Origin of the sequence: Sphingobium cupriresistens LL01, assembly GCF_001046645.1 — a bacterium.
Classification (GTDB): domain Bacteria; phylum Pseudomonadota; class Alphaproteobacteria; order Sphingomonadales; family Sphingomonadaceae; genus Sphingobium; species Sphingobium cupriresistens.
The window spans coordinates 1,759,270-1,874,612 of sequence record NZ_KQ130434.1; the positions used below are offsets into that span (position 1 = coordinate 1,759,270).

General features: G+C 59.9%; 111 protein-coding genes and 1 pseudogene (2 of these 112 only partly in view). 64 read left to right on the plus strand and 48 right to left on the minus strand.

The annotated features are described in order from the left end of the window. The 3 genes in view from mobF to V473_RS08515 are tightly spaced (each overlapping or abutting the next) and all read right to left on the minus strand, a layout consistent with a single transcriptional unit that may run on beyond the window. A protein-coding gene (gene mobF, locus V473_RS08505; protein ID WP_082679024.1) for a MobF family relaxase crosses the window boundary here: on the minus strand, positions 1–2,810 show its 5' portion. The gene continues 127 nt to the left of window position 1, outside the view; the window shows 2,810 of its 2,937 coding nt (coding positions 1–2,810); the start codon lies at positions 2,808–2,810; its stop codon lies off the left edge, out of view. Next, on the minus strand, positions 2,807–4,810 hold the full coding sequence (locus V473_RS08510; RefSeq protein WP_066602609.1) for a type IV secretion system DNA-binding domain-containing protein: 2,004 nt from the start codon (positions 4,808–4,810) through the stop codon (positions 2,807–2,809). The genes mobF and V473_RS08510 overlap by 4 nt, the downstream gene beginning before the upstream one ends. Then, on the minus strand, positions 4,807–5,109 hold the full coding sequence (locus V473_RS08515; RefSeq protein WP_066602611.1) for a hypothetical protein: 303 nt from the start codon (positions 5,107–5,109) through the stop codon (positions 4,807–4,809). Before V473_RS08515 ends, V473_RS08510 begins: the two co-directional genes overlap by 4 nt. 523 nt (positions 5,110–5,632) lie before the next feature. Between V473_RS08515 and V473_RS08525 the strand changes: the two genes are divergently transcribed. From V473_RS08525 to drt3b, 6 genes are all read left to right on the plus strand, one after another. Then, complete coding sequence (locus V473_RS08525; RefSeq protein WP_066602617.1) at positions 5,633–6,880, plus strand: site-specific integrase; 1,248 nt, start codon at positions 5,633–5,635, stop codon at positions 6,878–6,880. Further along, entirely contained in the window at positions 6,873–8,150 is a 1,278-nt protein-coding gene (locus V473_RS08530) for a site-specific integrase (protein ID WP_066602619.1), read from the plus strand. Before V473_RS08525 ends, V473_RS08530 begins: the two co-directional genes overlap by 8 nt. Next, positions 8,143–8,343 carry a sigma-70 family RNA polymerase sigma factor gene (locus V473_RS08535; protein ID WP_169793925.1) on the plus strand — a complete coding sequence of 67 codons (201 nt, stop codon included), beginning with the start codon at positions 8,143–8,145 and terminating at the stop codon, positions 8,341–8,343. Before V473_RS08530 ends, V473_RS08535 begins: the two co-directional genes overlap by 8 nt. A 71-nt stretch (positions 8,344–8,414) precedes the next feature. Further along, positions 8,415–9,338 (plus strand): HEPN domain-containing protein, encoded by a 924-nt coding sequence (locus V473_RS08540; protein WP_066602624.1) that lies wholly within the window; start codon positions 8,415–8,417, stop codon positions 9,336–9,338. A gap of 139 nt (positions 9,339–9,477) precedes the next feature. Next, positions 9,478–10,767 carry an antiviral reverse transcriptase Drt3a gene (drt3a, locus tag V473_RS22865; protein WP_148648344.1) on the plus strand — a complete coding sequence of 430 codons (1,290 nt, stop codon included), beginning with the start codon at positions 9,478–9,480 and terminating at the stop codon, positions 10,765–10,767. Beyond that, entirely contained in the window at positions 10,730–12,703 is a 1,974-nt protein-coding gene (gene drt3b / locus V473_RS08545; RefSeq protein ID WP_148648345.1) for an antiviral reverse transcriptase Drt3b, read from the plus strand. Before drt3a ends, drt3b begins: the two co-directional genes overlap by 38 nt. 550 nt (positions 12,704–13,253) lie before the next feature. Here the strand turns inward: drt3b and V473_RS08550 are convergent. The 6 genes from V473_RS08550 to V473_RS08575 form a co-directional block, all read right to left on the minus strand. Then, positions 13,254–13,469, minus strand: a complete 216-nt coding sequence (locus V473_RS08550) for a hypothetical protein (protein ID WP_066602632.1) — start codon at positions 13,467–13,469, stop codon at positions 13,254–13,256. Positions 13,470–13,784: 315 nt separating this feature from the next. After that, positions 13,785–14,096, minus strand: a complete 312-nt coding sequence (locus tag V473_RS08555) for a hypothetical protein (RefSeq protein WP_148648346.1) — start codon at positions 14,094–14,096, stop codon at positions 13,785–13,787. 67 nt (positions 14,097–14,163) lie between these two features. Beyond that, complete coding sequence (locus V473_RS08560; protein WP_066602640.1) at positions 14,164–14,589, minus strand: DUF2958 domain-containing protein; 426 nt, start codon at positions 14,587–14,589, stop codon at positions 14,164–14,166. Next, complete coding sequence (locus V473_RS08565; RefSeq protein WP_066602642.1) at positions 14,586–15,527, minus strand: ArdC family protein; 942 nt, start codon at positions 15,525–15,527, stop codon at positions 14,586–14,588. The genes V473_RS08560 and V473_RS08565 overlap by 4 nt, the downstream gene beginning before the upstream one ends. A gap of 474 nt (positions 15,528–16,001) precedes the next feature. Then, positions 16,002–16,220, minus strand: a complete 219-nt coding sequence (locus tag V473_RS08570) for a sigma factor-like helix-turn-helix DNA-binding protein (protein WP_066602644.1) — start codon at positions 16,218–16,220, stop codon at positions 16,002–16,004. Between the two features lie 59 nt (positions 16,221–16,279). Next, the gene (locus tag V473_RS08575; protein WP_082679026.1) at positions 16,280–18,127 is read right to left on the minus strand and encodes a ParB/RepB/Spo0J family partition protein; all 1,848 of its coding nucleotides are present in this window, start codon (positions 18,125–18,127) and stop codon (positions 16,280–16,282) included. A 430-nt stretch (positions 18,128–18,557) separates the two neighbouring features. Between V473_RS08575 and V473_RS08580 the strand changes: the two genes are divergently transcribed. From V473_RS08580 to V473_RS08615, 7 genes are all read left to right on the plus strand, one after another. Further along, positions 18,558–19,388 carry a hypothetical protein gene (locus V473_RS08580; protein WP_066602647.1) on the plus strand — a complete coding sequence of 277 codons (831 nt, stop codon included), beginning with the start codon at positions 18,558–18,560 and terminating at the stop codon, positions 19,386–19,388. After that, entirely contained in the window at positions 19,385–21,652 is a 2,268-nt protein-coding gene (locus tag V473_RS08585) for a hypothetical protein (RefSeq protein WP_066602650.1), read from the plus strand. The genes V473_RS08580 and V473_RS08585 overlap by 4 nt, the downstream gene beginning before the upstream one ends. 796 nt (positions 21,653–22,448) lie before the next feature. Beyond that, entirely contained in the window at positions 22,449–24,086 is a 1,638-nt protein-coding gene (locus V473_RS08595; RefSeq protein ID WP_082679027.1) for a flavin-containing monooxygenase, read from the plus strand. A 158-nt stretch (positions 24,087–24,244) separates the two neighbouring features. Then, on the plus strand, positions 24,245–25,435 hold the full coding sequence (bktB, locus tag V473_RS08600) for a beta-ketothiolase BktB (RefSeq protein ID WP_066602663.1): 1,191 nt from the start codon (positions 24,245–24,247) through the stop codon (positions 25,433–25,435). Next, positions 25,432–26,139: a CoA transferase subunit A gene (locus tag V473_RS08605; RefSeq protein ID WP_066602665.1), complete on the plus strand. Its 708-nt coding sequence runs from the start codon at positions 25,432–25,434 to the stop codon at positions 26,137–26,139. The genes bktB and V473_RS08605 overlap by 4 nt, the downstream gene beginning before the upstream one ends. After that, positions 26,139–26,780: a CoA transferase subunit B gene (locus tag V473_RS08610; RefSeq protein WP_009821792.1), complete on the plus strand. Its 642-nt coding sequence runs from the start codon at positions 26,139–26,141 to the stop codon at positions 26,778–26,780. The genes V473_RS08605 and V473_RS08610 overlap by 1 nt, the downstream gene beginning before the upstream one ends. Then, positions 26,777–27,568, plus strand: a complete 792-nt coding sequence (locus tag V473_RS08615; protein ID WP_082679028.1) for a dienelactone hydrolase family protein — start codon at positions 26,777–26,779, stop codon at positions 27,566–27,568. Before V473_RS08610 ends, V473_RS08615 begins: the two co-directional genes overlap by 4 nt. A 48-nt stretch (positions 27,569–27,616) precedes the next feature. On the opposite strand, the gene V473_RS08620 is transcribed toward V473_RS08615, so the two are convergent. From V473_RS08620 to V473_RS08655, 8 genes are all read right to left on the minus strand, one after another. Then, positions 27,617–28,123, minus strand: a complete 507-nt coding sequence (locus V473_RS08620; RefSeq protein WP_066602667.1) for a nuclear transport factor 2 family protein — start codon at positions 28,121–28,123, stop codon at positions 27,617–27,619. 12 nt (positions 28,124–28,135) lie between these two features. Beyond that, positions 28,136–28,897 (minus strand): SDR family NAD(P)-dependent oxidoreductase, encoded by a 762-nt coding sequence (locus V473_RS08625; RefSeq protein ID WP_066602668.1) that lies wholly within the window; start codon positions 28,895–28,897, stop codon positions 28,136–28,138. Between the two features lie 56 nt (positions 28,898–28,953). Beyond that, complete coding sequence (locus V473_RS24585; protein ID WP_082679029.1) at positions 28,954–30,114, minus strand: flavin reductase; 1,161 nt, start codon at positions 30,112–30,114, stop codon at positions 28,954–28,956. Between the two features lie 24 nt (positions 30,115–30,138). Continuing rightward, complete coding sequence (locus V473_RS08635; RefSeq protein WP_037542269.1) at positions 30,139–30,363, minus strand: dodecin; 225 nt, start codon at positions 30,361–30,363, stop codon at positions 30,139–30,141. Between the two features lie 23 nt (positions 30,364–30,386). Further along, positions 30,387–31,157, minus strand: a complete 771-nt coding sequence (locus V473_RS08640; RefSeq protein ID WP_066602674.1) for an enoyl-CoA hydratase-related protein — start codon at positions 31,155–31,157, stop codon at positions 30,387–30,389. Continuing rightward, positions 31,158–31,994 (minus strand): enoyl-CoA hydratase-related protein, encoded by an 837-nt coding sequence (locus tag V473_RS08645; protein ID WP_066602676.1) that lies wholly within the window; start codon positions 31,992–31,994, stop codon positions 31,158–31,160. Positions 31,995–32,001: 7 nt separating this feature from the next. Continuing rightward, positions 32,002–32,460 (minus strand): nuclear transport factor 2 family protein, encoded by a 459-nt coding sequence (locus V473_RS08650; protein ID WP_066602679.1) that lies wholly within the window; start codon positions 32,458–32,460, stop codon positions 32,002–32,004. Positions 32,461–32,530: 70 nt separating this feature from the next. After that, positions 32,531–34,921: a TonB-dependent receptor gene (locus V473_RS08655; RefSeq protein ID WP_244884350.1), complete on the minus strand. Its 2,391-nt coding sequence runs from the start codon at positions 34,919–34,921 to the stop codon at positions 32,531–32,533. Between the two features lie 137 nt (positions 34,922–35,058). On the opposite strand from V473_RS08655, the gene V473_RS08660 reads away from it, so the two are divergent. Next, positions 35,059–35,718 (plus strand): carboxymuconolactone decarboxylase family protein, encoded by a 660-nt coding sequence (locus V473_RS08660; RefSeq protein ID WP_066602684.1) that lies wholly within the window; start codon positions 35,059–35,061, stop codon positions 35,716–35,718. 55 nt (positions 35,719–35,773) lie between these two features. Here the strand turns inward: V473_RS08660 and V473_RS08665 are convergent, their stop codons facing one another. The 4 genes from V473_RS08665 to V473_RS08680 form a co-directional block, all read right to left on the minus strand. After that, entirely contained in the window at positions 35,774–36,574 is an 801-nt protein-coding gene (locus V473_RS08665; protein ID WP_066602687.1) for an SDR family NAD(P)-dependent oxidoreductase, read from the minus strand. A gap of 10 nt (positions 36,575–36,584) precedes the next feature. Beyond that, a complete protein-coding gene (locus V473_RS08670) occupies positions 36,585–37,676 on the minus strand; it encodes a zinc-binding dehydrogenase (RefSeq protein WP_066602688.1) in 1,092 nt (363 codons plus the stop codon). A 158-nt stretch (positions 37,677–37,834) separates the two neighbouring features. Next, positions 37,835–38,941 (minus strand): LLM class flavin-dependent oxidoreductase, encoded by a 1,107-nt coding sequence (locus tag V473_RS08675; protein ID WP_082679030.1) that lies wholly within the window; start codon positions 38,939–38,941, stop codon positions 37,835–37,837. 38 nt (positions 38,942–38,979) lie between these two features. Further along, complete coding sequence (locus tag V473_RS08680; RefSeq protein ID WP_066602692.1) at positions 38,980–40,134, minus strand: LLM class flavin-dependent oxidoreductase; 1,155 nt, start codon at positions 40,132–40,134, stop codon at positions 38,980–38,982. Positions 40,135–40,325: 191 nt separating this feature from the next. On the opposite strand from V473_RS08680, the gene V473_RS08685 reads away from it, so the two are divergent. Further along, a complete protein-coding gene (locus V473_RS08685; RefSeq protein WP_066605366.1) occupies positions 40,326–41,933 on the plus strand; it encodes a class I adenylate-forming enzyme family protein in 1,608 nt (535 codons plus the stop codon). After that, entirely contained in the window at positions 41,930–42,358 is a 429-nt protein-coding gene (locus V473_RS08690) for a nuclear transport factor 2 family protein (protein ID WP_066602695.1), read from the plus strand. Before V473_RS08685 ends, V473_RS08690 begins: the two co-directional genes overlap by 4 nt. Here V473_RS08690 and V473_RS08695 read toward each other — a convergent pair. Next, positions 42,348–42,968: a TetR/AcrR family transcriptional regulator gene (locus V473_RS08695; RefSeq protein WP_244884351.1), complete on the minus strand. Its 621-nt coding sequence runs from the start codon at positions 42,966–42,968 to the stop codon at positions 42,348–42,350. The genes V473_RS08690 and V473_RS08695 overlap by 11 nt on opposite strands. 218 nt (positions 42,969–43,186) lie before the next feature. Here V473_RS08695 and V473_RS08700 point away from each other — a divergent pair, with 218 nt between their 5' ends. Together V473_RS08700 and ribB are read left to right on the plus strand one after the other, a co-directional pair. Next, a complete protein-coding gene (locus V473_RS08700) occupies positions 43,187–43,963 on the plus strand; it encodes a DUF2889 domain-containing protein (RefSeq protein ID WP_066602702.1) in 777 nt (258 codons plus the stop codon). Next, complete coding sequence (gene ribB / locus V473_RS08705; protein ID WP_009821814.1) at positions 43,960–45,093, plus strand: 3,4-dihydroxy-2-butanone-4-phosphate synthase; 1,134 nt, start codon at positions 43,960–43,962, stop codon at positions 45,091–45,093. The genes V473_RS08700 and ribB overlap by 4 nt, the downstream gene beginning before the upstream one ends. A 159-nt stretch (positions 45,094–45,252) precedes the next feature. Here the strand turns inward: ribB and V473_RS08710 are convergent, their stop codons facing one another. Continuing rightward, positions 45,253–45,570, minus strand: a complete 318-nt coding sequence (locus V473_RS08710; RefSeq protein WP_009821815.1) for a 2Fe-2S iron-sulfur cluster-binding protein — start codon at positions 45,568–45,570, stop codon at positions 45,253–45,255. A gap of 4 nt (positions 45,571–45,574) precedes the next feature. Continuing rightward, a complete protein-coding gene (locus tag V473_RS08715) occupies positions 45,575–46,828 on the minus strand; it encodes a cytochrome P450 (protein WP_066602705.1) in 1,254 nt (417 codons plus the stop codon). Between the two features lie 156 nt (positions 46,829–46,984). On the opposite strand from V473_RS08715, the gene V473_RS08720 reads away from it, so the two are divergent. From V473_RS08720 to V473_RS08735, 4 genes are all read left to right on the plus strand, one after another. Continuing rightward, the gene (locus tag V473_RS08720; RefSeq protein WP_066602708.1) at positions 46,985–47,689 is read left to right on the plus strand and encodes a MerR family transcriptional regulator; all 705 of its coding nucleotides are present in this window, start codon (positions 46,985–46,987) and stop codon (positions 47,687–47,689) included. 136 nt (positions 47,690–47,825) lie between these two features. After that, positions 47,826–48,404 (plus strand): TetR/AcrR family transcriptional regulator, encoded by a 579-nt coding sequence (locus V473_RS08725; protein WP_009821818.1) that lies wholly within the window; start codon positions 47,826–47,828, stop codon positions 48,402–48,404. 148 nt (positions 48,405–48,552) lie between these two features. Further along, a complete protein-coding gene (locus V473_RS08730) occupies positions 48,553–49,650 on the plus strand; it encodes an LLM class flavin-dependent oxidoreductase (RefSeq protein ID WP_066602710.1) in 1,098 nt (365 codons plus the stop codon). A 244-nt stretch (positions 49,651–49,894) separates the two neighbouring features. Next, on the plus strand, positions 49,895–50,671 hold the full coding sequence (locus tag V473_RS08735) for an SDR family NAD(P)-dependent oxidoreductase (protein WP_066602711.1): 777 nt from the start codon (positions 49,895–49,897) through the stop codon (positions 50,669–50,671). A gap of 118 nt (positions 50,672–50,789) precedes the next feature. Here V473_RS08735 and V473_RS08740 read toward each other — a convergent pair whose 3' ends face one another. Continuing rightward, entirely contained in the window at positions 50,790–51,422 is a 633-nt protein-coding gene (locus V473_RS08740; protein ID WP_148648347.1) for a TetR/AcrR family transcriptional regulator, read from the minus strand. Positions 51,423–51,899: 477 nt separating this feature from the next. On the opposite strand from V473_RS08740, the gene V473_RS08745 reads away from it, so the two are divergent. The 19 genes from V473_RS08745 to V473_RS08830 all read left to right on the plus strand — a co-directional run bounded on the left by V473_RS08745 (position 51,900) and on the right by V473_RS08830 (position 68,192). Next, entirely contained in the window at positions 51,900–54,227 is a 2,328-nt protein-coding gene (locus tag V473_RS08745) for a TonB-dependent receptor (protein WP_216628551.1), read from the plus strand. 28 nt (positions 54,228–54,255) lie between these two features. Then, complete coding sequence (locus V473_RS08750) at positions 54,256–55,080, plus strand: SDR family NAD(P)-dependent oxidoreductase (RefSeq protein ID WP_148648348.1); 825 nt, start codon at positions 54,256–54,258, stop codon at positions 55,078–55,080. Between the two features lie 46 nt (positions 55,081–55,126). Then, the gene (locus V473_RS08755) at positions 55,127–56,212 is read left to right on the plus strand and encodes an LLM class flavin-dependent oxidoreductase (RefSeq protein WP_082679033.1); all 1,086 of its coding nucleotides are present in this window, start codon (positions 55,127–55,129) and stop codon (positions 56,210–56,212) included. A gap of 51 nt (positions 56,213–56,263) precedes the next feature. Beyond that, positions 56,264–57,520, plus strand: a complete 1,257-nt coding sequence (locus V473_RS08760) for a cytochrome P450 (RefSeq protein ID WP_169793940.1) — start codon at positions 56,264–56,266, stop codon at positions 57,518–57,520. Then, positions 57,517–58,536, plus strand: coding sequence for an NADPH:quinone oxidoreductase family protein (locus V473_RS08765; RefSeq protein WP_066602722.1), 1,020 nt, complete (start codon positions 57,517–57,519; stop codon positions 58,534–58,536). The genes V473_RS08760 and V473_RS08765 overlap by 4 nt, the downstream gene beginning before the upstream one ends. Continuing rightward, positions 58,533–59,084 carry a nuclear transport factor 2 family protein gene (locus tag V473_RS08770; protein WP_066602725.1) on the plus strand — a complete coding sequence of 184 codons (552 nt, stop codon included), beginning with the start codon at positions 58,533–58,535 and terminating at the stop codon, positions 59,082–59,084. The genes V473_RS08765 and V473_RS08770 overlap by 4 nt, the downstream gene beginning before the upstream one ends. A gap of 7 nt (positions 59,085–59,091) precedes the next feature. Further along, positions 59,092–60,213, plus strand: a complete 1,122-nt coding sequence (locus V473_RS08775; protein WP_201785489.1) for an aldo/keto reductase — start codon at positions 59,092–59,094, stop codon at positions 60,211–60,213. Positions 60,214–60,249: 36 nt separating this feature from the next. Continuing rightward, complete coding sequence (locus V473_RS08780; RefSeq protein WP_066602729.1) at positions 60,250–60,747, plus strand: VOC family protein; 498 nt, start codon at positions 60,250–60,252, stop codon at positions 60,745–60,747. A 69-nt stretch (positions 60,748–60,816) separates the two neighbouring features. Continuing rightward, the gene (locus V473_RS08785; RefSeq protein ID WP_066602732.1) at positions 60,817–61,554 is read left to right on the plus strand and encodes an SDR family NAD(P)-dependent oxidoreductase; all 738 of its coding nucleotides are present in this window, start codon (positions 60,817–60,819) and stop codon (positions 61,552–61,554) included. A 52-nt stretch (positions 61,555–61,606) separates the two neighbouring features. Beyond that, positions 61,607–62,311: a TetR/AcrR family transcriptional regulator gene (locus V473_RS08790; RefSeq protein WP_244884352.1), complete on the plus strand. Its 705-nt coding sequence runs from the start codon at positions 61,607–61,609 to the stop codon at positions 62,309–62,311. A gap of 156 nt (positions 62,312–62,467) precedes the next feature. Further along, on the plus strand, positions 62,468–62,734 hold the full coding sequence (locus V473_RS08795; protein WP_066602734.1) for a hypothetical protein: 267 nt from the start codon (positions 62,468–62,470) through the stop codon (positions 62,732–62,734). Between the two features lie 80 nt (positions 62,735–62,814). After that, the gene (locus tag V473_RS08800) at positions 62,815–63,090 is read left to right on the plus strand and encodes an HU family DNA-binding protein (RefSeq protein ID WP_066605372.1); all 276 of its coding nucleotides are present in this window, start codon (positions 62,815–62,817) and stop codon (positions 63,088–63,090) included. Positions 63,091–63,695: 605 nt separating this feature from the next. Further along, positions 63,696–64,454 carry a LuxR family transcriptional regulator gene (locus V473_RS08805; protein ID WP_066602736.1) on the plus strand — a complete coding sequence of 253 codons (759 nt, stop codon included), beginning with the start codon at positions 63,696–63,698 and terminating at the stop codon, positions 64,452–64,454. A gap of 134 nt (positions 64,455–64,588) precedes the next feature. Continuing rightward, positions 64,589–65,203, plus strand: a complete 615-nt coding sequence (locus tag V473_RS08810) for an acyl-homoserine-lactone synthase (RefSeq protein WP_066602743.1) — start codon at positions 64,589–64,591, stop codon at positions 65,201–65,203. 11 nt (positions 65,204–65,214) lie between these two features. Next, positions 65,215–66,114, plus strand: coding sequence for a phytanoyl-CoA dioxygenase family protein (locus V473_RS08815; protein WP_066602744.1), 900 nt, complete (start codon positions 65,215–65,217; stop codon positions 66,112–66,114). A 45-nt stretch (positions 66,115–66,159) separates the two neighbouring features. Then, positions 66,160–66,582 carry a hypothetical protein gene (locus V473_RS08820; protein ID WP_066602745.1) on the plus strand — a complete coding sequence of 141 codons (423 nt, stop codon included), beginning with the start codon at positions 66,160–66,162 and terminating at the stop codon, positions 66,580–66,582. Between the two features lie 31 nt (positions 66,583–66,613). After that, a complete protein-coding gene (locus tag V473_RS22870; RefSeq protein WP_201785490.1) occupies positions 66,614–66,838 on the plus strand; it encodes a hypothetical protein in 225 nt (74 codons plus the stop codon). Continuing rightward, the gene (locus V473_RS08825) at positions 66,835–67,272 is read left to right on the plus strand and encodes a TA system VapC family ribonuclease toxin (protein WP_066602746.1); all 438 of its coding nucleotides are present in this window, start codon (positions 66,835–66,837) and stop codon (positions 67,270–67,272) included. Before V473_RS22870 ends, V473_RS08825 begins: the two co-directional genes overlap by 4 nt. Further along, entirely contained in the window at positions 67,272–68,192 is a 921-nt protein-coding gene (locus V473_RS08830; RefSeq protein WP_066602749.1) for a HEPN domain-containing protein, read from the plus strand. The genes V473_RS08825 and V473_RS08830 overlap by 1 nt, the downstream gene beginning before the upstream one ends. A 273-nt stretch (positions 68,193–68,465) precedes the next feature. Here the strand turns inward: V473_RS08830 and V473_RS08835 are convergent, their stop codons facing one another. Both V473_RS08835 and V473_RS08840 read right to left on the minus strand, forming a co-directional pair. Further along, on the minus strand, positions 68,466–69,299 hold the full coding sequence (locus V473_RS08835; RefSeq protein ID WP_066602752.1) for a ferredoxin--NADP reductase: 834 nt from the start codon (positions 69,297–69,299) through the stop codon (positions 68,466–68,468). Further along, positions 69,296–69,667: a nuclear transport factor 2 family protein gene (locus V473_RS08840; protein ID WP_066602755.1), complete on the minus strand. Its 372-nt coding sequence runs from the start codon at positions 69,665–69,667 to the stop codon at positions 69,296–69,298. The genes V473_RS08835 and V473_RS08840 overlap by 4 nt, the downstream gene beginning before the upstream one ends. Positions 69,668–69,934: 267 nt before the next feature. Here V473_RS08840 and V473_RS08845 point away from each other — a divergent pair, with 267 nt between their 5' ends. The 5 genes from V473_RS08845 (at position 69,935) to V473_RS08865 (ending at position 78,825) form a co-directional block, all read left to right on the plus strand. Continuing rightward, entirely contained in the window at positions 69,935–72,400 is a 2,466-nt protein-coding gene (locus V473_RS08845) for a TonB-dependent receptor (RefSeq protein WP_066602757.1), read from the plus strand. 37 nt (positions 72,401–72,437) lie between these two features. Beyond that, positions 72,438–73,643: a cytochrome P450 gene (locus V473_RS08850; RefSeq protein WP_169793927.1), complete on the plus strand. Its 1,206-nt coding sequence runs from the start codon at positions 72,438–72,440 to the stop codon at positions 73,641–73,643. Between the two features lie 143 nt (positions 73,644–73,786). After that, positions 73,787–76,195, plus strand: a complete 2,409-nt coding sequence (locus tag V473_RS08855) for a TonB-dependent receptor (RefSeq protein WP_066602759.1) — start codon at positions 73,787–73,789, stop codon at positions 76,193–76,195. Between the two features lie 12 nt (positions 76,196–76,207). After that, the gene (locus V473_RS08860) at positions 76,208–78,439 is read left to right on the plus strand and encodes a molybdopterin-dependent oxidoreductase (RefSeq protein ID WP_082679038.1); all 2,232 of its coding nucleotides are present in this window, start codon (positions 76,208–76,210) and stop codon (positions 78,437–78,439) included. Then, positions 78,436–78,825: a DUF4345 family protein gene (locus V473_RS08865; RefSeq protein WP_216628552.1), complete on the plus strand. Its 390-nt coding sequence runs from the start codon at positions 78,436–78,438 to the stop codon at positions 78,823–78,825. The genes V473_RS08860 and V473_RS08865 overlap by 4 nt, the downstream gene beginning before the upstream one ends. Here the strand turns inward: V473_RS08865 and V473_RS08870 are convergent. The 5 genes from V473_RS08870 to V473_RS08890 are packed head-to-tail and all read right to left on the minus strand — an operon-like array spanning position 78,817 to position 83,350. Beyond that, positions 78,817–79,161, minus strand: coding sequence for a hypothetical protein (locus V473_RS08870; protein ID WP_066602767.1), 345 nt, complete (start codon positions 79,159–79,161; stop codon positions 78,817–78,819). The two genes, V473_RS08865 and V473_RS08870, sit on opposite strands and share 9 nt — an antisense overlap. Then, a complete protein-coding gene (locus V473_RS08875; protein ID WP_082679040.1) occupies positions 79,158–80,396 on the minus strand; it encodes an aromatic ring-hydroxylating oxygenase subunit alpha in 1,239 nt (412 codons plus the stop codon). Before V473_RS08875 ends, V473_RS08870 begins: the two co-directional genes overlap by 4 nt. Next, positions 80,393–81,046: a glutathione S-transferase family protein gene (locus V473_RS08880; RefSeq protein ID WP_066602772.1), complete on the minus strand. Its 654-nt coding sequence runs from the start codon at positions 81,044–81,046 to the stop codon at positions 80,393–80,395. Before V473_RS08880 ends, V473_RS08875 begins: the two co-directional genes overlap by 4 nt. Before the next feature lie 33 nt (positions 81,047–81,079). After that, a complete protein-coding gene (locus V473_RS08885) occupies positions 81,080–81,937 on the minus strand; it encodes a helix-turn-helix transcriptional regulator (RefSeq protein WP_066602776.1) in 858 nt (285 codons plus the stop codon). A 15-nt stretch (positions 81,938–81,952) separates the two neighbouring features. Then, a complete protein-coding gene (locus V473_RS08890; RefSeq protein WP_066602779.1) occupies positions 81,953–83,350 on the minus strand; it encodes a phosphotransferase in 1,398 nt (465 codons plus the stop codon). Positions 83,351–83,513: 163 nt separating this feature from the next. On the opposite strand from V473_RS08890, the gene V473_RS08895 reads away from it, so the two are divergent. Next, on the plus strand, positions 83,514–84,209 hold the full coding sequence (locus V473_RS08895; RefSeq protein ID WP_066602782.1) for a TetR/AcrR family transcriptional regulator: 696 nt from the start codon (positions 83,514–83,516) through the stop codon (positions 84,207–84,209). A 162-nt stretch (positions 84,210–84,371) separates the two neighbouring features. Here V473_RS08895 and V473_RS22875 read toward each other — a convergent pair whose 3' ends face one another. Both V473_RS22875 and V473_RS08900 read right to left on the minus strand, forming a co-directional pair. Then, positions 84,372–84,569 (minus strand): LysR substrate-binding domain-containing protein, encoded by a 198-nt coding sequence (locus tag V473_RS22875; protein ID WP_082679120.1) that lies wholly within the window; start codon positions 84,567–84,569, stop codon positions 84,372–84,374. Positions 84,570–84,710: 141 nt separating this feature from the next. Continuing rightward, a complete protein-coding gene (locus V473_RS08900; protein ID WP_066602785.1) occupies positions 84,711–85,604 on the minus strand; it encodes a LysR family transcriptional regulator in 894 nt (297 codons plus the stop codon). 96 nt (positions 85,605–85,700) lie between these two features. On the opposite strand from V473_RS08900, the gene V473_RS08905 reads away from it, so the two are divergent. The 4 genes and pseudogenes from V473_RS08905 to V473_RS08920 all read left to right on the plus strand — a co-directional run bounded on the left by V473_RS08905 (position 85,701) and on the right by V473_RS08920 (position 88,859). Next, positions 85,701–86,564 carry an SDR family oxidoreductase gene (locus V473_RS08905; protein WP_244884353.1) on the plus strand — a complete coding sequence of 288 codons (864 nt, stop codon included), beginning with the start codon at positions 85,701–85,703 and terminating at the stop codon, positions 86,562–86,564. A gap of 45 nt (positions 86,565–86,609) precedes the next feature. Continuing rightward, positions 86,610–87,598, plus strand: a pseudogene (locus tag V473_RS08910) (aldo/keto reductase). 26 nt (positions 87,599–87,624) lie between these two features. Beyond that, positions 87,625–88,035: a (R)-mandelonitrile lyase gene (locus V473_RS08915; protein ID WP_082679041.1), complete on the plus strand. Its 411-nt coding sequence runs from the start codon at positions 87,625–87,627 to the stop codon at positions 88,033–88,035. Beyond that, complete coding sequence (locus tag V473_RS08920) at positions 88,032–88,859, plus strand: SDR family oxidoreductase (protein WP_066602798.1); 828 nt, start codon at positions 88,032–88,034, stop codon at positions 88,857–88,859. The genes V473_RS08915 and V473_RS08920 overlap by 4 nt, the downstream gene beginning before the upstream one ends. A gap of 142 nt (positions 88,860–89,001) precedes the next feature. On the opposite strand, the gene V473_RS08925 is transcribed toward V473_RS08920, so the two are convergent. Continuing rightward, on the minus strand, positions 89,002–89,790 hold the full coding sequence (locus V473_RS08925; protein WP_244884354.1) for an MBL fold metallo-hydrolase: 789 nt from the start codon (positions 89,788–89,790) through the stop codon (positions 89,002–89,004). Positions 89,791–90,008: 218 nt separating this feature from the next. After that, on the minus strand, positions 90,009–90,764 hold the full coding sequence (locus V473_RS08930; protein WP_066602803.1) for an SDR family oxidoreductase: 756 nt from the start codon (positions 90,762–90,764) through the stop codon (positions 90,009–90,011). A gap of 110 nt (positions 90,765–90,874) precedes the next feature. Here V473_RS08930 and V473_RS08935 point away from each other — a divergent pair, with 110 nt between their 5' ends. Next, positions 90,875–91,477 (plus strand): TetR/AcrR family transcriptional regulator, encoded by a 603-nt coding sequence (locus V473_RS08935; RefSeq protein WP_066602804.1) that lies wholly within the window; start codon positions 90,875–90,877, stop codon positions 91,475–91,477. Between the two features lie 99 nt (positions 91,478–91,576). Here V473_RS08935 and V473_RS08940 read toward each other — a convergent pair whose 3' ends face one another. From V473_RS08940 to V473_RS08960, 5 genes are all read right to left on the minus strand, one after another. Continuing rightward, complete coding sequence (locus V473_RS08940; RefSeq protein ID WP_066602805.1) at positions 91,577–94,834, minus strand: error-prone DNA polymerase; 3,258 nt, start codon at positions 94,832–94,834, stop codon at positions 91,577–91,579. Continuing rightward, a complete protein-coding gene (locus V473_RS08945) occupies positions 94,834–96,666 on the minus strand; it encodes a DUF6504 family protein (protein WP_082679043.1) in 1,833 nt (610 codons plus the stop codon). The genes V473_RS08940 and V473_RS08945 overlap by 1 nt, the downstream gene beginning before the upstream one ends. Then, positions 96,584–97,360, minus strand: coding sequence for an ImuA family protein (locus tag V473_RS08950; RefSeq protein WP_201785492.1), 777 nt, complete (start codon positions 97,358–97,360; stop codon positions 96,584–96,586). The genes V473_RS08945 and V473_RS08950 overlap by 83 nt, the downstream gene beginning before the upstream one ends. Positions 97,361–97,461: 101 nt before the next feature. Continuing rightward, on the minus strand, positions 97,462–97,884 hold the full coding sequence (locus tag V473_RS08955; RefSeq protein ID WP_066602811.1) for a DUF1810 domain-containing protein: 423 nt from the start codon (positions 97,882–97,884) through the stop codon (positions 97,462–97,464). After that, positions 97,884–98,507: an SOS response-associated peptidase family protein gene (locus V473_RS08960; protein ID WP_066602814.1), complete on the minus strand. Its 624-nt coding sequence runs from the start codon at positions 98,505–98,507 to the stop codon at positions 97,884–97,886. The genes V473_RS08955 and V473_RS08960 overlap by 1 nt, the downstream gene beginning before the upstream one ends. Positions 98,508–98,567: 60 nt before the next feature. Here V473_RS08960 and V473_RS08965 point away from each other — a divergent pair, with 60 nt between their 5' ends. The 6 genes from V473_RS08965 to V473_RS08990 all read left to right on the plus strand — a co-directional run bounded on the left by V473_RS08965 (position 98,568) and on the right by V473_RS08990 (position 106,368). Then, positions 98,568–99,086: an SOS response-associated peptidase family protein gene (locus V473_RS08965; RefSeq protein ID WP_244884355.1), complete on the plus strand. Its 519-nt coding sequence runs from the start codon at positions 98,568–98,570 to the stop codon at positions 99,084–99,086. 19 nt (positions 99,087–99,105) lie between these two features. Then, the gene (locus V473_RS08970; RefSeq protein ID WP_066602815.1) at positions 99,106–99,675 is read left to right on the plus strand and encodes an alpha-ketoglutarate-dependent dioxygenase AlkB; all 570 of its coding nucleotides are present in this window, start codon (positions 99,106–99,108) and stop codon (positions 99,673–99,675) included. A gap of 294 nt (positions 99,676–99,969) precedes the next feature. Beyond that, the gene (locus V473_RS08975) at positions 99,970–100,515 is read left to right on the plus strand and encodes an RNA polymerase sigma factor (RefSeq protein ID WP_066602818.1); all 546 of its coding nucleotides are present in this window, start codon (positions 99,970–99,972) and stop codon (positions 100,513–100,515) included. A gap of 1 nt (position 100,516) precedes the next feature. Further along, positions 100,517–101,563, plus strand: a complete 1,047-nt coding sequence (locus V473_RS08980) for a FecR family protein (protein ID WP_066602820.1) — start codon at positions 100,517–100,519, stop codon at positions 101,561–101,563. A gap of 66 nt (positions 101,564–101,629) precedes the next feature. Next, positions 101,630–104,212, plus strand: a complete 2,583-nt coding sequence (locus tag V473_RS08985; RefSeq protein ID WP_066602822.1) for a TonB-dependent receptor — start codon at positions 101,630–101,632, stop codon at positions 104,210–104,212. A gap of 5 nt (positions 104,213–104,217) precedes the next feature. Then, positions 104,218–106,368, plus strand: a complete 2,151-nt coding sequence (locus V473_RS08990) for an Atxe2 family lasso peptide isopeptidase (RefSeq protein ID WP_082679044.1) — start codon at positions 104,218–104,220, stop codon at positions 106,366–106,368. Here the strand turns inward: V473_RS08990 and V473_RS08995 are convergent. The 7 genes from V473_RS08995 to V473_RS24055 all read right to left on the minus strand — a co-directional run bounded on the left by V473_RS08995 (position 106,304) and on the right by V473_RS24055 (position 111,305). Next, positions 106,304–108,031: an asparagine synthase-related protein gene (locus V473_RS08995; RefSeq protein WP_082679045.1), complete on the minus strand. Its 1,728-nt coding sequence runs from the start codon at positions 108,029–108,031 to the stop codon at positions 106,304–106,306. The two genes, V473_RS08990 and V473_RS08995, sit on opposite strands and share 65 nt — an antisense overlap. Next, the gene (locus V473_RS09000; RefSeq protein ID WP_066602830.1) at positions 108,028–108,693 is read right to left on the minus strand and encodes a lasso peptide biosynthesis B2 protein; all 666 of its coding nucleotides are present in this window, start codon (positions 108,691–108,693) and stop codon (positions 108,028–108,030) included. Before V473_RS09000 ends, V473_RS08995 begins: the two co-directional genes overlap by 4 nt. A 67-nt stretch (positions 108,694–108,760) precedes the next feature. Further along, positions 108,761–108,892 (minus strand): benenodin family lasso peptide, encoded by a 132-nt coding sequence (locus tag V473_RS23495; RefSeq protein ID WP_169793929.1) that lies wholly within the window; start codon positions 108,890–108,892, stop codon positions 108,761–108,763. Between the two features lie 139 nt (positions 108,893–109,031). After that, the gene (locus V473_RS22880; RefSeq protein ID WP_082679046.1) at positions 109,032–109,703 is read right to left on the minus strand and encodes a GntR family transcriptional regulator; all 672 of its coding nucleotides are present in this window, start codon (positions 109,701–109,703) and stop codon (positions 109,032–109,034) included. 14 nt (positions 109,704–109,717) lie between these two features. Then, a complete protein-coding gene (locus V473_RS09015) occupies positions 109,718–110,131 on the minus strand; it encodes a helix-turn-helix domain-containing protein (protein WP_066602839.1) in 414 nt (137 codons plus the stop codon). Positions 110,132–110,291: 160 nt separating this feature from the next. After that, complete coding sequence (locus V473_RS09020; protein ID WP_148648351.1) at positions 110,292–110,738, minus strand: hypothetical protein; 447 nt, start codon at positions 110,736–110,738, stop codon at positions 110,292–110,294. A 294-nt stretch (positions 110,739–111,032) separates the two neighbouring features. Further along, a complete protein-coding gene (locus V473_RS24055) occupies positions 111,033–111,305 on the minus strand; it encodes a hypothetical protein (protein WP_169793931.1) in 273 nt (90 codons plus the stop codon). 24 nt (positions 111,306–111,329) lie between these two features. Here V473_RS24055 and V473_RS09025 point away from each other — a divergent pair, with 24 nt between their 5' ends. The 6 genes from V473_RS09025 to V473_RS09050 form a co-directional block, all read left to right on the plus strand. Continuing rightward, complete coding sequence (locus V473_RS09025; RefSeq protein WP_066602843.1) at positions 111,330–112,115, plus strand: DsbC family protein; 786 nt, start codon at positions 111,330–111,332, stop codon at positions 112,113–112,115. A 178-nt stretch (positions 112,116–112,293) separates the two neighbouring features. Next, on the plus strand, positions 112,294–112,626 hold the full coding sequence (locus tag V473_RS09030) for a hypothetical protein (protein ID WP_066602846.1): 333 nt from the start codon (positions 112,294–112,296) through the stop codon (positions 112,624–112,626). Between the two features lie 113 nt (positions 112,627–112,739). Beyond that, on the plus strand, positions 112,740–113,006 hold the full coding sequence (locus V473_RS09035) for a type IV conjugative transfer system protein TraL (RefSeq protein WP_066602849.1): 267 nt from the start codon (positions 112,740–112,742) through the stop codon (positions 113,004–113,006). 8 nt (positions 113,007–113,014) lie between these two features. Continuing rightward, on the plus strand, positions 113,015–113,650 hold the full coding sequence (locus tag V473_RS09040; RefSeq protein ID WP_066602851.1) for a TraE/TraK family type IV conjugative transfer system protein: 636 nt from the start codon (positions 113,015–113,017) through the stop codon (positions 113,648–113,650). Further along, on the plus strand, positions 113,634–114,401 hold the full coding sequence (locus tag V473_RS09045) for a type-F conjugative transfer system secretin TraK (protein ID WP_066602853.1): 768 nt from the start codon (positions 113,634–113,636) through the stop codon (positions 114,399–114,401). Before V473_RS09040 ends, V473_RS09045 begins: the two co-directional genes overlap by 17 nt. Beyond that, a protein-coding gene (locus V473_RS09050; RefSeq protein ID WP_244884357.1) for a TraB/VirB10 family protein crosses the window boundary here: on the plus strand, positions 114,398–115,343 show its 5' portion. Its footprint extends 440 nt past the window's final position; only the first 946 of its 1,386 coding nucleotides appear in the window; it begins with the start codon at positions 114,398–114,400; its stop codon lies beyond the right edge, outside the window. Before V473_RS09045 ends, V473_RS09050 begins: the two co-directional genes overlap by 4 nt.

Sequence of the window (115,343 nt, forward strand, 5' to 3'; positions counted from 1 at the left end):
AGCCTTGCATTCTCGGCAAATCGCTCCGCCAGTCCGCCATTGCTGTGCGACCGCCGATTGAGCTGCCGCTCCAGCTGCTGTTCCTTGCGCGCCTGCCTGTGACGAACCTGTTCGTCGCGTAGCCGGACAATCCGTTCCTTATGGCGCACAGACAGCGCATTGCTGCGATCCTGCCCCAGCCGCCCGAGGCCTTCGAGCGAAGAGGTCTTTTCTCCCGAACGCACCGCCAACTTGTCGATCAGCTTCTGCTTGTCTTCCGTCCATAGCTTCACACCGAGACGGGCACGTGTGATGGCCGTGTAATAGTTTTGGCCATTCACCAGAGGAGAGCCGACTGGTGCCAGGACGTAAGCCCTGTCGTATGTCTTGGACTGAGCGGAATAAACCGTCTCGCCATAGCCGTGGTCCCAGGTCCTGTGGCGTGACAGGTCGACTTCCTGGACACGACCGTCGCGGTCCCACAGAACGGTTGCGAGCGCGCCGTCGACCTTCTCGATCGTGCCCCTTTCCGCATTCTTGAGATTGAGTTCCTTCGAAACAAGCCGCCACTGGATGCGATCTCCAGCCGCAAGTCCCCTCTTCTCTTCCAGAAACACATTCACCTGCGCCGCCTTACTGGTCCGAGGATCCCAGCGATGGATGCGCCCCTGATCGTCGATAAGGCGAACATGCTGCCGGCCCCTCTCATCCCGGCCGACCCCGATCACTCGATATTCACCATCGCGAACCAGCCCTAACGCGGGTTGGTCGCGGCTGAACTTTACGATCTGGCCATCAGCGTAGAAGCGGGCCATGCTCTTTTCCTGATCGCTGTGACCGCCAGGAACGAGAATCGAGAGCCTACTGTCTTCCGCGGCAATGACGCCCTCTCGCTTCAGCGCCTCACGGATCTGGCTGTTGACGATAAGGCGTGTAGCGTTGTCGAGAACAAGGATATTGGTCGAAGCACGGCTCTTGGGACTGAGATGGGTCCATTCGGCCACCAGCCCCTTGGCGAGATCCTCGCTGACGGCGCCGCTTACAACCTTGTCGACCGCACCGACCGACGCTTCATAGTCTCCTGCGCGTGCCGCCGTCACCGCGGCCTTCATCGCTTTCGTTTCCTGACGACGGGTTTCTGTCAGCTCAGCGGTCGGCAGGCCAAGCCGCTGCATAAGCCAAAAGGCCTTTCCCTGCTCTATAGCGCCCGTCTGCCTGTTATCCCCCATCAGGATCAACCGCGCTCCGGTTACCCGGCTGAGTTCAAGAACCCGCAACGCCTGTCGATTTCCCAGCTGACCCGCTTCATCAAGAACAAGAACATGGTCTGAGGTAAGACCGCGCCCGCCGTCGGCGAGCAGGCTGGCAACCGTTCGCGACTCGATCTTTGCCTTGGCCCCCAGTTCGGCGGCAGCGGATGATGTCGGAGCCAGAGCGACAAATATCTTTTCGGAGCCAGCCGCTGACCTCAACCAGCCAACGAGGGTTGATTTGCCCGCCCCCGCGACGCCGGCAATGCCGGTGACCCGATCATGCGAAAGAGCCATATGAACAAGAGCCCGCTCCTGCTCCGGGGAGAGATTCGCGGATTCCAGAGAGCCAAGAAGCCGATCGGCTGTCGTTATCGCGGTGGCGTCATCCAGCGCCAGCGCGACATGGAGAGAAAGAGATTGCTCGAGTTTCGCTGATCGCCGGCTGGTGCGGCTCATGTTCAATATGTCATCGCCGGTCTGATGACGTATCGCGAGAAGCTTCCGGCGCTCCTCTTGGTTTGCCACCAGGGGCCTGATGTCGGAAAAGCGAACTTCGCCGACATGGGACGCAAGAGCCGCCGCATAGTGGCGGCCAAGTGCGTTGACGGCCTCCCGACCTTCAGGCTGCCGGATCCCGAACAGGGCAGCGCGTCGAGCATCAGCTTGTGCGATATGGACCGTTCCGTGTCCGGCATCTTCCATCATTTTTTGCAATTTCGTGATCGACTTTTCATGCGGCACCAGCCGCTCGCGCCAGCGGAGATGAAGCTCTTCGAGCCCCACTTTCACTTTTGGCCCACGCGTGGCGTAGAAGGATTTGCGTCGTTCGGCCTGACCGACCAGACCGTGTGCACGGGCATGATCATCGATCTGCTGAGCTCGTTGAGACATCTCTCTGATAAGGGCCTGCGGTACACCCGAAATCTCAAAAAGCCCCCGCCGCGGATCGAATTCGATGTGATATCCGAGTTCGCGAAGACTGTGCGCGAGCTGATTACGATAGATCTGGCCGGTGGCCATTTGTTCGGCATACATGGCACGGCTTTCAAGGCTGGCATGGGGCTCGCACCCTTCCCGGTTCGTGATGTTGAAGATGACGACATGGGTGTGGAGATGCGGATCGAGCTCGCGGCTCGCATGCTCGGTGAAGCGCGCCCAAAGCAGCCTGCCTGTGGTTTCGTGGACAACATCCTTTCCTGCGCGCCGACGAAGCTGCGCATGCTCTTCAAGATAGGCTAGCGCGACATCGACAGCCTTCTCATGAGCTTCGATGATCCGCGCGTCCCCGGCGGCAAGAGCCATGATCGATACCGATTTGGGCGCGCTGATCGCAAAATCCCAACCGGGGTGGTGCTGAATTCCCTCCTGCCGATGGCGTCCCAGTTGCTGTTCCGCCACCTTCCCAGCTAGCAGCGCCTCCATGGCCTTTGAATCGACCTCGCCGGAAAGGCCAAGGCCCACCGCAAGGCTACCGCCCCAAGCTGAGATTTCGGCATCGCCCTTCGTGTAATAGTCGCCGATGGCGTAATAACGGGCGATGTTTGCAGGTGATCCGGACAGGCGGCGAGGATGCATCATGCCGGCCTCGCCTCGTCCCGATCGCCCGATGCTCGTCCATGTTGGCGCAGGCGAAAGCCGCTCGATGGTCCAAGCAGCGGCGGAGGTCCGGCGGAAAGCCCAGCGCTCGGTTCAGTGCCGTCCCGATCGTGCGATTGTGATGCTTCGTCATCCAACCGATCATCATCGGGCGGTGGCGGCGTCTCGAGCGGCAGTTGAGGCTGGGGCTTCTCCTTCTCTTGTGTTCGGCTGCGGGGGCGTGACTTGTCTTCCTTTGGCTCGGCTGCCGCTCCCGTATCGAACCGCAACGGCGGCGTCGTCTTCTCCGCAAAGGCCGGCTCGATTGTCGGAAGGCCATTGTATCTGTCGACAAAGCGCACGACCGGGAGGTTCCTCCCGAAGCGCAGATAGCCGGCAAGGTTGGGTAGGTTCGTGACCTCCGTTTGCATCACCAGCGGCCGGGTTACCTGCATCCGAGAGAGATTGACCCCATCGCGCATGTCATTGACGCCATAGGACATGCCCTCATTGGCTTCGACCTGCTCAACCTGTCCAAGATTTTCCGAGACATGCTTGGCTGTCGGGGTGTCGTTGGCGCGTAGCGCGACCCAGGTGGAACAATAGCCGGTTATAGCCGCGGCATCCTGGATGCCATAAGTCGCTTCCAACTGAGGATAGGACTGGAACCCCAAGATGCCGCACCCACCATATTTGCGCGCACGAGCGAGAAAGTCGCTCAAGGAAGGCAGTTTCTGGAGCGTCGGAAGCTCATCGATCACGCAATAAAGACGACGCTTGCGGTCGGCCGGCAGGCTCATGATCGCGCTGATCGCAATGTCGAGCCAGACCGTCACCAGGGGGCGAAGCGAAGGCAACTGATCTGCTTTCACGGTGATGAAGAGCCAGCTGTCATCTTCCTCATTGGCGACCCAGTCCCGGATGGAGAAGCCGTCGGCAGTATCGTCAAGATACGAAAAGCTGCGCATGACGGAGGCAAGTTCGGCGCGTATGCCTGCAGAGGTGCGATCGCCTTCCATGGAGATGAAAGCCGCCGCGTCGGTGCCCTCCGCGAATGCCGCCAAGGTCTTTAAGGGACTGCGCAGGATCGTGTCGAGAAGGATGGAGACGAGCATCCGGTCGCTTCGCGCGAGCTTGCGAAAGACGGCCACCAGCGTCCCGCGCGCAGCCTTCGCCCAGAAGGGATCGCCCCCTTTGTCCGGGATCGTAGACTCTGCAATTTGGTCATAATGATAGTCTCTGGGGACATCGACCCAGGGTGACCATCGGTCAGCCCGTTCATCGAGCGGATTGAGCAGAATGTCGTGCCCTGGCCGATAGAATTTTTCGACGAAGGTGCCTGCCGTGTCATAGACGATGGCGCGCTTGCCTGCCTTGCGCATTCCCGCCAGCATCTTTAGAATGATGTTGGTCTTGCCGGTCCCCGGCGCTCCGCAGATCAGAATATGCTCCGGCTCGAATGCGTCGGGCACAGGGACACCGCCTATCGAGAAGCTGCCCTTCTTCGTCCGCCAAAGGAGGCGCCGGAGTTGCCGGGCGGTTCCGAACCGGGCGCCGCGCAGGAACTGGTTGGAGCCGAGGCCCCGTCCCGTCCGGGTGAAATAGAACCAGGCCCAGACGAGCATCAGAAGAGCGAAGGCGCCCGACAGAGCCGCCCCATAGACAAGGTGATGCTCCATCGCCTGCATCGTCTTCTTTGCGACAGGCGATCCCAACAGGGCATCCGAACTGGTCCAATATTGTCGTCCCGAAGGGGTTCGAAAAAGGAGCGGCGCTCCCCCCGGCACATCACTTTTCAAGGTCGCCTCGGCGATCTTGAAAGCCACAAACCGCTCATAGTCACTGGACTTCTCGAGCACGTACCAAATCATGCCGCCGATCCAGATAACCAGTCCTGCGAGGGTCGTCTGAAAGAAGACCTGCGTGGTCATCCGGACATTATGGACGATGGCCTGACCGCCCCGAGTCCACGACCCCAGGGTGTCGTTGCGGAAGATGCTCACTGGCCACCCTCCTCGGCTTCAAGAAGCCCCCGCTCGAGGAGAAGTGCGCGAGCATCCTCCATTCCCTTCTGGAGAATATCCGGTCGTCGCGTTCCCACCGATGCGGCAAGGATGGCGAAGACCTGTATGAGGGTCGCCTGAACTTCATCGAAACGACCATGGTAGCCGCCCGCGTCCATACCCTCGAAGCGATTGAGAATATCGCGCACATAGTCGGGAACGGTTGTATCGGAGGCACGAGCGCCGCCGACGAGGCGCTCAAAGAGCGCGTCCTTGAATCTGATGGTAATCCTGGGCAAGCGCCGAACTCCTGTCCGACGCCTGATCGCAATGATGAAGCGGCGCCCTTATAGGCCACCAACAGGCTGATCTCAAATGATTATGCGGGTAGGAGGCGGCAGCCAAATCGTGCCAAGGCAGATCAAGCACTTACAGCGGAATGACTGCCGAACAGTGCCGGGCGGCGTCAATCAGTGCCATTGCCCGTGAACCGAAAACATCCCCGAAAGCCGCAGGAACGCGCCCGATTCGTACCTGTAGCACCCGTGCGTACGGTGCATTACAACTTACGCCCTTCGGTGCGTGCGTCGATGCCAACGCACGAGCTTGCCTCGTGCGCTAGATTGACGTCCGCAAGGAGGGCAAACTGCTGATCTGGAAGGGACATTTCAACGCCCCGAAGGATCGGCAATGACCGGGCCGGAAGCCCGGTCGAGCCGTTCAAATCCATGCCGCCCATAAAACCCCGCGTGTCCTGGGTTTTTCCCAGGACACGCTCTTCCCGGCTCCAAACGGAGCCGCGATTTATGGAGCAACGACGCCATGAGACGCGCCGAAACGATAGACCTCAATACCATCAATCCCGCATCCGTCGCCCTGCCCCCGCAGGGCGAAAGAATGATCCACGACAGCGAAGCGAAAGGACTATCTCTGCGCCTTCGCGCCACCGGCGCACGCACTTGGGTCGTGAAGGAAAAAGTGGGCGGCAAAACCACCTCCCGCACACTGGGACTGGTCGCCCTAATACCCCTCGCCACCGCCCGCCATATGGTCGCAGCGCAACCCCTCCTCCCCCACAACGATACCAACGTCCCTACTTCCGCGCCCTTGTTCAGCCCAGACGCCCGTATTTGGGAAGTGATGCCGCACTTCCTCGCGATGGGCGAAACTGGACGATGGAAACCCAGCACAGTTCGCAAAATGCGGGCGGCGGCTCACACGCATATCCTGCCGTTGCTCGGGCTGCGAAAGGTCCGCGACCTCGAACCGGAAGAAGTGGCGCGGTGGCAAATGGACGTTGCCGCCAAGAGCACCGCTGTGCGCATGGCGCTCTCCACGCTTTCTGGTTTGATGCTCTATGCGGAAGACCATGGCCTTCGCGATCCCGGCTGCAATCCTTGTCGGGGGCTTCGGAAGAAGCAGAGAAGCAAGCGCGGGCAACTTCTCCCGACTGCTACTGTGCGCCGCCTTTGGACGGCCCTCGACAGGCTACACGATGCCATGCCCAACGCCTGTGATGCGGTGCGTTTACTCCTCCTGACCGGGGCAAGGCGCAGCGAGATATTATCCCTCGAATGGGATCGCATCATCGGTCCCCGTGCTGTGCTGCAGGATTCCAAAACCGGGCCTCGGACAATCTGGCTCAACGCCCCTGCCCGCATGATCCTCGATACGCGCCGGGAGATGATCACCGGCAGATATGTGTTTCCTGCCGCAAGGATGGACGGGCCAATGAGGGTTCTGGATCATGCGTGGTCTATGATCCGCAAAAAGGCTCAGCTTGGCACTCTGCGCGTGCATGATCTTCGCCATCACTTCGCTTCTGTCGGGGTGTCCAACGGGATTGACCTGCGGCTGGTCGGGCAGCTTCTGGGACATCAGGATATAGATTCCACGCTTGGCTATGCCCATCTCCCAACCGCCGCTCTCACAAAATCGGCAACGCGCATATCTGGCCGACTGGATCGTTCTCTACGTGGTCAGCACTCGGACACGACGACGCGCAGACGCACCTTACGGACAGCTGCGGTTGTTTCGTCCAACGTAGCGATGGAGGCGGCGCATGGCTAACCTCCTCCTTCCGCTGACGGATGCCATTTGCCAGCGAGCCAAGCCCGAAACAAAGGAGTACGCGCTTCGCGATCAGCGTCAGCCGGGCCTAGCGCTTCGTGTCCAGCCTAGCGGGACACGAAGCTGGACTATGCGGACCCGTTTTAAGGAAAAGGCGGTCCGGCATTTCCTTGGCAATTTCCCTGATGTGTCGGTCAAAGCCGCTCGCCAGATAGCCAACGCGCTGCTTGCCGGAGATGCCGATGCGCCACCTGTCAGGTCCGTTGCTCCGTTTTTCGAAGCGTTTCAGGTTGAGCATGAGCGGCGCGCCGGAGCCTTCTATAAGCCGCAAGGGCTACGCGCCTATCAAACCTATGTGCGGTGCCAATTGCTGCCCGCCTTTGGCGGCAAACGGATTGATGCCATCGCCCGCCAAGATGTTGTTCGCTGGTTTGAAGGATATAGTCTGACTCGGCCCGGCGGCGCTAATCGCGCCTTGGGTATCCTTGGCGCTATGCTGGGGCGGGCAAAGGCATGGGGCTATATGCCAGATGGTTGGCGCAACCCAGTGTTGGGCATCAGATTGAACCGGCGCAGGATCGTCGGCACCTTCGTGAGCGATAGCGAAATGGCCCGGCTCGGTGCCGTACTGGACGAAAAAATAGCCGAAGGCTGCAACGCTGCTGCCCTCCTCCGCTTCCTGACATTGACCGGATGCAGAGTCAGTGAAGCGATCGATCTGGAATGGCAGGACGTTTTACCGGATCGGCTACGGTTGAGGGATAGCAAGACAGGTCCGCGCGATGTCCCCTTGGGTTCCTCGGTTCGGGGTTTCCTCAAATCGCACCGCACTGAGCTAACCCGTCGCGGCCTCGGTCGTCTGCGGCATGTATTCCCCCTGTTCGGGGCGCAGCGATATCAAGGGGTGCGCTCGGTCTGGCACGCCGTCCGCCGACAGGCAAAGCTACCTCCGGCGCTTCGTATCCATGACCTGCGGCACAGCTTTGCCAGCCATGCGGTTATGTCAGGCGAAACGCTGTTCGCAACGTCTCGTCTGCTCGGCCATAGCCGCATACAAATGACGGCGCGTTATGCTCATCTGGCGGACGACGCGATGCTTTCGGCTGCGGAGAAAATCGGGGCAATCATTGCGCGCAATTGCACCATCAAGCGATCTGACCTAGCCGCCATTACAGGCGGCACAGCCACAGCTATGAACACCACCCGATTGAAGAACGTCGAGGCACCTCTTTCCACCGCTCATGACGACGAGGGAGGCCGCCATGAGTGAGGACGAACGTCAGAGAGACGAGCGTATCAAAGCCGCCTTGGAAGCGCTCCCAGACCGGACATATCGAATTTTCTTTCTGAATATGGTCGAGAAAATGAGCCACGTTGAAATTGCGAAGCAGGAATGGATGTTCGTCTGGCAGGTGCGACGGCATATGCGTCGCGCAATCCGAGCTATCGCCAAGGCGAGATAGGTTCCCAAAATCGCCTTGCCAGCGCTTAGCGCTTGGCAAGGCGATGTTTTCCAGCGATCTTGAGCATCGATATGAAGACCCTTGACGATCCCGATGTGAAATTACCGGAGCCGAAACGCCGGGAGCTCGCTCATGTCGTGGAGGTCATCCAAGCAGGCTTTGCCCGCGCCATTCGCCACCGGACGATGGAACGGTTCCGCAACGGCAAGCTACTCAAGGTCATCCTTTTCGGGAGCTATGCGCGTGGTGATTGGGTCGAAGACCCTATCGGACGTTACTTCTCCGACTATGACATTCTCGTGGTTGTCGATCATGAGGATTTGACAGAGGTCGCAGAATTTTGGGCTGCGACCGAAGAACGCCTGCTTGGCGATTTAACAGAAGGTAAGGTGCTCCGCACGCCGGTCAGCCTGATCTACCACAGCCTTGACGATGTGAACGAAAAGCTACGGCTCGGGCGCTATTTTTTTATGGATATTTTGAGCGACGGAATCTTCCTGTTCGACGAGCCGGGCCATTCCTTCGCTGAGCCTAAGCGCCTATTGCCCGGTGAAGCTTTGCAGGAGACCCGTCACTTTTTCGAAGAGTGGTTTGAAAGTGCTTCCAAGTTCAAAAGAGCATCCGACTTTCTGATCCAAGATTGCGCTCCTAAAGAGGCCGTGTTCAACCTACATCAAGCGACTGAGCGCCTTTATCATTGCGTATTTTTAGTCCGCACCCTCTATAGCCCTAAGACGCATAATCTGAATCGGCTTCGCGCGTTGACGGAACAGTTAGAACCCGACCTCCGGTCGGTATGGCCGAATGAAAACCGGCTTCAAAAGCGCGCTTATAATCTACTTCGTGAGGCATACATCAAGGCTCGCTATTCTCGCGATTATGAAATTTCTGGCGACGAATTGGCATGGCTCTCTGAGCGGGTGAGTATCTTGCGGGAGCTTGTCCGTCAGGTGGGGATCGACCGCTTGACCAGCCTGGAACAGCTTGACCGTTAGAAGCGCGGGAAGTGCAAACAGGGAGCGGCAACTTGCTACATCACCTTCCTTGCGGAGCCCCGGCAGGGTCATGAACATCAAAACACGGACAATCGCACGATAGAATTTCAATTCGGATGCGAACCGAATTGAATTATCAGTGAGCTTGCTTCAGAACTGCGGAATGTCAGCAGCCGCATTCAATCGATACTCATTTGCTCGTGCCCTTCGGGCGGGAGATTCATCCCGTTTCGGCGTGGATCTTAAAGAAGATAGAGACGCAGAAATCGCGCGGGCGATCGAATGTGCAAGAGACCTAACTGGACTTACAGACTATGTAGACGTGACGGTCGCTGGAAAGTCGTGCGTCAGCTACAGCGAATATCCAATCACGCTCGTTCTCAGATCACTAGCAAACAACATAAAGTACAGAACTCATGTGAAGATGCCGAGCAGGCAAGATATAGTGAAGGGCGTCATTCAGAGCTTTAAAGATGCTACACCGATGGCCGCGCATAGAAGGGACATCAAAAGCTTTTATGAAAGCATTCCGCTTGACATTATCAAGGATCGCTTAATTGGTACGGCTACATTATCGCCATCCGCCACTAAGGCACTTGAGTCATTTCTAGATATACATTGTCACGGTCAAACGCATGGTGTCCCGCGCGGCCTTTCCATAAGTGCCGTTTTAGCTGAAGTTGCCATGCAAGAATTTGACAAACAGGTCAAATTGCATCCTTCAGTATATAGATACTTTAGGTTTTCTGATGATATGCTAATTTTCAGTTATGAAACTGACTTCGATCTAGATAAATTTTTGAATGAGATACTGCCGTCCGGCCTCTCGCTCAACAAGCGCAAAAATGAAAAAATAATATTCCGAAATCGGAAGAAGGATAAATCCTATCAGTCCATAGAGTATCTTGGATATGACTTCCATGTCTCTGAAAAAATCGAACGTGATACGCCAAATCCAAGGCAGATTTCCGTTTGCATCGCTGATAGTAAAATCAAAAAGATGAAATCTAGGATCATTCTTTCGTTAAAAGATTTTAGGAAAAATCCCGACCCCGCCCTTTTGGTCGATAGAATAAAATTTCTGACATCCAACTATAGCGTTCGACGTACCGGCATAAATGTAATTGGCCCCAAAAGGTCAGTTAGGTCTGGTATATTTTTCAACTATAACCTTTGCAAATCTGCAGACATTCCTGAAGTTCCTGACTATAAGAAATCACTTAAGCATTTGGACGGATTTTTGAATAGTATAATTTTTTCGCCAAATAGCGAGTTTTTTGCGGCAACTTCTACAAAGCTGTCGCATTTACATAAACAGATGATCAAGGAATGCTCATTTTTAAAAGGCTTTGAAGTTCCAATGATGGCAAAATTCAAGCCTCAAAGAATTGGTGCAATTAAATCTGCGTGGGCATATGCAAGATACTGATTATGTTAGCCGTAAGTTTCGTGCAGTTTTAACCGAAGTTTTACCGCACGAGCTTCCGATTATATTTACTAATGATTTCTTCTATCTCTCGTTGATTGAGAAGAATGTGCCCCCCGCTTTGGCAGAATGCCTGGCGGAGCTTCGGGCACTCAAGAGATCGGATCAGCGTAAGTATGCCAAGCCGTATGAGTACGTGATACGAAAGGACCGCGGCGGTTCGACCTTTCTCGGTCTCATGCACCCCAACAGCCAACTCGACGCTGCCGAATTTTACAACGCCTTCGCTGAAACTTTGATCGCTGCGTGCGGTATAAGCCCAGCCTCCTTAAGGCGCCCCACATCAATCGCCTCCCGGACCACGGCGAACCGATTGGAAGATTATGTCAAACGCGGCGAGGCGGATGTCCACGGCGAATCCGAACCCGACACGAAGGAGCTGCGAAATATCGTATCATTTTTCGTGTATAGAGACATAAATCTACTGTCGAAATTTTTCGATAGCAGCATGTACCTGTCTCTGGAAAAGAAGTTCAGTAAATTAAGAACGCTTGATATATCGAAATGTTTTCATAGCATATACACGCATTCTGTAACTTGGGCTGTCAAGAATAAAGATTTTTCTAAAGAGAATTCTTCACTTTTTGCGTTCGAACAGCAGTTCGATCGCCTGATGCAGCGCCAGAACTATAACGAGACTAATGGAATTATAATAGGACCGGAGCTATCGCGGTTGTTCGCTGAAGTTATATTTCAGCGAATTGACCTAAATGTCATAGAATCGGCCAAAAAATCCAAATTAAATTATGGAATAGATTTCGAATTTAAGAGATACGTAGATGATTATTTCGTATATGCGAACGATACGGAGATAATTGATTTAATAGAGCAAATCATACAAGAAGAAGCCTTCAAATATAAGCTTCATATCAATGAAGGAAAATCTGACAATTTCACTCGCCCGTTCGTGACTCCGCTTTCTTCCGCAAAACGGGAGATTCATCGTGTCATGTATGAATTAAAAGACACGGTTGATGAACTCCATGGAGGATTAGAAGCCGAAAAATTCCGCTTCATCACTCGTCGAGTTAAAAGCAAAACCCTGGAATCTCGCCTCATTATTGGTGAGCATGGCATTGGTTTCCATAATGTTAGCGGATGGGCGCTTTCGTTGCTGCGCGTTATGATTTTTGATCTAGCAAAGAGCGCTAAGGGATTACGCGATATAAAAGAAGATGACGACAAATGCGGTTATATTGAACGCGGTCTGCACGCATTATTCTCATTAGTTTTCTATATTTCTAGCCTCGATATAAGAGTAACGACCACATACTCTATCGGAAGCATATTGACTGTTTTGACTACAAAAGGGTTTGATAAGATACGCAAGAGGTCGGACTGGATTGATCACTTCGTTCAAAAGGAAATGATTGACCTTCTTGTTGCGTCACACTCTGCGTTCTATAGAAAAATGAAACGATCTGATGCCGTCGAGACGTTTAATTTAATATTGCTCGGATCGCATTATTTAGGAAGTAATTTTTACGATCGGATAGAAGTTAGATCGGTTATTAATGATATTCTTGGTTGCGATATATCGTACTTTTCTTTTATAACTTTGAAGTTTGTTTTTCTGAAAGATAAATCTAAGTTTTCAAATGAGTTATCGAAATTGAACTCTAAGGCTATCGATTTCGTAAAGATGGAAAAATCAAAGTTATCAGTTGATGCGGAGAGCTATTTGATTTTGAGCGATCTGCTCAGTTCGCCTGATTTAACGAACGATGAAAAGCGAAATATTTGGAGTGACGTACTTCCAGGCAGCCCTTCGAACGCGAAATTGGATTTTTTGAAAACAAGGTGCGGTTTTGTGGACTGGAATGGAATTCGGATGACCCAATTATTAATGAGAAGAAGGTTGCGACCTGTATATGAATAAGCGATAGGGGCTGCGGGAAGGTGTCGGCGCTGAAGATATCTGCTTGCCCGCACGGTCTCTAAGGAGACTGTGGATGGTCAAGTAGTTTACCGTCAGGGCGGGGGGTTTCTGATCTTGCGCATTTGAGGGGGTTCCACATCGTTGGAACACACACCATGCAGCGTGCGGACACCTTCCTATTCGTTAGCATTTCAGGTTAAGATACTATCTTACCGTGGAGGAGAGACTCTTTCGGGCTGTGCTATCTTGACCACATACGATGTATCGCGCAAAATGTGTCCTGAGAGGCTATGGGAAATATGCATAACCTCTTGAAATTCCGCCCTTTATGGGCAGCACGGGTGCGTACGGTGCATTACAAACGGCTCCGGCCGTGCGTCCCCCTCTCGCAGCGCGCTTTGCCGCTGCGCCAGCCTCGAGCCGGAAGGCGCGGGCCCTATCGCGTTGCTCTCCCTTGGCTCCACGGGCAACTCGGCCGTGGGGGTTCGACGCCCCCATGGCCGTGCCACGATTGGGCATAGCAAGGAGGGCCATGCGACCCTCCCCCGGTTCAGATTTCGTCAATAAGCGTGCCCGGCACAGTGTGGACGATGCGATCGATGATTAGCTGAGGCAGCACCCCATAGTCCCCTTCGTCGATGACGATGAAGCCATCCTCTCCGTTCTCCAGGACGTGCTGGTCGAAGTAGCTGCAAGCTGCGCGACGCTGCGCTGACTGGAGTGCGGCAAGGAAAGTGCTGGGGTTGTAAGCGGCGTTGGTCTGCATCGGAGCCTCCTTCAAATCGAAAAGACGAAGGCTTCCGCGTCGGGCCGACGAGCCCGGGTCAAGGAGCGCCGGCGCAGCCGGCGACCGCGCAGCGGGTGGTGGGGGAACCGATTTTCTCAGGGACGGAACGGAGCGAAGCGCAGTGGAGGCCCTGCGAAAATTGGGGGGACCACCGATCCTTGAGGCGGGCGCTGGCGGCCTGGCACAATCGGACTATTATGAGAGAGTGTGTTTCCCTGCCCGGCGATGCGTAGCGCCGCACGGACCGGCGGGTTCGTGCGATACGCGAGCGAGCCGGGCAGTTCCCCTATGCCATCAGGGATGACGCCCGCAGGGACAGCAATGTTCGGCTATGCCGGTGAGAAAACAGGTGCCCGGCTCGTGATAAGGCTCCTCCTCACCATCATCATATCCAAATTCGTAGGCGATCTCGGCGGCTGCGCCGCGCAGTTCGTCAGGGAGCTTCTCCATCATCCCTGTCACCTCCGCGTTGATGCGCTCAACAAAGAGCGCGTCAGATAGGCCGCATCCCCGCTGCGCCCTGTCCGCCGCAATCTCCAACTGTTCCCGAAAGATCGAAAGCGGGTCGCCTGCTCTGGTCGCGGTGTGTTTGGTTGGAACGGTCATGACCATCTCCATTGCAAGGAAAGAGCATGACCGGGATCGGGGAGCGATCCCGGTCGAGTGACGCATTTCAAGAGGTTGACTGTTCCGCCTTCGGCGGGCCGGATTGGCTTCGGGTCAGGTGTCGGATCAGGGCTTGTGCATGAATGATCGACCCCGCGCCGCGCGCTGCCTCGGCCCATTCGGACAACGGCACCATCGCGTCAAAACCGATATCCCGCTCGATCCGCAGGCCGAAAGGAAGACGGATTTCGGTGATCTCCCGCAGGCTGAAATAGCCCAGTTCCGGGCATCCAAAGCCAAGGTCCGCAAGCCCGAACAAGGTGTCGCCATCCTCGAGAAGTTCGGTCGCAAGCCATGTCGCCGCACCGACCGGATTGAAGAATTTGACGACCGGGACATGGTCGGGATCGCGCTCGCCATTCCCCTGTGCGGCGCGGCTGGAAACACAGTTCGCCGTCAGGACAGCAATATGGTTGGGTTCAAGGATGATCATGCGGCCAGCCTCCCCTCGCTCACTCTGTCCTCTCCCGCCTCTGTCGGGGGAAGAAAATTCATGAGATAGTCGGCGGCCTTGCTGGCCTGACTGGCCGCCCGAAAAATCGCCTTGCTGTCTTCTCGAAGGACCGACAGCCACGAGCCGATATAGTCGGCATGCCGCACGGTCGGGACGATGCCCAGTTCGGCGCAAAGGAAGGCGCTCGCCATTTCCGCGACCAGTTCCTCGCGGGCATATTCAGGGCTGCCAAAACTCGTCTTGGGAAGCCGATCAAGCCGCGAGGGGTGGCCACTCCAATGCCCTAGCTCATGAAGCGCCGTCCGATACCAGTTGATCGGCTCATAATAGATATGGGGCGGCGGGACGACGATATGGTCGAAGGCGGGGGCATAATAGGCTTCGTCGCCGCCGATCCTGATATCCGCGCCACTCGCCTCGATCAGCGCGTCGGCGCGGGGGATTAGCACCGCCTCATTGCGGGTGACCGGGCCGTTTGCGCTGTCGTCGTCCAACCCCTCGCACTGGTCGAGATTGAAGACGGTGAAGCGCTTCAGGAAAGCGATCTGGCGCGGCTCCTCCCCGCCGCTGGCCTGCTCGGCGTCGTTGCGCTTTGGTATGAACTTATCGGCATAGCAGACGGTCGTCCCCTGCTCGCCCTTGCGGACATGGCCACCCATGGCGAGGGCCTGACGATAGGTAACCCAGCGCTGCCAATGGAAGCGGCGGTCAAAAACCATGTGCCACAGAATGAGGACGTTGATTCCCGAATAGCAGCGGCCCGTCTGCCCATTACGCGGCAACCCCAACGGAACGCGGCCATCATCCCATGGCTTCACCCAAGGCAGGATGCCTTCCTCCAGCTGCGCAATGATCTGGTCCGTCACCTCACTATAGAGGGTGGAACCATGGCGCTGACCTTTGTCCTGAAAACCCATTTCCTTTCTCCCTTCGCATCACACCGACCGCCGGAGCGGCGGGGGTGGGCGACAGGCGCGAACCGGCAATCCCACCGATCGAGGCGGGCAGCACCCGAAGGGCCGCAACGGCAGTGGAGGAGATGGGGCGAAGCCCCGTCTTGCGGCTCGCCGCGGGGGGACTAGAGGGCAGCGACGCCCACACCCGTCGCATCGACGGTCGGCTTTGCCGACGCCATCGGGCCGGAGGTCCGATGACCGCAGCAGACAGCGTCAGCCTGTCTTCCCGCGCAGCGAGCGGGACATATCGACGCCCCATCGCAGCATGACGTCGGATCGACGAACAAAGCTGGCCCTTGCCCTCCTCTTGGCCAACATGCGTCCACGGTGTCACGAAGGAGACGGATAGCCATCCCCCCGGCTTATGCCGTCCTGAAACGCCAAGGCCGGGCGGCGCAGCCGCCCGGCCGAATTTCTCCCGCCCCCACTGTCACCTCACCCGTCCCGGTTCACCGCCTTGTCCAGATGGGCCAGCGCGGCGGCAAAATGGTCCTCTACAGCGAGGACGGAACAGCCAAGGCGATAGGCGATCTCAGGGAAGGTGAAGTCGTCGCGGCTGTGGAGATAGAAGACGATCCGGGGGATCGGGGCGAGGGTTGCAAGGCCGATCTGGAAGCGCTCGGCCAGTGCGCCTTCGGGTCTGCGTCCGGGCATGGCAATATCCTTGTCGATGAGAATGAGCGGGGGACGCGCTGCCCCCCGCTCCGCTTCGTTCAGGCAGCAAGCTGACCGGGTTCCTCTTCATCACCCTCGGTATCGTCGGCAGTTGGCGTGGGGTCACCCTTTCCAACCGGTTCGAGCAATGGCGCTTCTGGTTGCAGCGCCTCGACCTCCGCTTCAGGCTCGGCCTCCGGCTCGGGTGCAAGCAGCGCCTGCATGGCGTCCCATTGCGCCATCATCGCCACGCCGCCGCGCGCCGTGTAGGCGCTGGGCGGGAAAGCCATCCAGCGGGGTGCCCAGCCGACGCGCTTCTCGCGTCCACGCCTGCCTTCGAGACAGTCGGCGATGATCAACCGCTGGACCTTGCCGGTCGCCTTGGCGTTGGCCTGCGCCACATCCTCGCCCGCGACTTCGGCAAGAATGGCATTCACCACCTCCTTGTCGCCAAGCAGGTCGACAAGGGCGATGTCCGGTTCCCAGCAAAGGGTCATGTCGACTTCGAGATACTGGCCGAGCAGTTCGATGATCGGCGTACCTGCTTCCAGCGTCTCGGCCATGACCACCGAGAGGATCGTCATCACCGCCTTGTCGTCGAGGGTCAGCAGCTTGAGGAACAGCCGCCCGAGATCGCGGGATCGCTTGCCGCCTGCGACCGACACTTCATCCTCGTCCATCTCCAGTGCGGCGAGGGCCTCGCGCCGATAGATATCGATCGAGCCTTCGCCCAGCGAGTTCTCGATGCTTTCGCTGATCGCGTCAGATCGTCCCCGCCGGGTCTGGATATCGACGCCCCAAAGATTCGATCCGGCAATCGCATGGGCGACCATCAGACGGAGCGCGATAGCGGGCGCTTCTGCCAGCCTTGCCGAGACAGCGGCATAGCGATGGAGGGTCACATAATTGTCGAGAGGCGCAGAAAGTTCGGGCCGGACCTTGCGTTCAACGGCTTCGCCTTTCTCGACCCTTCGCGCTTCCTTCGTGGTGACATAGCCTTCATGGAAGGTCACACCGCCCCGGCTGTCGATGGCGATATAGACGCGCCCGCCCTTCTTTTTTGCAAGACGCTCATGGTCCCATGTATGGAAATATTCGCCCGGTTCGAGGATAGCGACATCCTGCCAGCCCTCGTCGCGATAGGCGTCCGCCTTCATCTCGACCGCCGCTCGCTGAGCCTGCCAGAATTGTTCGGAACTGGCGAAATAGCTGTCTTCGCCAAACAGGTCGGAAACGATGCCGCCGCTATAGACCTCCAGCGGAAACAGGGCGACGCTGGTGGGGATGGATGCACCGCCGAACAGCCATTCCTTGAGCCTGTGGCCGACCGGTGCATAGGCATCTTCATCGTCCAGCAGTTTCAGCCAGTCGCGCTGCTGGGCTTTGGACGCAAGGGTCAGATGCCGCACCGTCGTAACGTCGATATGGCCGCCCTTATAGAGGTTGCGGATGCGGGGCAGGAGATTGCCGAGCGCAAGGGTCCGCTTCACCTGCAAGGCCGTGAGGCCGAATGTGTTGGAGATATCCTCCGGCGTCCGTCCTTCCTTGACCAGCCGGGTGAAATTCTCCCAGCGCGTCACCTCGTCGGGATCGAGCCGGGCGATATTCTCGATGATGGAGGCTTCGAGCGCGGCGGCGTCATCGCCTGCGGCCATCACAGCGCAGGGCAGCGGATCACCGATCCCGCCATTTTCCTCCGCGACGATGAGGGCTGCATGATAGCGCCGCTTGCCAGCGATGATCTCATAGGTTTCGGGCGACCCATTCTGCCGCACGATGAGTGGGACCAGCACGCCCCTCGCCCGGACGGACGGCAGAATATTGGTGAGGTCGGGGGCCTTCTTGATTCCGCGCATGTTGGTTGCGGAAACGGCCAGATTGGCGATGTCGATATGCTTGAGTTCCATGTCTTCTTTCCTTCTCTCTAACGCCACCGGCCCCGGCGAAAGCGGGGTGGGCGGCAAGAGCGAACCGGAAGGCCCGACGAAGGAGGCGGGCCGCATCCGAAGGACCGTAACGCAAGTGAAGGAGCCGGCTCGGCCGGCTTGCAGCCCGCCGCGACGGGCCTAAAGGGTAGCGACGCCCACGCCGCTTTGGCCGCGGCCGAACCAAGCTACGCCAGCGCGCGGCAGCGCGATGCCCGCTGCCAGCGTCAGGGATCGTCGCCCGTAGGGGCGAGACGGCCCGGGGCCGGCTCGACGGAGCGGCACGCGAAGCAGAGCCCGGCCCCCATCTTGGGGGGACGCCGAGATTCCAGTGCTCAAAGATGGTGAAAATAACCGCACCGCCTCTGTCAAAACCATTGTCCGGGCAAAGCGCCCCTGGTTACGGATAGCCATGGCCAAAGGCAGACCACAGAATTTTCAGAAGACCGATCGCAAGCCCCGGCGCGAGCCGACACGTGATTTTGCCGACCTCGTGCGCGAGAGCCAGCCTAGCGAGAAATTGCTTCCCCTCACCCATATGACGGATGCCTATCGCTTTCGATCCATCATGAAGATGGGAACGCTCGAACCTTCACTATGCGATGTGTTCGAGGAGGAACAGCTTCTCTATTTCTTCTACGGCAGGCCCTCCTATCGGGCGACCGCGCAGGCACAGAGCAATGGCATGGATTTCTATGCGCCGATCTGTCTTGTTCTCAAGCCAGGGACCGTCGCGCCGCACCGTATCTATCCCTTCGACAGCGGCGCATTCCATCACAAGCGCTTCAGCGACTTCACCTGCCACGCGATGATCAAGGAGGATTTTGAACTCGATTGCGAAGCTGACACGCCCGGGCGGCTCATCAACCTCTTCTGGCTCGGCGAACAGGCCTATTTCAACAACAGGGGACATGCCGACTTCAAGCCCGATGCCTTCGCCTTCGAAGCACAATCCTATCATGAGCTCATCCGGCACAAGGGAAGCGCGGGCTTCGACGAGCGGGCCTCGTCTATCGAGATTCAGTCCAGTCAGCCGATCGCGCTCGGAGAAAATACGATCGCGGTCATCCTGCCATCCAATTTCGCGACCGACCAGGCAATCGCCGCGATCGATGCCCTGGGTGCGATCATATTGCCCTATGACCATGTGAACCGCACATCGCCCGGCGAGAATATAGGCCTCATCTACACCATCGTGCGCGAACTGTTGAGCGGTCGTCATGGCAAGGTGAGCTATTGGTGAGCGACACCGCGCGCCTTGTCGGCTATCTTGCTCCTTCTGCCGAGCAGGAGGGCTTTGTGCTCCCGGTCTTTCGAACGGACGGAGCCAATGGGCTCTGTATTCAGCAGATCGGCCACGACGGCATCATCATTGGCTTCGAACAGATTTTTCCTGAAGCCCTATGTGATGCGCCGAGCGGCACGTCCGTCATGGTTGCGACAGGAGAGCCCTCGCTATGGGGGTTCACCGACCGGTCGGGCGCAGCCATATTCGAGCAGCGACAGGGCCTCGAACGTCGTCTTCGTAAGGAACTTTCCGAGGAAAGAGATCCGTTTCTCCAACTCCAGATAGCCCGCTTTTGCGGTGCCGAGGCAGAACTTGCAGGCGCCTGGTCCGCTGCTTTCAGCCGGCTCGAACGCCATTCGCCTAAGAGCGCGTTGGCCTGGCGAGACATGGTCGTGCTACCCGCAGCCATAAGATCGGCAGTTGCACAGGTCGCGTCCGATCATGGTCTGGGAGATGATGAACGCGACTGGGACGAGGCGATAGAGACGCTGACACGCAATGACAGGCTGCATCTTGTCCTGGCTCCCGATCTGTACCGACTGTTCAAGGATGTTCCCTCCGCACGTGAACAGCTTGAGGATCAAACGAAGCTGGTCCGACGCGCCTTCGACCTGAGAACCGACCGCCTCCTCATCCGGCAATTGATCAGCCCCTACCGACAGGAAGCGTTGTCATCGGCAGCCGGCAGGTCGCGGTTCAGTCTCCTCTCGCTGGGTCGCATGGCCGAGAACGTGACGTCCAATCTGTTTCCAAGGATAGTGAACGACCGGACCTTTTTGGGCAGAAAACCTCCAGGCAGACAGTCTCCACCCGATGTCGTCATGGTCGTGCAGAACCATGAGATAGCCCATGTCACCCAACTTCCCTGTGACCTTGGATCGCTTGATTTCGGCAAGCCGGACGAGCTGTTCATTATGTTCGAGATGGGCATCGACCATCTGCGCTATGTCGAGTTGGCCTGCACCCTCGCGACACAATATCGTGGTCGCGGCATGCGCGTAACCGCGATCATTCCGCATCTTCCGGACCATCTGTTCGAGCCTGCAGAGCACAGCGCTGACATACCGACTCAACTCTCCGAAGCGTTCAGTGCCATATGGTTTCTGAGCGACCGCAGCGCCGATGTTCGGCAGACCCTGCCCTATGGACCGGGCCGCTCACCGTTGGCCGCATCGCGCCATCTTGAATTTCTGCTTGGTCATCGGTCCGAATGGAAGGAAGAGATTGCCCGCCCCTATGGCGTGGACGTCATCGTTGCGGGTTCGGCGGCAGGAGCCAGAAGGATATCGGTACTTCTGGAGCACGCCTTTTTGCGGCTTCTCCATGCCGAATTCGCTTTGGAGGACGCCTATGAGTTGGTGGTCGCGACTGGAGTTGCGCCCGAGCGGCACAAGCAGGAGATCGAGGCATTTGCCGAGCACCTGTTTCCTCAGGCAAGCCTCATGCTCGCGCCTGTCATGCGGGTATCGGGCGGCCACGGCGAGGTGGTGCTCGCGGCAAAGGTGCCATCAATGCGGGCGGTGTCGGATCGCCATTTCGAGGAAGTCTGTGCCCGACAGCTCATCAGGGCGAACTGGGAGATACTGGAAAGCCTCGACGATGGCCCCGGCTTTGTCATGGTCGAGGGAGAGGAGCGTTATGAGGTCGAATGCCGGCTCAGTTCCAGGTCCTACGACGCAAATCGAGATAATGGCGACACTCGCGGCTGGGGCGGCGACAATATCATCGTCGTAGGCGAGCCTGTGCGGCAAAGGGCTTTTCTGCGCCATGTCCTGAACGGACGCACGATGATCCATTACAGCCGCATCCCTGCCCTGCGCTCCATAATTCGCAGACGCTACGACTATGCGCTGACCGCGCTGCGACGGGGCCAGATCGATATCGAGCAGGACGTCATCCCGGCATGCCTGAACTGGCTTGCTGTCCAGCAGCAGGTTCACGCCCTGCTTCCCGGTAAAGCGCGCATATCCCTAACCACCCATGAGGCGGCGGCCGAATATCGCATCGGAACCGATTTCCTGTCGCTTGACCTGCCTATGCTCGTCAGCCCGCGATCCACCAGGCGGCAGTCCATCCCTGGACAACCCATCGGCGGACAGGCCGACGCTCCACGATCCTTGGAGCCCCGCGCGGTACGCGCGCCCAAAACGGTGACAGTGACAGCGAGGATCGTACTCCTCCGGAGCGGCTGGGAAATTACGGACCTTGTCAGCGCATGATCGAGAGAAAGATCACAACTTCTGGTTCGACAAGGATCGAGGCGCGATAAGATCGATGTTCGCACGCGCGGGGATTTTGCTCGGGATCCGTGTGAAAAGCGCGGCGTGCATTTCGGGTGGAGGCTTGAGCTCCGTAGCGCGCCTTGGGCTAGCAGACGGAAGAACGGTCATCGCGAAGCGCGGCCCGCTGGTGGAAGAGGAAGCCGCCATGATCGACGCCATCCGGGAGACGGGCACGCCAGTCCCGGCCACGCTGGCTGTCGAGAAAGGCCTTCTCATTCTTTCCGATCTGCCCGCGGAGGGGTGGCTTGCGCGATCATGGGGCCGTCTCTTGCGGCGGAGTCCATGCCAGGGATCTTTATCGAATGCGCGATAGACACCAGAGGCTGCGTGCCGCGTCCGACAAGATGGAACGTAGAGCGCGACCGCGCATCCAGGGTAGGATGATTTCCTGAAATACGTCGATACGCAGTAACGCATTGGCGTGCCTAGGCCTGGTTACACGACAAGAGACGAACGGGAAGGTCCGTGCGCAAACCAGGTCGATTTGAGCTTCACGTCGCTTTCCGAATCCCAGCCGTCCAACATGATCGAACGCGCCTGGATCACGATCAACTGGGTCTCGAGGCAGGCCATCACCTAAAAACAGATCGAATCGAAAATGGTTTCGGTAACATAACAACGTCGGATATTAGCCATTTTCTGAGCCGAAATGGGCCGCCAGTCCAAAATCCCTTGACAGATCGTCAACGCGAGCGTTGACAGTAAGAAAGATCGTTCCAAGGAGAGATGTGCCGTGAGTGGAGTTGAGACGAAGCCGGATTATGATGCGATCGTCATCGGTGCAGGTGTCACTGGCATGAACCAGACATACCTGCTCGACCGGGAAGGCTTGCGGGTTCTGGGCATCGAAGCGGGCGAAGATGTCGGCGGAACCTGGTACTGGAACCGCTATCCCGGATGCAGGCTCGACACCGAAAGCTACACCTATGGCTATTTCGCGCTGAGCGGCATCATCCCCGAATGGGACTGGAGCGAAACCTTCGCCGGGCAGCCCGAGATGCTGCGTTACGCCAATTATGCAGCCGACAAGATGGATGTCCGCCGCCACTACAAGTTCCGCACAAAGGTGGAGTCTGCTCATTATGACGACCTCGCCAATGTCTGGAAGGTCGGTCTGGACAGCGGCGAGAAGCTGACCTGCCGCTTCCTGATATCGGCGACCGGCCCGCTGTCTGCCTCGCGGATGCCGGACTATGCGGGGATCGAGGAGTTCAAGGGCGAAGCCTTTCACACGTCCCGCTGGCCTACCGACGACGAGGGCAATCCGCAGACGATCGATTTCACGGGCAAGCGGGTCGGCGTCATCGGCACAGGCGCGACTGGCGTGCAGATCATCCCCATCGCTGCGCATACCGCCCAGGACCTTTATGTTTTCCAGCGGACGCCGAACTGGTGCACGCCGCTCGGCAACATGCCGCTTGAAAAGGACGAGATGGATCTCATCCGCAAGCGCTATCCCACGATACTGGAATATGTGAAATCGACGCCGACGGCGTTCCCCTATCACCGCGACACGCGCAAGGGGACGGAGGTTTCGGAGGCGGAACGCGAGGTATTTTTCGAGCAGCTTTATAACCAGCCGGGCTATGGCATCTGGCTCAGCGGCTTTCGCGATCTCCTGCTGAGCAAGGAGTCGAACAAGTTCCTCGCCGATTTCATCGCGAAGAAAATCCGCCAGCGTGTGACCGATCCGGCGGTTGCGGAAAAACTGATCCCGACGGACCACCCGTTCGGTGCGAAGCGCGTGCCGATGGAGACCAACTATTACGAGGCCTATAACCAGGCCAATGTCCATCTGGTCGATATCAAGGGCGCCCCGATCCAGCATTTGACGCCCAAAGGGATCGTGACGGCGGACGGCGCCTATGATCTCGACGTGATCATCTTCGCCACCGGTTTCGATGCCGTCACCGGCTCACTTGATCGCATCGACATCACCGGCAAGAACGGCCAGCGCCTCAAGGATGCCTGGGCCGATGGCCCTTCGACATTCCTGGGCCTCCAGGCGCGCGGCTTCCCCAATTTCTTCACGCTGGTCGGCCCGCACAATGGATCGGCCTTCTGCAATGTGGGCGTGTGCGGTGGCTTGCAGGGCGAGTGGGTCACCCGCATGATCACCTATATGCGCGATCGCGGCCTGACCTTCTCGGAAGCCAGCGAAGCCGCCGAAGCGCAGTGGACCGAGGCGGTCTATGCCGATTTCGCCAGAACGCTCATGGCCGACGCCAATGCCTGGTGGGTCAAGACCACGACCAAGCCGGACGGTAGCACGGTAAAGCGCACCCTCGTTTATGTCGGCGGTGGCCCCGAATATCGCAAGCGCTGCGAGGAAGTGGCCTATTCCGACTATGCGGGGTTCGAACTCGCCTAGGCGCATGATCACGGGTTCGCGCAGGTCTTCCAGGATCGGCGAACCCGGCTCGAAGAGCGCAGTTCCATTGCCACAAGATTCATCCCGCGCGCCGGCGCGACCCTCCCGCAGGACGCCATCGGCGCATCCAGACCCGTCCACCGAAAGATGAGGAAGCCATGAAACCAATCTACATCCTGTCCGGCGTACGCACCGCGATCGGCGACTTTGGGGGAAGCCTTCGCGATGTTCCGCCAGCCAAGCTTGGCGCCGCCGTCATCGCCGAGTCCATCGCGCGCGCCGGGATCGGCGCCGATCAGGTCGGCCATGTGGTCATGGGCAATGTCATTCCCAGTGAGCCGAAGGATGCCTATCTTGCCCGCGTCGCCGCGGTCGATGCCGGAATCCCGATCGAAGCGCCTGCGCTGACGCTCAACCGACTGTGCGGCTCGGGCCTGCAGGCGATCATATCTGCCGCGCAAATGATCGCGCTCGATGAATGCGACTTCGCCGTAGCCGGTGGCGCGGAGTCGATGACTCGCTCGCCCCATTCGGTGGCTGCGGCCCGCTTCGGTCAGAAGATGGGCGAGATCAAGATGGTCGATACGCTTCTTGCGGTGCTGAGCGATCCCTTCGAAGGCATGCACATGGGTGTCACGGCCGAGAATGTCGCGGCCGATCATGACATCTCCCGGCAGGATCAGGATGAGCTTGCCGTGCTGAGCCATAGGCGGGCGGCACGGGCGCAGCAGGAGGGGCGCTTCGCCTCGCAGATTCTGCCGATCGAGGTCAAGGATCGCAAAGGCACCAGGCTTTTCGATACCGACGAACATGTCCGGGCCGACGTGTCGGTCGCGGGCCTGTCAGGTCTGAAGGCGGTGTTCAAGAAGGATGGCACCGTGACGGCGGGCAATGCCTCGGGGATCAACGATGGCGCGGCCGCGATCGTCCTTGCGTCGCAGGCGGCCGTCGATCGCGATGGCCTCCAGCCGCTCGCGCGGATCATCGGCTGGGGCCATGCTGGTGTGCAACCCGACCGGATGGGCATCGGCCCCGTCAAGGCGGTTCCCATAGCGCTCGAACGGGCGGGCCTCGCGCTCGAGCAGATGGACGTAATCGAGTCCAACGAGGCCTTCGCGGCGCAGGCCTGCGCGGTTGCCAAGGTGCTGGGGTTCGATCCGGAGAAGGTCAATCCGAACGGCTCGGGCGTATCGCTGGGCCATCCGGTCGGTGCGACAGGCGCGATCCTGACCGTCAAGGCGATCTACGAGCTTGAGCGGATCGGCGGGCGCTATGGCCTCATCACCATGTGCATCGGCGGCGGTCAGGGCATCGCCATGGTCGTGGAGCGTGTGGGAGCCGTTGAATGAAGAAGCTGTTTCCCGACGCAGCCTCGGCGCTCGATGGCATCTTGCAGGACGGTCTGCTCATTGCCTCGGGCGGCTTTGGCCTCTGCGGCATTCCAGAAAGGCTGCTCGACGCGGTGCGCGACAGCGGTGTTTCCGGCCTGACCTTCGCCTCCAACAATGCCGGCATCGACAATGAGGGGATCGGAAAGCTGCTGCGCACGCGGCAGGTCGCCAAGATGATCTCCTCCTATGTCGGCGAGAACAAGGAGTTCGAGCGGCAATATCTGGCGGGCGAACTGGAGGTGGAGTTCTGTCCGCAGGGCACGCTGGCGGAGCGTATGCGCGCGGGTGGTGCGGGCATCCCCGGCTTCTACACCAAGACCGGCGTCGGGACGCAGGTGGCGCAGGGCAAGGAAGTGAAGAGCTTCGGCGGCGAGGACTATATCCTCGAACGCGGCATCTTCGCCGACCTGAGCCTGATCAAGGCCTGGAAAGCCGACGAGAGCGGCAATGTCATCTTTCGCAAGACCGCACGCAACTTCAACGTGCCCGCTGCGACCTGCGGCAAGATATGCGTGGTCGAAGTGGAAGAGATCGTGCCGGTGGGATCGCTTGATCCCGATGCGATCCACCTCCCTGGCGTCTATGTCCAGCGCATGATCGTGGGGGCCCCCTACGAGAAGAAGATCGAATTCCGCACCGTCCGCCAGAGGAAAGACGCATAATGGCCTGGAGCAGAGATGAAATGGCCGCGCGCGCGGCAAAGGAGCTTGAGGACGGCTTCTATGTCAATCTGGGCATCGGCATCCCGACGCTTGTGGCGAACCATATTCCCGTCGGCGTGCAAGTCACGCTCCAGAGCGAGAATGGCATGCTCGGCATCGGTCCCTTTCCGCTCGACGGAGAGGAGGATGCGGACCTCATCAATGCGGGCAAGCAGACGATCAGCGAACTGCCACAAACCGCCTATTTTTCGTCTTCGGACAGCTTTGCGATGATCCGTGGCGGGCATATCGACCTGACCGTGCTGGGCGCGATGGAGATCGCCGAAAATGGCGACATCGCCAACTGGATGATCCCCGGCAAGATGATCAAGGGCATGGGCGGCGCGATGGATCTGGTCGCGGGGGTCAAGAAGATCATCGTGGTCATGGAGCATACGTCCAAGGACGGCAGCCCCAAGTTCATTCCGGAATGCACGCTGCCGCTGACCGGGAAGAATGTGGTCGACATGATCATCACCGACCTCGCCGTATTCCAGCGGGCCGACCACGACAGCCCCTTCAGGCTGATCGAACTCGCGCCCGGCGTGACGCGCCAGGATGTCGAGGCAAAGACATCCGCCTCCTTCGAGGTGGCGTTGTGACCGGCCTGTCGCCAAAGGATGCACGCGCGATCAATGTACGGACAGTGGACTATGTGGCGGACGGGCTGGCGATGCGCGGACATCTCGCCATACCCGCTGGCGCAGGGCCTCACCCTGCTCTTCTCGTCTTTCCCGAGGGCTATGGCCTGAGCGACCAGGCGATCCTGCGCGCCGAGCGGATTGCATCCGAGATGGGCTATGTCGCGCTGGCGTGCGACCTTCATGGCGAGGCGCGCGAACTGAGCGGGCTCGAGGAGGTTCTAGAGAAGCTTGAACCCTTGCAGAAAAGCAGTGCTTGCGTGCGCGAGCGTGTGGTGCCTGCCTATGATGCGCTGCTTGCGCAACCGGAAGTGGATCCCGCGAAGGTCGGCGCGATCGGCTTCTGCTTTGGCGGTACGATGGCGCTGGAGCTGGCGCTTACCGGCCGCGACATCGGAGCAGTGGTGGGCTTTCACAGCGGTCTGGCGCTGACCGCGCCACAGGATGCGCCTAACATCAAGGCAGCGATACTGTTGCTGCTTGGTGCGGACGATCCCTCCATCAATGCAGAACAGCGGCTGCATTTCAAGCAGACGATGCGGGAGGCGGAGGTACGTTGGGAGATGCATGTCTATGGCGGGGTTCGTCACAGCTTCACAAATCCCAGGGCGCATGAGCGTGGCCTTCCCGACTGGCTTCGCTACGATCCCGTTGCCGATCGTCGCTCATGGAATGCCATGCGGGCGTTTCTGGATGACCTCTGGGCAGCGCCTGACGGCGGGACGAGCGCGACGATCGTCATGCCGTGATATAAGCTGGCGTACCATGTCCAGCGGACCGGCACGCCTGCGCTACGACTAAGACTTGCGAGGGAAATCCGAGGCGGCAGCTTCCCCGCCCGGCCAGCGCACCGGGGTCGTCGAGGCAAACGCCGCGCCGACCTCATCCCACGGTGCGATATGAACGGTGCGCATATCGCGCGAGGCAAAACGCCAGACCTCTCCGTCCCGGACATAGCTATCGACATAGCGGACAGCGCCGACGACGCTCGTGCCACCCAGGACCAATTCCAGGTGCGCGCCGACAAGGCCGGTAGCCCGATCGTCGGACTCGAACCGGCACTGGACATAATGGGGGGTGTGTACCGTCAGTCCCATATAGGAACGGGCCGTCTTTATGAATTCGACGATGGCATCGCGACCGGTCGCATTGAGAACGCCCGAAGAACTGAATGTGGCGTCGGGAATGAAGCTGGCCGCCACGCCGTCGGAATCGTCATCGTCAGACGCCAGGAAATAGGAGACGACGAGATCCGAGATCGCATTGCGATCCTCCAGTCGGCGAATGCGTTGCTCCAGGTCCATTTCTCTCTCCTTCTATCGCGGCGCCATTCTGATCGCGCCGTCGAGCCTGATGACTTCACCATTGAGCATGGGGTTGCCGATGATGGCTTCCACCAGTTGAGCATATTCTTCCGGGCGGCCCAAGCGGCTGGGATGCGGAACCTGCTGGCCAAGCGAATCCTGCGCCGGCTGGGGCAATCCCATTAGCATCGGCGTCAGGAAGATGCCCGGCGCGACCGTCATGACCCTGATCTTGTGCTGCGCCAGATCGCGGGCGACCGGTAGCGTCATGCCCACGACGCCGCCCTTGGACGCGGCGTAGGCCGCCTGACCCATCTGCCCGTCATAGGCAGCAACACTTGCGGTGTTGACGATGACGCCACGTTCCTCGCCGACAGGCTCGGCAACGGCCAGAAGGGCGGCGAACTGGGCGATGACGTTGAAGCTGCCGATGAGATTGATCTCGACGGCGCGGCGAAAGCTGTCGAGTGGATGCGGCACATTTTCCCGACCGACCGTCTTGATCGCCGGCGCGACGCCTGCGCAGTTCACTAGGATGCGCGCCGTGCCGTGCGCCTGTGCTGCGGCTTCCAGCCCATCCTTCACGCTCTGCGCGTCGGCGACATCGACCCGGAAGAACGCGCCGTCCAATTCCTGGGCCTTCCTGGTCCCCTGCTCCTCATTGAGATCGAAGATCGCGACGCGTGCGCCGTGCGCGGCAAGCATCGAGGCTGTCGCGCCACCCAGTCCCGATGCGCCTCCCGTGACGATTGCTGCGACATCACGCATGTCCATAGGTGTCTCCTTGAAAGTTCAATGCGCAGGCTGCTGTCGCCCGGCAGGTTCATATTCTATTGCGCGCGGGCTCCAAGACCCGCGCTAACGCGGGTGGCTGCTTCGATCAGATGCGCGATATAGATATCGATGCCGCCTTCTGGAGGCTTGGGGAAACCATAGAGTGTCAGCGCCATGGCGACGGCGCCGTCGGCGCCAAAAACCGGCACCGAGACGACCCGCGCCTGTCCCTTGATCGCATCGGTCCATTCGGCAGGATCAAAGGCCAGGTCGGAAATCAGCTCCTCCAGCGCTTCGATCGCGATCTCGTCGTCACCCGCGGCGGCCAGTTGCGCGGAGAAGATGCGTTGTGCCTCGCTGATAAGGCCGACCGAGAAGCCGCGTTCACGCACTCTGGCAAGAACGGTGGCCGCAGTTTCGCGAACCGGAACGTCGTGGCGGCCAAGCCAGGGGTCGACTTCCTGATCGGAGAGCCAGGCTGCGAACACCGACCCGGTCGGCAGGCGGAACGGCAATCGTTGCCCGACGAGCGTTGCGATGCCTGGAATATTTCCCTGTCCGGCACTCGCTGCCACGATCAGTTCCTCGCCGGCCCGGACGGTAACAATGCAGCGTCCTCCGGTTTCGGCGGCAAGACGCTCTAGTTCGGCGCGCGCCCGATCGACCTGCCGAAGCTGGGCGAGGGACAGGCCCGGCGCTTCGCTCGCGACGAGCGCGCCGGGGGCAAACTGGCCATAGCCGCCCTGGAAGAAGAGAAGCGGAAGGCCTCCGCCAGCGATGTCGAGCGCGACAATTTCGCCTGTGACCATCTCATGGTCCCCAGCATCGGTGATGGCGTAGCGTCGGCATTCTATCCACGCGACCACATCTTCAAGGACAGGACAGCCTCGTTCCGAAATCCGGTGGGCGACGCCGTCAAATTTGTTAGGGTCCTTGGACGCCAGCTGGCGACAGACAGGCTCCTGCTCTGCGCCCAGGATATTCACGCAGAAATGCTCGCAGTCGCGCAACTTGGCCCAACTGCTCGATCCGCGATCGGGAAAGAAGGCGACCAACGCCGGATTTAACGAGACCGACGTGAAGGAACCCACGACCATCGATACGGGAACGCCATCGCTGGCCGTCGCGGTGATTACGCAGACACCGGTCGGATACTGCCCGAGAACCTGGCGATACCATTTGGGGTCGATGGGAAGGACTTGCTGAGAAGATAACACAGGGCGCCTCGTTCAGTATGGCGTTCAGTCGGAGCCGGTCACGGGGTCGACGACGAAGCCGACTTTCAATGTGACCTGGAAGTGCTGGATCTGACCGTCCTCGATATGTCCACGGGTCTGGACCAACTCGAACCATCGCAGGCCATGCAGTGTCTCGCTGGCGCGCGCGATGGCGGTCTTGATCGCGTCGTCCACGCTCGACGTGGAGGAGCCGACAATTTCAATAACCCGATAGACATGATCACTCATTACCTGGCTCCTCCTTGGTTAGGTCAGCGTCCGGTCCACACCGGCTTGCGGCGTTCGCCCGCGGCCTGCTCGCCTTCGCGCTTGTCCGCGCTGGCGGCATATTGCTCGATTTCCTCGAACTTCGTCATGAGGGCGACCTCAAGCGGGTAGTCGAGCCGGTCGAGAGCAGCGACCTTCGCGGCCTGGTTGGCCAGCGGCGATGCACCATTGATCTTGTCGGCCCATTTCTGCGCCGTGGCAGCGAGGTCGGCATAGGGAACGACCTCGTTGACCAGACCATAGCGCTCCGCGGCTTCCGCCTTGATGCGATCGCCGGTCAGGATCATGGCCATCGCGATATGATGGGGAAGCTGGCGCACGGCGCGATGCACAACGCCGCATTCGCCGATGATGCCGACCTTTGTTTCGGGCAGGCCGAACTGGGCTGTGTCGGCCGCAACGATGATATCGGCGCACATGGCGAGTTCGAAACCGCCACCAACGCAGAAGCCCTGCACCGCAACGATAAGGGGCTTTTTCAGTTTCACGAGCGGCCCGCCGATGCCGGTCAGGCCACCAGCCAGCGCCATGCGCGTCTTGCGCTCGGCGCCGCCGGAGACGTCCGCACCGATGCAGAAGCTTTTCTCGCCTTCAGCCGAAAGAATGACGGTCCAGATATCCGGGTCGTCGTTAATGTCGGTCCATGCCGCGAGCAGCAGATCATCCATCTCCTGCGTGATCGCATTGAGACCTTGCGGACGGTTGAGCTTCACATGCGCGGTATGGCCGTCTTTCGTGAATTCGATGTCAGACATTCATGGCTCCTTTGGCGCGACCAGCGGGCTCGTCGGCGCGACTTTATATTCCTGGATAACCGCCTTGAGGCCCTTGTCCTTCATACGGGCACGGATCTCGAGGACGGCGGGTGCGAGGTGCAGCAGCGCGTCGATCTCGGCGATGCCCGAGAGCGACTGACGGAAGCCCTGGGCTTCGGCCGCACGGTTGATCGACAGCTTCTTGAGCCTGAGCACTTCAGGCGGCGTGAGGGCAATGCGCTCGGCCAGCGAGCGGACGCAGGCGATGAGGTCGTCGGCCGGAACGCAATGATTGGCCCAGCCCCATTCCACGGCAGTGGGTCCATCGATCCAGTTGCCCGGCACGAATGCAAATTCCTTCGCCCGCTTGTGCCCGACGAGGGAAACCCAGGCAGGAGCAATGAAGCCGCCGCCTATGGGAATGGTCGGTTCGCCGATCTTCACATTATCGGCAACCACCGTGATATCGGTGAACACGCACATCTGTGCGGCGGCGGCCATGCAATAGCCATGGACCGCCGCGACGACGGGCTTTGGGTGGTCCCACATCTGCAACCAGCGCGCAACGTTGGCTTCAAGCCGGGCGCGGTCGGCCATCGGATCGGCCGGCCCCTTGTCGCCCCCGCCATAGCCTCCCAGATCGATGCCGGAACAAAAGCCCCTGCCCTCGCCCCGTATGGCGATGACCGGACCGCCTTCATGCTTGAGCGTTTCGAGCGCATGGCCGAACTCGTCAAGCAATTGCGGCGACAAAGCGTTGGCGGCCTCGGGACGATTGAGCACGATCCAGCTCAACGCCTCCTCATGCTCTATCCTGATGGCTTCATAGGGAGGCATGGAGCGATTACTCCAGCCGGCCGATGGGGTTGAAAGCTTTGACGTGATAGTCGGTGGTCATCGTCGTACGCAACTCGCGGCGCTTGAACTTCCACTGTCCGTCGACTTTTACGACGCGATCGAAATACTGGCCGTACAGGATGCCGTCGGGACGCTCCTTGGTGTAGCGATGGACCGCCAGCACGATCGAGCGAACGTCCGCTTCGGTCTCGCTGATAAAGTCGACGACAATATTGGAATTATGGTGGCTGGTGCCCTTGAAGAAGGTACCGATACCGTCGAGGGTTTTCTTATAGGCTTCGATGCCGACCGCGCCGAAATTGGGAGCGTAGCTGACCTCGCAGTCATCCACGAAGAGCGTCGCCATGTTCACGGGATCGTTCATGTCGAGATAGTAGGAATATTCGAACATCATCCGTTCGATCGCCTGCTGCTCCAAAAGCCGCGATATCTGCTGGTCAGTCATCTTTCGTCATTCTCCTTTGAAAGCGGTGGTCCCTCCCGCTCGCCCCCTCGGCCGAGCGGGAGAGTAAGCGTCAGCGGAACTTGACGCTCAAGGTTGCGCCATAGGTAGCCGGGCGGGCCGGCCAGCGCGTCACGGTGTCGAAGAAGAAGGCGACGTTGTCCCAATAGTAGCTGTTGGTCACGTTCTTGCCCCAGACCTGGAACGACCAGCGGTCATCCTGGGACTTGATGCCTGCCCGCAGATCGAGCGTGCCATAGTCCTTGATCTCGAACAGGTTCGAGGCGCCGATGAACGCATTGGTCTGGCTACGATAGTTGAGATCCGCGCCACCGAAACCGTTGAGGTTGTCGCTAACCGGGAAGTCCACGCTGAAGCCAGTCGAGATCTGATATTTCGGCGTGTAAGGCAGTGCCGCACCGTCGAAATTCTGTCCGACCGCCAGCGTTTCCGGGTTGAGGCCGGTGTAACGCTTCACCTTGGCGTCGAGATAGGTGAAGTTGGCGTAGGCGCTGAACCAGTCGGCAGGATTGGCCGTCAGTTCCAGTTCGAGACCCTTCACGTTGGACTTGGGCACGTTCACCAGAACGTCGAGCGGACCGAAATTGGGATCGAGCAGTTTCGAGCGGATCTGGCGGTTGCGATAGTCGTAGTAGAAGATCGCGCCATTGGCCTGGAGCGTCCGGTCGATCAGCGACAGCTTGAAGCCCGCTTCATAGGATTGCAGCGATTCCTGACGCACCGGCTGGCTCTGCTGGGTCGTCGAGGCCGCGACCGAGGGGAAGCTGCCTGCCTTGTAGCCCTTGGCGACGTTGGCATAGAGCAGGATACCGGGACGCGGCTTATAGTCGATGCCCGCACGCCATGAGACGTTATCCTCGTTCAGCTTGCCGACGAACTGGCCGGGCAGGAAAGTCGGATCAGCGCCCAGCAGTCCGGTATTGTCGATGGTCAGGCAGCCCAGCGTCTGTTCGGGCGTGACAGTGATCGGCGACAGGCCGTTTTGCGAACGAAGCAGGTTGGCGAAGAAGGTGTAGAGCGGCGCGAACGGCAGGTTCGAGCCTTCGGCGGCGATGCCGAAGAAGCAGCTGTTCGCTTCACGCTTGGACTTTGTATAGCGGATACCGCCCTTGAAGGTCAGGTCGCCGACATCATATTCCGCGTTGGCGAAGGCAGCGTAATTCTTCATATTCTGGTTGGCGCGGAAACCAGACCGGAAAATCCCTCCGAATGCCGCAGTGCCGGTATTGATCGTGGAGTCGCGATAGTCGAGCTCCGACCTGTCCTTCGCACGATCGTCGGAATAGTTCAGACCCAGGATGTAGCGGAACGGGTTGTTGCCGCCATTGGCGATGCGCAATTCTTGCGAGAAGCTCTTGATGCCGCCGCCGAAGAAGCGGAAATCCGCGTTGTTGAGCGTGGTGCCGTCGCCGTCGAACGCCATCTTCTGCTTGTAATCGACATAGGATGTCAGCGAAGTCACCGAGATATCATCGGTCAGATCATAGTCGATCCGTCCGATCGCCTGCCACATGCTGTTGTCGAGATAAGGATCGATGTTCGTCGAGAAATCAGCCGAGCGGGCATTTTCGGGCGCCAGCGGATATCCTGTGACTGGGTTACCAGGACCTGCGTTGCGGATGCCGATCAGCTGCAGCGCTGGCGGCTTGCCCTTCTCGAGCCATCCATTGACGTTGAGGTTGACCCGGAGCCGATCGGTCGGTTCCCAGGCAAGGATGATGCGGCCGGCATAATTCTCGCTGCCACCGGTCTTTGCGTCGGTGGTATAGCTTTTCTGCCAGTCATCGGAATGCGTAGCTTTACCCGAAATGCGAACACCCAGCGTGTCAGAGATCGGTCCGCTGACATAGGCTTCGCCGTCAATGGCGTTGAAACGGCCATAGCTTACCGTGCCGCCGGCCTCGAAAGTCTTGGTCGGCTTGGCAGCGATAAAGTTGATCGCGCCACCAGTGGCATTGTTGCCAAAGAGCGTGCCCTGCGGCCCCTTGAGCACTTCAAGGCGGTCGAGGTCGAACCCGACCAGCTTGGTCATAACCGGGAACGGAAGCGGTGCTTCGTCCAGATAGACGCTGACGTCAGGATAGGAGCCAAGCGTCGTGTCGTTAAAGCCTACGCCGCGCAGGGTGTAGACTGGGGTGTTGGACGCGCTGTTGGAAAATACGAGTCCGGGAACGGCCGAGGCGATATCCGTAAGGCTCGCAATCTGGCGATTTTGAAGGGCCTCACCGCCGATAGCCGTGACCGCAAGACCCACGTCGTTCAGACGCTGTTCGCGCTTCTGCGCCGTAACGACGATATCGGCCGCACCGCCGCGCGCGGCGGGTTCGTTAGCCTGATCGGCGACCTGCGCGCTGGCGATGCCGGCTGGCATTGTGGTTATGGCAATGGCTGTAGACGCCAGAAGGCCCATATGGCGCAGCTGCTTGGTAATTGCTTGGGTCAAGCTATCCTCCTCTCCCATAGGCCGTGTTAAGGCCAGTTCACGTGTGGGACTCCTTACGCCCCGCCATCGTCAACGCTGGAGTTGACACAAGCATATTGAGCCGTCAACACCAGAGTTGAAAAAGCGGAGAAAAAAACATGGCGTTGTCGTCGGGAGTTGGGATTGAGGAGTTCAGCACGCTGGTAACGGCTGCGGACGTGGGTGATGGTGAGGCCCTGCCCGCTATCGATCGGGCGCTTATCAAACTGGGCCTTGCCTGTGCCCTCCCGTCCCTGAACAAAGCCGCCAGCGGACTTGCCATCAGCGAGGCCCTGACACTTGGGGCCACCACACAGCAGATACAGGAGATCGTCTCTTTGATGGCGGGTCTGGGCGTTCACTCGCTGATGCTGACCTCCAGTCTCATTACGACAGGGGCTGGCCTAACCGAAAGCGACGGCACCATTGCCTTCACCGCAGACGAGCAGAAGATCTGGGACGCCCGCATCGGAAACGATCCTTTCTGGGATCGGATGGAAGACGAATTGCCGGGATTTCTGCGCTCGATGCTCAAACTGTCGCCAGCGCAGTTTGAGGCGTTCTTCGACTTCTGTGCGGTGCCGTGGAAAACGCGGACAGTATCAGCCCGTACGAAGGAGCTGCTTGCCATGGCTAGCGATGCGATGCCTTCGCACCGGTTCATGCCGGGCTTTAGACTACACCTGGCCAATGCCATCAAATTGGGGGCAGGACGGCGCGCACTCGATGACTGCATGCAACTTGCCGCTCAGACACCGGCACATGTGGGCGTGGATTGAATCAAAAGCGGCATCCCGACCAGATGATCGGAATGCCGCTTTCGCCCCTTAAAGTTCAGGCGTTCACGCCGCGCCAAGCCAGCGTGCCACCATCGATCACATAGGCAGCGCCGGTGATGAAACTGGAATCGTCCGAGGCCAGGAAGCAGGCGAGCTTCGCAATCTCCTCGGGTCGCCCAAGGCGCGGGATGAGATGGGAGCCGGTCATCACGGACAGAATAAGATCCTTGTCCGGCGCCGCCTCGTAATATTTCTGGACCATCGGCGTATCGATAGCGCCAGGACAGTAGCAGTTGCACCTTATGCCATATTTCGCGAGATCGACGGCGGCAGCCTTGGTCAGCATCAGGACGCCGCCCTTCGTTGCGCAATAGGCACCTGCCTGGGGGTAGGATACGAACGCCCCGGTCGATGCCACATTGACGATGGCAGGACCGCGCGTTGATGCTTTGAGATAGGGCGCTGCATATTTGATCGCCAGCCATACGGCGCGCAGATTGATCTCATAGACCTTGTCCCACACATCGTCGGGCAGGTCCTCGATCGAAGTTTGCTCGGTAAGGTCGGTCTCATGCACGGCAGCGTTGTTGTGCAGTACGTCGATGCCATCGAACAATTCCGCCGCTTTCGCCATCATCGCCTTGATCTGCTCGGGGTCGCGCAGGTCGCATTGATGCGCGACGCCGACGAACCCTTCCCTGATTATCTGAGCGACGGTTTCCTCGACTGCCTGGAGGTTGATGTCGACGGCGAAGACCTTGCCGCCCTGACGCGCCATTTCGATGGCGCAGGCTCGACCCATGCCGCTTCCGGCACCCGTGACGATGATGCTCTTGCCGGTGACGCTATTGCCCATTTCCCGTTCCTCAGCTTGCCGGCGAGAGTTCGGGGTCGATGACCGCCTTGATCACTTTGCCGTGATGGACTGCGTCCAGGGCCTTGTCGGCATCTTCGATCGCGTAGCGATGCGTCACCAGCGATGCGAGCGGCACCTTATCCTGCAACTGCGCGGCCAGATGCATCGCGCCGTGATAATGTTTGGGCTTCGGGAAGGTCGCCCCGGCGATCGTGATATTCTTGGTCGTCATGTCGCGAGGGGAGATGGGCTGCGTTCCGATCGCTCCCCACAGGCCCAGAATGACGTAGCGCCCATGAATGCCGGTGAGGTCGACACCTTCAGGGAAAGCAGGCAGGAAACCCGCAGCCTCTACGACCAGCGACGGGCCGGAAGGACCGGCGATGTCATATATTTGCCGGCGCCGTTCTTCAGGCGAATCCGACAGCAAGACTGTTGCTGTTGCGCCCAGGCTCCGCGCCACCTCCAGCTTGCTCTCGATACCGTCGATGACGATCACATCCCTGGCGCCAGCCTGTTTGGCGACAAGGACGGCCGACAGGCCCACCGGTCCGGCGCCCTGCACCACGACGGTTTCACCCAAGCGAACTGGTCCGCAGCGGTCAAAGCCGCGCAGGACTGTCGGCAGGGCGCAACCCAACGCCGCGACGGCCAGCGGATCTGCGCCGTCCGGAAGCTTGAAAAAGGCAAGGCCATTGGGCAGCCAGGCGAAGTCGGCATAGCTGCCCCAGTTGGGCTTGCTGGCGTCTTCGAAAAACCGCGAATTCTCGCAAGGAGTTTCGTCGAGGACGTTGCAGCTGTGGCAGCGATGACAGGCGGAAATCGGCGACCAGTAGACAAGGTCGCCCGGCTTGACTGGCACGCCGGCATAATCGGTATCAAAGCCACCGAGCTTCTCGATCCGTCCGATACCTTCATGGCCCAGGATGATGGGGAACGGCATGACACCGGCCTGTCCCGTAGTGATGTGGACGTCGCTGCCGCACACGCCGCCCAGCACGATGCGCACCAGCGCCCCGCCATGCTCGGGTTCGACCACCGGCACGTCCCACGTTTCCAGTTTGTTGGGTTCCACCAGGACGGTGGCGCGGCCGGTTGCCATTTTCTCTCTCCTTACGATCTGCCTCGTTGGGCCTGTCGGAATCTTTGTGACGCAAAATGCAGGCGTGCCCCCTGCCCGCTACACTCCCGCCCTTGCCTCGTGCAGTCAGCAGGGACGGGAATAGGTAGCGCGCCTCCAAGGATGCGCTGTTTGCGGTTTCAGTCGACGCCGGGCATCCGCACCTTCGGTGCCACTTCCGACGCGAACCGACGCAACGACTCTTCCCAGGGCTTGGGATCGTCGATGCTGTCATGCTGGTTATAGACCAACTGGCCCCAGCCGCCGACCTTGTCGGCAAGGGCTTCGAGCTTCTCGATCGCGGTTTCGGGCGAGCCGCACAGCACCACATGCTCAGCGAGGAAATCCTCGTCGATATCGTCGGGCGTCAGATCCTTGCCAGAGTCCTGGATGATGCCGTTGAACAGGCCGAACTTGACGTAGATTTCCTTGAGATAATGCTTCCACGTCTGGGCGAGGCCGCTGGCAAGGAAGCGCCGTTTGGCCTCAGCATCGGTGTCCGCGATGAAGATATCGCGGCAGACACGATAGCGTTTGCGATCGGGTGTGCGCCCCTTCGATTCCATCGCCGTCGCCCAGGTATCCCAGTGCGCCTTCATCTGCGGGGTACCGCCGAAGAAGGAGATAGGCGAGTAATCGCGCTCGCCGGCGAAACGCATCGACGACGAATTTTGTGACAAGCCGGTGACGGCGATTTCGAGCTTGTCGCGGCCGCCATAAGGACTGTTGTCGGCGATGACGACATTATATTCCGGCATCGTCGCGTCGCCGGGGAAGCCCGCCTTGAAGAACTTCCCCTTTTCGAGGAACGGTTTTCCTTCCCACACGCGCTCCATCAGATGCAAGGCCTCCAGCTGCATTGGCGGCAGTTCGGAGATGCTCTCGAAGCCATGAAGAATGGCATCGGTATGGTGGCCGCCCGGCGCCACGCCTAGGAAGTAACGTCCTTCCATCACCTGGCTTAGCCAGCCGATGCGGATCGCGAGCGTGGCAGGGTCGTGATAGGGCAGCAGATGCGCCATCGGTGCGAAGCGAATCTGCTTAGTCGTCTGGGCACAAGCCGCAATGATGGCCTCGGGCATGGGAATATTTTCCCAGCCAAGGGTGTAATGTTCGCCGATCATGAAATCGGCATAGCCTGCCTCATCGGCGATCCGGGCTATGTCGAGCGCCCAGTCGAAAACCTGCCGCGCCGTCCGGCTCGGCGGATTGTAGGGGGTCATGAAGATGCCGCACTGCATTGCCATTTTACTCTCCTAATCTTGTCTGCGCGCGTGGGGCTGGTTCAGACGAAGGTGCCTTCGGCATCCTTCGTCGAGAAGCGCGGCGCGACCTTGCTGATGAACTTCTCCAGTTCTTCCTGATTGGCCTCAGGCTCCAGATGCCCCTGCCCGAACATGAGGAAGAGTTCGTCGAAGCCGAGGCGATCATGCGCCCGGCCAATCTTGTCGGCGATCTCGTCGGCCGACCCGATCAGGACGTTTGGCGGGCGCTGGCCGAGCGGAATGAACCATTCGTCCCAGAACCACATATGCTCTTCCATGAGCTTGGCCGCATGATCCTTGTCGTCGGTCAGCATGAGGAAGCCGCCCCAGGCCGATGCATCCGTCTTCGTAACCTCGCGGCCATTCTTGGCGGCGGTCGCGATGTAACGATTGTTCAGCTGCTCGCAAAAGTCGATATTGTCGGAAAGAACGATCAGCTTCCCGCCTTCCTCGGCCCAGAAGTCGATCGTGCGGCCGGACGCCGCGAAGCCGCCATATATCGGCGGATGGGGGCGCTGATAGGGCAGCGGCGCGATGCCGATCTGCTGGACGCGACCATTCTCGTCCTGGCCCTTGCCATATTTGGCGTAAGCGGGATGGCCGGTGGAGCCGCCCTCTGGCGGAAACTGCCAGTTGTCGCCCTTGTGGCTGAACACATCGTTGGTCCAGGCCTTCTTAACGACGCGCACGCCTTCTTCGAACAGCGAGCGGTTGCGCGCATCCTGCTCGTCGCGCGCCTTCACATTGTCGGGGGTCGTGGCACTGACACCTTCCTTGATACCGTAGGCGTCCACCCAGCGTGCATGATAGCCGCGCGTGAAGCCACAGTAGAGGCGGCCTTGCAGCATATGATCGAGCGTCGCGATTTCCTCCGCGACGCGAACCGGATTGTGGGTGGTCATGGTGTAGCCCATGATGCCGGCCTTCATCCTCTTGCTGTGCTGCCCGACGAACAGGCTGAACATGCCAGGGTGATTGTTGGCCTCGAATCCCTCGATCTGAAGGTGATGTTCGGGTTGGCAATAGCCGTAGAAACCAAGCTCGTCGGCGAGTTGTACATAGCCCTTAACCTCATCGAGGAAGCGCTGATACAGTTCCGGCCGCTGACCGGCCATGCCCTGCTCGATTTCATGACGGCGACCGACAACACCGGTCTGCATAAGATGAAACTTCATACCTCTCCATCCCCAAAGGAGCTTTTCATGCTCCCCCGCTATTAGGGTTGATCCTGTGTCGACCCCCTAATCCAATCCCCTTTCGGAAGACTTGTCAACTCTCGTGTTGACGGCCCCTAATTTTTTTTCGCATAAGTGCATTCGGCTCGATGATGCTGTGCGAAGCTGCACGGCCTGGAGCGGAGAGGAACATGATGGATCGTCCGATCACGACCGAAGTTTCAACCTTGGGGGACCTGCTTTTCCGGGCAGCGGCAGTCGCTCCGGAGCGTGATGCTCTGGTGCTGCCCGGCCAGCGCGCCACCTATTCGGCTATGCGCGATGGGGCTGTCCGAGTCGCACGATCGCTGACGGCTCTGGGCGTCCGTCGTGGCGAACATGTCGGCCTGCTCATTCCCAATTGCGTGGAATTCGCCGAAGCCATTCTTGGCGTTGCGCTGCTCGGCTGCGTTGCCGTACCGCTGAACGCGCGCCACAAGGCGACGGAATTGGGATATATCATCCGCAATGCCGATCTGGTGGCGATCCTGACGAGCCGACATCCCGACGATCCGGTTGATTTCCCGGCAGTGCTGGCAAGTGGGCTTGAAGGCGAACCTGCGCCGCATCTGGAGCATATCGTCCTCGTGCGCGGCAGTGGCGGGCAAGGCATCATGGACGTCGCAGCGTTCCAGGCGCTCGCCGACCATATCGAGCCGTCGGTTATCGAAACCAGACGACGGCAGGTTCGGGTGCGCGATGCTGCGCTCATCATCTACACCTCGGGCACGACGGCCAACCCGAAGGGCTGCGTCCTCAGTCACGAGGCAGTCACCCGTGGCCCCGTAGAGCGGGCTCGACATCGGCTGAAAGCACCTGACCATGATGTCGTGTGGGGTGCCGGCCCCTTGTTCCATATCGGAACCTTCGCGCCATTTGTCGGCACGCTCGGAGTCGCCGGCACATTTCTGACGGACGGCTATTTCGAACCCGGCCGCGCGCTTAAACTCATGTATGACGAAAAGGTCACCCTGACATGGCCCTGGTTCCCAGCAATCATGCAGGGACTTATCGGGCATCCCAGCTTCGATCCGGCAAAACTCGCCAGTATGCGGCATCTGTGCATCATCGCGCCGCCTGCGCAGGTCGATTTGGTCCAGACCCTGCTTCCAAGCTGCGAAGTGATACAGGGCTGCGGCATGACCGAAACAGCCGGCGTTTTCGCATTGAGCGATCCGGACGAAGATCGAGTGTCGCGATCAACCACGAATGGAAAGGCGAGCCCTGGCATCGAGATTCGCATTGTGGATCCGGAAACCGGCATCGACCTTCCCGACGGCACGCTCGGCGAAATCTGGGTGCGTGGCTACAATGTGATGGAGGGGTATTGGGCAGCGCCGGAGAAAACTGCTGAGGCTCTCACGTCGGACGGCTGGCTCAAGACCGGCGATCTCTATACGCGCCTTTCCGGTGGAAGCCTCGTCTTTGGCGGTCGCTACAAGGACATGCTCAAAGTCGGCGGCGAAAATGTCGCCGCCGTCGAGATCGAAGCCTTTCTGGCCACGCATCCAGCAGTCAAAACTGTTGAGGTGGTCGGCCGTTTCGATATCCGCCTCGATGAAGTTCCGGTTGCGTTCGTCGAAATTCATCCGGGACATGACATCGACGAAGAAGGCCTCATCGCGCACTGCCGGGGCCGGATCGCAAGCTACAAGGTACCGCGCGCGATCATATTTCTTGCTGCATCCGACTGGCCGATGTCCGCCACGAAGGTCGACAAGCGGGCGCTCAGGGATCGGCTCAAAGAGCCGGCTTCGTGAGCGAGCCCAAGGCTATCGTTGCCGCGTTTCTGGATAGCTTTTCATCGGGCGATGTAGAGGCGATCCTCGAATATCTGACCGAAGACGCGACATGGTGGGTCTTGGGGAACCTGGATGGTATGTCCGGGACGATCGACAAGGCCACGCTGGGCAGTTTGCTGCGCCAAGTAAAACCGCTCTATCTCGACGGGGCGTTAACGATCACGCCGTCGAGCATGATCAGCGCGGGCCGACAGGTGTCAGCGGAAGCGACCTCGCATGCACGGCTGTGCGACGGTCGCGTCTATGCCAATGCCTATCATTTCAGGTTCGATCTCGACGGGGACCGGATATGCAGCGTGCGGGAATATTCCGACACGCAGCATATGCTGGAAATATTCGGACGGCAGTCCGGGGTTGGCGTGCTGGACAACCTCAGCCGGTGACGGCGCTGAGGACCGGCGGCGATGGAAGCGCCTTAGCACGGCCCGCGTCGGTAAGCGCTCCGCCGGTATAGATCGACCAGAATGTTTCGGCGACCTGTCGTCCTGTCAGGCTGCCGCCCGGTACGAACCAGCGATGCGTCCAGTTCAGCATTCCGAACAGGGCATTCTCATGGAGACGGGGCGGTATGTCCGATCGCAGATCGCCATCCTCGATACCCTCCTTAATGAAATCGATCAGCATCCGGTCGAACAAACGCGTGCGCTTCATGATCAACTGCGCCCATTCGGTTTCCTGCACGCCGACCTGATGCATCTGCTCCTGGATATAGACGAAAGTCGCCGGATAATTTTCTTCATAGCTCGTCATTAGGATCACGAAGATCTGATGCAGCCGCTGCATGCCGGTGAGTGCGTCATTCGCACGCAATTCCTCCGCGGCAGCGATGGCCGTGTCTAGTACACCCCCAACGATATCCTGCAGCAGTTCCTCCTTGCTACCGGCGTAATAATAGATGGTAGCCCGATCAAGACCAGCTTCTCGGGCGACATCCACGAGCCGCGTGGAATGGAAGCCCTGCTGCTTGAACAAAGTGGCGGCCGCGCCCAGCACCTCCGCCCGCTTGGCGACGTAATCGGCGCTGTCTTTTGCACGAGCCGTCCGCCGGCGTTTAGAAATGTTGCTGCTTTTATCATTCATGTCCCCGAACTTGCACTCAACACACGTGGGAGGCAAGCGGCGTCATCAACGTCAACGTCGGCGTTGACGAAATCCGGTTTTCATATAAGATGAAATCTGGAGAGGAATAAGTGAGTCTAAGCCATTTCCCTGTGAACCCGGAATATGGGACCGGCTGCTTTCGGCGGCTGGTTCGAACATTCCGCGTGCCCGGAAAAATCCTCGTTACGCTCGACGATACCCATCATTCGATGTGGCTGGTCATGCATCATGCCAATGGGCATGTAACTGATATCGAGGCGCGAGTGGCGCGTGGACCGGCGACCAGCTGTGGTTCGGCCGACCGTCCGCTCGGCAAGTTGAAAGGCCTGCCTGTCGATGGTGACATGCTGGCGTTCCGCGAGCGTTTGCCACCTGTTCTCAACTGCACGCATCTGATGGATCTGGCATATTGGGCGTTCAGGAACGCCACCAGCCAGACGCCGCTCAAGCGCGAGGTTCTCATCGAGATACCCGACGAAGCTGGTGCGCCGGTATGGATCAAGGTCGAGCGAGACGGGGCGATCGTCCACAACTGGTACGTTCAGGATCACCATATAGTCGAGCCACCGAAACTTGCTGGCAAACCGATGATGAAAGGCTTTGCGTCGTGGGCACGCGAGCAGTTCAGCGGGGACGACCTCGATCTGGCGATCATGCTGCAGCGAGGTGTTTTCGTCGCCCGAGGCCGGCGGCATCTGGTTGATCTTTCGCCGGCAGTGCCACTCAACGCTGCGCCAGCGATGCGCGACGCCTGCCACAGCTATTCCCAGGACCATTTCGACACCGCGACCAGCATCGTCGGCTACGTCCGGGACTTTACCGACGGCGTCGCCGTCGCCTCACTTCCACCGCATGTTACCGCATATTTCAAAGGCTTTTTCCAATGACTGACTATGGTGAAATTGCGCCGATCGAAGAGATCATCGAGGATGCGCGCAACGGGCTTCCCTATATTCTCGTGGATGCGCCGGATCGCGAAAACGAAGGCGACATCATCATTCCCGCGCAGTTCGCGACACCGCGGATCATCACCTTCATGGCGACCCATGCCCGTGGCCTGATCTGCCTGGCGATCACAAACGAACGCGCCAAGCAACTCGATCTGCGGCCGATGGCAACCCGCAACGAAAGCGGTCATGGTACGGCGTTCACCGTCTCGATCGAAGCCCGCGAAGGGGTTTCAACCGGGATCTCGGCGCATGACCGGGCTCATACCATTGCCGTAGCGGTGGACCCCTCCAAGCAGGCGCATGATATCGTCTCGCCCGGACATGTGTTCCCGCTTACCGCCCGCGACGGCGGCGTGCTGGTTCGCGCTGGCCATACCGAGGCAGCCGTCGATATCTCGCGTCTGGCTGGCCTCACGCCTGCTGGCGTCATTTGCGAGGTCATGAATGACGACGGCACGATGAGTCGCTTGCCTGATCTTCTGCGCTTCGCTCGCGAACACAAGATGAAGGTCGGGACGATATCCGACCTTATCGCCTACCGTCGACGTCTTGAGACGTTGGTAGAGCGCGTGGCTGAGGCGCCGTTCGAGAGTTGGCATGGTGACTTCCAGGTGATCGTCTATCGCAACAAGATAGACGGCGCCGAGCATGTCGCGCTCGTCCGGGGCTCGCCTACGAAGGATAAACCGACGCTGGTGCGCGTGCATCAGCTGGATCTGACGGCGGATATTCTGGGCTGGCGGGAAGCACATCGCAACTATGTCCCGACAGCACTGGCTGCACTTTCGGAGTATGACGGGCCAGCCGTGGCGGTGTTCGTATCCGATCCCAATCCGTCATCGATTTCGGAGCGGATCAAGGGCAACCGCAAAGCCTATTCCGACACGCACGGCTATCGCGACTACGGTATCGGAGCGCAGATGTTGCTTGATCTGGGGGTAGGAGAAATGATCCTTCTCACCTCAAGCCCGACGAAAATGACTGCGCTGGAAGGCTTTGGTCTGAAGGTGGTGGCCAAGCGACCGCTTGTTGAGCCGGCCATGCGCCTGGTGCAGTCGCAGGCTTGACTTGTATCGCCATCGGGAATGCCGGCTCGCCGGCATTCCCCTGAAGCGCATGCAGCGCCCGGTGACCTGACGCGATAAGCCAACATACACTGCTCGAACGACGTACGGAGCGCGACCGGTAGGGCGCGCTCCGCAGTTTAGTCGTCCTATCGGGTAAGGTCAGTCTTCAGGCGCGATCGTCAACGCCATCCCGTTCATGCCCGCATTGACCACGAGCTGACAGGCCAGACGCGAGCGCTCGTTCCGGTGATCGGAACTGTCCAACAGGTCGTTTTCATCATCGGAGAGCGCGGGCAGCCGGTCTTCAAACTCCTCAGCCACATAGACATGGCAGGTCGCGCAGGAACAGCATCCGCCACATAGCGCCAGCAGCTCGTCGATCCCGGCGTCCCTCACCGCTTCCATTACGCTGATGCCTTCAACCACTTCGATTATGCGCGACTCGCCCGTTCGCGTCATGACATTGATACTCGGCATAAGTTCAGCGCTCCGACCAGATAAGAGGGACATTGTCGACAGCTGCAACAATGCCGGAATGATAGATAGGCTGCGCTCCTGGCTTCATGGCGAAGGTGGGAATGCGCTTGAGCCATTCCTCGATGGTGACGATCACTTCCATGCGCGCAAGGTGGAGGCCGGCGCAGCGATGAGGACCACCGCCGAAGGTGCTGTGCGAGATGCCGCGACGTTCGAGATTGATGCGCCAGGGATCGTCGTTCAACTGGTCGTCCAGGCCATGCAATGCGGTCGGCAGCAAGATCATGTCGCCCCGCTTGAGTTCGATGCCTCGGAAATCCTGGTCCTTCGCGACCATGCGCGCCTCGGAAACAACCGGAAAACGCCGAAACATCTCTTCCGCGCTGCGCATCAGCTTCAGGGGATCAGCGCGCAATTCCTCGACGACCTGCGGGTTCTTCGCAAGGTGGATCATCATGAAGCTGAGGAAGTTCACGACCGTATCGAGACCACCCAGCAAAAGCAGGGAAATGAGACCGAGCGCCTTGTCATGCGTAATCCGCTCGCCGTTGATCTCGGCATTCACCATGACGGTGATCAGATCTTCGCCCTCCTTGCCTCGACGGGCCTGGATGATCGGTTCGACATAGGCGAAAAAGCCCTTATTGCCTTCCTCAAGATGCTTGGCCATTTCCTCGGGCGTGTTGCCCTCCGGGCGCGTCATCATCTTGGCGAAGCGGCTGAGCGTGGGCACGTCGCTTTCGGGGAGATCTGCAAGCGCCATGAAGACCCTGACAGGGAAGACATTGGCATATTCGGCCGAAAAGTCGCATTCGCCCCGGCTGACGAAACTGTCGATGAGATCGACCGCGACCTCGCGCACTTTCGATTCCACCTTGCGAATCTGGGCAAGGCTCAACCCCTTGTCGAGCGCCTTCCGGTAAGGCGTATGCTCGGGCGGATCCATGCGGGTCGGGACCATCTCGTACTTTTCGCCAGCTTCCTTCGGCAGGAAAATGACCTCGCTCGAGAAGCGGGTAGGATCACTGTAGACCTCGCGTACGGTATCCCCATTGGTCGCGATCCAGTGACCACCGGTAAAGGGGGTCCAGATGAGATCGGGCATGTCGGGCTTGGGGATATTCTTCCACGCCTCATGATAGCCCTGCTCGATGCCTTCGAGCGCATACATGTCGATTTCATGCACATATTGCTCGGGAATATGCTCCGGGCGGGGAGCGCGGGCGCGCGACATCGTTTCAGGGACATGTTCAGGCATCGTAGCCAAGATCGCTCTCCTTATCTCAACATGCCCAGCCGTTCCCGGGCCATGCGTGTTCTTTACACGCACGGAAAATGCCGCGCAAGAAGTTTCAACGCTGGCGTTGATCCGAAACATTTGCGCCGAACGCGGTCACGCGCTTAGGTAGTCGACATGAAGATGCGCGAACTAGAAGAGCGGACCGGTGTTGATCGCGAGGTCATACGGATCATGATCCGTGAAGGCCTGCTACCCGAGCCACAGCGCCCAGCGCGCAATGCTGCGGAATATGACGAGGGTCACGTCAGCGGCATCGCCACGATCAGGCATTTGCAACAGACTTCGCGCATGACGCTCAAGGAGATCAGATCCGCTCTGTCGGGGGAGGCGCTCGAACGCCCAGGCCCCGCATCGGCTTACAGTCACCTCGAGGCTTTGCTGTCACGCTCTTTCGGACTGGAGCAACCGACATCGGTCTCGTTGCAAAGCCTTTCCGAGCGCTATCCCCGCGCCGAACGCGATGCCCGTGCGTTCGAGGCCATGGGGATGCTGACGCTTTTGCCGACCGAGAGCGGTTGCAGCCTCAGCCTGACCGATGCGCGACTTGTGGAAATATGGGGAAAGATACGGGAAGCGGGATTTGTCGAGGAACAGGGCTTTCCTCCGGAAAATATCAGCTTCTATCGCGAAGCCGCCGAACTGGTCGCCCGGCATGAGGCATCGATATTCTTCAGCGGGTCGGATGGCGCGATTAGTGAAGAAGATGCCGCCAGGATGCTCCAGATAGCTCTGCCACTGATGCTCGATTTCTTCGGCCTTCTCCGGATCAAGGCTTTTATGACCAATGTACATCGGTCCCTCGAGACGGGCGACCGCTAGGCCGTCGCGGCTCTCTTCCGATCCAGACATCGTGCCAGCAAACGCCAGAAGGGATTTTCGACCGCCAAACCCTTTTCGATTAGGCTGGTTAGAAACAACTGGAACGGTTACGGACAATATTGTCCGGATAAGACGAATGGAATTGGGTGTGCGCAGAGATGCCAAAGATCGGCGTGAGCGGATTATCGCAGCGGCGGCGACGATATTCGCAAGGCACGGATATGCCGTGGCGCTTGATGCGATCGCTGCGGAGGCTTCCGTCGGCCGTACTACGCTCTACCGGAATTTTGCCGATCGATACGCGCTCGCTCTTGCGGTTATGGAACGTCGCATCGAGGATGTCGCAGCAATAGCGGACGAACATCACGACCGGCCCGACACCTTTCTCCTGATGGTCAGGAAGATGTGCGAGAGCCGTACCGATTACGCGGCGCTGGCCAACGCAGTAGCCATCCAGCATGGCGCCGAAGGTCGCCAGGCAATCGCCGTGCTGCGCGCTCGCATGGAGGGGGTCTGCTCCGTTCCGATCGCACGCGCCCAGCGTGCCGGCCTCATTCGATCCGACTTCGCTATCACCGAAGTTCACCGCCTCACCATGATGCTGGCGGCCGGCGCGACGGAATGGGATCAGGACGATCGCGATCGCGAATTCGATCGCGCCCTGCGCCTCGTCATGGAAGGGCTGCAGCCACCCACGGCCGCGCGGAAAAAATAAATCATCAACATTAGTGTTGACGAATCGCTTAATAAGCGGTCATTTGTGTCCGGTAACGACGAGAGCCGCCGTGAAAGGCTGCCAGTAACCCTGCCCTGACGTCTGCTTTCCATGCGCGTCAGGCCCCCCGGCACAGGAGAGATGCGTGATGAAGTGCGGATTGTTCCACACCCCCTACAACCAGCCTCAGCGGACCCCGAAGCAGATCTTCGACTGGTCCATCGAACTGGCGCAGATATGCGACAAGGCGGGTTTTTCTGACTTTCTGGTGGGTGAGCATTATACGCTTGCCCTGGAAAATATTCCCATGCCCGAGGCGATCATCGCATCTGCGGCGATGGTGACGGAAAAGCTCCGGTTCGCGCCGATGGCGCACCTTCTCCCCTATCATGACCCTGCAACGCTCGCGATCCGCATCGGCTGGCTCAGTCAGGTGCTCGAAGGACGCTATTATCTCGGCGTCGGCCCAGGCGGTCACCATACCGACGCGATCCTGCACGGCTTCGAGAATCTGTCGCAATTGCCCGCACGGCAGATTGAGGCGCTCACGATCATGGAGAAGGTCTGGCAGGAAGAGCCGTTCCGCTTCGCAGGCGATTTCTACAGAGCAGGATTTCCAGGTCCTGACGATATGCCCGGCTATGACGTGACCATCGCCAAGAACGGATTATGGAAAGAGTCGCCGTTCGAAATCGCCGTCACCGCGCTCTCGGCCAATTCGAACTCGATGAAGTTCGCCGGTGAGCGGAATTACAGCCCGATCTCGTTTTTTGGTGGTGTCGATCAGATGATATCGCACTGGGAAACCTGGTCGACCGCCATGCGAGAAGCGGGCTTTACGCCGGAACGGGAGCGGCTTCGCGTCTGTCGCGAGGTGTTCGTCGCGGATAATGATGCGGAAGCGAAGCGCCGTGCGATCTCTGGCGGCCTTGGCTACAGCTGGGAGCATTATCTCCTGCCGATCTACAAGAAGTTCAAGCTGCTCGACGGGATCATCAAGGATTCTGGGGTCGATATCAGCGCTGATGAAGTCGACATGGATTTCCTTGCCGAGCACGTGTGGCTCTGCGGTTCGAGCGAAACCGTGACACAAAAGATCGAGGCGCTTGTCGACAAGGTCGGGCCATGGGGCATGCTGTGCATCAATTCGCATGACAATATTGACGACATGGCGCCCGCAAATGAGTCGCTCCAGCGCTTTGCGCAAGAGGTCATGCCAAAAGTGGGAGCGTCTGTTCCTGCCTGACGCATGACATCGCCATCAAGAAGACGGCGTCCACCGCTCTTGATGCAGCTTTCGACCCTCGTCGTCCGGATTTGCAGAACCGTTCCGCTGGTAAACCCAACGCGCGACGCGGAAGCAGCGGGTCGGACAGACGGGCTTCGAGGCAGACGAAAAACCTATCTCGCGCCGACCGTCTCTCGTCGGCGCGGGACAGAGCTTTGACTACCCTCTCCCGCCCATCGCGGACTTAATCAGGAGTTTTGGAATGGACCTCGCTGGCAAGAAGATAATCGTCACTGGCGGCGCACAGGGGATCGGTGCAGCGATCGTGCGGGCCTACGTCGCCGCCGGCGCAACAACCGTCGCAATGGACCTGCAGGAGGAACTCGGACATCGAACGGCGGCTGAGGCGAGTGAGCACGGGCCGGGTCAAGCAACCTTTCAGCTGCTCGATGTCACGAACCGCGGCGCGGTAGACAAGGCATTTGAGGAAGCCGCTGCGCGATTGGGCGGCCTGGACGTGATGGTAAATGTCGCGGGCGTGCAATCCTTCGTTGACGTCATCCAGGTCGACGAAGCCGCATACCGCCGCCTGTTCGATATAAATGTTCTGGGCACCATGAATACAAATGGCGCCGCCTATCTCGCGATGAAGCCTCGCGGTAATGGGGCGATCATAAACTTCGGTTCGGAGTCAGGTCTGACGGGCGAGCCGGACAATGCTGTCTATGGCGCGACCAAGGGCGCCGTCCATACGTGGACACGATCGGTTGCCCGACAGTGGGGACCGGACGGGATCCGGGTCAACGCAGTACTCCCCTATGTCGTCACGCCCATGTATCAGAAATTCCGGGACGCTTTGTCGCCGGAAGCGCTCGCAAGACATGACCATGAGGTCCAAACTGCCATTCCGCTTGGGGGAAAGTTCGGAGACCCTGACAAGGATCTGGCGCCTGTACTGGTGTTTCTCGCGAGCGACGCTTCGCGTTTCATTACCGGCCAGATGCTTGCGGTCGATGGCGGGCTGGTTTCGGTTCGCTAGCGAAGGCGGCCCGATCAAGGCCATGCCATCATCCGCTTGGCGTCGGTCGAATGATGTGCTTGTGTTGGCAGGGTTGGTTCCATTTATGGGAGCCGCCCCTTCAGCCGCTCAATGCCAGTCAATCGATCCACTCAGCCGTCAGCACTGCGATGCTTTGCCTGATCGCATCCTTGATGAGATAATGCTCACTCCCTGTCGCGTCCAGCGATGGTTCACCCGAGAGACCTACCAGCACGTTCAGATACAGCAAGGAGGCATTGGTCAGGCGGCGGTCGAAGATATCGGATGGCAAATCCGGGACGCAGCTGCGCAACCCTTTGACTATGCGATTGAACGCAGGGGTCAAATCGCCATTTCCGTCCTCCTGCCACGGAAAGCCTTTGGGATAATAGTGAGGCAGATATTGGCATAATATAGAGGCGTAGGCGTGATAGCCGTCATTGTCGCGTGCCTGAAGTTGCGGATGCAGAAGGCATTCCAGCCAAAATCTAAGAGAAAATTCTCCATTCGCGATGCCCGCCTCGATCAGCTCCTGTCGGCTGCCTTCCAGCCCGATGACGCGATCGCGCAAGATATTGCGGATTAGCCCGTCCATCGAACCGAAATGATAAGAGACGGAGAAGTTGTTTTTCATTTCCGCATGTTTTGCGACTTCGCGTGCGGACACACTCCCGACGCCGCGCCGCGCCAAAAGCCATTCACCTGAACGGATCAACCGCTCCCTCGTGATCTCACTCGTCTTATACGCCATTCGAGACCAGCTTCCCTTAAAGCTTCGAACCATAGAATGAGCAGTTCGCACCGCCCGTTGCTGATCGCGGCGTACGACTCACGCCCGCACCAGCTCCGCTGAACCGTTGATGCCGCCTCCTCCCATATCAATAACCGACGACGATGTCGGTTTGGGAGGGGTTTAAACGATCCTCCGCGCCTATCGCAAGCGTTCAGCAGCGCGGAATTCCGCCCTTTGTGGCTAATCGTGCCGGCGCTTCAACCGAACCCTTTGAAGCGCTCGCCACGTAAATTTAAGTCACTTGACAGTAATTCAGGCTAGGCATATCCAAAGCATCAGGCAAGCCCAGAAGATAGTCGAATCGCTGCCTGTGGAAGTTAAATTAGAAAAAACATGAATTCGGCGATTTATAAAAATCTCCGTTCGATAACTGCGCAAAAAATAAGCAGACTTTATAAAAGAATAAATAAACAATCATCTTAGGGGATGGATGTCATGAAGCATTGTGCTTATCGATTTATGCTGTGCGCTTCAGTCGCATGGCTACCCAGCTTCGTCGCTCACGCACAGGACGCTAATCCTGCCGATCCACAGGCGGCCGCTGAACGCGCTGTCTCCCCGTCGGCAGCTCAAGATATTGTGGTCACTGCCCGACGACGCGAGGAAAAGCTTGCGGACGTGCCTGTCGCGGTCGAAGCGTTCGGCAATCAGGCGATCAACGATCGAGGCATCCTCACCGAAGCGGACCTTCAGTCGGCTACAGCCGGCCTGACGGTGCGCCAGACAGGATCTTCCAACCAGACCAACTTCTCCCTTCGCGGTCAGTCAATCGACGCTTTCTCCTTCGCCTCACCTGCCGTCCTTATCTATTTCAACGAGTTCAATACCCAAGGGTCGTCGGCATCCTCCTTCTTCGACCTGGAGAGCATCCAGGTCATCAAGGGGCCGCAAGGGACTTTGTTCGGCAGAAACGCCACGGGCGGCGCGGTGCTGTATCAGTCCGCAGCACCCAAGATGGGCGCGTTCGAGGGCTATGGCGAAGTTGCCTACGGTAACTATAATGATCGTCGGATCGAAGGCGCTGTAAATGTCCCTCTCGGCGATTTTGGAGCCTTCCGCCTGGCAGCCCAGTATAACAAGCGGGATGGCTTCCAGAGAAACCTTCTACTGAACATCAAGCATGGTTCGCTCGACAATCTCACGATCCGGCCTTCCTTGCGGCTGGAACTGTCCGATAACCTGACCAATACGACTCTTTTCCAATATGGCCGTTATCGCGGGCGTAGCACGTCGCTGAAGGCAGATCGGATCTTCAAGGTCGGCGAGGTCAATAACGGCTTCCTGCTCTCGCCTGCACTACCGACTGCGGCTGTGTATCAGCCAGGCGTCCAGATCACATACCCGCTGGTTGCCAACGCCTTCAGCTCGCTGGACGACTATATCGAGAAAACCAAGAATTCCGGCTTTTACGATACCTATACCAATACGGACGCCGGGCATCGTGCGAACCAGTATATGGTCGTCAACACCACAACCTATGACCTGTCCGATGATCTGACGATCAAGAACATCGCAGGCTATAACTATGTGAAGTCCAATGACAAAACTGACGTCGACGGTCTGCCGTTCACCCCGCTGATCGTGGGCTTCTATCCCGAAAATTCGCTCGGATATACCTATACCGACGATCAGATATCGAACGAATTGCAGCTGCAGGGCAAGGCATTCGACGGTAAGCTGGATTGTATTCTTGGCGCCTATTTCTTCCACGGCATGAACCGTCAGAACCAGCCTTTGGGTATTTTCTCGGACACGCCGAACGCCGTCTATATCCTGCGTACATTCCAGTTCGACAACTATTCGAAGGCGTTGTTCGGCCAGGCTTCCTATGAGGTCGCCACGGGCCTGAATTTCACTGCGGGCGCCCGCTACACCTGGGAACTGGCGAAATACAAGCCTTTGGCTGGCGATATCAACGCGATTCTGGGCGTTGGACCGGCCGAGCTCAAAGTATCCAAGCCGAGCTGGAACCTCAGTATCGACTACAAGGTGACGCCGTCGCTCATGATCTATGCGTCCCAGCGTGGCAGCTGGCGGACGGGCGGGTTCAACGGCACTGCCTTTACCGTGGTCGATGGCGTCTCGCTCGCCAACCAGTATGAGCCAGAAACCACCTACGATTTCGAGCTGGGCGCAAAGTTTCAGGGCTATGTCGGGGGGCGCAGGGCAAGCCTGAATGTTGCGCTGTTCGACCAGTATATCAAGAATGTGATCCGTGCGGTCTATATCGACGTCAGCGCCGTCTCGGGTAACGTTAAGAAGGCGCGAGTCAGCGGCGCCGAGGTCGAAGGTTCAATCCAGTTGGCCGACTGGCTACAGGTGGGAGGTGTCTTCTCCTACACCGATGCTCGTTACACCAATCCAATAGCGAATGTCGGAAGCGGGCAATTCGGCTTCGGGCCTTATGCCGATACGCCGAAATATTCGGGGTCGGCCTTCTTCAGCGCGTCCTTCCCGCTCGCCGGCGATGGCGGCGAAATCGCGCTGCGCGGCGACCTCTATTCCCAGAGCAAATATTATTACTCCAACCTCAACGCCTCGATCCTGCCGGGAACGGAGGTCAAAGGCTACACGCTCGCCAATGCCCGGCTGGAATGGAAGAAAATCCAGGGCAGCAACGTCTCCGTTGCGACCTACGTGAAGAATCTGACGAACGAGAAATACATCGTCGGCGGCTTCGCCCTAGGCGCGGTCCTGGGCGTGCAGAGTGTCCTTCCCGGCGTTCCGCGGACGTACGGCGCCGAGGTCCGCTTCGAATTCTAGCTTAAACTCTGGGCTGACGGGTCGAATTTTGGCGCCCCGCCAGCTCACCACAAAAAGGACAGATGAGATGGCAAGACTGAATGGCAAGGTCGCGATCGTGACGGGCTCCGGCACCGGCCAGGGTGAGGCCGAAGCCCGCCTGTTTGCAGATGAAGGCGCCAAGGTGATCGTCGCCGACGTCAATTTCGGTGCCGCGCAGAAGGTCGCGGCAGAGATCAACGCAAAGCATCAGGATAGCGCGCTCGCGGTCTCGCTCGACGTTTCGAAGGAGGCCGACTGGAAGGACGCGGTGAAGGCGGCGGCGGAGAGCTTTGGTCCGATCACCATTCTGGTCAACAACGCCGGCATCCTCGCGCCGGCGACCTACGACGTGCTGACCCATGAGCATTGGACCCGGACGATGGACGTCAACGCCTGGGGCCAGATGGTAGGCATGCAAACCCTCATCCCGATCATGAAGGCAGCCGGCGGCGGCTCCATCGTGAACGTCTCCTCGCTGGCAGTCGTCAACGCCTGCGGGCGCTTCACCGCCTACACGGCAAGCAAGGGCGCGGTAGACGCTCTCACGCGCGCCGCTGCGATCGAACTGGCCGGGTTCAATATTCGCGTCAATTCCATCGCGCCGGGCGTCATTCTCACCTCGATGGTGGAAGAAGCTTTTCCCACCCAGAACGCCATGGATGCTGCTGCATCCGTCCAGCCGCTTCGCCGACTGGGGCGGCCCATCGATGTAGCTTACCTCGCCCTCTATCTCGCCTCCGACGAGTCCTATTTCACGACCGGCGCGCAGCATGTGATCGACGGCGGACTCTCCGTCATGGGCGGCGTGACTCCTGACCTTGGGGACCAGTGAAGTCCTAGCCCTGCCCAATTCCGCATTTTGAAGAGGATTTTACATCATGGCATTGCGTGCCGGCATCTTTCACACACCCTACAACAAGCCCCATCGCACGCCGCTGGAGATGTTCGAATGGTCGCTCGATCTCGCCCGCACATGCGACGAGGCGGGATATAAGGATTTTCTGGTCGGCGAACATTATACGCTGGCGCGCGAGAATATTCCCGTACCCGAAGCCGTGATCGCCGCCGCCGCGCCAATGACGAAGACCCTCCGGTTCGCACCGATGGCGCATTTGCTGCCCTATCATAATCCCGCGACGCTCGCAGTGCGAATCGGCTGGCTGAGCCGCGTGCTGGGCGACCGCTACTATCTGGGCGTGGCGCCAGGTGGCCATCACACCGACGCCATTCTGAACGGGTTCGACGGGATCGGCGGACTTCCGGAGCGCCAACTGGAAGCGCTCGACGTGATGCAGCAGGTGTGGAAGCGGGAACCCTTCAAGTTCAAGGGGAATTTCTACCAGGCCGGCTTCCCCGGCCCCGACGATATGCCCGGCTACAACGTCGAGATCGCCGATAACAGCCCCCATCCGGGCATGGAGATCGCAGTGACCGGCCTTTCCACAAAATCCCCGTCGATGAAGTTCGCCGGCGAGCGCAACTACAGCCCGATCTCCTTCTTTGGCGGCACCGCCCAGATGAAGGCGCATTGGGATACCTGGTCAGCCGCCATGGAAGCGAGCGGCCACACACCCGATCGCAAGCGGTTCACCATATGCCGCGAAGTCTTCATTGCCGACACGGATGCCGAAGCCAAGCGCCGGGCGTTATCCAGCGGCCTTGCGGAAAGCTGGGAAAAATATCTGTTCCCGATCTACAAGAAATTCGATCTGTTCGCTGGCATCATCGCGGATTCCGGCAAGGATCTGACGCCAGATCAACTGGACATGGACTTCCTTGCCGAACATGTCTGGTTGTGCGGATCGCCCGAGACGGTTGCCGAGAAGATCGAGAAGCTGATCGATCAGGTCGGCTCGTTCGGGCAGCTTTGCGTCAATTCGCACGACTATATCGACGATCCGGCCCCGGCGAAGGAATCGCTACAGCGGTTCGCGCAGGAAGTCACCGCCAAGATCGAAATCTGACCGCAAACCGGTCCCGGAGCTGCGCTCCGGGACTAGGACGCCGGCTTGAAAATGGAGATGGACGTTATGGAAACAGATGATCGGGCAAGGACGTCCCCGCCGCCCCATGTGCCAGCGGACCGTCTGTACGACATAGACTTGTATAAGCCGGACGGGATCGAAACCGACGGCTATCTCAAAGCCTGGAAGCGCCTTCAGGATGAGAAGCTTCCCGGCCTGGTATGGAGCCCCTTCAATGGTGGCCACTGGGTCGCTACGACCGGCGCGCTGATCCGCGAAATCTACACCGATCCCGATCGCTTTTCGAGCCAAGTACTTTTCATCCCGAAAGCGGCGGGGGAAAAATATGCGATGGTCCCCTCGAAAATGGACCCGCCCGAACACCGTCCCTATCGCGCGGTCGTCGACAAGGGGCTCAATCTGCGCGCCATCCGTGAGCGCGAGCCGCAGGTGCGCGCTCTGGCAGCCAGCCTGATTGACCAGTTCGCGGATCGCGGCACCTGCGATTTCGTCGGGGAATTTTCCGCCGAGTTTCCCATCCAGGTGTTTATGACCATGGCCGATCTGCCGATGGAGGATTCGCCCAAGCTGCGTGCCCTCGCCAGTGGCATGACCCGCCCCGGAGGCAACTCCCCTGAAGAGATGGCCGCCAATCTGGACCGCGCCAACAAGGGCTTTTTCGATTATGTCGGGCCGATCATCGACGCGCGGCGCGGCAAGCCCGGCACGGACATCATCTCCCTGTGCGTGAACACGGATATCAACGGCGCGATGATGGAGCGGCAGAAGCTGCTCGGCATGATTTCGCTGCTGCTGCTGGCCGGCCTCGATTCGGTCACGAACTTCATGAACATGATGATGGACCATCTTGGTCGGCACCCCGAGACGGTCGCCATCCTGCGGGACAACCCTGAAGAGCTACGGCGCGCGGTGGAAGAAATGTTCCGTCGTTTCCCGCTCGTCGCTGCGGCGCGGATGATCGCCAAGGACATCGAACTGGACGGTGTCGAACTCAAGGCGGGAGAGATGGTGCTCCTCCCGACCGCGTTAGCCGGGCTCGATGAGGAACAAAATCCCGACCCCTGGAAGCTCGATTTCCACCGCAGTCGCATTTCTCACTCGACCTTTGGGGAAGGTCCCCATCGCTGCGCGGGCCTTCATCTCGCTCGTCTGGAAACGACGATACTGTTGGAAGAATGGCTCAAGCGCATTCCCACCTTCCATGTGGTCACGGGATCCGAACCCCGTTTTGAGTCCGGCGTCGTCGCATCGGTCGACAACGTGCATCTTGAGTGGGAGGCTGCATGACAATCGAAAGCCCTGCAGCGGACACGACCAAAGCTGTCCTGTGTTTCGAATATGGTCCGCCCGACACATTGCGCGTGTCTTCGGTCGCACTGCCTCCGCTTGATCCGGCCAATGTGCGGGTCCGCGTCAAGGCGGCGGGCATCAACTTCCCCGACAGCCTGATAATGCTCGGCAAATATCAGCTGCGCCCCGAATTTCCCTTCGCTCCCGGATTCGAGGTTGCCGGAGAAATAATCGAAGTCGGTGACGCGGCGGGCGGCTGGTCCGTTGGAACGCGCGTCGTCGGGTTAACTGCGTCGGGGTACGGTGGCTTCGCTGAACATGTCGATATCCGCGGCGAGCTCGCGGTGGGTGTGCCTGCGGATGTCGATGATGTCACGGCGGCTGGCATCTACGCGGCCTATGGTACGGCCTATCATGCGCTGGTGCAGCGTGGTGGAGTGAAGCCGGACCAGCAGGTCGTCGTGCTGGGCGCCACAGGTGGCGTCGGACTAGCCGCTGTAGACATCGCATCAGCGCTCGGTGCCGAGGTGATTGCCATTGGCAGTTCTGCAACGAAGCTGGAACTGGCGCTGGCCGCAGGCGCAAAATCCGCGATCGTTTATGTTGAGGGAGAGCTCGGAAAGCAGATCAAGGCGGAGACGGCTGGACACGGCGCCGACATCTGCATCGACGTCACCGGTGGCAAGGCGTTCGCAGAAATGTCCCGTGCGATGGCCTGGGAAGGGCGTCTGCTCGTCATTGGGTTCACCAGCGGGGAAATTCCCGTGCTCCCCGTCAATCTGCTGCTGCTCAAGGGTTACTCAGCAGTTGGCGTCTATTGGGGCCGATTTAGCGAGATCGATCCTGACGGCCACGTGGCCAATTTCGAAGCGCTTTGGCGCCTCTTGGCCGAAGGCCGGATCACGCCGCACATTCACAAGACCTACCCCATGGAGAGCGCCGCGGCTGCCTTGAACGACCTTTTGTCGCGCAAGACAGCCGGCAAGCTGGTGCTCACGCCTTTCAGCCAATGACCGATGGGAGCCATATTTTGCCGGAACTGGAAGAATTGCTCGCCAAGCAGGCGATCACGGAAGTCCTTCATCGCTATTGCCGTGGTGTCGACCGCCTGGATGAGGATCTGGTCCGCGACATCTATCACGACGATGCCTTTGACGATCATGGCTACTGGTCGGGGCGCGGTCATGATTTCGCACCTTTTGTCGTCAATCGCCTGCGCCAGGAAAATGCCTGGACCACCCATTCGATCACGAACGCCCTGATCGAGGTGAGAGGTGACGTCGCAATAAGTGAATCGCAGGTCATGGTGCATCTCAAGCGGCGAAACGGAGGACCGGTAATCGTCGATGTGATGGGCGCTCGCTACGTCGATCGCTTCTCGAAACGAAACGGCGTCTGGAAAATCGATGAACGCACCGTCGTGCTCGATTGGCACAAGGTCGAGAACTGGGCCGGGCAGGAAGCACAAATCCCCCTCGAACTCTTCACCACCGGGAAGCGTGAACGCACCGACGCCGTGTACATCATGCACGAAAAAATGACGTTGCAGGAAGAGGGATAGGATCGCCATGATGAAGTATAAGCTGCTGGGTCGCTCGGGCCTTCGGGTGTCGGAATTCTGCCTCGGCACCATGACATTTGGCACTGCCTGGGGCTGGGGATGTGACGAAGCTGGCTGTCGGTCCCAACTCGACCTGTTCTTTGGACAGGGCGGCAACTTCATTGACACCTCCAACGTCTACGGGTCGGGCCAGGCCGAAGAGATACTTGGCAACATACTCACCCCTGCTCAGCGCAACAGCACCGTTCTGGGGACCAAATATACCGATAATCTGCCCGGCGAGACGGCGCACGCCAACAGTGCGGGCAATCAGCGCAAGAATATGGTGCAGAGCCTTGAAGGCAGTCTCAAACGTCTCAAGACCGACTATGTCGATATCTTCTACGTTCACACCTGGGATTTCACGACGCGTCCGGAGGAGGTCCTGCGCGGGCTCGATGACCTCATTCGACAGGGGAAGATACTCTATGCCGGTATCAGCGACGCGCCGGCCTGGGTCATTTCCCGATGCAACGAACTGGCCGATCGGATGGGCTGGTCGCCTTTCGTGGTCAATCAGTTCGAATATAGCCTCGTGGAGCGAACTCCTGATCGAGAGATCGTCCCGATGTCGCGCGCGCTGGATATCGGCATGGTTGCCTGGTCGCCGCTCGGCGGTGGCATCCTCACCGGAAAATATACCGCCAATAAGGATGCGGGCGGCTCCCGTAGAATGGACAATGTACCCTACAAGACCCTGTCCGAACGCAATCTGACAATCGCGCGCGCGCTCGACGCCGTCGCACAGGAGGCCGGCTGCACCCCATCTCAAGCGGCGCTCAAATGGATGCTGAAGAAGCGCATCATTCCCGTAATTGGCGCTTCGAGCGCGGACCAGCTTAAGATCAACCTTGCGTCCCTCGACGTCGAACTGTCGGATGATCAACTTGGCCAGCTGGAAAGCGCGAGTGCGGTCGAGCTCGGGTTCCCGCACGACTTTTTCGAGTCGGCAAAAGGCTTCGTCTATGCCGGCCTTTTCGACCGCATCGATCGGCATCGCGATGACGGCATCGGCACCAGCGCCGACGCCAAGCAAAACGCGAACTTCAGCTACACCGACGTGATGATCGACAGCCCTGCGCAGGCGTAGGGCGCGCTGGCGACACAGGTATCAAGGAATGACAGGATGATTTTGGGCATACACCATACCGCCATCGCCACGCGGGACATCGAAAGCCTGGCCACTTGGTACATCGACATGTTCGGACTCGCCAAATTGTGCGACGATGGCTGGTCAGGCGCACCGGAACTCGACAAGATCGTGGGCCTTCCCAATTCGGCCGCCCGGTTCATGCTGCTCAGCGGCGGCAATCACTGTATCGAACTATTCCAGTTCAGCTCTCCCGATCCGGGCGAACACACGCCTGCTCGCCCAGTATCCAAACCCGGCTTCACGCACATCTGCTTTGCCGTCGACGACATCCAGGCCGAGTATCGGCGACTGAGCGAGGCCGGCATGGAATTCCATTGTCCCCCGACGGTGGCGGCAAATCGCCCGCTGCTCGCCACCTACGGCCGCGATCCGGACGGCAATGTCGTCGAACTGCTGCAGGTTATCGATGACGGTCCGTTCGCTTTCGCGACTACCCGGCCGGAATGGAAAGTAGCGCCCAAGTCGGCCTGACGCGATTCGCCCGGAAACGATCGGCGTTCGATGTCGACACATTATCAATCGGTACAAGGAGAGGCAGCCATGGCATTGCTGAAAGGGAAAGTCGCGATCGTGACCGGTGCGGGGTCAGGCATCGGCGCCGCGATCGTCGAGACGTTTCACCGCGAAGGTGCACAGGTCTTCGCGCTTGATGTGAGCGGAAGGCAGGAGGAGGTTGCTGCCCGTCTGGGCACGGGCTGCTTCCCTCTGCAAGCGAATGTGTCGATCGGAAGCGAATTTGCCACCGCGATTGCCGATGCTGTCGAACGGGCAGGCCGGCTCGACATCTTGGTCAACAACGCCGGTATCGATGGACAAATCGCCGTCACAGCCGACTATGATGAGGATGAGTTCGACCGCGTGATGGCAGTCAACGCCAAGTCGGTATTTCTGGGCATGAAATACGCGATACCCCAGATGCTCAAGACCGGCGGTGGTGCGATCGTCAACACGGCATCGACGGCCAGCCTGGTTGGCTTCGCCCGGATGCCCGCATATTGCGCTTCGAAAGGCGCGGTTCTCATGCTCACACGAACAGCGGCGCTGGAATATGCTCAACAGGGAATCAGGGTGAATGCGATCTGTCCCGGACCCACCCGTACAGAGATGACGAAGCACCTGCCGGCCGACCTGATTCAGCAAGTCGTCGCCACTACACCAATTGGCCGATATGCCGATCCAGGTGAACTGGCGAACTCAGCACTGTTCCTGGCCAGCGATCTCTCATCCTATGTGACCGGGACCTATCTGGCGGTCGATGGTGCGTACATGACCGCCTGAAGCAGGGCGTGGCAATCGGCGATTCTATTTCGGCAGCGGTGAAGGGGGCGCGATGATGGACAAAGATCCGTGTCAGCCGGCAGTGGGGATCGGTAGGTCTCATGGCTCGCATAGCAGCATATCCAAGCGCCGGATGTCAGCGCGTACGGAAGGAAGCGCAGAATATGCCTTCAAGCGTAAGCAATTGTTCCAGATCGCCGCCGAACATTTTCGACGCGACGGTTTCAAGGCAGCTCGCTTAGCTGATATCGCTCGCGATACGGGAATCGACCGGGCGTCGGTCTATTATTATGTCGGTAGTAAAGAGGAGCTGTTCCTGGGCGTGATTGAGAACGTCCTGGATGCAAACATGGCGGATGCCGCCCGCCTGATCGACGATTTGTCACTCAGCTGGGTGGAGCGACTACATGCAATCTATGTTCGCATGATGGAGTCCTACGAAGAGAACTACCCGGCAACCTTCGTCTATATCCAGGAACAAATGCACCATATCGCTGAGCAGGCGCCGGCCACGCATCAGCTTATGATCAAGACACGCCTCTTCGATCAAATGCTTATGCGCATCGTTCGGGAAGCGATGGCGTCAGGTGAACTACGGAGCGACATACCGCATCGCCTCGCGGAGACGGCTTTGTTCGGCATGCTCAATTGGACGCATCGCTGGTTTACGCCTGATGGCGATTTGAGTGGTCGTGAGGTGGCGGAAGCCTACTGGTCCATCTTTTCCAGGGGGATGAAGCAGCCCGGCCGGAGCTGAAAGCGGAGCAGCCGATTTCAAACCGTTCTCAGGGGCTGAGTGACGGCTCAGCCCCCTCCATCTCATCAGCATCCCCCGTATCCCGCAGGACTTGAATTACAACAGCAGTGTGGCATTCTCTTGAACGGCGGGCAGACCCATGAAGGAACATGGATCATGCCGAAACTTACTGAACGCGAGCGCCTGACGGAGCTCGAAACGAGGCGGCGCAAGCTGCTTGAGGAAATCGAGGCTGCGCGCCTTTCCCTGCGGTCACGCTATGCTGCCGTCATTCAGGAACTGCCAGTCGAGACATTGACCGAGCGGGAACTGCGCGAGCTCGTGCAACTCTCCATCCAGCTTGGTGGGGCCGCTGCTCTTGCTGCACTCAGGCCATTGCTCCCGTCGCAATCACCCGGCAAAAAGGCAGCGGCGCCCCGATAAGGCGGCGCATCCTCTGGACGGGACATTGCCAATTTGGCAACTGCCCCGCCCCTGTACGAATCACAAAATGGATAATGGATATGACGCTGACCGATATCGTTGCCACGATTGCGACTGATGAAGGCCTCGCAAAGACCGACGTCAAGAAGGTCGTGGATGCCCTGTTTGCGCAGGTCGCCGCCGCGGCCGAAAAGGATGAGGAAGTCTCGATCCCCGGCTTTGGCAAGTTCAAGGTGAAGCACAGCGCAGCGCGCGACGGCCGAAATCCCTCGACCGGTGAGACAATCAGCATCGCAGCCTCCAGGAAGCTTGGCTTCACACCCGCGAAGGCGTTGAAGGACAAGCTGAACGGCTGATCCGCCTCTGGTCCTCCGCTCACGGCGGTGGGCCAGGGTTCAGCCGCAATGATCCACCGGCGAACCCGTTTCGCGGATCAGCCGCAACCGGCATTTGCGTCAGCCATCTGCGGCGCGCAAAACGCGCGCCGCCGGGCACTAATGGTGGTATTTCCCATCATCGAATGACCAACGCACTATTTCACGGACAGTTGAGCCGATGATCAGGTAACGGCGGGATCATCTCACTGGTGACGGGCATATGCCGCCGAACCCATCGCCCTGAAGCTCTTTCGGCCCGACGAGCCTGCTTCAAAATTGGAACCAGTCTCCAGGCAAGCGACATGTTGCGCCAGCGCCACAGATTTTATGACAATTTCATGTAAAATCATTTCGGTTGCAAACCGACTTGGCGCTCCGCGCGTGCCTGCTACTCTCTCGACATCCCGCTGAGCAAAGTGATCCGGCTCTCCTCAAAGGCCGGGAAGGGCAACAGCCAGGCAGTGAGCGGACCGATGCGTGCGTGACTTTTACCGCGTGGCGCACGTGACGACGCGAGCAGAGCGCTAGCGACGTCATGTTGGAGAGGGGCGCCTAAAGGCAGACCCCATATGAGGAGAAACGCCATGTATATCGGACCTCGCCTTGGCCAGTTTGTCAGCAGCTGCGGAGAAGTGAAGGATGAGTTCGCGCTGAAGGAACTGCTTGCGGAAATTACCCCGTCCCTCGGCTTCGACCAGTTCGCGCTCGTCAGCCATGTGGACCTTATGAAAGCAAAGCGCGAGGCGATGGTCATCACCAGCTATCATGAGGGCTGGATCGAGCGATCGCTCCTGGGCAATTATTATGTCGACGACCCTGTCCATGCGGCAAGCATGCGGACGGTCACGGCATTTCTCTGGAGCTTCATACCCACGATGATCCGCCTGACCAGGCGTCAGCGCCAGATATTGGAGGAGGCAAAGCCCTATGGCCTTGCCGAAGGGCTGACCATTCCGGTCCAGGCACCGGGAGAATATCGCGGCTCCTGCTCGTTTGGCGGCAGCAAAGCGGTGGAGCTCACCGTCGATCTCCTGGGCGCGGCGCAGTTGATAGGGATGTTTGCATTCGAAGCCGCCCGCCGGTTGCAGCGAGCGCGATGGTTGCCGGGCGTTGAACAACCGGAGGTTCCTGCGCTCAGCCAACGCGAGCTTGACTGCATAGACCTTGTCGCCTGCGGCAAGACCGACCCGGAAATCGGCGTCATCCTTGGCATATCGCGCTACACGGTCCGCCAATATGTCGACGAGGCGATGCGCAAATATGACGTCTACAAGCGCACCGAGCTTGTCGTGCGTGCGCTGTTCGACGGCCAGATCTGCTATCGGATGCTGAACGGCAAGTAAGCAAGTTACTCCGGCACGCCAGGCGTGCGCGGAGCGTGCGCCCTCCCCATGCCTAACGCCATTCCTCTTTTTCGAGGAATGGCAGTCCCCTTCCCTTCGAGCGACCTTCGGGGCGCAACAAAGAAGGAGACGACATGACGCACGTCGTTCGAGGCGGGAGCCTCCAGGAAGAAACTGTTCTGCGATCCATGTATGAGGCGCGAAAGCGCGTCTTCGTCGATCTGCTGGGATGGGACATACCGGTGCTGGCCGATCGCTATGAGATCGACCAGTTCGACGGTCCCTCCACCGTCTATCTGATCGCTGCCGAGCGCGATGGGACACACCTGGGATCGATGCGGCTTCTGCCGACAAACGGCCCTTACCTCCTTGGCGATATCTTCCCGGAGCTGTGCGAAAAGGCGCCGCCTGCCAGCGGAAAAATCTGGGAAATCTCCCGCTTCTGCCTGTCACGCGACCTGCGCGCTGCCGAGCGGCGCCAGGTCCGTGACCATCTCGTCACGATGGCCGCCAGCTTCGCCCTCGAGCAGGGCATCGGCGGCTACTGCTGCGTAGCGGACATGCCCTGGTTCAGCCAGATCCTGTCTTTCGGATGGGAGTGCCGTCCGCTCGGCCTTCCCCGGACGCTTGCCTGCGGGATGCTGGGCGCAATGCAGATCATCATCACGGAGGACACGCCCGCGTTGATGCAGGCCGCCGGAGTCTGGCGCCCTGCCCCCGTCCAGTTCGCCGCGGCCGCCGCCGCATAGGAGAAACGACCATGGCACATTTACCCGACGTCCCATGTGCAGGCTTCCACGCCGATCAGCTCCTCGATCAGGGCTATTGCATCATTCCACAGGCTATAGCCCAAAGCGAGGTCGAGACACTGGCGAGCGATCTGACCGGTGATTTCGACACCGCACAGCTTTCGTCAGGCCCATTTTACGGCAACGACACCAAGCGTTTCGGCGGCCTGCTCAGCCGATCCGAGCAGACCAAGGCTTTCGTCCAGCACCCCATGATCCTCGCCATCATGCAAAAAATCCTCGGGCCTTGGTGCGACCATTTTTCGCTGAACCTTACGCAGGCTATCGAGCTGATGCCCGGTTCGATCGAACAGGTGCCCCACCGCGACCAGGATATGTGGCCTTGCAGCCGCCTCGTCGATCCGTCGCTTCAGGTCGAATTTCTGGTGAATGTGATGTGGCCCTTCACGCCCTATACGAAGGAAAATGGAGCTACCCATGTCTGGCCAGGAAGCCATCGACGCCAGGATGAGATGCTGATCGATCCCACGGAGGCGATCGTCGCGGAAATGCAGCCGGGCTCCGCGCTGCTGTTCCTGGGATCGACGCTTCATGCGGGCGGCGCCAATCGCTCGCCTGCGCCCCGGCGGGGCATGATCGTCAGCTACACGCTGGGCTGGCTCAAACCCTATGAATTGCAGTGGCTCGCCTATCCGCCGGAAGTCGCACGCGCCTTTGACGCCGATCTGACGGATTTGCTGGGATATCGAATTCATCGGCCGAACCTTGGCAACCATGAGGGGCGCTGCCCTTCTCAATTGCTTCGCGAACCGGAGCGGAAGGCAGGCGCAATCGACGCCCTCGCGCCCGACCAGCACGCACTGATCGAAGCCTTTCGGGCGGGCGAACTGCCCGAACCCGTGACCGGCTGACCAAACGTCAAAAATAGATATTCGCATGGATCGACTGGGGATGAAATGCGGAACGATGATCATCAGGAGGGCGCCGCCGAAAGGCGGCGACACAAACGCCTCGGCACCTGCCGCGCGCTCATCGAGGAACGGCGCCTTGTGGAGAAGAGCCTTGGCATCCAGCTTTGTGCCAATCCGAACTGGGACATGCTGCTTCACCTCTACCAGGCTGAACTGGAAGGCTTTGCGGTCTACCAGTCGGCGCTTTGCACGGTCGCCAATATTCCTTATTCCAGCGCCCATCGCTGGACCGCCACTCTCGCAACACGCAAAATATTGACGCGCCGTCTCGACCTGCGCGACAAGCGGCGGGTCACGGTCCGGCTCGCGCCGCCCATAAGGGAGGCCCTCGACAGGATCATGGACGAGGCGTCCACCGCTGCGATCGCTTTCGTCGGTCGTTGCGCCAACGATCCATATGGCATATGATGCGTGATGCGCAATGCTAGAGGATGAAACGATGCGAACGACCCTTGTGATCGATGATGATGTGATGGCGGCGGCGCGCGCCATTGCCGATCATCAGCAAAGCTCCATCGGCCGCGTCCTGTCGGATCTTGCCCGGAAAGCCCTCCACGCTCCGGAGTCGTCCCGCACCAGAAATGGGATCAGCCTGCTGCCGACAAAAGCTGGCGTGGTGGTGACGCAGGATATCGTCAATGCCCTTCGCGATGAGGCGCCATGACCTACCTTTTGGACGTCAATGTTCTGGTCGCGCTGATCGACCCCAATCATGTCGGCCACGAAGCGGCCCATCACTGGTTTGAAGCCGAAGGCAGCAAAGCCTGGGCGACCTGCCCCATTACGGAAAATGGGGTGATCCGGATTGTGGGCAACGTCCGCTACCCTTCCACGCCTGGCTCGCCGGCCGAGGTCGCGACGATCATGGCACAGATGTGCAGGCTTCCTGGGCACAGCTTCTGGGCGGAGGATATCAGCCTCCTCAACGCTGACCATGTCGACGCCAGCCAGATCCTCACCTCGGCACAGGTAACCGATACCTATCTCCTGGCGCTTGCCGTCGCCAACAAGGGCAAGCTCGCGACCTTCGACCGACGCCTCACGCCTAAGGGGGTGATGGGCGGCAAGGACGCGATCCACCTCATCGGAAATCATTGATGCGCACCGACCTCGACCATCTTCCTGCGGCCAAGCAGCGCGAGCTCGAAGAAGTCGTCCGCATCCTGTTCGCCGAGTTCCGGGACGCGACTGAAAACGCAACGGGCCGCAAGAAATCGGCTCGCATCCTCAAGATCATCCTGTTCGGCTCCTATGCGCGGGGTGATTGGGTCGACGCGCCGTTCGACGCCAACCAGTATAAGTCCGACATGGATATTCTGGTCATCGTCAACCAGAAGGAACTAGCCGATGTGGCGGCATATTGGTCCGTGGCCGAGCAGCGGCTGATCGATGCCTATCTGATCGAAAAGCGCATCAACACGCCGGTGCATTTCATCGTCCATTCGCTTCAGCAGGTGAACCAGGGCCTCAGCCACGGCCGGGTCTTCTTCATGGAGATCGCCGAGCAGGGCATCGCCCTCTACGACGCGGACGATCGCGAACTCGCCAAGCCCAAGCCTAAGACCCCTTCAGAGGCAGCGGCGGCTGCGCAGGACTATTTCGACGATTATTTTTCGGAGGCAATGCAGGCGTTCGAAGTCGCAAAGTTCGGCATCGAGAAATCATTCTTCAGGAAGGCGGCTTTCGATCTTCACCAAACCGCCGAGCGACTATATCAAGCTATCTTGCTTACCCTCACTTTCTACACCCCATACGATCACAACATCGCTTTTCTTCGGCTGCAAGCTGAAGGGCGTGACCCTACCCTCTTCGACGTCTGGCCGCGAGGGACCCGCAGGGAGCGCGCGATGTTCCAGAAGCTCAAGGACGCCTATGTGAAGGCCCGCTATTCAAAGCATTATCAGATCGACCTTGAGGAGCTGAGATGGCTGGCTGAGCGCATTGAAACGCTAGGCCAGATCACTCATTCGATATGCTCTGCGCATATTGCAAAGTTGAACGAGAAGGCGCGTCATTGACTTTGTCACGGGCTCTTGAGCGCGAGTTCTGCCAATTGCGGAATGCCCGGGCATGGGACATTCGCGACTGTCGGCTTTGAAGCCTGCCTGAGACCAAAGCTGCCGTCGACAGGCTGAAAGTTAATGTCCAGGTCGTTGTGGTTCACGTCGCGCAAGGTGTGATCTCTGGTTATAGTTTTGCGAATGCATTTTCCGCTGATGCCTGCCGAGCCGAGGCTACGCCGATCTGTGGCCCATCTATGAAAATGGCAAGTCACGTCCATTCCACCGTTTCTACCCCACAAAGGCTCTCTCGATCACATAATCGCCCGGCTTCGCGTTGGAGCCTTCAATAAAGCCACAAGCATCCAGCAGGTGAGCGATATCCTTGATCATGGCCATGCCGCCACACAGCATGATGCGATCGGTCTGGACCGAGAGCGGCACACCGCTCAGCCCGGCCCGCGCGAACAGGCTGTCGTCTTTGATCATCGTTGTGATGCGCGCGTTGCATGTAAAGGCTTCGCGCGTGACAGTGGGCAGATAGGATAGTTGCGCCATCGCCTGTTCCGATACCAGCGGATCATCCCGCAGGCCGGATTCCAGTTCCGTACGAAATGCCAGGTCGCTTGCCTGCCTGACGCTGTGGACGACGATCACCCGCTCATAGCGTTCATAGACGTCGGGGTCGCGGATCAGGCTGAGGAACGGCGCCAGCCCGGTGCCGCTTGACAGCAGCAACAGCCGGTTGCCGGGCAACAGCGCGTCGGTCACCAATGTGCCCGTGGGCTTGCGCCCAAGATATATCTGGTCACCGGGCTGGATATTCTGCAATCGCGACGTCAGCGGGCCATCCTCCACCTTGATCGACAGGAAGTCCAGTTCCTCGGCATAGGCGGGACTGGCCACCGAATAGGCACGCAACAGCGGTTTGCCGCCGTCGCCCGCTAGTCCGATCATGACGAACTCGCCGGACCGAAACCGAAAGCTCGCCGGGCGTGTCATCGAAAAGCTGAACAACCGGTCGTTCCAATGGCGGACATTCAGGACGGTCTCAACAGACAGGGCGCCGGTCGCGGTCAGCTCCGCCTTGTCGCCTTCCATCAGGATAGGCTCGGCCGCGCTCATGCCGACATCGCCGGATGGAAATAGCGGGCCAGGAAGGTGCCGTCCTCGCCGAAATGATATGTCTCAAGGCTGTGTACCGTAATGGGATCGCCATTCACAACACCTTCGTTGCATACGCAGGCTGCGGCCTCATGCCCGTTCACGATCAGTTCGACAAATGTCAGCTTCCAGCCGACATAGCGGTCGAACAATTCCCCGATCAGGTCCAGCCCCTCCTTACGATCGCTGCCCACCGGATCATCGATCAGCAGCCCGCCTGGCGCGATCTCACGGTAGGCGGCGATGAAGTCGTCGCGCCGCCCCTGGTTGAACATGTCAAGTTGATGCCGGAGAAATGCTTCGATCCGGTCTGCGTCGAGCGTTGCCATGCACACTTCCTCTTTAACGGCCCGCAACCGCTGTTCTGATTGCTGGAACAATCTCTGACCATGGGAGAAAGGCCAGGCAAGGCGACAGGCTATCGCCGGAATGCAATAGGCTATCGTTTCGCAACAATCATGGGAGGCGGAAGCGGCGTGACTATCGCCGACCTGCTTTTCACTATCGATGAACCGAGCCGCCCTTTCTTAAGGTAGGTTGTCGTCCTATCGAAATGCCGCCTGTCTAACCGCAATAAAGACATGTGGGAGAGAGTGATGCGAACGTCCAAACTGATGCTGGCGACGATGCTGTCGGGCCTGCCTGTCGCGATGGCTCAGCCCGCGCAAGCGCAAGTCGCGCCACAGGAAGCGCAGGAACAGTCCGGCGGCATTCAGGATATCGTGGTCACCGCGCGGCGGACCGAGGAAAGCCTGCAAACCACGCCGCTGGCCGTCACGGCATTGGGCGATGTCGCCATCCAGCGCGCGCAGATCGTGAGCGTCCAGGACGTCCAGCGCGTCGCCCCCAGCGTCGTCATATCGACTGGCTCTGCCTCGACATCCGGGTTCGCGTTCGTTTCGATCCGCGGCCAGGGCAATCTTCAACCGTTGATCGCCAACGATCCGGCGGTCGCAACCTATATTGACGGCGTCTATATCGCCCGGCCTTCGCAAGGCCTGACCGATCTGCATGACCTCCAGCGGCTGGAAGTGCTGCGCGGTCCTCAAGGCACGCTGTTCGGCCGCAACACCACGGGCGGCGCGATTAACATCCTGTCCAAGGATCCGGTCGATCATCTGGAAGGCAGCTTGAAAGGCGAAGTCGGCAGCTATGCCTACCGGGACGTCGAGGCTGTTTTGAACGTGCCACTGGCCGAGGGTCTGGCGGCGCGCCTCGTCTATGATTTCCATGATCGCAATGGCTATGGCAACAATGCTCGGCTGAATCGCGACGTGGGCGATCAGAAAAGCCATTTCCTGCGCGGCAAGCTAAAATATGAAAGTGACGGGTTCGACGTCACCATGAGCGGCGATTATAACAAGATCACGGACATGGGCCAGCTTGCCCAGACCGCTGGGTTCAACCCGCTGTCGTTTCAGGGGCCGCTGGCAGCCTTTGCGCCTGGCCTGGCCAGCGCAATCCACACTAAGGACAATTGGTACACGACCTATGCAGGTGGGCTGACGCGGCCCACGACCAACCCGACCTTTGCGACACTGCCTCCCGACATACAGGCACGATACAGCCAGTTGCCGTTCGACAAGCTGGTCGCCTACGGCTTTTCCGGTGTGGTCAACATCGACATCGGCGAACATAAACTCAAATCGATCACCGCCTATCGCTATTCCGATTCTGACGGGCTGATCGACCTGGACGGATCGCCATCCCCAGTCCTGGCGGTATTCGGCGGCGCGCATTCGGAATCCTATTCGCAGGAGCTCCAGCTTTCCGGCAACATCACGGATCAGCTGAGCTATATTCTGGGCGGCTACGCCTCGCGCGAAACCGGCTTTGAATATTCCCGGTCGCAGATTTTCGGCGGGTTGATCCGCAACAGCTTCGGCGACGCGAAGAACACGACCAAGGGCGCCTATGCGCAGCTCTATTATAATCTGACCGACAGCGTGCGCGCCGTCGGCGGCTTCCGCTATACCTGGGACGGGCGAGAGGTTGTCCTGCACAATCAGCAGGTGCTGGGCCTTGCGCCCAATGCCCCCGTCGCGGGCACGCCGTTCGGCGTGAACTGCAACCTCGTCAACCCGGACCAGACGCCAACTGCCACGCAATGCAACCAGACCCAGTCGAAGAATTTCTCCTACCCCGCCTGGAACCTGGGACTGGACTGGCAGGCGAGCGAGGACATTTTCCTCTACGTCGCCACGCGCGGCGCGGCCAAGGCGGGCGGCTTCAACATACGCGCCGGGTCGCTTCCCGCCTTCTCGCCGGAAAAGGTCAAGGATGTCGAAAGCGGCATCAAGGCAAGCTGGCTCGACAATCGGCTGCGTACCAACGTAGCGTTGTTCCACACTTGGAAAAGCAATGCGCAGGTGATCGTCAATGCCGTCGCACCGGGGGTCGGCGTCACCCAATATACCCAGAATAATGGCGACACCCGCGTGTGGGGTGCCGAATTCGAGGTCGTGGCTGCGCCATGGTCCGGCATGGAGATTTCAGGCAATCTCTCGCTGCTCGACGGCAAATATAAGGCGGGGAGCATTTCCGAAGTCCAGCGGATCACCAGCGCCACGCCGCTGACCGGATGCGCCGCCGCGCCGCCGACCGCTGCGGGCGTACCGCGGTACGACTGCACGGTTGATCTCAGCGGTCGCGCGCTGACGCAATTGCCCAAGATCCAGTTCAGCATCGGCGCGACCCAGACCATCGCTCTTTCGACCGGCGACCTGATCCTGCACATCAATTACGCCTATGTCGGCAAGCAGCATTTCAACCCGGTGGTGGCGTCGGATCAACAGACCGCTGCGGTCAAAGCCGCCTATGCGCAGGAAAATGCGTTGGGCGAAACGGCAGGCTATGGCCTGCTCAACGGCCGCATCGCCTATCAGCTCAAAGATCCGAATATCGAACTCTATGTCTATGGCCGCAACCTGACGGCGAAGAAATATCTCAGCCGCCGCTTCTCCGATCTCTATCAGACCGGTGGGCTGGGGGTTGCGGTCGACTATGCGGGTGACCCCCGCGTGGTCGGGATCGGCATGCGCTATCGTTTCGGCGGACAGTAAGCGTGCCCGATCGAAAACTGGACAAGAAAGGCTGCTCGTGAACGACCTTCCCGACAATGTTCCGCGCGAACTTGTGATGCCCTTTGCCCTGACGCCGCGTCGCGCGACCACGGTCAATCCCTATACCGACATCATTCCCAAGCTGCATGAAGGTCCGCCGATCTTCTATGGCACCGATGTGTTTCCGGGGCGTCAGCCGGGCTGGGTCGTGCGGCGCGCGGAAGACCTGCGGAAAATCTATGCCGATACCGACAGTTTCGGCAAACGCGGCAATACCGGCTTTGCCGCCGGGATCGGCGAAAGCTGGGACATCATCCCGACCGAACTCGACCCGCCCCGACACACCGGCTTTCGCAATGCGCTCAATCCCGTCTTTTCGCCCAAACGGATGGGCGAACTGGACGGCAAGGTCCGCCTGCGCGCGCGGGAATATATCGACAAATTCAAAGACAAGGGTGAATGCGATTTCGTCAGGGATTTCGCCATCCCCTTTCCGGTGTCGATCTTCCTCGATTTGCTCGGTCTGCCGCAGGAGGAGATGCAACAGTTTCTCGACTGGGAATTTTCCCTGTTGCACACCGACGATATGGAAGACCGCGTCAAGGGCACGCGCGCGGTGAAGGCTTATCTGCTCAACGCCATCGAAGATCGTCGCAAAAATCCCGGCGACGACCTGATCAGTATCGCACTCCAACTCGAATATGAGGGGCGCCAATGGACGCCCGAAGAGGTGTTCGGCCATTGCTTCAATCTGTATCTGGGCGGACTGGATACCGTTTCGGCCAATATCGGCCTGCATTTCCATCATCTGGCGACCCATCCGGCCGATCAGGACGCTCTGCGGCAAAATCCGGCGGGTGCGACAGTGGCGATCGAGGAACTGCTGCGCGCTTATGCCGCCGTCACGACCTTCCGCATTTGCACCAAGGACGTAGTGCTGCATGACGTCACCATCCGCGCGGGTGACCGGGTGGCGATGTCGACCCCGTTGGGATCGAACGATCCCGAAGCGTTCGAGGCCCCGACGCACATCCGCTTCGACCGCCGTCCGTCGCATCTGACCTTCGGCTATGGCCCGCATCGCTGTCTGGGCGCGCATCTCGCGCGGCGCGAGCTACAGATCGCCATGCAGGAAATGCTCGCCGCCCTGCCCGCTTTTACAGTGCAACCGGGGTTCGATGTGCCCTTCTATCTCAGCAATATCATCCATGTGGAATCGCTTCCACTGGTCTGGGCCAGATAGGTATGGCGCGCTCAGCGATAGCGTCTTTGCAACCAGCGATAGCAAAGGCGGTCGTGCCCCGGCGGCGTCTGCCCTAGTTTACACCTTAACACCACAGGCGATCCATGGATCGATACAGAAGGTGTCCAAGGGGAGATGAAGCTATGAAATCCATCAAATTCCAGGTGCTTGCCACCAGCGCACTGAGCCTGATCGCGACCGCCATACCAGCTTTGGCACAAGAGCCTGACGACCAGCCTTCGGTAAATAGCGGGCTACAGGATATCGTCGTGACCGCCCGCCGCCGCGAGGAATCGCTTCAGTCGGTGCCGGTATCGATCACCGCCATCTCCGCCGAAATGCTGGAGCAGAAATCGGTCCAGGATCTGAGCGATGTCGCTACGCTCACCCCCGGTTTCCGTTTTTCGCAGGAAGGCGGCAAGAACCAGCCGACCCTGTCGCTGCGCGGTCTGGGCCAATTGCCGATCGGCGAAGGCGTGCCCGCTATCGTCGCCTATTTCAACGATGTGCCTCTGTCCAAGGAGGGCGGCAATATCCCGACGTTCGACCTTGCCAATATCCAGGTCTTGAAGGGACCGCAGGGTACATTGTTCGGGCGCAACACCATCGGCGGGGCAGTGCTGGTCAATTCCAAAAAGCCGACGTTGGACACCGAAGGCTATATCCAGGCGGGCTATGGCAATCTGGACTATAAGGAACTGGAAGGCGCGCTCAATGTGCCGCTGGTCAAGGATGTGGCTGCGCTCCGCATCGCCGCCCAATATCGCAACCGTGACGGTCGCACTAAAAATCTTACCCCCGGCAATCCCGACCTGGACGACACCAACCAGTTGAGCTTTCGCGCGTCGCTGCTACTCCAGCCTACCGAAAATCTGACCAACACGCTGGTCTTCGACTATTTCCGCGCGCGGGAAAAACCTGCCGCAGAAGTGCCCTACCGCTACAATGCCGGAGTGCTGGCGGGCATATTGGTCGGCGGCTTCGGCTTCGCGCCCGCCGACGCGGCGATCTATGAAGCGGACCTTGCAAGCTTGTTCGCGCAGCAACAGGCCAACGGTCCTTATAAGGTCACAAACGAACTAGCCAACGACGGCAGCGGCCTGAAAGTCGCGGCAGATCGGCGGATCTGGGGCATCACCAATACCACCAGCTTGAAACTGGGCGACGTCACTATCCGCAACATTTTCGGCTATCGCGACGTCTATAATTATCAGTTCGTCAATACCCAGGGCACGCGCCAGTTGATCGGTCCGCAAGGACGACTGGTCATCTATCACACCGGCGCCGAAGCGAATAAATCCTTTCTGACCGACGAATTTCAGGTGCTGGGCGACATGGGCCGCCTCAACTGGATTGCGGGCGCCTTCTACAGCAAGGACAAGCCCACCGGCACCAACGTCAACTTCCCGCAGCAATTCAGCTTCATCGACCTCTTCGGCCCGGCGGTGAACTACAGCACGTCGCATTATACCAACAGCAGCGTCGCACTGTTCGCGCAGCTGGGGTTCAAGGTCACCGACAATCTGACCGCCAACGCAGGCGCGCGCTACACCTGGGACAAGGTGAAGGCGTGCGCTGGCAACAGCCTGGCCGGTGCGCTCAGTCAGCTGCAATGCGCCGATCAGGCTGCGCTCGGCCTGCCGGACGGCACCGGCATCGTTAAGAACAAGGGCGACTACGCGACCTGGACCGTGGGTCTGGATTATCAGGCGACCGACGATCTGTTCCTCTACGTGACGTCCCGGCGTGGCATTCGCGGGGTCAACGTCAACACGCCGCTGTTTGAAACGCCTTTTACCACCGGGGGCGTGGGCGCGTGCCTGGGCGGCGCAACTTGCCCGGATTTGCGGCCTTATCAGAAGGTGAAGCAGGAGCAGGTCACCGACGTAGAGCTGGGTATGAAGCTCAACTGGCGCGCGGGCGATATGAAAGGTCGCTTCAACGTCTCAGCCTTCCAGACCAAGTATAAGGACGCGCTTCAGTTCTTCAACGTCCGCCCGCTCGGCATCCCGCCAACCGCCCCCGATCAGCCGACCCGGACCTCGATCGCCATCAATGCGTCCGACGCGACAGTGCGCGGCATAGAAGCGGAACTGGTCATCGAGCCTGCCCCCTGGCTGACGTTCAGCTTTGGCGGCGCCTATGCCGATCAAAAGGTCGATGATGTTAAGCCGTTCGGCCCGCTGACGCTGACTAAGAACGAAGTCACGCTGCCGACGCCCAAATTTTCAGGCACAGCCGCCGTTCGCGCCGTGCTGCCGATCCGCCCGATGGATGGGGAACTCGCCTTTAACGCCGACCTCTATCACACATCGGCCTATGACGCGCAGTTCGGCCAGCAACTACCCGGCTATGATGTCGTCAACGGCCGCCTGGAGTTGAGCGACATTGGCGGGCGCGGCGTCAGCATCGCGGCCTATGTCCGCAACCTGTTCGATAAACGCTATCCGACCGGCCCGGCCGTGCTGCTTAGTTCCTTCCCAGCCAGCACGGTCTATTACGGCGATCCGCGTACCTATGGTCTCCAACTCACCTATCGATTTGGCAGCTAGGACAGCATGACAATGACCCACGATAGCGTACAGCATCGCACCTGCCCCCTGTGTGAGGGGATGTGCGGGGTAACCGTGACCGTGGAGGGCGGACGGGCAGTGACCGTCCGCCCCAACAAGCAGGATCGCTGGAGCCTGGGGCATATCTGCCCCAAAGGAACGACACTGGGGGCGCTCCATCATGATCCCGACCGGCTTCGCACGCCCATGATCCGCGACGGGAACGAATGGAAAAGTGCATCCTGGGACTTCGCGTTCGATCGTCTGGAGACATTGGTCGAAGGGGTGCGCGAGCGACACGGTCCCCATGCATTTGCGGCCTATGGTGGTAATATGGCGGGCAAGGACGCCACGCTGTCGCGCTATTCGGGACTGATGCTGGCGACGTCGGGCATCCAACAGGTCTATTCGTCGGGTACGGTCGATCAGCACCCCAAGAATCTGTCGGCTATGCTGATGTTCGGCAATGAATGGAAAATCCCCATTCCCGACCTCGACCATACCGACCTGTTTGTCATCTTCGGCGGCAATCCGGCCGCATCGAAGGGCAGCATCTTTTCTCATCGCGACGTGATGGGCGCGATGCGGGATTTGCGCGCGCGGGGCGGGCGGGTCATCGTGATCGATCCCGTCCGGACCCAGACGGCGCGATCGGCCGACCAGTGGATCGGCTTGAAGCCCGGCAGCGACGCGGCCTTCATGCTCGGCATTGCCCATGTCCTCTTCGCCCGCGACGCGGTGCGGCTGGGGCACCTCGATGGCTTGGTCGACGGGCTGGATAGGCTGCGGGAGATCGTCACCGGTTTCAGCCCCCAATGGGTCGCCCATCATTGCGGCATTGACGCCATCGTCATTGAAAACCTGGCCGACGAACTGATCCACACCGAACGATCCGCCATCTACGGCCGGATCGGCACCTGTACCCAGACATTCGGCACGCTGGCGTCCTGGATGATCGACGTGTTGGCAATCCTGACCGGCAATCTGGACCGGCAGGGTGGCAGCATGTGGAGCCGCCCCGTCGCGCCGTTGGTCGACATGCTGGCGAAGCTGCCCGGCGACATGCCCGTCGTCATGGGCAAGAGCCGGGTGCGCGGCGTTCCCGCCGTGCTGGGCCAGTTCCCGGCCTCCTGCATGGCTGAGGAAATTGCGACACCGGGGGCCGGGCAGATCAAGGGGCTGCTGACCTTTGCCGCAAACCCGGCGCTCAGCGCCCCGGATTCGGGCAAGCTCGACCAGGCGCTGCCGCTGCTGGAATGCATGGTCAGCCTCGACAATTATCTCAACGAAACGACCCGCCACGCCCATGTCATCCTGCCGAGTCCGTCTTTCCTGGAAAGCGCGCATTACGACATGTGGTCCTGGGTGTTCTGCCTGACCAGCGGCGGCCATTATTCGCCACCAGTCTTTCCAGTCACCGATCGCCCGGACCATTGGCGCGTCGTCGCGCGCGTTGGCGCGATCATCGGTGGAAAGCCAAGTGCCGATATCGACGCCATGGATGATGGCTATTTCCGCGCGCTCGCCACCGGACGCGGGATCGATCCCGCCATGGCGATCGCGGCACTGCCCGACCGTGGACCGGATCGTATCCTCGATTTGGCAATCCGCACCGGCCCGTTCGGCGACCGCTTCGGCCTGGTAGCCGAGGGCCTGACACTCGACAGTTTCCGCGATCAGCCTGACGGCCTGATCGTCGCGCCCGCCGTCCCCCGCGCGCATGAGGGGTTCGAAACTGCATCGGGCAAAATCGATCTCACGCCTGCGCTCATCCTGTCCGACCTCCCCCGGCTGGAACGGGCGCTGGTAGCCAATGATCCCTCGCTCGTCCTGGTCAGCCGCCGCCATCTTCGCTCGCTCAACAGCTGGATGCACAACATCGATACGCTGGTGAAGGGCAAGGATCGCTGCACCCTGCAAATGCACAGCATCGACGCCGCCACCTATGGACTGGCCAATGGCGATCTGGTCGCGCTGACCTCCGCATCGGGCGAAATCCATGTGCCGCTGGAGATTGACGATGACATTCGTCCCGGCGTGGTGTCGATGCCGCATGGCTGGGGACATAGCGATCCACAGACCCAAATCGCGATCGCCCAGGCGCACGCCGGGGCCAACACCAATATCCTCAGTCCCGGCATGATGGTCGACGTCATTTCCGGCAATGCCGTTCTGAACGGCATCCCGGTTCAGGTCTGCAAGGCCGACCTTCAACCCCGCGAAACGATTGGAGCAATTGCGTGAACAAGATATTGGGACCATTGTCCGGCGTGATCGGTTTCGCCCTGATCGCATTCGGCGTCTACGCCCTGGTCGCAACGACCGCCATTACCGACATTACCGCGCTGCAACCAAGGGGAGTGGCTGGCCTGAACGAAGCCCGCGCGATTTACGCTGGCTCGTTCTGGGCCATGGGGGGGCTGATCCTCTACGGTCTTGGCACGCCGCGTTTTCGGCAACCCTTTTTACTCGCCGTTGGCGTGATCTTTGCGGGCTTCGTGGCCGCACGGATCATTTCAATCGCGATGGACGGCTTTGCCCCGATGCTCGCGGCGTCGATCGGATCGGAAGTTGTGGCGGCGCTCGCTCTGATCGCCGCGAGCCGGGCCGCCCCTACATCCTCAGTCTGACCGCGCCGCCTGGCCGCCCACCGCGACATCGTGCGGATAGGGCGCGCCGGGCAGGCGGGCAGCCGTGAAAAACTCCACCGCCTGGGCTGCCTCCACCAGCCCCAGCGCCACGCGATACAGCCGCGCTTCGGCCGACGGCAGGGTGTCCGATCCGAACGCATCGAGATGCGTCATGATGTCGGCCAGTCGGGGCGCAATAACATCGTAAAACTGCTTCAGCGCATCGAACGACATGTCCTGTCGCGCGCGATAGCGGCTTTCCATTGTCTCCAGCCCGATCCACAAATGGGCAAATGGTTCCAAATCGGCGAAGGCTGCGGGCAGGCTGGCACTCATGCGGCGCTCCTCATATCGGCCTGCGAGCCGTGCAGGACAGATCGGATCACTGCCGCGCGGTGCCGGGGGAGCATTTCCGCCTCGCCATAATAGAAGCTGTCGGTCGCGCCGGACGCCAGCCCCTTTTGCTGCCGCGCCATCACTATGAAATCCTCCATCCCGGAATCACGCCCGAACGCCGTCGCCTGGGCGATTGCGAAGCGTTCGCTGGCCGTGACGGGCGCATGATAATAATAATGCGCTGTCCAGCGATGGCTCTGCGCCGTCAACGGCCAATGCTGCTGCGTGAACCATCCGCCTGCGCCGGGATGGATCATCAGGTTGGGGAAGATCGCCAACGACGCCGGAGTTTCTGCGCTCGGATAACCTTCGCCCGCTACGCGTCCGGCCAACGCCCCCATCGTCTGCACCGCAAAGGACTGGACGATCCGGTCCGCACGCGGTCGCCAGCTCGGATTACCTTGCGACCAGCCTGCCGCGTGCGGCCCGGCAAAGGCCATCTTGCGGAATTCGGAAAACGGGTTGGCAGGCGTCACTGATATTTCGCGGATCGTCAGCGCATGGACAGTGCCGACATGATAGCCCTCATATTGCGGATCCAGCCCTGCCTTCCAGTTGGCCCCGACGTCGTACGACAGGCTGTCCCGGTGTGTGAAGGGGGCCAGCGTCGTCGCTTCCAGCAGCGGTGCGATGCCGCCCAGAAACGCCTGGAGCGACAAGGCCGGCTGCGGATCGAGATTGATGAAGACGAACCCTGCGAACACGTCGGTTGCGATCGGCACTAGACCGAGATCCTCGGCGTCGAGCACCGGAAAGCGCCGCTGATTGGGGATAGCCTTCAAACTGCCGTCCAGATGGAAAATCCAGCTATGATAGGGACAGCGAAATGCCTCCGCCTTGCCGCAGGGTCCATCGGCGACAGGCATTCCGCGATGGCGACACACATTGTGGAAGGCGCGCAGCACATCGTCCTTGCCCCGCACGATCAGCACCGACGCGCCGCAAATCTCGACATCGCGCACCACATAATCGCCCGGCTCCGGCATGTCCTCAGCCTGCACCATATAGAGCCAGCATCGCCGATATATCGCGTCGCGCTCGGCTTCGTGCTGCGCTTTGCTCCAGAAACTGTCCGCCGCCACTCGGCCATCGCGCAGGATCGCAGCATCCGGCTGCATCACACCATGTCCCAGATCGAAACTACCGTCCGGCGTCGCCGACAGGATATTAGTCATGCTACCGGCTCCCGCAGTCCTGCCTTACCCGCCAGTCGATAGTCCCCGCCTCGCTCGATACTCTGCCGGAAGGCGGGACGACCATGCAGCCTGCCCAGCCACGCGACGATATGGCGATAGGCGTCGATCGGCATCAGTGTCTGCGCGATTTCAGGGATGAAGCTCATCTGGATATCGGCAGCTGAAAAATCGTCACCCAGAAGAAAGGGGCCGTCGGCCAGCGCATCGTCGATATAAGCCAGCGTCTTCGTTAGTTCAGCGTCTGCTGCCTGGTCGATCGCGCTACCATCCAAGCCAAAGGCGCGGGCATAGACCTTTATCATGATCGGGTTCATGCCGGACGACACAGCGTAATAAAGCCATTGCCGATACCGTTCATGCGCATCCGTACCCGGCACTGGCGCTAATCGACCATCGCCATGCCGCTCGATGATATGCTCCGTAATCGCGCCCGATTCGATGACGATCCGTCCCTGGTCCTCGATCATCGGCGATTTGCCGACCGGATGCAGCGCCTTGAGCGCCGGTGGCGCCATCATCGTTGCCTGATGCCGCTGATAGGGAAGCAGATCATAGGGTAGGCCCAGTTCTTCGAGCAGCCATATCGTCTTCTGCGCGCGGGAATCATTGAGGTGATGCACGGTCAGCATTGTCGGTGACTTTCAATCTGGAGAAGGAGCCGATCAGCACCGTGTCCGATACTCGACCGGCGTCATGCCCGTCGTCTTGCGAAAGGCCGCCGTAAATGCCGCCGCGCTGGCAAAGCCGCAGGAATAGGCTACCTGCTTGACCATCAATTTCTGGTCGTCGAGCAGCGCCTTGGCGCGGTTCAGTCGCTCTCGTGCGATATAATGGCGCAGCGTAACGCCCGTGGCGCGCTTCACCAGCGGCGACAGCGCGCGCGACGTGACGCCACAATGTTGTGCCAGATCATCCACGGTCGGCAATTTGCCGCTCTCATGCAGAACCTGCCGCAACATCGTCATCTGGCCGGGCGAAAGGGTGCCGTCGCACTCCTGCGGCACAGGTTGCCCCAGCGTTGCGCGGCGTACTTCGCCGCAAATGGCGAACAGCAGAGACCGGACCATGAAGCCGCTGTCGAGACCAGGCGTCACTATCTCGTCGGCGATACGGGTCAGGCCGGCCTGGAGGAACGGGCTGTCGAGATTGAACTGATGGTCCCCGTCCAGGCTGGACAGGAACGACAGCAATTGGAGCTGGTCGGCCAGCAATTCGGACCGAAAGCTGCATGATATGGTTCGAAGGCGTCCGCTGTTCCAGCGCGTTCGCACCGCTTGCCCCGGCGGCACCAGTATGATGGCATGAGAGGTCACGAAGTTGCGCCCCGGACGCGCGCATTTGATGTCATCCTCCCGGTACATCAGCCATTCCAGAAAGAATTGATCCGACAGGATCGTCGCTTCGCCTGGCTGCGACCATCGGACATTGTCGACCCGCACCGAATAATCCGGCTCCACCAGCGCGCCTTCCAGCATTCCGGTATAGAGCATTTCACCCCTGAAAGCCTGCTCCTGCTCCATGCGCCTATCCTCTTTCTAGATATGGGTGGCCGAATCGTGCGCCATGACAGTCGTCGAAGGCGGATCGGAAAAGGCCAGCCGATCGATAGGGCTGGGCGCTCTATCAACGATGGGTCCAGGGTAGCCACGCAGCAATTGCAGCGCGCGCATCGTCCGGCGATGGAACAGGCCGATCAGGTCGGAATCGTTGTCCGGCCCGGCGTCCAGCACAAACTGCTCCAGTGCCACTTCGACTCCTGCCGCGCTTGGGAAACATCGGCCCAGCAACTGCTCTGCCTCCGATTGATCGCGGCGCACAACCTCGTCGCCGATGGCATCGCGGCGCTGTAAATAGCGGGCGAGCGACAAGGCAGGCGGTTCGCGCAATCGTCCGCTCGCCGCTGGCAGATCGATACAACTCGCGACCAGATTGTCATAAATGATGGCGGTCGGTTTTTCGACTGGTACAAGATCGCCGACAGGTGCCAGATCGACGCCGCGCACCTGCGCCAATATTTCCAAAGCGGCGCGCCTGCAACCAAGATCCCAGGACAGATATTCGACATAGGCAGGCAATTGGTGTTGCGTGCGGAGAGCAGACTTCATCCGCATCGGCACGGCCAGGAAAGCGACGATGGTGTGAAAATCAAGCGCCCCCCAGTCGATCGCCTTGCCGCTTTCCGCGACATAGCGTTTCAGCAGTTGCGTCAAATCGCCGATTGGCTCGTTGATATCGCGCACCCTGATCGATGCCAGGTCCGCCATGGGATCGCCCAAATGCGCCAGTTCCAGATCATAGATGTGGGTGATCCTTTCCCCATCATGAAAAAACTGCGGCGCGTCCGCAATTAGCAGCGCCGTTTCCGTGCGATGCAGCGGAAGATGGCCCAGCACCCATTTGCGCAGAAAGGCGATCAATGGATCGGGACCATCGCGATGCCTTTGATACTGTTGATCCGCATCACTAAAATAGGCGAGCGCAGTGGATTGCGGGCCTTGCGGTTGCAGCAATCCGATGCCCACGGCCTTCGCTACATCGATCCGGTGAACAGACGCCATGATCGCCATATAGTCACCGACCAACCGATGCAGCTTTGCGTCCCGGTCGGCGCCGCCCGCAAAAGCCGTCGCATCGATGCGCTCCATGGCGATCGCTGCGGGACGGTCGCACCAGCCATGGATATGCGGCACGGCGATGCCTTCGTCTGCCAGCAACCGCAAGACATCATGTTCTACGCGCAACGGTTGCGTTTCCTGGCCCGCACCCCGATCACCGCGAATATGGATATGGATTACGCCCTCCGGCGTGCGGACCGATGCGTTCCACGCCGGGCGCCATCCCGGCAGTATATCGATAGCTACAATATCGCCCATCGTCGCTTCGACCCAGCGCCGGATATTCTGCTCAGCTATTATGTTCGGCTGGTCGGTCACCAGGCATCCTCATGCATATTCGTCACACCGCAACGCGGATGCGATCTCTATGTGAACAGTGTTATCATAATAGGGTAACACTGTTCATTCAAGCGAATTTATCGCGGGGCAATGGAGCGTGATTGCGCTATTCACCACCCGATGTCAGACAGGAGGGCGCGCAATGGAAACCAATGCAAAGGGCCAGCAAGATATCCCAGTCGCTGCCAAAACGGCGTCGCCTCGTCGGGCGCGTAGCGCAGAGGCCAGGGATCATGTGCGGCAAGCATTGATTGATGCTGGACGCCATCTGCTGCTGGCCAAGCCCTTGGGACCGATATCGCTCCGTGGAATTGCCCGCCATGCCGGCTATTCCTCCGGCGTCGTGTATCGGTATTTTGCGGATCGCGATTCGCTGTTTCTCGCGATCCGTGACAGAGAATTGGCCAATTTCGCTGATAGGTTGGAGATGGAATTCGCCACATATGACGACGCGGAAAAGCGCCTGTTCGCCGTTGCCGATAGGGCCTTCGATTTTTCACGCGACCAGATCGCGGCCTTCGGCATGAACAGCCTGTTCCTGTTCTGGTTCGACACCGCTGGCACCCAGAATGGCGCTCCCATCCGTGATACTGCACCCGCAGCAGCGCGCGTCCACGCCTTTTTCGAACAGGCGGTCAGGTCCGTAATGGCACCGAGTTGGCGGGATTCGAACATTCAATCGGCAGTTGGTGCCCTGATGGCGTCGATATCAGGGGCCGTCCTCTTACCGCGGGGAAGTGATCATGATGATTTTCCAGATGGCCGTATCATATTGCGTGATACCGTCGAAGCATTGATCTGCCGCTGGGAGGCTATGCGGGGGGCGTCAAAGCAATAATTAGGCGTCGACCGATCTATGATCGTCAACCCTCGTCACTCGGGGGCAAACCGGACTGGATCAAATCGGCTAGTTTTGGCATCGGTGTGGAAAAGCAGAGTGACCGAATTTCGGAACGAAAGATTGGGAGCTAAGCGGCAACAAACGGTCGACCACAGAAGATCATAACCGGTGTCTCAGTGCGGCGATCAACAACGAGATAGCGGGCATGGGCTGCCTGCGGCGGGGATGGTACAGATGATAGCCGGGCTTCGGCAGGCACCAATCCTCCAGGACGCGAACCAGCCTGCCGTCCGACAGATAGGGCGCGATATAATCGTGCGGCAGATTGATCAGACCGAGGCCGTCGAACGCTGCGATAGCGAAGACTGATGGCTATTCGCCCCGCTACGGCGGGGCGGACTTCCATCATATTCCTTGATGAGTGAATGTCCGTAATCGGGGAAGCAATTCCCCATTCTGAGCGCCGTGCATGGGGCGACATCGGTAGCAATCAGCGGGTCACCCACGATATCGAAGGGCATCGACCAGCAGTTTGAAGGCTGGCGGCAGTTGGCGACGGTCGGGATAATAAAGATGATAGCCAGAAAAAGGCGGGCACCAATCCTCCAAAACGCGCAATAGCTTGCCCGTTTTCAGCAGATCATCGGCTTGATCCTCCATCACACAAGCTAAACCAATCCCTTCAACCGACGCGTTCAATATCATTGGCACGTCATTGAGGATAAGCGGCCCTTCGACGCGCACATTGAGATCGCGTCCGCCTTGGCCGAACTCCCACGTATAAAGTCCGCCCTTGGTTGCCATGCGAATGTTGATGCAGGGATGCCGAGTTAAGTCATGCGGCGTCCGCGGCCTGCCATGGTTTTCGAAATAAGAGGGCGCGCCGACGACCGCCATACGCAACTCAGGTCCGATACGGACTGCTATCATGTCCCTGGCGACTTGCTCGCCAAGGCGCACGCCGGCGTCGAAGCGATCGGCGATGATATCGGTCAGATAACTGTCGACCGATATCTCGACGGTCACCTCAGGATAGTTCTTGAGCAAACTTCCGACGGAGGGCCATAGGATCGTCTCGGCGGCATGACGGCTGGAGGTGATCCGCACCGTGCCGGCGGGCCGCTCACGCAGGGCGCTCAGCGCCGAGAGCCGCGCGTCGATATCGTCGAAGGCTGGGCGGAGCGTCGCAATCAGTTGCTCACCGGCCTCGGTCGGCGCGACGTTGCGGGTATTGCGGGTGAGCAGCTTCAAGCCCATCGCGGCTTCCAAGCGGCGGACAATCTGGCTGATCGCCGACTGCGATGTGCCAAGCGTCGCGGCAGCCCTGGTAAAACTGCGCACCTCGGCCACGGCGAGGAATACGGCAAGATCGCTTAGCTCCTCGCGACGCATTGATAAGCTCCAGATATAACTTCATGCAGAACTAAGCGTCTAATAGCTGGAATGCCGATCGTCTATATAGTCTCTCAAGCAAGCAGGCAGCTATGCATGGCGCAGCGCGCCTCTCGGAGACAGAATATGACCAAGAACGTAATCGTAGTGATCGGCGCTGGCGGTATCGGCCAGGCTATTGCCCGTCGGCAGGGCTTCGGGAATACGATCCTGCTCGCTGACTGGAATATGGAAACGCTGACCCGCGCCGCCGGTGATCTCGTCAGCGCCAGCTACGCGGTCGAAACCCGGCAGGTCGATGTGTCATCGCGCGCGTCCGTCCGCGCACTAGCGCAAGCGGCTGCGGCGCTCGGACCGGTGATGCAGGTTATCAATACTGCCGGCCTCTCGCCCAATATGGCGCCTGTCGACAAGCTGCTCGAAGTCGATCTCTATGGATCTGCGCTTGTATTCGATGAGTTCGAACAGGTAATCGCCCACGGCGGTGCTGGCCTCATAATCTCCAGCATGGCAGGTCACATGCTGCCCGCGCTTACCGCCGAGCAGGACCATCTGCTTGCCTTCACGCCCGCCGACGAGCTTCTGGCGCTACCGTTCCTACAGCCGGACGCGGTGCCCAATTCCATGGTCGCATATATGATCGCAAAGCGCACCAACACGCTGCGCGTCCAGGCGGCCGCGATGAGCTGGGGCGAACGCGGCGCGCGGGTCAATTCAATCAGCCCGGGCATCATCGTCACACCGCTCGCCCAGCATGAACTTAATTCCAAGATTGGCGACATTTATCGCGCGATGGTCGAGGCATCGCCTTCGAAGCGCATGGCGCCGCTCGAAGAGATCGCGATCGCGGCAAACTTCCTGCTCGGCCCAGACGCGGCCTTCATCACCGGCAGCGATCTTTTGATCGACGGCGGCGTAATAGCGGCAATGCGTGCAGGCAAATTGCCGACGCCAGCCTGAACGTCTCGCCGACCAAACTTTCATCTGCCCTTAGTGGAGTACGTTATGGAAAATCGTATGTTAGGCAGCCTTGCCGTTAGCGAAATCGGCTTCGGCACCATGAGCTTCGCCTCGACCTATGGCGCATCGCCCGAGCGGACCGAGGCCATCCGCGTGATCCGTGGCGCGCATGAGCGCGGCGTGACGTTTTTCGACACAGCCGAAGCCTATGGCCCCTGGACCAATGAGGAACTGGTTGGGGAGGCTCTGCGACCGATCCGCGACGAGGTGGTGATCGCGACCAAATTCGGTTTCGACATCGACCAGCAGACGGGCGCGCGCGGCGCAGGCGTAAACAGCCGACCCGACCAGATACGCCAAGTGGTTGACGCCAGTCTTAAGCGGCTGGGCATCGAAACAATAGACATGCTCTACCAGCACCGCGTCGACACGGCAGTACCAATCGAGGATGTGGCTGGGACGGTGAAAGATCTGATCGCGGCGGGAAAGGTACGCCATTTCGGCATGTCGGAAGCAGCCGCCGCCACCATAAAACGCGCCCATGCCGTTCAGCCGGTGACCGCCATCCAGAGTGAATATTCGCTTTGGACGCGCGATCCCGAGGCTGAGGTTATCCGCTCTGCGCGAAACTGGGCATTGGTTTTGTGCCGTGGAGTCCGCTCGGCGCGGGCTATCTCACAGGCAAGATCGATGCATCGACGCCGATAGGCAGCGGCGATTTCCGGGCCGCATCGCCGCGCTTCACTGCACAAGCACGGGTCACCAATCAGGCCCTTGTAGACCTGTTGACGCATATTGCCGGGACTAGGGATGCAACCCCGGCTCAGATTGCTTTGGCCTGGCTGCTTGCCCGCGCGCCCTTCATCGTGCCGATCTTCGGCACGCGCAGGCTCGACCGGGTCGAGGAAAATCTCCGGGCTTCTAATGTCGAGCTGACTCCAGCGGACATGGTTGAGATCGAAGCGGTCGTTGCCGCGATCGACATCCAGGGCGAGCGCCTGCCTGCGGCCGTCCTGCAAATGTCCTATCGGTGACGCACATAATGCAAGGGGCATGTGATATGCAGATCAAACGTAACGGCGCCACCCCATCGATCAAAGGCCCCGCAGCGACCTTCACCGGCGACGTGCGGATCGACATGCCGTTCGAGGCCGAGGCGCCCGGTCGCGCGGGCGGCGCGATCGTCACCTTCGAGCCCGGCGCGCGCACAGCCTGGCATACCCATCCTTTGGGCCAGACCCTGATCGTGATCAACGGCGTCGGTTGGACGCAGTGCGAAGGCGGGCTGAAAGTCGAGATCCGTGCCGGCGACGTTATCGGGTCCCCAGTTGGGCATCGCCACTCGCATGGGGCAACACCGTTCACTGCCATGTCCCATATCGCCATTGCCGAGACTTTGGACGGCCGAGCGGTCGATTGGATGGAACATGTCAGCGACGAGCATTACCTAGCCGGAGAGGTACAGAAATGAGCAATGTCATCGTGGTCATCGGCGCCGGATCAATCGGTCAGGCAATCGCCCGGCGTGTGAACGCAGACAAGCATGTGCTGCTGGCGGATCTTCGCCTTGAAGCGGCTGAGGCGGCCGCAAAGTTGATGTCCGATGCGGGCTTCGCGGTTAGCACGATGACCGTCGATGTCTCTTCACGGGCATCGGTCGAGGCTTTGGTCGCGGCTGCCATCGCGATCGGACCAGTGACAGGCGTCATCCATGCCGCTGGCGTCTCTCCCTCGCAGGCTCCGTCGGCGATGATCCTCCATGTCGATCTCTACGGTACTGCGCTGGTGCTCGAACTGTTCGGCGACGTCATAGCCGAGGGCGGCTCAGCGGTTGTGATCGCATCGCAGTCAGGCCATCGCCTGCCCGCGCTGACACCCGAGCAGGACAAGGCGCTGGCGACGACCCCGACCGAGGAACTGTTAGCCCTTCCGATTCTTGCGCCGGACAGAGTGACGGACCCGCTCAACGCCTACCAGCTTTCGAAGCGCGGCAATTCGCTGCGGGTTAAGGCGGAGGCTGTGCGCTGGGCAAAACGTGGCGCACGGGTTAACACGATCAGCCCCGGCATCATCATGACGCCGCTCGCAAAGGACGAATTGTCCGGGCCACGCGGCGAGAGGTATCGCAATATGTTGAGGCTTTCGCCGGCAGTGCGCGCCGGTACGCCGGATGAGGTGGGCGCGGTCGGCGCGCTCCTCATGGGCGCGGATGGCGCATTCATCACCGGCAGCGATTTCCTCATGGATGGCGGGGTGACTTCGTCATATTTCTACGGCGAACTCGCGCCGACATGATCGAATGGTTGGTTGATAAGCCTTGACTTTGAACCGAAGCCGATCATCGATTGGTTCGGCACATTTGAATAGCTGACGGTCCGCTGGCGGGAGGGCAAGCTGCGACGCTGAATGGCGACAAAGGGTCGATTTGGCCTCTCTATCATGCGAAATCAGTCGTCTCGCCGGGTCGCATCGCGAAAAAGCTTTTGTCTACCAGCCCCCGCTCTTGCAGCCCGGCCGCGAGGCGGAGGGCGGGATCTTCCCAAGGTTCGTCCGTCAGCTTGAACGTCCCCCAATGCATGCCGATAGCCGCCTGCGCATCCAGATCGAGCATGATCTGAATGGCGTCGTCGGGGTCGGTATGCTGCGCCGCCATGAACCAGCGTGGCGCATAGGCTCCTATGGGTAGGATGGCCACGTCGATCGATCCGAACCGCGCTCTAAGGTCCCGGAAGATCGCGCCTGTGCCATATCCGGTATCCCCGGCGAAGTAGATTAACCGCCCAAAGGTATTCAGCATGAAGCCGCCCCAGAGAGCCATGCGCCGGTCCCGTGGGCTGCGGGAGGACCAGTGCAGCGCCGGCACGATATGGGCTTCGGCGCCGGGAGCAATGGCGAAACGGTCGTACCAATCTCCCGTCTCAATCCTGGCGGCGGGAATTTTGCTGTGAATGATGCTGTCATTGCCAAGCGGCGTGATGATTCGCGCACCATGGCGTGCGTCAAGCTCGCGCAGGGTCGCGATATCCAGATGGTCGTAGTGATTGTGTGACAGCAAGATCGCGTCGATGGGCGGGAGGTCGTCCATGCTTATGCCCGGTGCAGTCACACGGCGAGGTCCGGCGAAAGCGAAGGGGCTTGCCCGGTCTGACCATACGGGATCCGTGAGGATGTTGAGCCCGCCCGTCTGGATCAACAGCGTCGCATGGCCGACCATGGTGATCCGCAATCCCTCTACCCGTTCAGCCGGAACGACAGGTGAGACGGGCACGGATTTCGGCCAGACAGTCTTGGGCGCCTTGCGATACCAGCGCAGAATATCGCCTAGCGACCGATCCGTCTCCGGCTCCCCCGCAAGGTTCAGGAAGCGATGCCCGTCAAAATGGGGCGAGACTGGGCCGGCATAATATGGGTTTCGAGGTGGCATCGGGCATCGCTCCTGACAGATTAGGCTTCCGCCGCCCAGGCGATGGCATCCTCGCCAGCAGGCAGCACTGCCGGGCAGCCCGGATCGGTCGCTGCGCGAAAAACGGCGTCAGCAACATCCTGTCCTGTCGTGACGGGACCGTTAGCTGCCTCCATCAGCGCGGCCATTGTGGCGTGTGCATAGTCGGCATAAGGCTCGGGAAAGCCGCCGCCTTCCATCACCTGGCCGCGCGCCGTATCGCCAAAGCTGGTCGAGGGCGCCATACCGGGCATAACCACCCGGACTTGAATGCCGAACGGCGCGAGTTCGTGCGCCATGGATTCGTTGAGCGCGTTCATCGCTGCCTTGCTGGCCCGATATACGGAGAGCAACGGGAGAGGCTTGTAGAGCGAACTGGAACTGACATTCACGATTACGCCCGAGCGCTGAGCCCGCATGCCCGGCAGAACTGCCTGCATCATGGCGATCGCGCCGAACAGGTTGGTCTCGAAGACGGCGCGCACCGTCTCCAGAGGCGTGCCCTCAACAGCGTTGAGCCAGCCCACGCCGGCATTGTTCACCAGCACATCGACCGGCCCCGCCTGCGCGACTGTCGCCGCGATGCTACCCGCATCGGTAACGTCGAGCGGCAGGACGCGCAGCCGGTCGGAGGCTGGCAGGGTGCTGACAGCGGGATTGCGCATCGTCGCGACGACATTCCAGCCCTGGTTCAGGAAATGCAGCGCTGTGTCGCGGCCGAAGCCGGTCGAGCAGCCAGTGATGAGGACAGCGTTCATCGGAAAGCTCCTTGCGGGGGATCGTTGGAACCGTATAGATATGAACGATCCTTCAGTTTCGGTATTCGCATATCAATCGCCCCTCACCTACCCTCCTGAAAGCCCGCAAAGTGCCGAAGCAGGCGCGCTCGGCTGTCACGATCGAGGCGATTCATGTCGCGACCATTCAGGTTTTGCTTGCCGGTGGGGTCGGGCGGCTAACCACCACCCGCGTGGCAGAGCGGGCCGGGGTCTCTGTGGGGACGATGTATCAATATTATCCTCACAAACAGGCGCTGCTGTTCGCTCTGGTCGAACGGCAGTTCGATCTGATCGAGACGGCAATGCGGGATGCAGCAGCGCGGCTGATGGGATCGAACCTTGAGGCGATTGCAGAGGGGCTGGCTACCGCCTGGCTGGACGCAAAGATGGCGGACATGGTTGCCTCTCGCGCCATATACGGCATTGCCGCCGAATTCGATCTGTCGGAACTCATGAGCCGAGCGGCCCATTGCATGACGCAGGCGATCGACGCGCTGCTCGCCCAAGCGCCGGGAGTGCAGTTTCCCGACCGATCGTCTGTCGCCTTCATGCTGGCGGCCCTGCTCGGCGGATCGGTGCGCGTCGTGATGGAAGCCGAGCCGTCCGAGGAAAATTTCGCCCGACTGCGCCGCGAACTCCCGCAAGCCTGCCACGCCTATTTGGTGGCAGTGAGTCGGAGCCTGGTGGTGTAAGCAGACCGTCTGCTCATCAGCGCTGAGAAATTGCTGTCGAGAGCGTGATATGGGTCGGATGCAGAGAGCAAACACCTGATAAAAATCGTTATAAGGTCATCAATGAAAATCATGGCTACGAATCGGCACGACTTCGCCGTCGCGCGCGATGCCGTAAGGCGGTGACCCCAGTGTCCTCCCCCGGGGGAAATCAGGATCGCGCGGATCAGGACCGCCACCATGAGTGGCCCCGTCGCCCCGGCCAGGCGCAACCGCAAAGTCGACGCGACCGATGGATCGTAGCATCTCGTCATGATCGATGATCCGATCGCAGATGATGTGGATGACCTCGCCTTCCTTTTGCAGCCGGCCGCGCATCGCGATCATGGATGCCGACATAACCTGCCGACGATAAATCTCGAACCGATCGGGCCAGAGGATGCCATTGGCCACGCCCGTCTCATCTTCGATCGTGACGAACAGGACGCCTTTCGCTGAGCCAGGGCGCTGACGAACGAGAATGACGCCGGCCACCTCAATATTGCGCCCGTCGCGGATCGACCGGAGATCGCCGCAGCGCACAATCCTCATCGCATCAAGCTGCGGCCGAAGAAAGCTCACCGGATGACCGCGCAGGGAAAGCTGGAGAGAACGGTAATCCTCCACCACCTCGCGTCCGTCGGTCATCGGCTGAAGCGATACCTGCGGCTCCAGTCCTTCTAACGAGAATTTCCCTTCCCGCGCATCAGCCGCCGCAAAAAGCGGTAAGGGCGCCTCTCCCAGCCCTTTCACTCTCCAGAGCCCCTGCCGACGATCCTGCGCGATACAGGCAAAGGCGTCAGCCTCGGCCAGCCGCTCGATTGCGGCACGCGGCACGCCAGCGCGGCGCCAGACCTCCTCGACGCTCTCGAAAGGCGCCGGTCCCCGCGCGCCGACTATCGCCGCGCCATGGACATTGGCCAGTCCCCTCACCTGCCTGAAGCCAAGCCGAACAGCCCTATATCTTCCCCTCGCGGGTTCGAGCGTGCAGTCCCAATGGCTATGGTTGATGGACATCGGGCGGACCTCGACGCCATGGTTGCGGGCGTCACGGACGATCTGGGCCGGCGCGTAGAAGCCCATCGGCTGGGCATTTAAGAGCGCCGCGCAGAAGACATCGGGGTGATGATGCTTCATCCAGCAGCTGGCATAGGCGATCTTGGCAAAGCTCGCCGCGTGACTTTCAGGAAAGCCGTAGGAACCGAACCCCTCGATCTGCTTAAAGGTGCGCTCGGCAAAATCCTCGGGATAGCCGCGAGAGATCATCCCATTCACCAGCTTGTCGTAAAAGTGACTGACCCCGCCGGTGAGCTTGAATGTTGCCATGGCGCGGCGCAGCTGGTCAGCCTCAGCCGGGGAGAAGCCTGCGCCCACGATCGCGACCTTCATTGCCTGCTCCTGAAACAGGGGCACGCCGAGCGTCTTCTCCAGCACCGCACGCAACTCAGGCTTGGGATATTCCGGCTTCTCCTTGCCCTCCCGGCGCCTGAGATAAGGATGGACCATGTCGCCCTGGATCGGGCCGGGCCGCACGATGGCGACCTCAATGACGAGATCATAGAATTTGGCAGGCTTGATCCGCGGCAGCATCGACATCTGCGCGCGGCTCTCGATTTGGAAGACGCCCAGCGTGTCCGCCTTCTGGATCATCGCGTAGACATCCGGATCATCATCCTGAAGATCGGCCATCCCTACCCTGATGCCCTTATGCTCCGCCAACAGGTTGAACGCCCGGTTCATGCAGCCCAGCATCCCCAGGCCCAGGACGTCGACCTTCATGAATTTCAGGGCATCGATATCGTCCTTGTCCCATTCGATGATCTGCCGGTCTTCCATGCGAGCAGGCTCGATCGGTACGAGATCGTCGAGCCGATCCTGGGTCAGCACGAAACCACCGGGATGCTGGGACAGATGGCGCGGCGTGCCGATCAGCTGGCGCGACAGCTCCAGGGTGAGCTTCAGACGATGGTCGTCGGCATTGAGATTGGCGCTCGCAAACTGCTCGTCGGTGATCCCGTCCATCGACCAGCCCCACACCAAGCCGGTCAGCATTTTGGTAAGGTCGCGTGGCAGGCCAAGCGCCTTGCCCACCTCGGCGACCGCCCCCCGCGTCCGATAGCGCGTGACGACGGCCGTCAGCGCCGACCGCTTCCGGCCATAGGTCTCATAAATCCACTGGATGATTTCCTCGCGCCGCTCATGCTCGAAATCGACATCGATATCGGGCGGCTCCTTGCGCTCGCCCGAAACGAACCGCTCGAACAGCAACTCATGCTGGATCGGATCGATCGAGGTGATCCCAAGCATATAGCAAACACAGCTGTTCGCCGCTGATCCCCGACCCTGACACAGGATCCCGCGCCGGCGGCTTTCCTGAACGATCGAGTGAACCGTCAGAAAATAGGGTGCGTAATTGAGCTGGTCGATCAGTCGCAGCTCATGATCGATCTGCTGCCGATAGGCCTTCGGAAGCCCTCCTGGAAACATGCGGGACGCGGCCTCCTGCGTCAGGGCGGTCAGTGCCTCCTGCGCCGTGCGGCCTTCCATCACCTGCTCATAGGGATATTGATATTGAATCTCCCCCAGATCGAAGCGGCACTGCTCGGCGATGTCGACACTGGCCCCGATCGCATCGGGGAAGGCCGAAAACCGCCGTTCCATCTCCTGGGGCGATTTCAGGTTCCGGTCCATGTAGCGCTCGCGCTTGAAGCCAAGGCCATCGATGGTCGTCCGCTCCCGAATCGCGGTCATGACGTCCTGAAGGGGTCTGGATTCCGGTGAATGATAGAGGATGTCGCCGGTGGCCACGGCGCGCACGCCCGCCGCCCGTGCCATCGCGTTCAGTTCGTGCAGACGCATCGCATCGTCAGGCCGGCGCCGCAGCGACAGCGCAAGATAGCCCCGCGCACCAAAGAGGCTCTGTAACTCCACAAGATTGGCCAGCGTCTCATTGTCAGCCAGGTCCGGGATTAGAATGGCGATCAGCCCTTCGGCGTGATGAGCCACATCGGCCCAGTTGAGCAGGCAACGCCCTTTCCCTCCCCGCGCCTTCCCGACGGAAAGCAGCCGAGTGAGCCGGGACCAGGCCGGTCGATCGGTTGGATACAGCAGCAGCGCCTTGCCGTCGGGCAGATCAACCCGCGCGCCGGCAATCATGCGCACGCCTGTTGCCTTCTGTGCGTCCCAACCCCGCACGACGCCGGCAACGCTGCCCCAGTCGGCAAGACCGAGTGTCTTGTGTCCAAGTAGCGCCGCCGCCGAAAACAGCTGCTCGGGGGAAGATGCCCCGCGAAGGAAGGAGAAGTGGCTCGTCACCTGAAGTTCGACATAGCGGGTCATCAGCCGAACATGCCGTGCATATACCAGCTTAAATCCCCGGTCGGCGCATCCACACCATCACCACGACGAAAGATCCAGAAACGCTCACCTCCGGCAGCTTCGACGCGGAAATAATCGCGCACCGCCCACATCTCGCGGGCATTACGCCACCATTCGCCATGGATCCGCTCGGGGCCATCGCCTGCCAAGATGCGATAGTCGGTGCGACGCCAGGTAAAGCGCCGGGGTGGGTGATCGGGAAGCAGCGCAACGACATGCGAGAGAATTTCGGGCCGGGTGAGCATTCTTACGGGTCGCTTCCAGCCCGGCCAGCCGACAGGCGTCATCAAAGAGCCGATGCGGCGTACTGCCCGCTCGGGCACATCGCTTTCATGAGACGACAATCGGAAAGGAGCGTCAGGATCGATCCGGCCTGCAAGCTGGTCAACGAGCGGCGCGATATCCCGTGATCGCCCCTCCGTCTCCAGCCCTGCTTCGAGCGTCTGGGCCTTGAGCTCCTCAAGCCTTGGCGCCGTCAGCGTCATCGCCTCGATGCCGAGCCCCGGATCAATCTTCTCGATCCGCATGGCGAGCATGCGCCTCAGATGACCACTATCACGCGTCGCCCGTGCCGTCCCGATCGTCAGTCGCTGCTCGGTGCCATCGATAATGAGGCAGGAGAGAATAGCTGTCCGTAGCCCTGCCCCTCGCTCCTGCAACCGGAATACAAGATCCTCGACCAGATCGCCGATCACCTGGTTGATAGCTTCTGCCGTGCCGATCGGTTCAAGGAGCCGCCGCTCGACATGCGGGGCCTCGAAAGCCACGACGGGGACAATCGGTTCGGCGATCATACCGCGCGCCTGATCGAGCCGTCGGACGGTCGTCAGGCCCAGCCGACGAGCGAGCGGCCCGCGCGGCATTGGGTAAAGGTCCGATATACGCTCAAGGCCAAAGCGCGCCGCCGACACCAATGCTTCGGGTTCCAGACGCAAAGCCTGAAGGGGAAGATTGGCGATGGCCTGGGTTTCGATGCCCGAGGCCAGCAGAGTGACGGCCTCTCCGCTATAGCGCGCCATCGCATGCGCAGCGCCCGGCGTGGCCGCAACGGCGATAGAGGCGGTAAACCCGAGGCGTGCCAAAAATCGGTGCAAGCGGCGGCAGAAACGCTCCTCCCCGCCAAAAAGATGGGTGGTGCCTGTAAGATCAAGCCACAGGCCATCGGCACCCGAAACGCTAGCGGTTGGTGTCCAATGTCCAAGCGCATGGAGCGCCAAGCGATCAAGCCAAGCGCTATCGGCATCCGGCTCGGCATCCCGGACCTCAAGATCGGTGACCAGTGCCCGGGCATGGGCCGCCGCCATGCCCGGCCGCAATCCCAGTTCCAGCGCAACCGGGCAGGCGGCGGTCACAACCTCCCGTTGCCCTGCCCGTTCGATGAGGATTGTCGGCTGCCCCCACAGGGTCGCCCATGTAAGTTTGGACGCTTCGGCAACCTCAGCTTTCCCTATCCGTCGCGCCACCTCATCAGCAGGACCGGCCCTGAACGGATGCTCGGCCGCTTCGCTGCGACGCCCCATCTCGCGCATGGTCGGTCTCTGGTGTGCAGGCAGTGCTTCGATGTCGGCTTGGCTCGGGCGGGCGCCAAGCGCACCGTCCCGCGCCCAGCGGGCACCCGGTCGCCAGCCGCCGCCACGCGGGACCGAACAGGCTCCCGGGTTGTCGTCGATCGGCGAGGCAAAGCGCGGAGCGAGCGACGGCGCAGCCAGCTCAGGCCGCCTGATTGACCGCTCCAGCTGCCGGAGCCGCTCGATCGGCAGCTGCGGCAGGTAGAGCGAGGCGACCCTTATCATCGCACGCATCCAGTTCGATCGAAAAGGGATTGCCGTTTCGCTGGCGGACCAGCTCCACCGACCAACGAGCGCGCCCGACCCCGGCATGAGGAAGGCGCGCAGACGGAACAGAACCGATTCGCCAGCGCGTCATCGCCGATGACAGACCGCCAAGCGGACAGCGCTCGCGGGTTCGATGGCGACGATAAAGCAAAATCGGCGTCTGGCCGTCAGATGCAGCAAGCTGAAGGCGTCGGGTGGCTGTCTGGTCCGCGTGCCTTACTTCGGCAATCACGCACGCGAGCGAGCCGTCACGCAACGCGTCCTCTGCCATGGCGAGCACGGCGCTATCCTTCTGGGCCTGGGCATAGAAGACTTTATCGGGGCATAACCCAACCTGCTCCAGCCCCGGCGCGTAGAGGTCAAAGCGGGTAAGCGCCCAAAACACGGAAAAATTCGGCTGCGCAGCGAAACGCGCCGCGATACCGGCCGCGAAAAGCGTCGCCGCCGCGTCGTCGTTCAGTGTCGCTGAGGCTGCGGCGACCTCATGAAGCCCGCCTCCGTCCAGCCCATGATCAGCCAGGCGGTCATCCACTATCCCAAGACCAAATGGCAACACCGCTCCACGCGCAGCGCGGGCATGAGCCAGCTCTGCGCGAAGCGCTGCAAGATGATCGGCACGGGACCGATCAGGAACGGAAGGCACAATGGACATGGGAACATGACGACTCAAATGTTCCCTTTATGTTCCTATCGACTGACAGATTCGTCAAGCCCGTTGCACCACGCTTTATCGCACACTCTCGAGCAATCGTTCTAAGCCCTTAGAATCTCAATCGTGGCGGGATCCCGATCGCCGCTAAACCACCGGTCCAGAGCAGCACCAATCACGGGTATCAGGTCCGCTGCTTCAAAAAGCGTTAATGACGACCGCAGCTTCATGGCATCGATGCTTCCCATGACAACGACCGGATCATGCTCTGCAAGCCCCTGCAGCGCTTCGACGCATTCGATGTAACGCGGGCCGAGCACAGGATGAGCAAGATAAGCGCGCGCCTCCTCGATCGATGCGATGCCATAATAATGCGCTGTCGGGCTCAACCCAAGGCCGCGTATCTGCGGGAAAATGAACCACATCCAATGGGTGCGTTTCGCCCCGGCGCGCAACTCGCGCAACGCGGTTCGATAGCTGCTCGCTTGCGCCTCGACGAAACGAGCCAAGGTCGCGTCGTCAGTCATCAGAGCAACGCTCCTTGGGCCGGCGGCGCGCCATAGACCTGCGTGACGGACAGGCTTCCCTTGGGCAACCATCGCAGCACCTCCCCAGCCGGAACGCTGGGATCGAGCCAGTCTGCCCATTGGTCACGGGCCAGTGGAATGATTTGGCGGTGATGATAGGGCGCGACGTCCGGTCCTGCATCCATGGTCAGCATGGTAAAGGCTTCTCCCGTCGGGCTCTCGCGCCAGATTCCAGCGATGCAGAACCAGTCATGATCGGTCATGGTGAAGAGCCATTTATCGAGCCGCTTGTCTTTTGGCCGGGGGACGGCAGGATCTGTAAACTCGTAGAAGCCATCTGCAATGATGAGGCAGCGCTGGGAGGTAAATTCCCGACCCTCAGTGCGGAAATTATAGACAGGCTTTCCGTTACGACCGGGCCAGCTCCAGCGTCGATTGACCAGTTCGCCGACGCTGCGCTGCGCACCCACGCTGCGGACGATCGGACCCATATCGGTCATCTTGATATCTTCGCGCGCCGGCACATTGGGGGCGCCCTCGGGCATCTTGATCTTGATTTTCAGCCCTTCGAAATCTTCGACGATCGATGCGATATCGATCAGCAGGCGGTAGTCATTACACATCAGGCCTCCTCACGCGGGACCATCCTTGCCCTCGCCTTTCGTTCCCTGTATGTTCCTTTCATGGACTCGAAAGCAACACCCTTCGACTCCGAGGCGCTCGGAAGTCGCCGTGCCATCATCCGGCGCAACCCCGACGATGTGCAAGAGATTGAGATGATCGAAGCCGCCTGGGGTTCCAGCCCTCGCTTCAGCGGAGGCGTCTCGTTCGAATTCATTCGTTCCGAGGGACGCAATTTCCCCAGCAGCCGTTGCCTCGTGGCTGCATCGGAGTTCCATATCCGCAATGGCGAGAAAAAATTCCGTGCCTTTCGCGAAGACGGCAATTTCTTCTATCTCGCCGCCATCTGGGAGCCGGCCATGGCCGAATGGCCCGTCAGCTATCGGATCATCACGGTAGACGCGAACCCCGAAGTCATACGCTATCAGGCGCGTCACGGCGCCATGATCGAACGCCGTGACGCCCAGAAATGGCTTGATTTCGCCGTTCCCGAGGAGGAACTGCTGGTCACTCCACCAGCGGGCATCTTCACGATCGAAGAAATCCTGACCAAGCCGGTGCAGACCAGCCTTGTGTTCTGAAGATACAGATACGCCGCAAATGCCCGCATTTCTGGCCCTGGACCTGTTCGGCAGGCCCCATTTACCGGGCCTGCAGCAGGCCGACGACATCATAACCCCAATCGAAGAACAGGCGCTGATCGGCATGATCGATGCCTCCGACCTTTCACCCTTCAAATACCAGCAGTGGACGGGCAAGCGCCTCACCCAAAGCTTTGGCTGGAGCTACGATTTTCAGACAGGCATCTTCGCGCCGACCACCCCCATACCCGGCTGGCTTTCATCACTTAAACGTCGGGCCGCCGCCTTTGCAGGAGTGCCGACTGACGACCTCGTCCAGGCCCTGCTCATCCGCTATGAACCAGGCGCGGGCATTGGTTGGCATCGCGATCGTCCCGTCTTCGAGCATGTGGTTGGCATATCGCTTGGTGAACCCGCGACAATGCGCTTCCGGAAGAAAGAAGGCTCAAGGTTCCTGCGAACGAACATGCCTCTCAACCCACGAGCCATATATCATCTGAGCGGCGAAATGCGGTACGAATGGGAGCATAGCATCTCGGAAATGGAAGAGACGCGCTGGTCGATCACCTTTCGCAGTCTTCGCTCCTGATACCGCCGCCTGATCGCTTGTCGCCCCTTGAAATGGCGAGTCGATAGAGGCATCATGAACCGGCAGGGGGGAATTAGCTGACAGTCCCGCTGTAGGATTATCCTGTCAGGCATAAATGACGCCCCTCTGATGTTTGGGGCGGTCGGAGCGGCGGTACGCCATCGCTCGAGACACACCTAGCTCAATCGCCCCCGAGACTCTCGGGACCGATTCTGTCGGCCTGTTGGCCAGGTTCGCGTGTCTCGCCCTCTCCCATGCAACGCATCCCAGTCGGATGTCCGTCAACCTCTCCCTATGCCAGGCGAGCATCCGGGCGGCGGCTTATCCGCCGCCACGGACGGCGCATTCACGGCGATTTTACGAGAGACCTACAGCGCGGAAGCGCCAGGCCTCGTCCGATACTTCAGGCACCGCATGCGCGATGACGAGGACGCCAACGATCTCATGCAAGAGGCATTTGCCAGGCTTGCAGCCCATATGCGGACGAAGATGCTCGTCCACCCAGCGTCCTACCTGCAACGGATAGCCCGCAATCTTCTCGTCGATCGAATGCGCAGCGCGCGCAGCGCGGAAGCGACCAGAGGGCCCGCATTGGATGAAGTACCCGAGCTCGGCACTGCCCCGGAACAAAGCTTCGGCATCGAAAGGCAGGATGTCATGCGTCTCTACAAGGCTGCCGTCGACGGCCTGCCGGACCAGACCCGGCAAGTCTTCCTCATGCATCGCGTGGAGAACCTGACCTATCGGGAGATCGGCGAAAAGCTTGGGATCGCCGTTCCAACCGTTCAATATCATCTGGGCCGTGCACTGGCCCGTATCGCACAGGCTCTGGACGACTGACATGCTCGATGAACAAGAGAAGCGCTCGGCCTTGCGCGAAGAAGCCGCATCCTGGTTCGCCGCGATGCAGGGGCCGGATGCCCAGCGCCGCGACCCCGAATTCAAGGCATGGCTGGCCGCAGATCCTGCCCACAGAACCGCCTACGCGCGGATCGCGGAAGTCTACAGCATGGGAAAGTCGCTCGTGTCGCCGACCAAGGCCGAAGCGACCGCAGCGCCAACGCGCCGCCGGCCTGTCTTTGCCCTCGCGGCATCGGTCGCTGTGATCCTTTCCGTCTCTGTCATCGCCTGGATGGCAGCCGGAGATGAAAGCCGAAGGTCCGGGCCCGCGCCCCTCGCCGACGCCGGTCAAAATACCGCCAAATTCGCGAGCAGGGTCGGGCAGATCCGAAAAATTCACCTTGCTGACGGATCAGAGATCACCCTCGACACCGACAGCATCGTGTCGATGCGATTTACACCAAGCCTGAGATCACTACGACTTGAGCAGGGCAAGGCCCGGTTCGAAGTAGCCCATGAAAAGAGGCCATTCACCGTGTCCGTCGGCGATACCACCGTGACCGCTCACGGAACGGTTTTTGATGTCGGCTTCCGCTCGGATCATAGCTATTTCGTTCGCCTCCTCCGCGGATCCGTGGACGTCGCGCAGACCGAACATGGTGTCAGCCGAAATATCTCCGCCAAGCCGAGACTGCTACGGCCCGGACAGGTGGTCGAAGCTGGTGAATTTGGCGTGCGCGACCTTTCAGCATCCTTCGCACCGGCCGCCGGTGAAAGCTGGACCTCAAAAATGCGGCAGTTCGATAATGTGAGAGTGGCCGATCTCATCGCCGAAGCGAATCGCTACTCCCGGCTCCAGATCGGGCAGCCAAGCGCGGAAATCGCCAATCTGCGGGCCTCTGGTACATTTGCGATCGACGACCCCCGCAGGCTGGCCACCAACCTCAGCCTTCTCTTTGGCTTGACGGTCGCAGAGACGCCTGACGAATCCATCACGCTGACGCCATCTGAAACAAAAATTTCACATAGTGAGGCCGCGGCCCCATAAATCCACATCCCGCAACGTGGAGCCAGTCAGAGCATCGAAGAACGATGCGAAGACAAGGGGGCCCTCATGCGGAAAATCTCTCACAATCTCGCCAACATCATCGCCGTCGCGAGTGCAGTCGGCATCGCTACTGCCTCGCCGATACTGCTGGCCGACACGCAGACCGAGCAGACCTTTCACATCGAGGCGCAGAACCTCGCCGATGCGTTGCGGGCTCTGGGGGCCCAGCTCGGACGAGAAGTCCTGTTTCAGCCGGGACAGGTGGAGGGTCGCCTGTCGCCCAGGCTGGATGGCCGCTATGCCCCTGCGCAAGCGCTGCGACTGCTCCTCAAGGGCACGGGTTTGCGTGCCATTGAGAATGGCGGCAGCTTTGTGATTGTGGGGAGTCCGACCTCGCAGCGAGCGCCGGAGGATGGCGATGCCGCATCCACCACCCTCCTCGTGACAGGGTCCCGCATCCGGGGTGCCAACATCGCGGCGCCCGTGATCGAAGTATCGCAAAAGGAAATGCGCCAGTCCGGGCAGAATGATCTGGGCGAGGTCATTCGATCTCTGCCGCAAAGCTTCAGCGGGGGGCAGAATCCCTCGGTCGCACCAGGCAACGTCGGGATCGCGAACCAGAATCTTTCGGGCGGCTCGACGGCGAACCTCCGCGGCCTCGGCGGCGACGCGACCCTCACCCTGCTCAACGGCCACCGCCTCTCTTACGGGTCCGCAGTCCAGGCAGTCGATATCAGCGCGATACCTGTTTCAGTCGTGAGCCGGATGGAGGTAATCCCCGATGGCGCGTCGGCAATCTATGGATCGGACGCGGTCGGCGGCGTCGTCAACATCATCCTCAAGCGCGACTATGAGGGTTACTCAACCTCGGCCAGATGGGCCGCCGCGACGGACGGCGGCGACGTCGAGCAGCAATATAATGCCACAGCCGGTATCCGCTGGAGCTCTGGTGGCTTCATCGTCGCTTACGACTTTCTGAAGGGCAGCGATATTACTGCGCGCGATCGCAGCTATACCGACTATATGCCGGACGCAGCCACCCTGCTGCCCGAACGCGAAAATCACAGCATCATCTTCAGCGGGCACCAGGCAATCGGTCCGGATCTCGAATTTGCGGTCGACGCGCTTTTCAATCGCCGCGAAATATCCTCCATGCTCGCGCTCAACGCGAGTTCCGGCTATCTCAACACGCCCGTGAACAAGAGCTTCGCATTGGCCCCGTCATTGGCCTGGCGAGTGAATCCCGACTGGACGGTGACCCTCAGCGGTCTGTATGGCCGGGATCGCACCGATTACGATCAGCGCTATTACTCGAACGGCGCTGTCGCGAGCAGGGCCTATGGCTGCTATTGCAATGTCGCGCGATCGGTGGAGTTGGGGGCCGAAGGCAAGCTGCTCAACCTGCCGGCGGGGGAAGTCCGCCTGGCGATCGGCGGCGGCTACCGATATAATAGCTTCGAGGACACCAACGCCTCTGGCAGCCAGTCCAACGGGGGCGGCAGCATCGATAGCAGCTATGCTTTTGGCGAGCTTAATGTCCCCCTCGTATCGCCCGAACAGGACCTCAGCTGGGCATATCGGATTTCGATTAATGGAGCCCTGCGCTATGAACGCTATCCGGGTATCGACGAGGTCGCCACGCCCAAGCTCGGCCTGATATACTCGCCGACCCGCGATTTCGATCTTAAGGCTTCATGGGGCAAATCGTTCAAGGCGCCCACGCTCCTGCAGCAATATCAGATGCGCTACGTAACTCTGCGCGCGGCGTCCGCCTATGGCGGAACCCAGTTTCCAACCGGTTCGGTCGCGATGATGAGCCAGGGCGGTAATCCCGATCTAAAACCCGAAAGGGCGGAAACCTGGACGATCACCCTCGGTGCCCATCCCTCCGCAGTCCCGGGCCTTCAGTTGGACGCCTCCTATTTCAACATCCGTTACAAGAACCGGATCATCCAGCCGATCTCCGGGGTCAATCAATATTCCGCGTTAAGCAATCCCATCTTCGCGGACTATGTCGTCTATGCCCCCGATGCCGCTACGCAGGCCGCCCTCATCGCCTCGACCAACGGACAGCTGAACAATTACAGCGGCGCGCCCTATGATCCATCGTCCGTGGTGGCCATTGCCTTCAACAATTTCATCAACGGCACGCAGCAGAAGATCGAAGGCTTCGATCTGAGCGGACGATATAGCCTCCCGATCGGCGCCTTGGGCGAGCTGACTTTGGGCGGCAATGCGTCGTGGCTTAAATCGACCGAACAAATCAACGAGAATGCTCCGGTCACTCGCCTTGCCGGCATCATCTACAATCCGCCCAAATTCCGCGGCCGGTTCAACATAAGCTGGACGAAGGACAGTTTCACGCTGGCAGGCTATCTCAATCATTCAGGGCGGCTGCGCGATACCCGCTCGACGAGCCAAAGTGACGTCAAATCGCAAACCACGTTCGATCTGAATGCCCTTCTCAACCTTCCTGCCGACAGCCTGCTGGGTGCTTTGGACGTAGCGCTCAGCGCTCGCAACCTGTTCAATGCCCGACCGCCTTATGCTGCACCGAGCGGCGGCAACAGCTTCTACGTCAACTATGACTCGACCAACTATTCTCCCATCGGTCGCTTCGTCAGCCTGAGCATCACAAAGCACTGGTGACAATCATGACCAGAGCTTTTGCCAAGCCGACAGCATCACATCCGTCCGGTGCTGCCAGGACCCTGATGTGCGCCGCCATACCCTTGTTCATGGCGACGCATGCCTTGGCCCAATCCCGCAGCAGCCCCGTAACGGAGGGAGAGAGCACCCCATGCTCTCTCCCAACCAATCCGACCAGCAGCCAAGCTGTCCGGTCCGTCACTCCCGAGGCCCTGATCGGCTTACGCGATTTTGGAAGCCTTTCGCTGGACGGCGCGCCGATGCAAATGTCGCCCAACGGCGACCTGATAGCGCTTCAGCTTCGCCAGGCCGATCCGGTGTCAAACCGCTTTTGCTCCGCAGTCGTGCTGGTTCCGACCGACGGCCGTTCCCAGGCGCACGTGATCGATGACGCGGGAGACATTGAGCGTGCGAGCTTCGACAAATATGGTCTCGTCGGCATACCGCTCGGCATTCCAAAGCCTCCCCTGCTTCGCTGGCACCCTGCCGGTCGGTATCTCGCCTATGTGAAGCAGCGTGGCGGCAAGGCAGAAGTCTGGACCATCAGGCCCGATGGAACAGACCGTCATATGCTCATTCGGTCCGAGGTCGATATCGAAGCCCTGGAATGGTCAGCAACCGACGAAACGCTCATTTTTCGCAGCCGTCCCGGGCTTGTGGAGGCGCGAGATGAAATCGCTCGAGAGGGACTGAACGGCTTTCGCTATGACGACCGCTTCTGGCCGCTGGGCGGCAATCAGCCCCTGCCCACGAACAAAGTCCCGTCAATCGTCCAGGCGGTCGATATCGTCAGCGCCACCGTCCGGCCAGCGTCACGGGAAGAGATCACACGAATTGCGTTCCCAGGCGGCGAACATCCAGCCGGGACAAGAGCCTATGCGCGGTTCGATGCCGATCGCGTCGCCTGGGCCATTGCCGACGATCCCTCAAAATTTCGACAGCCGGCGCCGCTGCACATCCGTATTGGCGCGAAGACATTTCGCTGCCTGGCCATTGCCTGCCGGAACGTCACGGATATCTGGTGGCTGAAGGGCGGAAGGCAGCTGATATTTGCCACGCGCGAGGGCGCGTCAGATGAGAAGACAGGGCTTTATCGCTGGGTTCCTGGAAGCAGACTTCCACACAGGATACTGCTCACTGAAGATGCGCTGTTTGGCTGCGGATTGGGGGGCGGAAAGCTCATCTGCGCTCGCGAGGCATCTCTTCGCCCCCGGCACATTGTCTCGATCCGGATAGCAACAGGCGCCATAGAGACTATCTTCGATCCCAATCCGGAATTCGCGCAGTATCGGCTCGGCAGGGTCCAGCGTATCGCATGGAAGAACAGTTTCGGGATTGAGGCCTTCGGTGACCTCGTTTTTCCTGTTGCCTACCGACCTGGAACGCGGTTCCCACTGGTGATCGTCCAGTATGACTCGCGAGGCTTTCTGCGCGGCGGAACGGCGGACGAATATCCGATACAGCTCCTCGCATCACATGGGTTTGCGGTTCTCAGCTTCAACAAGCCCAAGGCCTATGCGCTGCACGGGCCGCCTGTCACCTATGATGAGTATCTCGAGATGAACCAGAAAGACTGGATCGATCGTCGGAGCATATTGTCCTCGCTTGAGACCATTATCGATCGCCTCGATGAGACCGGCGTCGTGGACCCTCGCCGGGTGGCGATCACCGGCCAGAGCGATGGCGCCACGACAGCGACGTTCGCGCTGATACACTCCAGCAAGTTCGCCGCCGCAGCCCTCAGCACATGCTGCGAGGATGCGAGCATGATGATCGGCAATGGCGAAGGATATCGCCGATGGTATGAAAGCTTCGGTTATCCCCTGCCCGGCGATCGGGCGGATGCCTTCTGGTCGCAATCCTCGCTGGCTCTGCATTCTGACAAGCGACCGGTTCCCATTCTGATCCAGGCTTCGGAAGAGGAATATCGAATGGCGCTCAACACGTTCGAAGTGCTGCGTGCCAAACAGTGGCCCGTCGAGATGTATATTTACCCGAATGAAGGGCATGTGAAATTCCAGCCTGCGCACCGCCTCGCGGTCTATCGTCGCGTGCTCGACTGGTTGCGACGGACCCTGATAGACCCGGCGGTCAGTGGCGGCTTCGTCCCGCCAGCCACGCCTCCGCATCCACGAAAAGAGCGAGACGACTTATGACCTCCGGCCGCAGTCTCTCCGGCACGCTGAGCGCATCGAGGCATGCGGCACGGTCCAGAAGTCCCTGGGCTGCAAGTTGGCCATCCGCGAGCATGGACCTGATGACCTCGATATTGCGCATGAAGCCCGCCTCGAACAACTGGCCGAACGATCCCTTCGTCCGGCGCGCTATGATTTCTTCTGGCAGCAATCGGCGGAAAGCCTCCCGAACGAGTGACCGATCAATGCCGTTGTGCGACCAGCGCCAAACCGGGATGGAAAGACAATATTCCATCAGTGGCTGCGACAGTAGCGGATAGATTGTGGGCCGCCCCCCGATGTTGAGAAATTCAGTGAAATGGATGGCTTCCAGCGTAGCCGCGATATGTTGGCGTTTGCCCGGGCGCCGCTTGCCCCCGCGTACAATCCACGGATGGACCGGCAACGCTTCGGCGGTCTTCTCGCCAAGAAATCGCTCGTCCACCCTGTGAACAAATGGGCGATGCGCGAAGACCCCGTGTCGGATCGACCGCGCCATTATCTGCCACATGTCGCAACCAGTCATACGCGTCAGGTTGGATATGGTTGACCGATATTTCGCGCCGAAGCCGGTATCCAGCAGGCAGTCGGTGGCGGGATAGGAAGAATGAATGAAGGCGAAGATGTTGTCGCCGCCTCCGCCGCTGAAATGGGCTTCGGCTGAGCAAGCCTCGGCGACGTCGGCCGATGCTTTGTCGATTGCCTGCGTGAACGCGCTGGACGATGGTCGCGGCTTAGTCGATGCCAATGACCTGCTGTAGTCGATGTCGTGAACTTCCAGCACCGCTTCATGGAGCGGGAAACCATGCATGGCGGCGACCGCCGCCGCATAGCTTCTCTCATCTCCCCTCCCTGTGCCAGAGACGGCATTCAGACAGTTCACATCCGCCTTGCGCGCCCTGAGTGACGCTGCAATGACCGAGGAATCCAAACCTCCAGACAGGCCGAGTAAAGGACGAGGAAAGCGCCGCGCCCACGCGGAAACCGCGTTTTCGATTTCTCTTTTCAGTCGATCCGCGATCGCCTCGACAGACTTGTCGATCAGATCCGCTTCAATCAGGGGAACCCACCTTGGCTTACATGCCGCAGCGCCTTGCGACCATGTGACGCTCAAACCTGGCAACAGTTCGGACACGCCCTGCAGACAGGTCTCGTTCGTTCGGACCATGGGATTGCGCAGATGCCTTGCGAGGATGGACCAGTCGGGATCGGCGGCCGCCGCCGCGGAGAACAGCTGGTCTGCGTCATGCGCGACGAGAAGCTGACCGCTATGCTGGCGATAATAGCATGGGAGCTGGCCAGAGGGATCGCGGACCAATTCGACCTGTCCGTTTCGAGCATCATGAAGAACGGCCACATACCGCCCCCAATAGTCCGTGAGCAGCGCGTGAACCGGATCCTCCTCTCGCAGGATCACCGGAAAATCGTCCGGCGACACAATCCGGTTTGCGATCCGGTCAAAGACATTGCCCACCACCAGCAGATGGCGGCCGCGATCATCGGCGGCCTCATAGCGATCCAGGTCGCTGTTCAAGGTGATCAGGGAGAAGGGCAGCGGAGCAATTCCCACCCCACCCGCACCAGCATCGGGGGAAGGCTGAGCCAACGGCCCGATGTTTATCGCGAAAGAGTAGGAACTGCTCATGCGATGCCTCTGATCACCGTGTAAGGGGCGATGCCTTCCAGCGTGTCGTTCAGCACCATGTCGCCGGACTGAAGCCAGCAATGCGCCGAGAATGGATGAAGCCTCACCGCCACAATCATGTCGGTATCCAGGCCATAGCGCGCCAGAAAATGCTTGAGCGCTCGTGTGCGGCTGACGCAGTTCAACCGTAGCGGCAGCAACCGCTCCGCGCAGGACATGGTTTCGAGCAGATCACGGAGATGGACCCCACCTGAAGATGTCCCCCCGAATTTCCACCAACGCGCTTCAAGTCCAAGCGCGAACAACGCCTTCGGGCGATAAATCTGCTTGAAGCGCGTGAAGAGCAGAATGGCCATGGCGCTCATCAAAGCTCGCGGGCGAACCAAGCCGTCCTCCTGAATCGGTCCTTCGCGGGCCGGCAATTCGACAATCGGCAGAGCCGCACTGGTTGCGTCGGCATCGCCGGCAACCAATATCCCGGCGTCCATGAAATAGCGCATAGCCGTATCCACCTCCGGGCTAGGATCCTCGCTGAGGCAAGCTGAGAAGGCGGCCGTTTTTGCGGAGCTCAATGCAAAATAGCGATCGGCATTGAGGTCCAGAAAGACGGCCTGCCCTCCGGTCAGACAATAGGCGAGGCCCGGACGAAGCATGGCCGGCATGGGGCAAAGCTCCCGTAAATAGCTGGAATGTGGCCCGGCGCGCGGGATCGCACGCCGGGCCGGCCGATTATTCGTCGAGAATGCCGGTCTGCTGCTGCCCGGCGGGGTTGTCCCGATCGACCAAGCCGATGCCCTGCGTTTCGGCGCTCGCGTGGCCGAGATCGATCATGTCACCTTCGAGATTTTCCAGACGTTCCATAACAACCTCCATCTTCAAGAAAACTGCCAAGTGGCAGCGATAAGAAGTTTAGGTGGGGGCTGGACAAATCTGCGACCTTATAAGCTCTCAATATGCCGGCTAATCTGATCGTCCACTGCCAGCGCAGGGAGGTCACAGGTCAGATTTGAGGAATCTTCTGTCTTGTCGGTATGTTAAGGCTGGAGACGTTGGATAATATGCGGTGTCCGACCGTGGAGGCCCGCCTTATTCGGCGCCGGTGATAGGCCCAAATTGCCTCTCGGATGGCGGCATCGCGACCGATCTTTGTCAGGTTCCAGATCGAAAGCAATTCCTCCTGGACGTTGTCGAAAACGAGCGGCTCATGGAGTCTCGCTATGGCCAGCCTGTCTCCCGCCATCAAAATCGCGCGTGAATGAACCGCATTTTTGGGTCGGCTTCCGATAAAGGAAAACAGGCTGCTGGCCGCATCACGCAATTGGCGCGGGTGCAGTGGTCCATGCCGTTCAAGCGCCTCGATAGGTACAAGGTCACCTTGAGCCGGCGCCCTCGCCTTGAGGGCATGACGCACCAGATATCCGTGCCAGGTGTAGAGATCGCGCAGCATGTCAGCGGTGACGAGCGGCACAACAAAACCGCCGCCCTGGTTCGAGGCCAGGAGTTGCTCACCAACGAGTTGGTGCGCACTGTCTCGCACTGGAGATATGCTGACGCCATAATGGTCCGCCAGCGCCTGCACGACCAGCGGTGTGCCTGGCCTCAATATCCCATCCAGAACATCCTGCTTAAGGCGCCGGTAGATGCGATCGGCGGTGACCGGTTCGGGAGACATTGCGCAACGAGCCCTTATTCCTGATCGCCCGCATCATCGAAATAGGAGGCTCGGCGCCTGCTGATGGTGCTGGACGAATGTTCAAAAATGAGAGCGATGCAGCGGTCCTCCAGTTCGGAAAGATCCTCTTCGAGAAACAGCTCCTGGGGAATCGACAGCCTTCGCTCCATGAGAAGTAACGGAATCATGATATGAGCGGTCGATAGCCCGAGCCGGTGAGCACATGCCAAATGCTCGTCCAGCTTGGATTTTGGATTGCCCGCCTCAATTTCGCGTAACCATCGAACACTCACCCCAGCGGCGCGTGCCAGCTGCGGCTGAGTGATCCGGTCACGTCGGCGGCGCTCTTCGATGCGCTTTCCGGAAATCTCCTTGATCGTGGAGAGAACCAGTCCGTCATCCTTGGTCTGAAGTCTTCGAGTCTGCATGTACAGGCACCCCCGGACATTGTCTCGAAACTCCCAATGGCACTTACCCGATGGCCACACGCTATGCATTTTACTCATGCGGTCAAAAGCTATCGTTCTCAAATTGAGACGATTTTTTCTCTCTCATCGTTCCTGATCTGCGGCGCCGATCTGCTGGCAGTTACCGCAGCTGGCATGAAATGCGTATCAGTTCGCGATCGCCGACCGCACTCATATGGCTCAATGCTGCTATGTAAACGGAGCCCAGAGACGGCGCGTGTACAGCACCTGTCTCAGAAACCCTGGCCCGGATTTCGCGCGCCATGTCTCCCAGCTCCACTGACGCGCCCACATAATGCTGACGATCTCCCGCCAGTTTCGCGACGGCTGGATCTAGGAGTTCTGCGACCATCTCGTCAAAGTCGCGCGACGCGAACAGCATCATCGCTGCCTGCAACGTACTGCCATAAGAGAGCAGGTCGCGGGCAGCCATGCAGAGACGAAGATGACAGGACAGGAAAAGGTCGAGTCCACGATCGGACATCGTCAGCCTGTAAGTCCGCGTCGTCCGCGTCACCATAATCGCTCCCTTCGAATAGCCAGCGCTCAGCGAATCGAGCGCAGCCACAGATTGAAAATCCGCAATGCAGGACCGCTGAAGCCGTTTGAGGTCGCAGCCTGGTGAGCGCCTGGGCGGCGATCAGATGCCCTTTCGGCATGACGCTGCCTGATCGCGGCATCTCACTGCCTTCCAGCGGCACGTCAGTACCCTGCACCGGCACAACAGTGCCCTGGCCATTGCAGGGCGGGGGCAGCCTGGACATCGATCCGTATCAACGGACCGGTGGTGGCAAGTCTACCCGAACGAACGAAGCTCCCAGTCACACCGTCCCTTCAATCTGGCAGCCAAAAAGCCGCCAAATCAAATGGAGGTATCAACCATGGTCAGCGGATTTCCATACGGACCACCGACCTTCGTCATTCTTATAGCTGCGACTATGCCCTCCCTTGCGGCTCCGAAACAAGATGCCTTCTCACGATCGACGACTTCAGCAAACAGGGCGACATTCGTCATCCGCGAAGCTGGCGGTGAGTTCGCGATCATGGCGGCAAGGCAGCCGGAGCCATTGGCGCGGCCGACAACAGTGCCGATCGGGCAATCCATTGAAATTGACGCCGCGCTTTTCTCGCTCAAATCCAGGACATTGGAGCAGCGCCCATGACAGCCGCATTTTACAAGACTTCTGCGCTGGCGTTGCTCGCTGGTGCCGCACTGGCCTCATCACCCAGTCTAGCAATCGCCGGCCCGACCGATGAGGCCAGACTATTGGCGGCCGCTGCAACCGAGGCTGAGGCAAAGCTCCATCAGAGTTTCGCCAATCTCCAGTTCGAGGATTTCACAGCGGCGCCCGTGCACGGCCCGATATTCCAGGCCAGCGCGGGCGGCCGCATCCTCTATTACGCGCCCGAGAGCGACCATCTCTTGTTTGCGACCATATACGACAAGAATGGCGTCAACCTCACAGCCCTGTCCCAGGATGCAGCGGCTCGAGCCAAGGTCAAGGGTCTCGATCCAAACCAGGCGCTTGTGATCGGCCCACCCGGCGCGCCGACGGTGATTGAATTCACCGATCCCGACTGCCCGTATTGCCGCGCGCTCGATCGCTTCTGGGCAGCTAAGGCCGATGAGGGAAAACCCGTACGTCGGCAAATCTATTTCGTGAGTGGTATCCACCCGGAGGCGGCGTCAAAAGCAGAGAATATTCTATGCGCCAATGATCAGGCGGCAGCTTTTGCGCAGGCCTATGGAGGCGAAACGAAGAAGCCGCTCACCCGATGCAAGGAAGGCGAAGCGCGGGTCGCCGCGAACGCCGCGACGGTAAAGGCCATGGGCATCTCGGGCACGCCGACGCTGTTCCTCGATGGGAAGCTCATATCGGGCTTTCAGCAAGCCGAGATCGAGGCTTGGCTCGCGACAAAAAGGCCGATGAAGCCGCCTTCCTGACAGCTTGTCTGGCAGACCGCGTGGGCCTGCGCCGCAGCTATCCCCACGATTACGAAATGCCGCCGGCAGCGCTCCTTCACGGGAGCCGTCCAGCCCTGCCGCTGGCCGACAACGAACACGCAGATCGCTGCCGGCAGGCATGTTCTGGGAACGGCTCCCTATTGCCCGGAGACCAACTATGCGCAAACTTCTCCCTGCCTTCCATCGGGTTCGACCCGGCTCTTTTCGCGCCGCCGATGCCCTGGGGACCTTCATCCTCGCCGTCACCCTGGCATCGGCGACCCATGCCTTCCAGGCGCCGGCCGCCGGCGACCTTGGCTACGATATCTACGATATCGTGGTGAACCAGGGCGTGAAGGGCCCGCTTGGATTTGTCGGCGGCGTCGCGGCCTTCCTGTTCGGCGTGTCGCGCCTCTTTTCGAACATCATGATCGGCATTCCCACGATCGTGGCGGCGGTCTGCCTCATCCGGGCGGACTCCATCCTCCAGACCTTCGGCCTCATCGTCTGAGGTTCGAACCGCAAACCGGCGCGGGCTTCGCCATGGCCCGCGTCGGCCCCGGGCGCGGTGGTCGCTCCCGGTCATATCACGTCTGATCACGTGATGAAGCAAGGGAGAAGGACGTGGACGAGCGACTTCCTCAGTTCCTGCACAAGCCGGTCCAGATCCTCTGGTTCGACGCCCAGGAATTCATCGTCGTCACATCGACCATATTCGTGGCCGTTGTCGTCGGCGGGCTGGTGGGCTGGTCGCTCATCGGCGTCCTTCTCCTCTTCATTCCCTGGAAGCGGACAAAGCCGCGTGGCTTCATCCCGCATCTGGCCTGGCGCTGGGGGCTGCTCCGCCTCCCCCATTATCCCGGACCCACCCAAACCCGCTTTTGCGAGTGAGGTACTCCATGTTCCGCAGATCATCCGCCCAAAGCCCGAGCGATCCGCTGCTCGACAAACCGGCAAGCTTTGGCATCCATCGCTATCTCCAGGGCTCCTCGAACCTTTTCGAGGAGAACCGGCTGCTCAAATTCTCGGTTCTCGGCCTGTTCGGCATCACCGCCGTCCTGGGAATCGCGCTTTACACCAGCGCCCAGAATCAGCGCACGGTTGTCGTGCCGTTCGGCGCTGGCGGCGACCTCTATGTGACCGGGGGCAAGCCCTCTGCAGCCTATCTGCGAACGATGACGCGCAACATCGTGGCGCTGTCGGGCACCTATTCCGCCTATTCGGCCGACCGGCAGTTCCAGGAGCTCTTAAGCATCGCCCATCCCACGGCCTATAACGGCCTGCGCGACAGCCTGAACGCGATCCTGGACGAACTCGCCAACAACCCGACCCTTTCGATCGCCACCTATATCCGGCCCGACCAGCCGGTCACCTGGACCGATCGCCAGATCCTCGTGCCCGTCGAGAAGGTCCGCGTGATAGGTGGGGTCATCCGCAAGTTCCGCGGCAACCTGCGCATCCGATATATCGTCGATGCCGGCCGCTTCTGGCTTCTTTCCCTTGCCGAGGAGAATTTCGATGCCGAAATCCGGTAGGCCCTTCTGCGCGGCCATTGCCCTTGTTGCAGCGCCGTTAAGCACATCAGCCCTGGCGCAGGCGGTCGTGGCGCTGCCCGACCAGATGAGCACGATCCGCCTCTCCAACCGCGATGTCAATCATCTGGTCTGCCAGGGCGGGGAGGTCGATGAGGTCAAATATTCGGCCGAAAAAGGCCTCGCCGTCGAGAAGGCCGGCGCGGACGCCTGGATCAAATTCCTGGTGAAAGAGAGCGATGATAATGGCCAGATCACGCGCAGCTATGTGACCAGCCCGTCCGAATTCTTCGTCACCTGCAATGGGGCCATCTATCCGCTCTATGCCGAGCCCTCGGACATCCCCGCGCAGACCATCATGCTGGCGCCGGGCGCGCGGCAGCGCGCGAGGGCCAATGAAGATCTGCTCGCGCCGCTGGTAGAGGAAGAGCGGGCGGTCTCCATCACCCTCTCTCTATTTCAGGACCGCGTGCCGGCAAGCTTCTCGGACGTAGCCGTCAATGCGCGACCCATCGCCCTTGCCTCAGCGCCGACCCTGCGCCTCACCGAACGCAGGCGCGTCCTGATCGAGGGCGCTGGCCTCAATGCATCTGAATATTGGGTCGAAGCCAGCACCGCAGGCGAGGTCGATGAACGGCTCTTCCTCGATCCGACGCTCGGCGCTCGCATTTTCAGTGTCACCCTCGACCGTCTGAACCTCAAGGCGGGTGAGACGGCACGCCTCATCATTCTGCGCCGTGGAGACACGTTGTGACCGGGCCGGGCGACGGGGATGGCATGCGGCAGTTCTCAGGCGAGGGCTCCCGGGACGGTGGACCTGGACGGCAGGCCGCCCGGCAAGGCCAGCGATCGCGCCGCGCCTCCCCTGGCGCTTCGGACAGCGACCAGGAAGCAAGGCCGGACCCGGACGTTCTGGACCTTCGCCATCGTGCCCCCGCCCTCCTCGATCTCAAGGCACGCTGGGCCATGCTCACCGCGAGGCAACAGCTGCGCGCGCGACAGAGCGGCATCGCCCTTGTAATCGCCATGTTCGGCTACGGCCTCTACACAGCGTCGAGCGGTTCCAGGCAGGAGGCCCAGAGCGCGCCGGCAGCCTCCCGTCTCGACATGGGCGCGGGCCTGCGCGGCGACAGCCTCGAAATCAAGGTTCGCGGCGATCTCAAGAAAATCCTCGATGGCCAGACATTGCTCGGCGATCGTGTCACGGCCATTGAAGAAGGAAAGGTCGTTCCTGGCTCGGGATCGCAAGAGATGTCGGAGGGCGAGCTCCCCAGCGCGCTCCCAGGCGACATTCCAGCCTTTCCTCCAAGCCCAACGCCAGCCGAACTGGACAACGCCGATGGCAGCCTTCCTGCGCCTCCCATGCCGTCCGCTCCAGCCGCCCCGCCCGCGCCGCCTGTCGAGCGACAGGTAGGGGCCATCGGCGCGGCCACGATCGCGATCAGCGCAGAGCCAGCCGGCCAGACCCAAAATGGCTCTAAAAAAAAGAGCCGGACGATCTATTTGCCGCCTGGTTTCATGAAGGCGCGGCTCCTGACCGGGATCGACGCATTGGCGAGCCGCGACGCGACCAGCAATCCAGAACCCCTCATCGCCCGCGTCCAGGCACCCGCCGTGCTGCCCAATGATGTCAAAGCCAATCTGGCCGGCTGCTTTGTCATCGGTAATGCCACAGGAAGCCTCGCCAAGGAGCGGG

Bases quoted from the DNA above. Each gene is read 5' to 3' on its own strand.
- V473_RS08815 (WP_066602744.1), top strand. From the start codon at position 65,215: ATGGCACATTTACCCGACGTCCCATGTGCAGGCTTCCACGCCGATCAG.
- V473_RS08715 (WP_066602705.1), bottom strand. From the start codon at position 46,828: ATGCCTGAACATGTCCCTGAAACGATGTCGCGCGCCCGCGCTCCCCGC.
- V473_RS08945 (WP_082679043.1), bottom strand. From the start codon at position 96,666: ATGATAAGGGTCGCCTCGCTCTACCTGCCGCAGCTGCCGATCGAGCGG.
- V473_RS08675 (WP_082679030.1), bottom strand. From the start codon at position 38,941: ATGGCAATGCAGTGCGGCATCTTCATGACCCCCTACAATCCGCCGAGC.
- V473_RS08785 (WP_066602732.1), top strand. From the start codon at position 60,817: ATGGCATTGCTGAAAGGGAAAGTCGCGATCGTGACCGGTGCGGGGTCA.
- V473_RS08965 (WP_244884355.1), top strand. From the start codon at position 98,568: ATGGACTCGAAAGCAACACCCTTCGACTCCGAGGCGCTCGGAAGTCGC.
- V473_RS08580 (WP_066602647.1), top strand. From the start codon at position 18,558: ATGGCCAAAGGCAGACCACAGAATTTTCAGAAGACCGATCGCAAGCCC.
- V473_RS08555 (WP_148648346.1), bottom strand. From the start codon at position 14,096: ATGACCGTTCCAACCAAACACACCGCGACCAGAGCAGGCGACCCGCTT.
- V473_RS08800 (WP_066605372.1), top strand. From the start codon at position 62,815: ATGACGCTGACCGATATCGTTGCCACGATTGCGACTGATGAAGGCCTC.
- V473_RS08760 (WP_169793940.1), top strand. From the start codon at position 56,264: ATGGAGATGGACGTTATGGAAACAGATGATCGGGCAAGGACGTCCCCG.
- V473_RS08775 (WP_201785489.1), top strand. From the start codon at position 59,092: ATGATGAAGTATAAGCTGCTGGGTCGCTCGGGCCTTCGGGTGTCGGAA.
- bktB (WP_066602663.1), top strand. From the start codon at position 24,245: ATGAAACCAATCTACATCCTGTCCGGCGTACGCACCGCGATCGGCGAC.
- V473_RS08605 (WP_066602665.1), top strand. From the start codon at position 25,432: ATGAAGAAGCTGTTTCCCGACGCAGCCTCGGCGCTCGATGGCATCTTG.
- V473_RS08905 (WP_244884353.1), top strand. From the start codon at position 85,701: ATGGCGCAGCGCGCCTCTCGGAGACAGAATATGACCAAGAACGTAATC.
- V473_RS08765 (WP_066602722.1), top strand. From the start codon at position 57,517: ATGACAATCGAAAGCCCTGCAGCGGACACGACCAAAGCTGTCCTGTGT.
- V473_RS08745 (WP_216628551.1), top strand. From the start codon at position 51,900: ATGAAGCATTGTGCTTATCGATTTATGCTGTGCGCTTCAGTCGCATGG.
- V473_RS08720 (WP_066602708.1), top strand. From the start codon at position 46,985: ATGAAGATGCGCGAACTAGAAGAGCGGACCGGTGTTGATCGCGAGGTC.
- V473_RS08780 (WP_066602729.1), top strand. From the start codon at position 60,250: ATGATTTTGGGCATACACCATACCGCCATCGCCACGCGGGACATCGAA.
- V473_RS08610 (WP_009821792.1), top strand. From the start codon at position 26,139: ATGGCCTGGAGCAGAGATGAAATGGCCGCGCGCGCGGCAAAGGAGCTT.
- V473_RS08835 (WP_066602752.1), bottom strand. From the start codon at position 69,299: ATGAGCGCGGCCGAGCCTATCCTGATGGAAGGCGACAAGGCGGAGCTG.
- V473_RS08540 (WP_066602624.1), top strand. From the start codon at position 8,415: ATGAAGACCCTTGACGATCCCGATGTGAAATTACCGGAGCCGAAACGC.
- V473_RS08955 (WP_066602811.1), bottom strand. From the start codon at position 97,884: ATGACTGACGACGCGACCTTGGCTCGTTTCGTCGAGGCGCAAGCGAGC.
- V473_RS08550 (WP_066602632.1), bottom strand. From the start codon at position 13,469: ATGCAGACCAACGCCGCTTACAACCCCAGCACTTTCCTTGCCGCACTC.
- V473_RS08665 (WP_066602687.1), bottom strand. From the start codon at position 36,574: ATGGGCAATAGCGTCACCGGCAAGAGCATCATCGTCACGGGTGCCGGA.
- V473_RS08885 (WP_066602776.1), bottom strand. From the start codon at position 81,937: ATGGAGCAGGAGCAGGCTTTCAGGGGTGAAATGCTCTATACCGGAATG.
- V473_RS08640 (WP_066602674.1), bottom strand. From the start codon at position 31,157: ATGTCTGACATCGAATTCACGAAAGACGGCCATACCGCGCATGTGAAG.
- V473_RS08645 (WP_066602676.1), bottom strand. From the start codon at position 31,994: ATGCCTCCCTATGAAGCCATCAGGATAGAGCATGAGGAGGCGTTGAGC.
- V473_RS08880 (WP_066602772.1), bottom strand. From the start codon at position 81,046: ATGCTGACCGTGCATCACCTCAATGATTCCCGCGCGCAGAAGACGATA.
- V473_RS08990 (WP_082679044.1), top strand. From the start codon at position 104,218: ATGACCAGAGCTTTTGCCAAGCCGACAGCATCACATCCGTCCGGTGCT.
- V473_RS08845 (WP_066602757.1), top strand. From the start codon at position 69,935: ATGCGAACGTCCAAACTGATGCTGGCGACGATGCTGTCGGGCCTGCCT.
- V473_RS08980 (WP_066602820.1), top strand. From the start codon at position 100,517: ATGCTCGATGAACAAGAGAAGCGCTCGGCCTTGCGCGAAGAAGCCGCA.
- V473_RS08770 (WP_066602725.1), top strand. From the start codon at position 58,533: ATGACCGATGGGAGCCATATTTTGCCGGAACTGGAAGAATTGCTCGCC.
- V473_RS08570 (WP_066602644.1), bottom strand. From the start codon at position 16,220: ATGCCCGGACGCAGACCCGAAGGCGCACTGGCCGAGCGCTTCCAGATC.
- V473_RS08620 (WP_066602667.1), bottom strand. From the start codon at position 28,123: ATGGACCTGGAGCAACGCATTCGCCGACTGGAGGATCGCAATGCGATC.
- V473_RS08795 (WP_066602734.1), top strand. From the start codon at position 62,468: ATGCCGAAACTTACTGAACGCGAGCGCCTGACGGAGCTCGAAACGAGG.
- V473_RS08635 (WP_037542269.1), bottom strand. From the start codon at position 30,363: ATGAGTGATCATGTCTATCGGGTTATTGAAATTGTCGGCTCCTCCACG.
- V473_RS08960 (WP_066602814.1), bottom strand. From the start codon at position 98,507: ATGTGTAATGACTACCGCCTGCTGATCGATATCGCATCGATCGTCGAA.
- ribB (WP_009821814.1), top strand. From the start codon at position 43,960: ATGACTGACTATGGTGAAATTGCGCCGATCGAAGAGATCATCGAGGAT.
- V473_RS08895 (WP_066602782.1), top strand. From the start codon at position 83,514: ATGGAAACCAATGCAAAGGGCCAGCAAGATATCCCAGTCGCTGCCAAA.
- V473_RS08670 (WP_066602688.1), bottom strand. From the start codon at position 37,676: ATGGCAACCGGCCGCGCCACCGTCCTGGTGGAACCCAACAAACTGGAA.
- V473_RS08840 (WP_066602755.1), bottom strand. From the start codon at position 69,667: ATGGCAACGCTCGACGCAGACCGGATCGAAGCATTTCTCCGGCATCAA.
- V473_RS09015 (WP_066602839.1), bottom strand. From the start codon at position 110,131: ATGCAGACTCGAAGACTTCAGACCAAGGATGACGGACTGGTTCTCTCC.
- V473_RS08685 (WP_066605366.1), top strand. From the start codon at position 40,326: ATGATGGATCGTCCGATCACGACCGAAGTTTCAACCTTGGGGGACCTG.
- V473_RS08730 (WP_066602710.1), top strand. From the start codon at position 48,553: ATGAAGTGCGGATTGTTCCACACCCCCTACAACCAGCCTCAGCGGACC.
- V473_RS08915 (WP_082679041.1), top strand. From the start codon at position 87,625: ATGCAGATCAAACGTAACGGCGCCACCCCATCGATCAAAGGCCCCGCA.
- V473_RS22870 (WP_201785490.1), top strand. From the start codon at position 66,614: ATGCGAACGACCCTTGTGATCGATGATGATGTGATGGCGGCGGCGCGC.
- V473_RS09025 (WP_066602843.1), top strand. From the start codon at position 111,330: ATGACAGCCGCATTTTACAAGACTTCTGCGCTGGCGTTGCTCGCTGGT.
- V473_RS08970 (WP_066602815.1), top strand. From the start codon at position 99,106: ATGCCCGCATTTCTGGCCCTGGACCTGTTCGGCAGGCCCCATTTACCG.
- V473_RS22880 (WP_082679046.1), bottom strand. From the start codon at position 109,703: ATGTCTCCCGAACCGGTCACCGCCGATCGCATCTACCGGCGCCTTAAG.
- V473_RS08790 (WP_244884352.1), top strand. From the start codon at position 61,607: ATGATGGACAAAGATCCGTGTCAGCCGGCAGTGGGGATCGGTAGGTCT.
- V473_RS08820 (WP_066602745.1), top strand. From the start codon at position 66,160: ATGCGGAACGATGATCATCAGGAGGGCGCCGCCGAAAGGCGGCGACAC.
- V473_RS08995 (WP_082679045.1), bottom strand. From the start codon at position 108,031: ATGAGCAGTTCCTACTCTTTCGCGATAAACATCGGGCCGTTGGCTCAG.
- V473_RS08535 (WP_169793925.1), top strand. From the start codon at position 8,143: ATGAGTGAGGACGAACGTCAGAGAGACGAGCGTATCAAAGCCGCCTTG.
- V473_RS08940 (WP_066602805.1), bottom strand. From the start codon at position 94,834: ATGACCCGCTATGTCGAACTTCAGGTGACGAGCCACTTCTCCTTCCTT.
- V473_RS08830 (WP_066602749.1), top strand. From the start codon at position 67,272: ATGCGCACCGACCTCGACCATCTTCCTGCGGCCAAGCAGCGCGAGCTC.
- V473_RS08755 (WP_082679033.1), top strand. From the start codon at position 55,127: ATGGCATTGCGTGCCGGCATCTTTCACACACCCTACAACAAGCCCCAT.
- V473_RS08810 (WP_066602743.1), top strand. From the start codon at position 64,589: ATGACGCACGTCGTTCGAGGCGGGAGCCTCCAGGAAGAAACTGTTCTG.
- V473_RS08855 (WP_066602759.1), top strand. From the start codon at position 73,787: ATGAAATCCATCAAATTCCAGGTGCTTGCCACCAGCGCACTGAGCCTG.
- V473_RS09000 (WP_066602830.1), bottom strand. From the start codon at position 108,693: ATGCCGGCCATGCTTCGTCCGGGCCTCGCCTATTGTCTGACCGGAGGG.
- V473_RS08525 (WP_066602617.1), top strand. From the start codon at position 5,633: ATGAGACGCGCCGAAACGATAGACCTCAATACCATCAATCCCGCATCC.
- V473_RS09045 (WP_066602853.1), top strand. From the start codon at position 113,634: ATGCCGAAATCCGGTAGGCCCTTCTGCGCGGCCATTGCCCTTGTTGCA.
- V473_RS08860 (WP_082679038.1), top strand. From the start codon at position 76,208: ATGACCCACGATAGCGTACAGCATCGCACCTGCCCCCTGTGTGAGGGG.
- V473_RS08930 (WP_066602803.1), bottom strand. From the start codon at position 90,764: ATGAACGCTGTCCTCATCACTGGCTGCTCGACCGGCTTCGGCCGCGAC.
- V473_RS08985 (WP_066602822.1), top strand. From the start codon at position 101,630: ATGCGGAAAATCTCTCACAATCTCGCCAACATCATCGCCGTCGCGAGT.
- V473_RS08825 (WP_066602746.1), top strand. From the start codon at position 66,835: ATGACCTACCTTTTGGACGTCAATGTTCTGGTCGCGCTGATCGACCCC.
- V473_RS08805 (WP_066602736.1), top strand. From the start codon at position 63,696: ATGTATATCGGACCTCGCCTTGGCCAGTTTGTCAGCAGCTGCGGAGAA.
- V473_RS09030 (WP_066602846.1), top strand. From the start codon at position 112,294: ATGCGCAAACTTCTCCCTGCCTTCCATCGGGTTCGACCCGGCTCTTTT.
- V473_RS08650 (WP_066602679.1), bottom strand. From the start codon at position 32,460: ATGACTGACCAGCAGATATCGCGGCTTTTGGAGCAGCAGGCGATCGAA.
- V473_RS08625 (WP_066602668.1), bottom strand. From the start codon at position 28,897: ATGGACATGCGTGATGTCGCAGCAATCGTCACGGGAGGCGCATCGGGA.
- V473_RS08575 (WP_082679026.1), bottom strand. From the start codon at position 18,127: ATGGAACTCAAGCATATCGACATCGCCAATCTGGCCGTTTCCGCAACC.
- V473_RS08560 (WP_066602640.1), bottom strand. From the start codon at position 14,589: ATGATCATCCTTGAACCCAACCATATTGCTGTCCTGACGGCGAACTGT.
- V473_RS08920 (WP_066602798.1), top strand. From the start codon at position 88,032: ATGAGCAATGTCATCGTGGTCATCGGCGCCGGATCAATCGGTCAGGCA.
- V473_RS08900 (WP_066602785.1), bottom strand. From the start codon at position 85,604: ATGCGTCGCGAGGAGCTAAGCGATCTTGCCGTATTCCTCGCCGTGGCC.
- V473_RS08530 (WP_066602619.1), top strand. From the start codon at position 6,873: ATGGCTAACCTCCTCCTTCCGCTGACGGATGCCATTTGCCAGCGAGCC.
- V473_RS08740 (WP_148648347.1), bottom strand. From the start codon at position 51,422: ATGGCGTATAAGACGAGTGAGATCACGAGGGAGCGGTTGATCCGTTCA.
- V473_RS08875 (WP_082679040.1), bottom strand. From the start codon at position 80,396: ATGACTAATATCCTGTCGGCGACGCCGGACGGTAGTTTCGATCTGGGA.
- V473_RS08950 (WP_201785492.1), bottom strand. From the start codon at position 97,360: ATGTCCATTGTGCCTTCCGTTCCTGATCGGTCCCGTGCCGATCATCTT.
- V473_RS08660 (WP_066602684.1), top strand. From the start codon at position 35,059: ATGGCGTTGTCGTCGGGAGTTGGGATTGAGGAGTTCAGCACGCTGGTA.
- V473_RS08710 (WP_009821815.1), bottom strand. From the start codon at position 45,570: ATGCCGAGTATCAATGTCATGACGCGAACGGGCGAGTCGCGCATAATC.
- V473_RS09040 (WP_066602851.1), top strand. From the start codon at position 113,015: ATGTTCCGCAGATCATCCGCCCAAAGCCCGAGCGATCCGCTGCTCGAC.
- V473_RS23495 (WP_169793929.1), bottom strand. From the start codon at position 108,892: ATGGAACGTCTGGAAAATCTCGAAGGTGACATGATCGATCTCGGCCAC.
- V473_RS08975 (WP_066602818.1), top strand. From the start codon at position 99,970: ATGCCAGGCGAGCATCCGGGCGGCGGCTTATCCGCCGCCACGGACGGC.
- V473_RS08735 (WP_066602711.1), top strand. From the start codon at position 49,895: ATGGACCTCGCTGGCAAGAAGATAATCGTCACTGGCGGCGCACAGGGG.
- V473_RS08725 (WP_009821818.1), top strand. From the start codon at position 47,826: ATGGAATTGGGTGTGCGCAGAGATGCCAAAGATCGGCGTGAGCGGATT.
- V473_RS08680 (WP_066602692.1), bottom strand. From the start codon at position 40,134: ATGAAGTTTCATCTTATGCAGACCGGTGTTGTCGGTCGCCGTCATGAA.
- V473_RS08870 (WP_066602767.1), bottom strand. From the start codon at position 79,161: ATGAGTGCCAGCCTGCCCGCAGCCTTCGCCGATTTGGAACCATTTGCC.
- V473_RS08565 (WP_066602642.1), bottom strand. From the start codon at position 15,527: ATGGGTTTTCAGGACAAAGGTCAGCGCCATGGTTCCACCCTCTATAGT.